The sequence below is a fragment of the Azospirillum soli genome, assembly GCF_017876165.1.
In the GTDB taxonomy this organism is placed as follows: Bacteria; Pseudomonadota; Alphaproteobacteria; order Azospirillales; family Azospirillaceae; genus Azospirillum; species Azospirillum soli.
In genome coordinates this window covers 112,249-223,977 of sequence record NZ_JAGINQ010000001.1, presented here as the reverse complement: position 1 = coordinate 223,977, position 111,729 = coordinate 112,249, and the positions used below count along the sequence as shown (strand labels likewise).

Below are 111,729 nucleotides of genomic sequence, written 5' to 3'. Positions count from 1 at the left end.
CCCACCAAGGTCGCCGCGGCGCTGGCCGCCAACAACCTGGATGGGCGGGAGCTGGAGATCGAGGTGACGGAAGGCACTCTGATCGACGACATCCCCGCCGCCGTCTCCACGCTGCGCGCGCTGAAGGAGCGGGGCATCCTGATCGCGCTGGACGATTTCGGGACGGGCTATTCGTCGCTCAGCTACCTGCACCGCTTCCCCATCGACAAGCTGAAGATTGACCGGTCCTTCATCCACGATCTGGAGCAGGACGGGACGGGCGATTCCGTCCCGCGCGCCATCGTCGGGCTGGGCCGCAGTCTGGGCCTGTCGGTCGTCGCCGAGGGCGTGGAGACGGAAGCCCAGCTCCAGCTGCTGCGCGACCTGCGGTGCGAGAGCTTCCAGGGATATCTGTTCAGCCGCCCGGTCCTGCCGGAGGAGTTGGAGCCGATGTTGGCCGTTCGCGCCGCGCGCGATCGGACGCGGCGCGAACTGGGATCGCCGGTGGGGTGACCCGGAGGAGATGATCTGGGGTAGATGATTTGGGGGATGGGCCGCGCTGATGCTTGGCCCATCCCAGGGCGTCACCTTGGGGGCGTCACCTCGGGAAGATGACTTCGCGGTCCTCGGTCGCCTGCCAGGCGGGTTTCGGGCGGTGCCCCAACTCGCGCCGGCCGCCGGTGTCGTGCCCGGTGTCGCGGATGATCTCGCCTCGACCGTCGCCGCTGTGCTCCCGGCCGCCCTTGTATTCGTAGCCGCGCCGGACCCAGCCGCGCGAGATCGCGGTGCCGGCCAGCACGCCGAAGCCGGCGACCAGGGCCGCCGTCATCCAGGGGTGCATCTGCGCCTCGGTGTAAAGGCTGGTTTCGCGCACGAAGCGATGGCGGCCGGCCCGCTCGTAGCCGTCGTCGCCGTGGCCATGCAGGGCGTCGTGCCGCTCTCGGCGCGGACCGCCGGCGCGGGTGGCGCGGGTCAGCGAGCGTTCCATGACATAGTCGGTGACGCGCGGCGCGAAGGTTTCGGCCAGCGAAAACAGCTTCGCCCCGCCGCCGACGAACATGTCGCGCATCGGATGCTGGGCGGCGTGCAGGATGGCCTTGGCGACCAGTTCCGGCGCGTAGACGGGCGGCGGGTTGATCGGCTCGGAGTCCAGCAGGTTCTTGGCGTGCTCCTCATACATGGTGTCGATGGCCGCCGGCTTGATGAGCGTCACGGAAATGGGGGCGCCGTCCGCCTCCAACTCCATCCGCAATGCGTCGGTGAAGCCCTTCACCGCATGCTTGGTGGCGGAGTAGGCCCCTTGCAGGGGGATGGAGCGGTCGGACACCACGCTGCCCAGATTGATGAGCGCGCCGCTGCCCCGCCGCAGATGCGGAATGGCGGCCAGCGAGCCGTTGACCACACCCCAGTAGTTCGTTTCGAACAGGCGGCGGTGGTCCTCCATAGGCGTGTCCTCGATCTTGCCGTAGATCGAGACGCCCGCGTTGTTCACCCACGTGTCGATCCGGCCGTAGCTGCGCACGGCGGTGTCGGCGAGTTGGCGCATCTCGTCCGGGTTCGCCACGTCGGCCACGCAATGCACCGCGTCGCCGCCATCGGCGCGGATTTCGTCGGCGACCTTGGCGAGCGCGTCGCGGTCGCGGGCGGAGAGCACGACCTTGGCCCCGCGCTCCGCCGCCATGCGGGCGGTGACCAGCCCGATGCCGCTGGTGGCGCCGGTGATGACGATCACTTGCTGTTCAATGGGCTTCAGTTGCAGACGCATGGGAATCTCCCGTTCGTGGACCTTTTCCGCGAGGTTTTGATCTGTGGGGCTTTGGGTCATGAACAGGCGAAGGCGTCCGGGCGTTGCCGAATAGGGGCGTTGCCGAATGGGGACGCCGCCGAAGGGGGGCTTCGCCGGGAGATTTACCGGGTGGGTGAGAGGACCTCGCCCTTTGGAAGGGTTGGCGGCCTTCGGTTCCGGTCCACCTTACCCCGAACAACAAACGGGGAAGGGGAAAAGCGCCCATGCAGCGGACAGCAGCGGCGCCACGGCCCATCATCAGTATGGATGGGTTGGGCGAGCGGTATCGGCGTGTGCGCGCCACCACGGCGGGGCTCGCCGCCGGCCTGTCGCATGAGGATCAGGTGGTGCAGTCCATGCCGGACGCGAGCCCGGTGAAATGGCACCTGGCGCACACGACCTGGTTCTTCGAAACCTTTCTTTTGACACCGAATCTTCCGTCCTATCGGCCCTTCGATCCGGCCTTCGGCTATCTGTTCAATTCCTATTACGAGGCGGTCGGCGCGCGGCATCCGCGCCCACGGCGCGGCCTGCTGACCCGCCCCGGCGTCCCGGAGGTCGCGGCCTACCGCGACCATGTGGATGAGGCGATGCTGGGACTGCTGGAAGGAGCCGAGGCCGAGCGGCTGGCGCCGCTGGTCACGCTGGGCCTTGCGCATGAGGAGCAGCATCAGGAACTGATCCTGATGGATTTGCTGCACCTGTTTTCCTGCAACCCGGTGGCGCCGGCCTACCGCCCCTTCCGCCCGGTGCCTCGCGCCGTGAGCGGTGAGGGGTGCTGGATCGCCGTGGACGGCGGCATCGTGGCGATTGGTCATGACGGGGGCGGGTTCGCCTTCGACAACGAGGGTCCACGGCACGAGGTGCTGCTGCGGCCGTTCCGACTGTTCTCGAAGCCGGTCACCAACGGCGAGTGGCGGGCCTTTATCGAGGATGGTGGCTACCGCACGCCGACCCTCTGGCTGTCCGATGGCTGGGCGACCGCGACCGCCGAGGGATGGGAGGCTCCGGCCTACTGGCGCCGCCGGGAGGACGGGTGGGCGGAGTTCACCCTGATGGGCGAGATCCCCTTGGACGAGGCCGCACCCGTCTGCCACGTCAGCTATTACGAGGCGGACGCCTTCGCCCGCTGGGCCGGCAAGCGCCTGCCGACCGAGGCCGAATGGGAAGCGGCGGCGGCCGGGCTGGAGGCGCGCGGCAACACGATGGGCAGCGGCCTGCTGCGACCGGTTCCGGCCGAGGGTAATGGTGGCGAGGGCGAATTGCTCCAAATGTTTGGCGATGTCTGGGAATGGACGGCCAGTTCCTATTCCGCCTATCCCGGCTTCCGGCCCGCCGTCGGGGCGGTCGGCGAATACAACGGCAAATTCATGGCGAACCAATATGTGCTGCGCGGCGGATGCTGCGGCACGCCGGACGGGCATGTCCGCGCCAGCTACCGGAATTTCTTCTACCCGCACCAGCGCTGGATGTTCAGCGGCGTGCGCCTTGCGGAGGACGCGTGATGCCTGGAGTTTCCGCCGCTCGCGCCGCTCAGGCGCTGGACAACGGCTTCCTTGCCGACGTGCTCGACGGGCTGTCGCGCCCGCGCAAGAGCCTGCCCTGTAAGTATTTCTACGACCGCGAAGGATCGGCGCTGTTCGACGCGATCTGCACGCTGGACGAATATTACCCGACGCGGACGGAGACAGCGCTGCTGCACGACCGCGCCGCCGAGATCGCCGGACTGGCCGGGCCGGGCGCCACGCTGGTCGAACTGGGCAGCGGGTCGAGCGTCAAGGTGCGCATCCTGCTCGACGCGCTCGACGACCCGGCCATGTATGTGCCGGTGGACATCAGCCGGGAGCATCTGGTCGCCGCCGCCGCGCGGCTGGCCGGCGACTATCCGGCGGTGACGGTGGTGCCGGTCGCCGCCGACTATGTGCGCGGGTTCGCCCTGCCGCGCGGCGTCCGGCCGGAACGGACGGTGGTCTTCTTTCCCGGCTCCACCATCGGGAATTTCCGACCGGCCGAGGCGCTTACGTTTCTGCGCGGCCTGGGGCAACGGCTCGGCGTCGGGGCGCGCCTGCTGATCGGGGTGGACCTGCGCAAGGATCGCCGCATTCTGGAGGCCGCCTACAACGACGCGGCGGGCGTGACGGCCGCCTTCAACATGAATCTGCTGGCCCGCATCAACCGGGAACTGAGCGGCACCTTCGACCTGACCCGCTTCGCGCACCGCGCCCATTATGACGCCGTGCGCGGGCGCATCGAGATGCATCTGGAAAGCCTTGTCCCCCAGACTGTCCGCGTTGCTGGGCGGCCGTTCCGCTTCGCGGCGGGTGAGACCATCCACACGGAGAATTCCTACAAATACTCGATTGGCGGCTTCCGCCGCATGGCGGCGCGGGCTGGTTGGGCCACGGAGCGCAGTTGGACCGACGCGGACGGTCTGTTCAGCCTGCATTGGATGGTCTGGCGCGGGTAACGGCGGAACCTGGGGGAGACCGCGGGGTTCTTTCCAGAGGACTGCAACAACAAGGCATGTGTGATGACCATCTTCGACCAGATCAAGCAGGATCACGACACCGTCCGCAGCCTGCTCGATAAGGCCGAGAAGGCCGACGGTGGCGCCCGCCCGGTCTACGAGGAACTGCAACGCGAACTGTGGGCCCACGGCAAGGTGGAGGAAGCGGTCTTCTACGAGGCGCTGGCCCGAGCCCGCTCCGCCAAGACGGAGACGGCGCAGGGGCTGAACGAGCATCACCTGATCAACGGCCTGCTCGACGAACTGAACGCCATGCCCGCCGACAGCACCGCTTGGAAGGCGAAGCTCCAAGTGCTGAGCGAACTTGTCCGCCACCACCTCGACGAAGAGGAAGAGGAGATGTTCGAGGAGGCGGAGGAGGCGCTGGGCGACGAACGCGCCGAGGAACTCGGTCGGATTTACGCCGAGCGCAAGGAGCAGGCGCTGGCTGCGCTGGCGCCCCTGCCGAAGGGGTGAGTGGTGGAGGTGCCGCCTTTCGCAACCTTGCGCAAGGCGGCGGTTGGCCTTATGTTGGGAGGGTCGGGAGCCGAGGGTTTGCCCTCGACCCCCACCTTTAGCTCAGGTACTCGACGGCGAAGCGGAGCTCCCATCCGCTCGCCGTCTTACTGAACTTCAGGCTAAAGCGCAGCTTTAACAGCATCGCTTTGCCCTCCGGTTCATCAGCCGGGGTAATTCCCGTCTGATGTGTACATTCGTAGGGCTTTTTCTCTGTTTTGAAAATCGGGCGCGGCGCGATGCCGCAAGACCCTTCCTGCGCGTGCGCGGGAGGCTGGGGCGCCTCTTTTGATCTTCTGATCTTTGTTGCTTTGTGGTTTTCATCGGCACTCCACCCGTCAGCCGATGTTGCTCCCATGCCGCCCGCACCCAAATCCGCCGCCGGTTCGCTCGCGTCCTTCTGCCCTTGGGCCGGAGAGGAGGGCGTTCGTGTCTATCTGCGCCCAGTCGGGCTGATGCCCATTGCCGCCTGGGCCAAGGGGGCGGCAGTGCCGCTGGCGGGAGGGCGGTTCGCCTTCGCCATGGCCGAACTGATCGTCCGGGAGGGGACGCGCATCGAACGCGCCTTCGCACCGCTGTCGGAAATCATGGCCTGGGGATGGGAGCGGGGGCGCGCTGTCGCCGAGACGCTCGACCGCCGGCTGGGCGCACTGACCCGCGCGCGGGCGCCGTTCGGCGGGCTGGACCTGTCGCGGCCGCGCATCATGGGCATCGTCAACGTCACGCCGGACAGCTTTTCCGATGGTGGCGATTTCTTCGATGCCAAAACCGCCATCGCCCATGGCGAGGCGATGTTGGAGGCCGGGGCCGACGTGCTGGACATCGGCGGCGAGTCCACCCGTCCCGGCTCCGCGCCGGTTCCGCCGGAAGAGGAGGAGGCGCGGGTGCTGCCCGTCATCCGGCATTTCGCGGCCAAGGGCGTCGTCACCTCGGTGGACACGCGGCACGCGCGGGTCATGCGCGCAGCGCTGGAGGCTGGGGCGACGATCATCAACGACATCAACGGGCTGCGCGACCCGGAGGCGCTGCCGGTCGTGGCGGAGAAGGCCGCCCCCGTGGTGCTGATGCACATGCAGGGCGAACCCGGCACCATGCAGCAGAACCCCAGCTACGAGGACGCGGCACTCGACGTGTTCGACTGGCTGGAGGAGCGGGTAGCGACCTGCCTCAAGGCCGGCGTGCCGCTGGAGCGCATCGCGGTCGATCCCGGCATCGGCTTCGGCAAGGCGGTGGAGCACAATCTGGACGTCTTGCGCCACACGGCGCTGTACCACGGGCTTGGCTGCGTGGTCCTGATCGGCCTATCGCGCAAGGCCTTCATCGGCAAGCTGTCGCGGGGCGAGCCGCCGAAGGAACGGCTCGCTGGCTCGCTGGCCGCCGGGCTGGAGACCTTCAACCAGGGCGCCCAGATCCTGCGGGTCCACGACCTCGTCCAAACGGCGCAGGCGCGGGCCGTGTGGGAGGGGCTGCATCCGCCCATGTAATGGGCGCTCGTAATCCTTTCGCGCCTGCGCGGAAGGGCGCTTGACCATTGCCCCCGGCACAGGCGAAGAAAGCGTGGCCGCGCCGATGGTTGCGGTACAGTGACAGGGCTATTCCCGAGGGTTTTCCATGACGCGACACCTGTTCGGCACCGACGGCATCCGCGGCACCGCCAACATCGAGCCGATGACCGCCGAAACCGCCCTGCGCGTGGCCATGGCGACGGCCCTGCAGTTCCGGCGCGGCGACCATCGCCACCGCGTGGTGATCGGCAAGGACACCCGCCTGTCCGGTTATCTGCTGGAACCGGCGCTGACCGCCGGCTTCATTTCCATGGGGATGGACGTGGTGCTGGTCGGCCCGCTGCCGACACCGGCGGTCGCCATGCTGACCCGCTCGCTGCGTGCCGACATGGGCGTGATGATCTCCGCCTCGCACAACCCGTATCAGGACAACGGCATCAAGCTGTTCGGGCCGGACGGCTACAAGCTGTCGGACGGGGTGGAGACCGCCATCGAAACGCGCATGGGCCAGCCCTTCGCGCCGGACCTTGCGGGCTCCCCCGACCTCGGCCGCGCCAGCCGCATGGAAGACGCGACCGGCCGCTACATCGAATACGTCAAGAACACCTTCCCGCGCGGCCTGCGGCTGGACGGGCTGAAGATTGTCGTCGATTGCGCCAATGGTGCCGCCTACAAGGTGGCGCCCAAGGTGCTTTACGAGCTGGGCGCCGACGTGGTGCCGGTGGGCGTCAGCCCGGACGGCCTGAACATCAACAAGGGCTGCGGCGCCACCGCCACCCAGACCTTGCAGGAGCAGGTGGTCACCCACGGCGCGCATCTGGGCCTCGCGCTGGACGGCGACGCCGACCGCCTGATCATGGTGGACGAGGCGGGCCGGGCCATCGACGGCGACCAGCTGATGGCACTGATCGCGTGTTCCTGGGCTAAGGCGCAGTCGCTGAAGGGCGGCGGCGTGGTCGCCACGGTCATGTCGAACCTTGGCATGGAGCGCTACCTGCAAGCCATGGGGCTGCATCTGGCCCGCACGCCGGTCGGCGACCGCTATGTGGTCGAGCACATGCGCGAGCGCGGCTACAACGTCGGCGGCGAGCAGTCGGGGCACATGGTGCTGTCCGATTACTCGACGACGGGCGACGGGCTGATCGCGGCGCTTCAGGTGCTTGCCGTGCTGATCCAGTCCGGCGGCAAGACGGCCAGCGAGGTCTGCCGAGTCTTCAGCCCGGTCCCGCAGAAGCTGACCAACGTGCGCTTCGCCGCCGGCTCCAAGCCGCTGGAGATCGCGTCCGTTAAGGAGGCCATCCAGGAGGGCGAGGCGCGCCTGAACGGATCCGGCCGCATCCTGATCCGCAAGTCGGGCACCGAGCCGGTCATCCGCGTCATGGCCGAGGGCGACGACGAGGGGCTGGTCCATCGGGTGGTCGGCGACATCGCCGCCGCCATCCAGTCCGCCGCGCGCCCGGTGGAGGCCGCGGAATGAAGGGACGTGTTCTGATCGTCGCCGGGTCGGATTCCGGTGGCGGTGCCGGCATCCAGGCGGACATCAAGGCGGTCAGCGCGCTGAACGGCTATGCGATGACCGCCATCGCCGCGCTGACGGCGCAGAACACCACGGGCGTCTATGGGGTGGTGCCGGTCGATCCGGCCTTCGTCGCCTTGCAGATGAAGGTGGTGCTGGAGGACATCGGCGCCGACGCCGTGAAGATCGGCATGCTCGCCAACGCAGCCGTCATCGAGGCGGTCGTCGGCGAGTATGAGGCGCGCGCAGTCAACGTGCCCCTGGTCGTCGATCCGGTGATGATCGCCAAGAGCGGCCATTTCCTGCTGGAGCCGGACGCGGTGCTGACGCTGCGCAAGCGCCTTCTGCCGCTGGCCGAGATCGTGACGCCGAACCTGCCGGAGGCCGAGGCGCTGACCGACATCCCGGTCAAGACGCTGAACGACATGCGCCGCGCGGCGGAGCTGATCCGCACCTTCGGCCCGAAGGCGGTGCTGCTGAAGGGCGGCCATCTGGAGGACGATCGGCTCAGCGACCTGCTGCTGACCGAGGATGGCGAGGTGGTGTTCGAAAGCGCCCGCGTCCACACCCCACACACCCATGGCACCGGCTGCACGCTGGCGTCGGCCATCGCGACGGGGATCGCGCAGGGGATGACGGTGCGCGACGCGGTCGCCTGCGCGCGGGCCTATGTGGAGCAGGCGATCCTGACCGCGCCCGGTCTGGGCCATGGCCACGGGCCGCTGAACCACCTGCACACGGTGAAGCCGTTTCCGTAAGGGAACGCGTCTTCACACGATCGACAGCATCCCGGTTTCGGGATTGGCGAGCAGGTCGGCCAAGGTATGCAGGCCGCGCGCCAGGACATCCACGCTCTGCGGCTGGCACAGGCCGAGGCGGACCGCCTGCGGCGTGCTGGTGCGGCCCACGGCGAAGACGTCGCCGCCGGTGACGGCCACGCCGCGCCGCCGGGCCTCGGTGATGAAATCCTCGCGACGCCAGGGTTCGGGCAGGAGCAGCCACATATGCTGCGCCTGCGGATGCCCGCAAACCAAATTGGCCGGCAGGATGGAGCGCGCCTGCTGCTGGCGCAGCACGGCCTCCACCCGCTGGGCCTCGGCGAAGCGGTCGGCGGTGCCGTCCTGGATCCAGCGGGTGGCGACCTCCGCCGGCAGTGGGGGCGAGGAGTAGTGCAGGGCGCGGATCACCGCCTCGGCGCGCGGCACCAGGGCGGGCGGCGCCACCACATAGCCGACACGCAGGCCGGAGGAGACGCTTTTGGAAATGCTGGACAGGTAGATGGTGATATCCGGGGCGATGGCCTGGATGGGCTGAACGTCGGGCGTCAGGAAGCCGAACACGTCGTCTTCCACCAGCATGACGCCGTGCCGGCGGGCGATCTCGACAACCTCGATCCGGCGCGCCTTGGGCATCACCGAGGCGGTCGGGTTGTGCATGGTCGGCACGAGATACAGTGCCTTGGGCGCCAGCCGGCGGCAGGCGCTGTCGAAGGCCTCCGGGACGACGCCGAATTCGTCAAGGGTGATGCCTTCCAGGTGGTAGCCTTCGACGGCGGCCAGCGTCTTCATGCCATAGTTCGTCAGCCGCTCCGTCAGCACCACGTCGCCCGGCCGCGCCACGGTGGCCAGCGCCACGGCCATGGCGTTCTGCGCGCCGATGGTCAGCAGCACCGAGTCGGCGGAGGCGACGGCCCGATGCTGCCGGGCGAGCCACTGGGCACCGGCCGCGCGGTGGGCGGGAATGCCGGCGTGGGGTGCGTATTCCAGCATTCCGGCGGCGCCGGACGCGGCGATGGCGGTGAGAGTCGGGCCGAGCGCCTGGGCGGCGAGGTGATGGTCCAGCGTGATGGCGGTCAAGTTGACCAGCGACGGTTCGCCCGGCGGACTCCAGGTGAATGGGTCGGACTGGGGCACCGGAACGGCTCCCGTCCGATGGCCCGGCCCCTGCACGAAGGTGCCGCGCCCGACCTCGCCGCCGATCAGGCCGCGCCGCTCCGCTTCCGTGTAGGCGCGGGTCACGGTGCCGACCGTGACGCCCAGCTTGTAGGCGAGGTCGCGGTGGGTCGGCAGGCGCATGCCGGCGGGCAGGCGACCGCTGGCGATGTCGTCGGCCAGCGCGTCGGCGATGGCGCGGTAACGGGGGCCGTTGCGGTCGGTGAGGTCCGGTGTCCAGCTTGTCATGGGTACAATGGTGACATTGTTCGGTCTGCTCGGCAAGCGGTACCAGATTGTCCCGATTTTTGGTGGTCCCAATTCTTCGCGGTTAATGTTCCCGCACGCCGCAAGAGGGAACCCGGATGGATGACGGAGCGTTGGGTAACAAAGGCTTCGTGGAGGCACCAGCGATGAGCGTCGAAAGCACCATTCGGCACACCTACGACCGCTTCTTCGGGGGCGAACAGAATCTCGGGTCAATGGAACGCGCCGTGTCCGCCGGGCTTGGCCTGATCATGGCTGCCGGAGGGTTGCGGCGTGGCGCCGACCTGTCCGGCACCATCATGGGGCTTGCCGGCGCCGCGATGGTGGCGCGCGGGATGAGCGGCCATTGCCCGATCAAGGCCATGATGGAAGGCGGCGAACGTCATCGCCTGACCGACATGGGCACCGGCGCAGACGCCAGCCGGCGGATTGAGCACGGGGAGTACGCGCGCTCTTCGTGATGAGCGTTTAGGGGCGGCCTTACGAGGAGGAAGCGGCGCGTCGGCGGCGCTTCCACTCCTTCAGGCGGCGTTCGCCCCACACCAGGGCGCGGCCGGTGGGCGCTTTCAGAAACGGCACGTCGTAGGCCAGCAGCACGATACCGAGGGGAAGCATCCAGATCCCCAGCACCGGAAGGAAACTGAACAAACCGCCGAGAACCAGCAGAATGCCTGCCGGGATGCGGACCCAGGTCGCCTGCGGTTCACGCAACCAGCGCAAGGCACGGGCCATGGCGTCGGGGAGTTTTCCCTCGATCCGATCCACACGCCGTTCCAGCCGTCTGTGGTGCAGGTCGATCAACAGCTTAAGCTCCCGTGGTGATTGCCTTACCGCGCCATATGGGTGCGGGACGGACCATTCCAAGTTTCCCGTCCTTAAGAACGCCACCAAAAAATTTTGCCAAAAAATGTGATTGGGGCTTCTTGAAAGTGCGGAGCCCCGACGCCACGTCCACGCCATTATGGATCCGGGCCCCTCTGGCAGCTGAGTCGTCGGCTGTGATGTCGGATCCCTTCACCTGCTTTTGCGCCGACGGGCGTAACCGCATTTGGAGGGTCCCCGATGGAGACCTCAATCTGGATCTGGGTAGCGTTCAACGCTTTCGTCGTCCTCCTCCTCGCCCTTGACCTGGGCGTCTTCCACCGCCGCCCCCATCAGATCACCGTCCGTGAAGCGCTGATCGCCAGCGCGGGCTACATCAGCTTGGCGCTTGTGTTCAACGCTGGCGTCTACTGGTTCATGGGTGCGCAGAAAGGCCTGGAGTTCACCACAGGCTATCTGATCGAGTGGAGCCTCAGTCTCGACAACATCTTCGTCATCGCAATGATCTTCGGTCATTTCGCGGTGCCGCCGCAGCATCAGCATCGGGTGTTGTTCTGGGGTATCCTTGGCGCGCTGGTCATGCGGGCGACGTTGATCTTTGCCGGCACGGCGTTGATCCACCAGTTCCATTGGACAATCTACCTGTTTGGTGCGTTCCTTCTGTTCACCGGCGTCAAGATGCTGATGGCGTCGGAAGCAGAACCCGATGTCGGCAACAACCGCCTGCTGCGGTTCGTCCGCAGCCATGTGCGGATGACCGACCAGTATGAGGGTTCGGCCTTCTTCGTCCGCAGGGCGGGCGTGCTGATGGCCACCCCGATGCTGCTGGTTCTGGTGATGGTCGAAGCGACCGACCTGATGTTCGCCCTGGACAGCGTCCCCGCCATCTTCGCGGTGACCAGCGATCCGTTCATCGTCTACACGTCGAACGTCTTCGCGATCCTGGGTCTGCGCTCGCTCTACTTCGCGCTCGCCGGCATCATCCACCGCTTCGCCTACCTGCGTTACGGCCTGTCGCTGGTGCTGGTGTTCATCGGCACGAAGATGATCCTGATCGACGTCTGGAAAGTGCCGACCGCGCTGGCGCTGGGCGTCACGGCCGGCCTGATCGGCGGTTCCGTCGTGCTGTCGCTGATCAAGACGCGGTCGAAGCCGGCCCCCGCCGAACTGGCGGTCGAGAAGGCCACCTCCGAGCAGGTTGGGCAGGAGGCCGCGGCGGACTGAACGGCCAGCCACCGACCAACCCTTTCCACCGACAATCATATTACGGAGCTTTTACCCCATGGGTCTGTTCGACATGTTCCGCAGCGACGTCGGCGATAAGATGACGCCGCACCTCGCCTTCGCCACCTCGCTCATCTACTGCATGGGTGCGGATGGCGAGATGGACAACGAGGAAGTGGGACATCTGCTGTCCGTGCTGGGCGGCGAGAGCCAGGGCGGCGGCATCGGCGTCGGCGCCAACAACCGCGCCCTGCTCGACAAGGCCGTCCAGTATGTCCGCCGCAACTCGCCCGACACGTTCCTGGCCGAGGTCACGCCGATCCTGAGCGATGCGCAGAAGATGTGCATCCTCTGCAACATGGTGGACAGCGCCCTGTCGGATGGCCAGCCGGAGATTCAGGAGCAGGAGCTGATCGCCAAGTTCCAGCATGCCTTCGGCATCTCGGACGAGCGTTTCCGCCCGTTCTTCGAGGTCGTCATGCTGAAGAACGACCGGTCGGTCTTCACCAACGCCAATCACCCGAGCAACCAGCCGGGCTTCCAGGTTTCTCTGACCGGACTGCGCTGACGTTAGCTTGGGGAAGCAAACGAGGGAACTTCCGATGTTCAACCAGTACCCCAATCAGAACCAGTGGGGCACCGCCGCGCCCACCGTGGACCGCGCGGTGTTCGACGAGGGCCTGCGCAAGCACATGCTGCGGGTCTACAACTTCATGATGCTGGGCCTCGGGCTGACCGGTCTGGTGGCGTTCTTCGTCGCCAGCACGCCGGCGCTGTACGTGCCGATCTTCACCACGCCGCTGAAGTGGGTGGTGATGCTGGCGCCGCTGGCCTTCGTCATGGTGCTGTCCTGGCGCTTCGAGCGCATGTCGGCGTCCGGCCTGCAGGGCCTGTTCTGGGCCTTCTGCGCGGTCATGGGCGTGTCGATGGCCTCGATCCTGCTGGTCTTCACCGGGGCCAGCGTGGCGCGCGTGTTCTTCATCACCGCCGCCATGTTCGCGGCGATGAGCCTGTACGGCTACACCACCAAGGCCGACCTGTCGAAGATGGGCTCGTTCCTGATGATGGGCCTGATCGGCATCGTCATCGCCGGGCTGGTCAACATCTTCGTCGGCTCCAGCGCCCTGCAGTTCGCCATCTCGGTGATCGGCGTCGTCATCTTCACCGGCCTGACCGCCTACGACACCCAGCGCATCAAGGAAGAGTACGCCGAGCATTACGGCCATGAGACCAACACCAAGCTGGCCGTCATGGGCGCCCTCTCGCTCTACCTGAACTTCATCAACCTGTTCCAGATGCTCATGCAGCTCATGGGACAGCGCGACGAGTAACGGCCCGTCCCTCCCAGGTTAGGCCGAAAGCCCCTCTCCCGTTCGCGGGGGAGGGGCTTTTTTCTTGCACTCCCGATGGGGCAATCCAACCGGGTGTTGCGCGGAAGATACATCCGACATCGGAAATGTAATGGTGACAATAATGACATTGACCGGCGAGATTGCACCTCCATAATCGGCATTGTCTCGATTGTTCGGGGCCGAATGTTTTGACGATGGAGGTTTCCCATGCGCACCACCGAAGCGACCCGCTCCACCGGATCGACCTCGTTCACGGCCTATGCCCGGGCCATCGCGCGCGTCCTCGCCGTCGGCATCCGCCCCGTGTGGAAAGCGCTGGACCACGCGTTCGGCACCTATGAGCGCTGGCGGCAGCGTCAGGCGCTGATGCGGTTGGACGATCATCTGCTGAAGGACATCGGCCTGAGCCGGGCGGATGTCGAGGCGGAGGTCCGCAAGCCCTTCTGGAAGGAGTGATTTGGTGAGCAGCGATTCTGTCGTCTATGCGGTCGAGCCGGACCTGTCGGCGGACGAGTTCATCGATGTGCTGCACCGTTCCGGGCTGGCCGAGCGCCGGCCCGTGGCGGATCGCCTGCGCGTCGAGGCGATGCTGCGGAACGCCGACCTGACCATTTCCGCCCGTGTGGACGGGGTGCTGGTCGGGGTCGCGCGCTCGGTCACCGACTTCGTCTACTGCTGCTACCTGTCCGACCTTGCGGTGGATCAGGCCTTTCAGGGGCGCGGCATCGGCAAGGAGTTGATGCGCCGCACCCGCGCTGCGGTGGGGGAGGGCACCATGTGCCTTCTCCTGTCCGCGCCCAAGGCCGTCACCTTCTACGAGCAGGCGGAGATGGAGCGGCACGAGCGCGCCTTCCTCTTCACCGAGAAGCCGTAACGGCAATCCGGCCGAGAAAGCAATCTAAGGATCACCGCGATGCGCCTGCCCATCTATCAGGTCGATGCCTTCACTGACGCCGTCTTCGCCGGCAACCCGGCGGCGGTGGTCCCGTTGGAATCCTGGCTGCCCGACGCGACGCTCCAGGCGATCGCGGCGGAGAACAACCTCGCGGAGACCGCCTTCTTCGTCCGCAAGGGCGATGGGCACGAATTGCGCTGGTTCACGCCGACGGAGGAGGTCGACCTGTGCGGCCACGCCACGCTGGCCACGGCCTTCGTTCTGGCGACGGTCGTCGAGCCCGGCCGGTCCCGGTGGGAGTTCACCACGCGCAAGGCCGGTTCCCTGACCGTGACCCGCGACGGCGACCTCTTCACGCTCGACTTCCCGAACCGCCCGCCGGAACCGCTGGCCGTACCGCCGGCGGGTCTGCTGGAGGCGCTCGGCGGGCCGGAACCGGTCGCGGTTCTGAAGTCCCGCGACCTGCTGGTCGTCTATGAGGACGAGGCGGCGGTGCGGACGCTGGCTCCGGACATGAGCGCGCTGACCCGCGTGGATGCCTTTGCCGTGTGTGTCACGGCGCCGGGCACGGGTGGCGTGGACTTCGTGTCGCGCTTCTTCGCGCCGGCCGGCGGCATACCGGAGGATCCGGTGACCGGTTCGGCCCATTGCACGCTGATTCCCTATTGGGCCGGGCGGCTGGGCAAGAACCGCATGGAGGCCCGGCAGGTCTCGGCGCGCGGCGGGGTGCTGACTTGTGAGCTGGCCGGTGACCGGGTGAAGATCGCGGGCAAGGCCGTGCTCTACCTGGAAGGCGCTATTCATGTCTGAACCCACGATCCGCTCTGCCCGGACAGCCGCCGATCTCGACGAGGTGCGGGCGCTGTTCCGGGAGTATGAGCGGTCGCAGGACAACTCGCCCTGCTTCGCCGGATTCCAGGCGGAGCTGGACGGGTTGCCGGGAATCTACGCCGGGCCGGAGGGCGCGCTGCTGCTGGCCTTCGTGGACGGTCGGCCGACGGGCGTCGTCGGCGTCCGGCCGCTCGGCGACGGGACGGCCGAAATGCGCCGGCTGTTCGTGCGTCCGGCCTTCCGGCGCGGCCGGGTGGGGCGTGCCCTGGCGGAGGCGGCGCTGGACGCGGCAAAGGCGGCGGGCCACCGGGCCTTGCGGCTGGAGACGCTGACCTCCATGCAGGCGGCGCGGACCCTTTACCAAGCGCTGGGTTTTCGCGAGGTTGCCCCTTACGTTACAAAGCCCCTGTGCGGCGCCCGTTATCACGAGCGCGCCGTCTGAGAACCAGAAAGGGGAGGGGCATGGCCGGGCGGTATTTCGAGGATTTCCACGTCGGCGACGTGATCGAGACCGAAGGGGCGACGGTCACAGACAGCCAGATCATGGATTTCGCCCAGCGTTTCGATCCGCAGCCCTTCCACATCAACGCGGTGGCCGCCGCCGAGGGGCCGTTCGGCGGGCTGATCGCCAGTGGCTTTCACACGCTGTCTCTCACCTTCCGCCTGTTCCGCGACACCGGCGCCATCACGGGCACGAGCCTGGGCGGCTCCGGCGGCGATGAGCTGCGCTGGCTGCGCCCGGTGCGCCCCGGCGACACGCTGCGCGTCCGAGTCGAGGTGAAGGAGACCATGCCGTCCCGCCGTGGGGACCGGGGCACGGTGCGTCTTGCCTACACCACGCTGAACCAGCACGGGGAAGAGGTGATGACCATCACGCTCAACCACCTTGTGGCGGCGCGCGGGGCGGCATAATAAATTTCTCTCCCCCGCCTCGGGAGAGGGATTCAGGCGCGATACTTCGCGATCAGTTCCGCCGCGAAGAGGTCGAGGTTGTTGTCGGCGGGCAGGGTCTGCACGTAGCTGCAATCGCGGCAGGCGGGAAGTTCGTCGCGGCGGCCTTCCAGATGGGTCAGGCGGAAGGCGCGCAGCCGCTCGCCGTTCCAAATGTCGATCAGCGGTTCCTCGGCGACGTTGCCGACGATGGTCGCCATGCGCCAGTCGGCGCAGCAGACCGACACCTCGCCGTTGAAGTTGATGGCGAGTTTCAGGAACGGCTCCGAACAGACCTTGCGCGCGGTGTCGGGGGCGGCAGCAAAGCCGCTCTCCTCGGCCAGCGCCTGCCCGTGCAGCGGGTGGACGAAGATGCTGTCGCTGATCGGGCTGAAGGTGTCGATGAAGGTCTGCCGCTCCTCGGCGGTCAACTCTACGTTGATGATCTTGCAGTGTAGGTGGAAGTCGCGGCCAAGCTCCGTTTTGCGGCGGTGCAGGTAGGCGACGTTGTCCACGACCGTCTGGAATGAGTCGAACTTGCGCGTGACGCGCTTGTACATGGCGTCGCTGGCTCCGTAGACCGACACCCGCATGGCGTCGAGCCCGGCGTCCAGCAGCGCGTCAGCCCGTTCCCGTGTCAGCAGGGAGCCGTTGCTGGTCATCTCCACATGGCGGGCCAGACCGCGCGCCTTCAGCAGGTGGACCATGTGGTCCACGCGCGGGTTCACCAGCGGTTCGCCGTCCTTGTAGAGATGAACCGACTTCAGCGGCGCGTCGAAGGCGGCGAGGTCGTCCACGATCTTGCGGAACAGGTCGAACTTCATCGCCCCGCGCGGCCGGCCGATCTTTTTCAGCAGATCCGGTTCCCCCGTGGCGCAGAACACGCAACGGAAGTTGCAGCCGTTCGACGGGTCGATCAGCAAGGAAAAGGGCGTGGACAGCGGCAGGACCTGGGACAGGTCGTTGCGTTCCCGGTGGCGGCCGTAGGGAATGTTCGCCGTCGTCGATTCGCTCATGACCGTGGTCGCCGGAAGTTGCTGCCCGATGGGATAACCAAGTGTGACTATCAGGGGATCACGACGACCGTAAAGGAATCATTCATGCAATTGGCGGGACAACGGAAACCGGAACGCACCCGATGGTACGGGCGCGCGAACGGGGTTGTCTCGTCCCATGCTCGAAATCCTCTCGCACCGCGTCGTCTACAGCGAGCGCCGCTTCTACTCCGCCTTCCCCTCGGCCGCGACGCTGGCCGACGGCACGGTGCTGGTGGCCTTTCGGCGCGCCCGCGACTACCGCTGGCTGCACGGCGCGCCGGAGGAGGGCGGCAACGACTTCGACAGCGTGGACCACGTCGATTCGCGCTCGCACCTCGTGATCCAGCGCTTCTCGCCGGACTTCGAGACGGTCGGCGAGCCGCAGGCGCTGCCCGTGGACCCGGAGGCGGGCGACCAGGACGCCAACCTGCTGGTGCTGCGCTCCGGCCGCATCGTGATGGGTAGCTTCTGCTGGTACCCGATGTCGGCGCGGCATGCGGCGCGGTTGAAGGAGAAAGGCGTTTACTTCTTCGGCAGCCCGGAGGCGACGGGCGCCATGTTTCTGTTCTGGGGCGGCTGCACCCGCTACAGCGACGATGGCGGCCGGACATGGTCGCCGCACAAGTATCTGCCTGAGTTGCCGGACCAAGGCCCCATCGTGCCGGGCGTGCGCCCGATGCTGGGCGGGGCCGTGCGCGGGCGCGCGGTGGAGGCGCCGGACGGCACGCTGCTGATGGCGACCTACACGGGCGGCCCCTACACCAGCTACCTGTTCGCCTCCCGGGACCGGGGCGAGAGCTGGGAGTTGCGCAGCATCATCGCGCGCGATGCCGAGGGTAAGGCCGGTTTCTGCGAGACGGCGCTGCACCTGACCGAGGACGGGCGCCTGATCGCCTTCCACCGCACCACCGGGCACGGCGACCATCTGGTTACGTCGCTGTCACGCGACCTGGGGAAGACGTGGGAGCCGTGGCAGACCCATTCGGTCATCGGCCACCCTTACGACGCCTGCCCGCTGCCGGACGGGCGGCTGCTGGTCGTCTACGGCTACCGTCACCAGCCTTTCGGCGTCCGCGCGCGGGTGTGGGATCCGTATAAGGAATTGCTGGACGACGCGCCGGAGTTCGTCATCCGCGACGACGCGCCGTCGCCGGACGTGGGCTATCCCTGGGCGACGGTGCTGGCCGACGGGCGCGTGGCGGTCTGCTACTACATCTGCGACGCCGAGGGGATCCGGCACATCGAGGCGACCCTGCTGCGCGTGTTGGGATGATTGACGGTTGCGGGTGTGCGACCTATCGTCCGCCGCCGTAACCTGATTCCACTTTCGGGGAGGAGTGCCCCCATGAAGCCCGCCCGCCGGCCGTCGAACCCGCTGTTTTCCTCCGGCCCCTGCGCCAAGCGGCCCGGCTGGTCGCTGGAGGCGCTGGAGGGCGCGCTGCTCGGCCGCTCGCACCGCTCCAAGCCCGGCAAGGCGAAGCTGCGCGAGGTCATCGACCTGACCCGCGCCGTGCTGGCCATCCCCGGCGACTACCGCATCGGCATCGTGCCCGCGTCGGACACCGGCGCCGTCGAGATGGCTCTGTGGTCGATGCTGGGCGCCCGCGGCGTCGACATGCTGGCCTGGGAGAGCTTCGGCAAGGAGTGGGTGACCGACGTCACCAAGCAGCTGAAGCTGGCGAACGCCCGCATCCTCACCGCCTCCTACGGCGAGCTGCCGGACCTGACCCAGGTCGATTTCAGCCACGACGTGGTCTTCACCTGGAACGGCACGACCTCGGGCGTGCGGGTGCCGAACGCCGACTGGATCCCGGACGACCGGCAGGGCCTGTCGATCTGCGACGCGACCTCGGCCGCCTTCGCCATGGACATCCCGTGGCACAAGATCGACGTGGCGACCTGGTCCTGGCAGAAGGTGCTGGGCGGCGAGGCCGCGCACGGCATGCTGGTGCTGAGCCCGCGCGCCGTGGAGCGGCTGGAGAGCTTCCAGCCCGACCGGCCGCTGCCGAAGATCTTCCGCCTGACCAAGGGCGGCAAGCTGATCGACGGCATCTTCGAGGGCGACACCATCAACACCCCCTCCATGCTGTGCGTGGAGGACGCCATCGACAGCCTGCGCTGGGCCCTGTCGGCCGGCGGCCTGCCGAACCTGATCCGCCGGTCGGAGCAGAACCTGCGCATCGTCGCGGAGTGGGTGGAGACAAGCGACTGGGCCGGCTTCCTGGCCACCGATCCGGCGATCCGCTCCTGCACGGCGATCTGCCTGCGCTTCACCGATCCGGAGGTGACCGGGCTTTCGCCCGCCGCGCAGGCTGACTTCGCCAAGAATCTGGCGGCGCTGCTGGAGAAGGAGGAGGCCGCGTTCGACGTCGGTTCCTACCGCGACGCGCCTCCGGGCCTGCGCCTGTGGGCGGGCGCCACGGTGGAGAACGACGACATGGAGGCGCTGCTTCCCTGGCTCGACTGGGCCTTCGGGCAGGTGAAGGCCGAGGTCTTCAAACGCTGAGACGTCAAAGACGCTGAAGCTCCAAAGAAAAAGGCCGCGCCCCAGGGCGTGGCCTTTTCTCAATCCCGCCAGAAGGTCGGCAGGAACAGCACCATCACGGTGAAGACCTCCAGCCGGCCGAGCAGCATGGCGAAGCTCAGCACCCACTTCGCCGCGTCGGGAAGCGGCTGGTAGGTGCCCGCCGGTCCGACGATGGGGCCGAGGCCCGGCCCAACGGCGCCCAGCGCGGCCGCCGACGAACTGGCCGCCGTCAGGAAGTCGATGCCCATGGCTGCCAGCACCAAGGCGATGATGCCGAAGGCCGCCATGTAGGCGAAGGTGAAGTTGATCACCGACCCGATGACCTCCTCCGGCAGCGGCTTGCCTTGGTAGAGCGGGACCAGCACGCGATGCGGTTTCAGCATGCGCTGCATCTGGTTCAGCATCGACTGGGCCAGCACCTGCCAGCGGAAAATCTTGATCGATCCGGTGGTCGATCCGGTGCAGCCGCCGATGAAGAAAAAGAAGAAAAACGCAACAATCGGAAAACCGCCCCAGGTCGAATAATCGACCGACACGAAGCCGGTCGTGGTGATCATCGAGGTCACGTTCATCGTGCTGTGCGACAGGGCGTCCCACAGGGGCATGCCGACCACCAGATGGGCCCAGGCCGCGATGGAGCCGCAGCACAACGCCAGCGCGATCAGCAGGGCGTTCACCTGGCTGTCCCCGAACAACGTGGTGCGGGGGGTGCGCAGCGACCGGATGTACCAGGTCAGCGGAAGGGCGCCGCTCAACATGCTGAAGGTCGCCACCCACAGGATGGCGTGCGAATCGAACCACCCGATCGAGGCGTCCTTGGTGGAGAAGCCGGCCGTCGCGATGGCCGCCATGGCGTGGCAGATCGCGTCGAACCAGTTCATCCCGGCGAGGTGGAAGGCGATGGCCGCCAGAACCGTCAGAGCCAGATAGATCTGCGCGATGGCGCCAACGGTGTCCTGGATGGTGGCGAAGGGCTTGTCGCTCTTATCCGAGGACTCCGTGCGGAACAGCTGCATGCCGCCGACCCGCAGAACCGGCAGAATGGCGATGGCCATGACGATGATTCCGACGCCGCCGAACCACGCGAGCAGCGCGCGCCACAGCAGAACGCCCGGCGGAGCGTTGTCCAGCCCCACGATCACCGTGGCCCCGGTCGTCGAAAGACCGGACATCGCCTCGAAAAAAGCGTCCGTGAAGGACAGCTTCACGGCCGACATCATGAAGGGCAGGGCGCCGAACCCCGTGAGGATCACCCAGGCCAGCACCGTCAGCAGGAAATGCTGTTTGACGGTGAAGCGCTCCGGTTCACGGCTGGAGGTCGCCAGCACCATGCCGCCGCTGACCGCCAGCGTGGCGGCGCTTGCCCCGACGAAGGCTGTCCAGTCGGGGTTGCCCACGGCGGCGTCGGCCACCGCCGGCAGAAGCATGCCGAGACCGACGACGGTCAGCAAAATGCCGATGATGTGGAAAACCGGCCTGAGCGTGTTCCGACCGATCAAGGTTCCTCCCATGCGCCTCCGGGTCGCGTCCGCCGTTCGGCGGCGGACGGCAGATACCCCCTATTCGTCGGTTTATCGGAGGGGCGGGGTGGTGTCCATCGGGTTCGGTCAGGCTCCCGACGTCCGTGGGATCGAAAGCCGGCTGCTTCTCATGTGAACTGCGACGCGCTGGCGGACCACGGCGGTCGCCCGCGGACATCGCGGGGTGCCGAACGCGGAAAAGCTACTTTTGTATCAATGAATAAGACCGGAATGAGACGCAACACGGGATAGAGAAACGGAGGTCGTTATTTGGTCTGTGGTTGTGAGGCGGCAGAGTGTTTGTTCACAAATATTCGGCAATCTCATGCCTGCTTGTCTATCTGTTCGACGGAGAAGGAAAATAAAACAGGCTGCTATTTCGGTTGTTTTTAACCGAAGGAGGTGCTTTGGCCATTACATTAGCTATAATTAGAAGTGTCTGTATAAAAACTAGGGTCATTAATATTACAATGCCGACGCGTTTGCGGCTGTATGTGTGCATACGATGCGAATGGAGGCTGCAAACCAATAAGCCGGGGAGAAAGGCCATGACGACCTACAGCACGACGTTTGGTGAGCAGCTTGGTTCTACAGATGAGAAAATCAACGCTACATTTCAATATTGCCAAGATTTCAATGGGGACGGGTACAAGGACATAAAGGTGTCGTTATCGATAGATCCAGGTTCCAATTCCGGGACCGAGGACATGATCGGTGTCGCCTTTGACATACAAAACGATGCCGTTTCTGGTTTGCAAATTGTCAACATTCAGAGATCGACCGCCAACGGAACGCTGAGTACATACACCCCCGCCTATGTCATCGGAGCCAATCAGGTCAGCGACGGTGGGCCGCTTGATCCTGGCTTCATCACTACCGGCGGCGGGTCGGACGAGCCATACGACGTCGGCATCAAGTTCAGTGCCCAGGGATCCGGCGAGGGCATCGTCCAGGCGGCCAGCTTTCTCATCACAAAGGCCGACACCGATCTCGATGCCGAATTGCTGCTGGAGAACACCGACTGGTGGGTGCGGCTGCAATCGACGGACGGTGGGGAGGAAAGCGCCAAGACCGCCGGTTATCTGCTGGACCTTCCTCCCTGCGAGGATGAGCCGCCGCCGAACGGCGACGGGCTGGCGCAGACGCCGGGATTCTGGAAGAACCATCCGGACATCTTCCTTCAGGAAACCGGGAAGAGCTTGAGCGGCGATTACTACGAGCAGGTGTTCGGGGTCGACGTGAAAGGGTCGACGAGGCCGCTGCTGTCCGGCAACCCGACGCTCGGCGAAGCCCTTGCCGCGCAAGGCGGTGGCGAGGCGGCCCTGTTGCGCTCCACCACGGCGGGGTGGGCCAACGCGATGAGCGACGACACGAATTACGTCATCGACACGGACGCCTTGGAAGACGCCGTGGTCGGGGTTTACGGCCTGGATCCGAACAGCGCGACCTTCGTCACCGACCGTGACGCCGCCGTGGATCGGGTGGTCGGGATCATGGAGAAGGTGGACCTGAACGATGACGGCCGCATCGCGGCCAACGAGGTCATCAATGCCGTGCAGGATGTCTATGGCGTTTCCAGCGCGATGACCGACTTCTGGGCCTGGACGGACGTGGGGGCGGTGGCCAGCGCCTTCGACGCCATGAACAACATGCCGCATGTGGATGTCAGCGGCTTCTCATAACGGACGCTCTTCGGGCGCATGCCAACCCCGTCGGTCGGAAACGACCGATGGGGTTTTCGTGCCTGAATGTCTGCCCGCCGAGGTGCCGAGCCATGTCGAAGCCGGTTGGCTGGGTTCCCGCGCGGCTTTTCCGTTTGCATGGGGGGCGGGGGTCGGGTATTGACCCGCTCCGTGCGTCCGCTTTGCCGCTCGCACGTTGATCCCTCACGAGACGACATCAGGCCATGCCCGCCGATCCCATGAGCTCCGCCCTGCTGCCCGCCGGCCTGCACGACGTGCTGCCGCCCGAGGCGGCGCATGAAGCGGCTGCGGTGGAGCGCCTGTTGGCGGAGTTCACCGCCCACGGCTATCAGCGCGTCAAGCCGCCGCTGGTGGAGTTCGAGGATAATCTGCTGTCCGGCTCCGGCGCCGCCATGGCCAAGCAGACCTTCCGGCTGATGGACCCGCTGTCGCAGCGGATGATGGCCGTGCGCGCCGACATCACGCCGCAGATCGCCCGCATCGCCACCACCCGCCTGAAGAACGAAGCCCGGCCGGTGCGCCTGTGCTACGCCGGGCAGGTGCTGCGCGTGAAGGGGTCGCAGCTGCGCCAGGAGCGGCAGTTTACCCAGGTCGGCGTGGAACTGATCGGCCCGCTGGAGGCCGACGCGGACGCCGAGGTGATCCTGCTGGCCGCGCACGCGCTGGAAGGTGTGGGGGTCAAGCACCTGTCGGTGGACCTCTGCGTGCCGACCATGGTGCCGCTGGTCTGCAAGGGGCTGGGTCTTGGCGAGGATGAGACGCGCGCGCTGCGCGTGGCGCTCGACAAGAAGGACGCCGCCGCTGTCGCGGCCGTGGGCGGGCCGGCCGCCGATCTGCTGCACAGGCTGATGACCGCGTCGGGTCCGGCGGACCGCGCCATGGAGACGCTGGCCTCGCTGCCGCTGCCGGAAGCCGCCGAGAAGGACCGCCGCCGCCTGACCGAGGCGCTGCGTCTGCTGCGCGCCGCGCGGCCGGACCTGACCATCACCATCGATCTCGTCGAGCATCGCGGGTTCGAGTACCAGACCGGCCTCAGCTTCACCCTGTTCGCGCGCGACGTGCGCGGCGAGCTGGGAGCGGGCGGGCGCTACCGCGCCGGTGCTCGTCCTGAAGCCGAGGAAGAGGGCGAGCCCGCCACCGGCTTCACCCTTTACATGGACACGCTGCTGCGCGCCGTTCCGGCACCCGCGGCGATCCAGCGCGTTTACGTGCCGCATGGCACGTCGTGGGCGGCGGCGGAGAAGCTGCGCGCCGAGGGCTGGGTGACCGTGGCGGGGCTTGCCCCGGCGGCCGACCCGGCGGCGGAGGCCAAGCGTCTCGGTTGCGGCCATGTTCTGGCCGGCGGGGCGGTAAAGCCTCTGGAGTAGGCTATTCCCTGGTCCTTCATCGGGAAGGGCCGCGATGCACTGATTTCTTTTTCTGCGGAGACACACATGGCCAACGTGGCGGTGGTCGGCGCCCAGTGGGGCGACGAGGGCAAGGGCAAGATCGTCGACTGGCTGTCCAGCCGGGCCGACGTCGTGGTGCGCTTCCAGGGCGGTCACAACGCCGGCCACACGCTGGTGATCAACGGCGTCACGTACAAGCTGAGCCTGCTGCCTTCGGGCGTGGTTCGGCAGAACAAGCTGTCGATCGTCGGCAATGGCGTCGTCTTCGACCCGTGGGCTTTCATCCGCGAGGTCAATTCGATCAAGGAACAGGGCGTGGACGTCTCCCCGGCCAACCTGCTGGTCGCCGAGAACGTGCCGCTGATCCTGCCCGTGCACGGCGCCGTGGACCGCGCCCGTGAAGAGGCGCGCGGCGCCGGCAAGATCGGCACGACCGGCCGCGGCATCGGCCCGGCGTACGAGGACAAGGTGGCCCGCCGCGCCATCCGCCTGTGCGACCTCACCGACGAGGCCGTGCTGAAGGAGAAGGTCGAGGCTCTGCTCGCCCACCACAACCTGATCCTGCGCGGTCTGGGCGCCGCCGAGATGACCCCGGCCGACCTGCTCGACCCGCTGCGCGAGATCACGCCGCAGGTTCTGCCTTACGCTTCGGTGGTGTGGAAGAAGCTCGACGAGCTGCGCCGCGCCGGCAAGCGCATCCTGTTCGAAGGCGCCCAGGGCTCGATGCTCGACATCGACCACGGCACCTACCCGTACGTCACCTCCTCCAACACGGTGGCGGGCAACGCGGCGGCCGGCAGCGGCATGGGCCCGCGCGCGGTCGGCTATGTGCTGGGCATCTGCAAGGCCTACACCACCCGAGTCGGCTCCGGCCCGTTCCCGACCGAGCTGTTCGACGAGGTCGGCGACATGATCGGCCAGCGCGGCCGTGAATTCGGCACGGTCACCGGCCGCAAGCGCCGTTGCGGCTGGTTCGACGCCGTCATGGTCCGTCAGGCGATCAAGACCGGCGGCATCGACGGCATCGCGCTAACCAAGCTGGACGTGCTCGACGGCTTCGACGAGATCAAGGTGTGCGTCGGCTACCGTCTGGACGGGCAGGAGCTGGACTATCTGCCGGCCAACGCCGCCGCCCAGGCCCGCGTCGAGCCGATCTACGAGACCTTCGAGGGTTGGAAGGACAGCACCCAGGGCGCCCGTTCCTGGGCGGAGCTGCCGGCCCAGGCGGTGAAGTACGTCCGCCATGTGGAGGAGCTGATCCAGGCCCCGGTCGCGCTGCTCTCCACCAGCCCTGAGCGCGACGACACCATCCTGATGAACGATCCGTTCCAGGATTGATAAGCACCAGCGGCGAGCCCCCATCCCAACCTTCCCCCACTTCGCGGGGGAAGGGGCCTGTTTCTCTCCCCCGTGCGCAGCATGGGGGAGGGTTAGGGTGGGGGCCCGCAGCAACACCTTAACGCGCACGTTAAGGGTTTATTTGCCCTTTTGAGGCCACCTAGGACGTGCACACGCACGCAGGCCCCGGGGACACGCAGCACATGCCATCCGATGCCCAGACCGCCGCAGCCGCGGAACGGATGATGGCGGGCGCCGACCCGGTGAAGCTCGCCGAGCGGTACGAAATCCTTCCCGGCGCGCCATTGCCGGCGCTGAACGCGGTCGGCGGCAACGCCTACTCCGCGCGCTCGCTCCGCGACAAGCGGGCCGAACCCTTCGCCATCATCTGCCACGGCGCCACGCTGCCGCGCACCGACGTCGCCTCGACCGTGTCGAGCCTCGACAACCAGGTGCACATGCGCCTGCTCGACTGGGGCGTGGTCGATTGGCCGATGGACCGTGGCCGGCGCTATTGCCTGATCTTCGAGAAGCCGGCGGGCCGGCGGTTGATGAACACCATCAACGAAGCGTCCGAGCCGATGCCGGAAGACCAGCTGACCCGGCAGATCGTCCACCCCATGGTCTCGGCGCTGAAGGAGATGTCGAGCCGGGGCGTGGTGCACGGGGCGATTCGCCCGACCAACATGTTCTTCCGCGACCTCGCGTCCGGCGGCTTCATGCTGGGCGAATGCGTGTCCTCGCCGGCCGGATTCGGCCAGCCGGTGCTGCTGGAGACGGTGGAGCGGGGTATGGCCTCGCCGGCCGGGCGCGGCAACGGCACCATGGCCGACGACCTCTATTCGCTGGGCGTCACGCTGCTCCTCCTGCTGCTCGGCCGCAACCCGGTGGCCGGGCTGGAGGACGAGGCCATTTTGCAGGCCAAGATCGAGCGCGGGTCCTACCCGGCGCTGGTCGGGCAGATGCGCCTGCCGCTCGGCATCAACGAGGTGATTCGCGGCCTGCTGGTGGACGATCCCAAGCAGCGCTGGACCTTGCAGGACCTCGACCTGTGGGTCGCCGGTCGGCGCCTCAGCCCGAAGCAGCCGCAGGTGCCGCGCCGCGCCGCCCGCCCGCTGGAGTTCCAGGGGCAGGAATACTGGCACTGCCGCACGCTGGCCCGCGCCTTTGCCAAGCACGTCGCGGCGGCCAGCTCGGTCATCGAGGGCGGCGAGCTGGACAAGTGGCTGCGCCGCTCCATGGGCGACGACCAGCGCGCCGAGGCGGTCGCCGGCGCCATCCAGACAGCCTCCACCGGTAAGGGCGGCAGCATGTCCGACCGGCTGGTGTCGCGCGTGTGCATGGCGCTCGACCCGACGGCGCCCATCCGCTATCGCGCCAAGGCGATGATGCCCGACGGCATCGGCACCATGCTGGCCGACAGCTTCATGCGCGGCGAGTCGCCCCAGCCCGTCGCCGAGGTTCTGGCCAACCAGCTGCCGATGTTCTGGGTGAACTGCCAGTCGGACTTCAAGCCGGAGTTCGTACCGATGGTGCAGGGCTTCGACCAGATCCGCGCCTTCCTCGACCGCACGGCGCACGGGCTGGGGGTGGAGCGGGTTCTGTACGAAATGAACCTGACCATGCCCTGCATCAGCCCGCTGGTCGTCAAGCAGCTGCCGACCACGCCGGCGGAACTGCTGCGCGCGCTCGACTGGATCGCGGCGGGGGGCGAGCGGCACAAGGACCCCATTGATCGCCACATCGCCGCGTTCCTGGCCTCCCGCCACAAGCGCACGGAAGAGCTGCTGTACAGCCAGCTGGGCGCCAGCGTCGAGCCGATGCGCCGGGTCATCGCCATGCTGACCATCCTGTCCGACGTGCAGGCGCGCACCGGCACCGACAGCCTGTCGCACCTCGCGGCCTGGGTGGTGGCTCTACTGGACCCGGCCTTCCGCCGCTTCCACAGCCGCCCGCAGCAGGAGGCGGTGCGCAAGCAGGCCGACACCGCCGCCCACAACGGCCGGCTGGGCGAATTGCTGAAGATCGTGGACGACCCCGAATCGCTGCGCCGCGACAAGCTGGAGTTTGAGGCGGCCCAGATCGCCTATCGTGAGGCGGACGCCGAAATCAACAAGCTGCGCCAAATGATGGGCGACCGCGAGAGCATCATCGAATCGAGCGGCCGGCAGGTGGCGGCCATCGCGTCGAGCCTGCTGTCGACTCTGCTGGTCGCCGGCATCATCCTCTTCTTCGCCTTCTGACGGATCGGTAAGCCTATGGCCAAGGGCGGCAAAAAGAAGAAAAAAAAGGGCAGCATGCTGACGCTGATCCTGCTGATCATCCCAGCGGGACTGGTGGTGCTGCCGACCTCGATCCTGTTCGGCGTCGGGATGATCCCGACCATGGTCGCCTACGTCGTCGACCGCGACCCGGAGAAGTCGGCCCCGATCACCGTCGGCGGCCTGAATTTCTGTGGCTGCATGCCCTTCGCCATCGATTTGTGGAAGCACCACCACACCATCGCGGCGGTGGGGAAGATCTTCACCGATCCGGTGGCGTGGCTGGTCATGTACGGGGCGGCAGCGATCGGCTGGGCGCTCTATTACGGCATTCCGCCGGTGATCGCGAACCTGGAGGTGTCGCGCGCGGAAAAGCGCGTGGACGGCCTGAAGCAGAAGAAGGTCGCGCTGGTCCAGGAATGGGGACCGGACGTCGCCGGAGAAACCTTCGACGAGTCGGGCGGCTTCCAGCCCGAAGAGGAGCCTGTGGGGGCATGAAAAAACCCTTCTCCCCTGTGTGGGAGAAGGGTTTGGGATGAGGGGGTGGCCTTCGGCCCCCATCCGCCTTGCGGACGGCTACGCGCCCACAAGGGGAGAGGGGCTCCGTCGGTTAGCCCACCAAACGCTGCTCGATGGCGGCGTTCTTGATTGCCTTCTGGAGCTTTTCGAAGGCGCGCACCTCGATCTGGCGGACGCGCTCGCGGCTGATGCCGTACTTCTGCGAGAGGTCTTCCAGCGTGGTCGGGTTGTCGCGCAGGCGCCGCTCGATCAGGATGTGGCGCTCGCGCTCGTTCAGATGCTCCATGGCCTGGGCCAGCAGCTTGCGGCGTTTGCCCAGCTCCTCGCTTTCGGCCAGCGAGATTTCCTGGTTCGCCGTCTCGTCCACCAGCCAGTCCTGCCACTCGCCCTCGCTGTCGGCGCGCAGCGGCGCGTTCAGCGAATGGTCGGGCGCGCCGAGGCGGCGGTTCATGTTGACGACGTCCTGCTCCGGCACTTCCAGCGTCGTGGCGATCTGGCGCACCTGCTCCGGCGACATGTCGCCGTCCTCGATGGCCTGCATCTGGCCCTTCAGCCGGCGCAGGTTGAAGAAAAGCTTCTTCTGCGCGGCGGTGGTGCCCATCTTCACGAGCGACCAGCTGTGCAGGATGTATTCCTGGATAGCGGCGCGAATCCACCACATGGCGTAGGTCGCCAGCCGGAAGCCGCGGTCCGGGTCGAACCGCTTGACCGCCTGCATCATGCCGACGTTGCCTTCGGAGATCAGCTCCGACAGGGGGAGGCCGTAGCCGCGATAGCCCATGGCGATCTTCGCCACGAGCCGCAGATGGCTGGTGACCAGCTTGTGCGCGGCTATCGAGTCCTCATGCTCCTGCCAGCGCTTGGCCAGCATGTACTCCTCCTCGGCCGCAAGCATGGGGAACTTGCGAATCTCCTGGAGGTAGCGCGAGAGGTTGCTTTCGGAACTGATGACCGGAACGCTGGATAGTGTCGCCATGTTAGACCCTCTCCGACGGCCGCTGTTCGTGCCTTCTGATGGGCACCCGACCGTTCACCTTAATGTGCCGCCCCACTCTTGGCCATACCCGACCTTGAGCTTGAGGGCACCCGCCGAAACGAAGAATAACCGACTTATGCGCGTGGGTATAGTCACTTTATAGTGATTCTAAGGTACTGATCAGCCCCTGCATGTCCAGCGGCAGACCGGCCTCGAACCGCACCGGCTCGCCGTGCGCGGGGTGCAGGAACTTCAAGGCCGTGGCGTGCAATGCCTGTCGAGGAAAGCCAACAAACGCGCCGCGTTGCGGTTCCGGCAAGGCAGAGGCGTGTTTGCCGCCGGGGCGCGCGGCCCGGCCCTTGCCGTACAGCGGATCGCCGACGACGGGATGGCCGATGTGCGCCATGTGGACGCGGATCTGGTGGGTGCGACCGGTCTCCAGCACGCATTCGACGAGCGAAACGGCGGTGCCCCAGTTCTTGATCACGCGGTAGCGCGTGGCGGCGTGCTTTCCGCCGTTCGCCACGACGGCCATCTTCTTGCGGTCGGCAGTGCTGCGCCCGATGTTGCCCTCGATCCGGCCTTCGCGGGGGGAGGGTAGGCCCCAGACCAGCGCTTGGTAGGTGCGGCTGAGCGAGCGGCCGGAGAATTGTTCGGTCAGCGCGTGGTGGGCGCGGTCGTTCTTGGCAACCACCATCAGGCCACTGGTGTCCTTGTCGAGTCGGTGCACGATGCCCGGCCGCTTGACCCCGCCGATGCCCGACAGGCTGTCGCCGCAATGGGCGAGCAGCGCGTTCACCAGCGTGTTGTCCGGGTTGCCGGCGGCGGGATGAACCACCAGACCGGCGGGCTTGTCGATGACCAGCACGTCCTCGTCCTCGTAAACCACGTCCAGGGGGATGTCCTGGGCTTCCGGCTGTGCAGGCTCAGCTTCGGGGATGAAAACGTCGAAAGTTTGGCCGGATTTGACCCGCAGGGACGGGTCCGTTATCGTCCGCCCGCCCTCGCGCACGCAGCCCTGCTCCAGCAGCGCCTGGACGCGCGAGCGCGACAGGCCGGGCAGGCCCGCCGCCAAAGCCTTGTCCAGCCGTTCGCCGGCCGCGTCGTCCGGGACTTGGTAGGTGACCTGCTCATTGTAGCTGATGTCGGTGCGCTCGGGCATCGTTCGGCGAAACTCCTCATATCCGCGCGAGAGTGGACCCCAAACCGTGAAGTTCCTCAAGGCACTCATCGTCATCATGGGCGTGATGATCATCGTCGGCTTCGCGGTGATCGGCGTCGAGCTTTATAAGCGCATGTCCGATCCCGACCGCCGTGCCGACAGCACCGCCGACCGCGTGGTCGTTCCCGCCGGCAAGATCGACGAGGTTGGGCTGGACCTTCCCGCCGGTTCGCGCATTGGCGATCCGGTGGCGGCCGGCAACCGCGTGCTGTTCCGCGTGACGCTGCCGGACAACTCCGACCGTCTCTATGTGATGGATCCGCGCTCCGGCGCGATCACCACCACGATCACCACCGGTAAGGCGGGAGCCCCGCGATGATCCATGATTTCCGCAGCGACAACGTCGCCGGCGCCGCGCCGGAGATCGTCAACGCGCTGGCCGCCGCCTCCATCGGGCAGGCCAATCCCTACGGCGACGACGCCCTGACCGCCAGCGTCACCAAGCGCCTGTCGGAGATCTTCGAGACCGAGGTGGCGGTGTTCCCGGTCGCCACCGGCACCGCGGCGAACGCGCTGTCCCTGTCGGCGCTGGTCCCGTCCTGGGGCGCGGTCTACTGCCACGAAGACAGCCACATCAACGTCGACGAGTGCGGCGCGCCGGAGCAGTTCACCAACGGCGCCAAGCTCGTGGCGCTGCCGGGTGATGCCGGCAAGCTGACGGCGGAGGGGCTGAAGTCCGCGCTGGAGAAGGCGGCCATCGGCGTGGTGCACCGGGTGCAGCCGGCAGCACTCAGCCTAACGCAGGCGACCGAGGCCGGAACCGTCTACAAGCCGGAGGAGGTGGGCGCCTTGGTCGAGGTGGCGCGCGCCCACGGCATGGCGACGCATATGGACGGCGCCCGCTTCGCCAACGCCATCGCGCGGCTCGGCCGCTCGCCCGCCGAGGTGACCTGGAAGGCCGGCGTGGACGTGCTGTCGCTGGGCGCCACCAAGGGCGGCTGTCTGGCGGCGGAAGCGGTGGTCTTCTTCAACCCCGCACTGGCCGAGGATTTCGGCTATCGCCGCAAGCGCGGCGCGCACCTCGTCTCCAAGATGCGGTTCCTGTCGGCGCAGTTGGACGCGTGGCTGGCGGATGGGCTGTGGCTGCGGCTCGCCCGGCACGCCAACGCCATGACCGACCGGCTTGCCCAGGGCCTTTCGGCGCTGCCGGGGGCGGAGCTGGCCTATCCGGTGGAAGCCAACGAAATCTTTGCGCGCCTGCCGGCGAACGTGGCCGACGGGCTGGAGGCGGCGGGCTTCCGCTTCTACCGCTGGGACGGCGGACTGCTGCGTCTGGTCACCGCTTTCGACACGCCGCAGGCCGCCGTGGACGATTTTCTGGAAATCGCAAAAAACCTGTCAGAAAAGGCTTGATCGGTCGGGTGGGGTTCGCTAAAACCCCGCCCACGCCAACGACGTCCCCATCGTCTAGAGGCCTAGGACACCGCCCTCTCACGGCGGCAACCGGGGTTCGAATCCCCGTGGGGACGCCATCTCAAGCGTAACGATCAACGGCCCGCCATTCGGCGGGCCGTCGTCGTTTTGGGCCGGTGCTGTCTGGAACGGCGCTATCGTTTCGCCGAAGTCCGGCTTTTGCCCGCGGAGGTGGCCAGTTCCGCGACTTCCTCCTGCTTCGCGGCGGCGAGGCCGGCGGAGCGGACGACGCTGTTGTCGTGGGGGTGGCGCTTGCGCGGGTAGACGCTGTGCACCTTCACCACATAGTCCTGCGTCTCGCGGTAGGGCGGGACGCCCTTGTACTGCAGCACGGCACCTTCGCCCGCGTTGTAGCCGGCAAGGGCCAGCGTCACGTTGCCGTCGAAGTAGGCCAGCAGCCAGCGCAGGTACTTCATGCCGCCGCGCAGGTTCTGCTCCGGGTCGAAGGGCTTGGTCACGCCGAAGCGTTCCGCCGTTTCGGGGATCAGCTGCATCAGCCCCATGGCGTTCTTGTTCGACACCACGTCCACGCGGTAGCCGGATTCGACCGCGATGACCGCCAGCACCAGCTCGGGGTCCAACCCGTAGGTGGGGGCCATCTTCTGGACCATCGCGCGAATCTCGGCCGGCGGCTTGCGGATGACGCCCCAGCGGATGCTCGGCGGCTCGCAGCGGTCGGGCATCTTGAGCTTTCCGCTCGCCGGCTTGACGTAGCGCTGGGCGTCCTCGTTGCCCCAGGTCGCGGCCATGCGCAGCCAGGAGCGGCCGAGTTCCTCGTCCTTGGCGACGCCGCCCTTGCCGGCGAGGTGCATGCGCCCGGCCCGGTAGGCCGCCTCGGCGTAGTCCTGACGGGCCGCCCGGCAGTAGAGCGACAGCGCCAGACGCTCGTCGCGGTTCACGCCGTTGCCCGCCTCGTAGCGCAGGGCCAGCTCGTATTGGGCGCGGGCGCTGCCTTTGCTGGCCAGGGTTTCCAGCGCGCGCAACGTGCGGTGATCGAAGCCGGCCTGGGCCGCCAAAGGAGCGGTCACAATCAGCGCCGCAGCCGCCGCGCCAAGGCGCCAACCGCGTCCCTTACCCTTTGGGAGATGGACCTTTCCATTGGTCCTATGCGTTAAGATCCGGCCATTAGCGCCATCGTCGGAATGTTCTCCGAAGGCCGAAATCGGTATCTTCCACTTCAGGCGGGACAGCAACGCCGAAAGAATAGAACAATCAAAAACGGGACGGAAACGCCTTCGAAAGGATAAGTGAGAACCGCGAACCGCGGCCACAGGGAGGGGTGAATACCACGCTTCATCGCAGGCCATCCGCCTAGCTCTCCCGCAAAAGTGATTTGAGACCGGCCGATGTACTTCGGTCGGTCTTTTCCTTTTGAGCAAAGTCATCGTGCCTCCCGAATTGGCGGGATGGATACGTGCGGCGTCAATAAAATGTTCCGCACCTTCCCGTCAATGCGCCGCATGTGTGAGGTAATCTCGCCAAATTGCGCTAGAGCCTAGCCTTTTTCCCAACTGGCAGCCCGTTCGCTAGGCCATTACGTACTGAAGGGCCAGCAATTGTCTTTGGGAAATCCGGCGATTCCCCGGGCGCATTCGGCGCAAAGCGGGGCTTGGCTGGCGCTTCCAGCGTTTTGATGCGCTCGGAGCTTTCGGCACTTAGGGAGGCAGCGTTCCACCGATGGCGAATCACGTCGCGAGTTCCTTGCGCCGTGCGGCGATTGACCCCGCGCCGCTCGATCCGGTTTCGATAGGCCCGGTTCCCGTGAGCCGGGAACTGGACGAGGACGGGCTGGAAGCCGAGGCCGAAGCCGAAGACGGCGCCGAGGTCAACGCGGAAGACGGTCACGCGGATGGGGCGTGCGCTCCCGGAGCGCCACCCGATCCGGCGGTCATCGCCCAGATCGAGGCGGAAATTCCGCGCCTGCGCCGCTTTGCCCGCGCCATGGTGCGCGACGCCACGCTGGCCGACGACCTCGTCCAGGAATGCCTGGAGCGGGCCTTGTCGCGCCTGCATTTGTGGCGGCCGGGCAGCAACCTGCGGGCTTGGCTTTTCACGATCCTGCGAAACCTGCACATCAACGGCATCCGCCGCCGCCAGACGGTGGTGGACATCGACGGGGAAGGGCAGGCCAACATCGGCGCCGCGCATGGCGCCCAGTTTGTCCGGCTGGAACTGCGGGACCTGCGCCGCGCGCTCGGCATGCTGCCGACGGAGCAGCGCGAGGTCGTGCTGCTGATCGGGCTGGAGGGGATCTCCTACGGCGAGGCCGCGGACATACTGGGCATCTCCATCGGCACGGTGAAGTCCCGCCTGTCGCGGGGCCGGCGGGCGCTGCGCCTGCTGATGGAGGGCAAAAGCCCCGGCGACGACGAGGACGATTAACTGGCGCCGATTGAGCGGCGACGATTGAGACAAGCGCACAAAGAGAAACCGGCAACGCTCGGGAAGGAGCGTTGCCGGCAGGTGCGAGGCTAACATCGAGAGGCTTTGGGGTACTCACGCTCCCGGACGGCAAACCGGCCGGCTGGGAGCGGGCGCCACGCGGGGGAATTCGCCCTTCCTTTCGGGGAGGAAGGGCGCCGGGTCTAGCGGCGCCTGACAAGACCCAGAATCAAGCTCGCCGCAAACAAGACAAGGAAAAGGAAGAACAGGATCTGCGCGATGCCGGAAGAGGCCGACGCAATCCCACCGAAACCGAGCGCGCCGGCAACCAGCGCGATAACGAAGAAAACCAGTGCCCAATAGAGCATCCTACCCTCCCTCGCTCGGCCCGAAATGCGCGACAGCTTCCTTCGGCGCGCAGTCTATGAACGGGCTACTGTCAGAAGATCGGCCGTAAGTGCGATCTGTACTGTGCAGAACACGGGTCGCGGGCAAAGGTTCCCGCCCACAACCGTTGCCAAGAACTTTTCCTAGGTAGGGCTGCTTCCAAAGGGATAGGGGCTGATCCCCAGCCGTGGCCTTGGCCGCAACAGGAAAGCCCTTGCGCTGTTGTGCAGGCGTCGAGTCCGCGCCGTCCGTAGTGCGGGCAGGAAGCGCCGCGCCGATCATCCCGGACGCGGCGCCGTCTCTGTGAGGAGAGGAACAGCAATGAACGCCAAGTTTGCCTTCGCCGTCGCCGCCGTCACTCTGGCGGCCTCGCCCATGGCGCTTGCCCAGACCGGCCAGCCCTACAACAACGACGCCTCGCGCGCCGGTTACGAGCGGTCGAGCCCGTCGGGACTGCCGAACACCAGCCCGCAGGTCCGCAGCCTGCCGGAAGAACAGCCCGACCCGTGGACCGACCGTCCGGTCGATAACCGTTCATGGAATGACCGCGCGACGTCCGGCAGCAGCAGCGCCTATCCGAGCGGCTCCTACCCGACCGGCCGCGCCGCCGGAACGGCGGGCAGCACCATGGGCACCACCATGGACCGCAGCGGCACCATGGGCACCACCGACACCATGCAGGGCAACCGGCAGGTGCTGATGAACGTGGACCCGAACGTCAACCAGCGGGCTGACCGTGGCCAGAACCGGAAGGAGCTGATGCAGACCTCGTTGCTGAACTACTTCAGCGCGGCGGGCTTCGTGTCGGTGCGCGACTTCCGCAAGCAGGGCGACAATTACATCGCCGAGGCGCAGGACCAGAACGGCCGCTGGTCCACCGTGGAACTGGACCCGCGCACGGGCACCATCTCCGCCGTCCGCTGATTTTTTCACTCCATGAGCCGTGACCATGTGCCGGCGAGGCGGCCGAAGCCGGCCGGCGCGATGGTCTCGTACAGGGGCAGTGGCTGGCGGAGCCGCTGCCCCGCGTCGCGCCCGAGGGTCCGCACCGCCGTCTCCACCGCCCCGCCCATGGGCAGCAGGCCGGATGGGCCGATCGGCACCACCAGCGATATCCCCTGTTCCAGCCGTCCGCCGAAGAGGCTCTGGCCGTCCTTCGGCCCTTCCGTCCAGGTCATGTGGGCGGACAGGCGGATACCGCCGTCGAAGACGCGGGCCAGTTCGACCGTGCCGCCCCAGTCGCCGCCGAGATAGCGGCCAAGGCGCAGCACGCCAGTTGCGTCGGCGCCGGAGGATTCCAGATACAGGCTGGCGTGGCCGGTGGTCCGGGCGCTGTCGGGCAGGACGCGCAGGGCATCGCCCGGCGTGCGCTTCCACACGCGGTTGAGGTCCAGCCCGGCTGCCCATCGGGCCTCCATCGGGCGGTAGAGAGCCTCGCCGCCGATGCCGCTGAACATCTCCTCGAAATGCCCTATGGACAGGCGCGTCGCCAACCCTGGCGTGGGGCTGGTCAGCCAGGATCCGTGCAGGTGCTCCACCTCCAGGGGAGACAGGGTGTAAAGCGGCAGGTCGCTGCGGACCGGCCGCTCGGCGGGCAGGACGCTGGTGTCGAGCAGAGCGAGGTTGTCCGTCAGGTTGATGCGCAAGCCCGCGCCGAGGACAAGGCCCCGCAGCGGTTCGGCGGCCAGCGCCACGTCGGTGAAAACGCGGTAGACCAGAGGGATGCTCTGCTCGAACAGGCTGGCCTCCGTGGTCGGGCGCAGGTCCAGCGTCCAGCGCATCGGCCAATCGGGCGGCGGGCCGGCGGTGGGGGCGATGTGCGTTGTGCGCCAGATCTCCTCAGGGCTGCCCTGCCCAGCGGCGGCGCGTTCCACGTCGCGGCGCAGGAGGGTGACGGCGGTGCCCTCCAGGCCGGCGTTGCCGGTCACGATGGTGATGCGTTCGACCTCCGCCGGGGCGGCGTCGGCGAGGATGCGGGCGGCGCGGCCGACCTGCCGGGCGAGCGGGGCGGAGCCGGCCCCCGCCGAGTCCAGCCACAGGCCGGCGTGGTCGCCAGCGATGAGAGCAGTTCGGGCGGGCAGGCCGTGAGACCGCGTGACAGCGACGAGGTCCGGGGCGGGCAGGGCGGCCTCTCGGGCCGGGCGGGTGGGGCCGACCGGGGGCGGGGCGGTGGCCGGCGGTTCCGCCTCTCCGCGCGGGTCGTACCGGGCGGACAGCCGCAGCATGGCGCGCTGGCCCTGCTCGATTCCGGCGCCCAGTTCCAGCCAGGACAGGGGTCGATAGGCGAGGCCGGCGCTGATCGGCATGCCGGGCAGGAACAGCGGGTCGTCCTGCTGCTGGGCGCGGAAGCTGTCGCCGCTGTACTCCAGCTTGACGCTGAGGCCGTCGAGCGGGGTGTGCCATTCCACGCCGCCGAACAGGGACACGCGGTCGCCGGTGAACCAGGCGCGGGGGCCGCGCGTGGTGGGCCAGGCGGACGGGTCGCGGTCGCGGTTGAAGCGCCCGCCGAGGAAGCGGAGCGGGTTCGGCAGGTGCCCGGCGTCGCCCAGCCCGCCCCAGCCGAGTCCGAGGCTAAGGTCGAAGTCCCACCAGCGGCGGGAGGCGACCAGATACTCGCCGGCAAAGCGGCCCTTGCCGGGCAGGTCGAGTCCGGCGCCGGTGACGTCGCGCCCGCCGATGGCGAGGGCGGGCCAATGCTCCCCCTCGCGCAGCAGGCGCAGCTTCACGTCCACGCCGGGTTCGCTGAGGCCGTACCAACTGGGGTACAGCGTCTCGCGCGCCGTCACCTCAAGGCCGGGGAGCAGTTGGGCGCCCACGGTCAGGTGACGGTGCAGGTCGCCGAGCGTCGTGAACCCTGTGGTCACCGCCCCGTCCGGCAGCGTGCGCGCGGTCGGGGTCTGGAGCAGGCCGACCGTACCCCAATCCGACAGTGTCGGCGCGAGCCCATCCGCGCGGACAACGCCGGAGAACAACGAAAGCGTCAGGGCAAGCGCAAACTTTTTCACGCCATGGTCGTGATGATCGGGTGATATGCCCGATCCATGACATTATCATGCGTATGAATGCAACCGGAAAACCCGCCGAGGCCTTGCTCAGGCCTTTTCCGTCTTGCAGGTCAGGCCCATGGTTTCCGCCGTGTTGGCGACGGCGGACAGGCAGGTGTCGGCGCGCTCCGGCGGGATCGACACGGCGAAGCGGATGGCGTAGCGCCCGCCCTCGCGGTCCGGCAGGGTCTGGGCATCGAGCCGGACGATGTTCGCCTGGAACTGCGTGAAGATCTCCGACAGCCGCGCGATCAGGCCGGGCTGGTCGCCGCCCGAGACCTCGACGCGGTGGGTGATCAGCGCCTGCGGGCCGGGGTTCGGGTCGAAGTCGTAGCGCGTGACCTTGATCTGTGCGCCGGCCAGTTCAGGCAGGCTGGACAGGCTGGCCTGGACCTCGTCGGTGGACAGGCCGGCGGGCAGTTCGCACACGGCGGAGAACTCTGCCCCCTGGCCCATGGCGGCGAAGGTGGCGTCGCGCAGGTTGATGCCCAGTTCGAACAGGTTGCCGGTGATGCCGGAGATCAGGCCGACGCGGTCAGGGCAAAAGGTCGATACCAGCGCGAGAGTGGACACCGTTGGCCTCCATTCGATTCCAAATTTTTCCGTCATCCCCGCGAAGGCGGGGATCCAGGGCAACTCGGAAACGTATCGGAATGCCCTGGATTCCCGCCTTCGCAGGAATGACGGAGAAGGGGCGGCTCTGTAGGACTTACGCCGCCGTGCCGCCCACGGTCAGGCCGTCCAAGCGCAGAGTCGGCTGGCCGACGCCCACGGGCACGCCCTGGCCGTCCTTGCCGCAGGTGCCGACGCCGGGGTCGAGCTTCGTGTCGTTGCCGATCATCGACACGCGGGTCAGGCTGTCCGGGCCGTTGCCGATCAGGGTCGCGCCCTTCACCGCCGGGCCGAGCTTGCCGTCCTCAATCAGGTAGGCTTCCGAGGCCGAGAAGACGAACTTGCCGTTGGTGATGTCCACCTGACCGCCGCCGAAGTTCTTGGCGTAGAGGCCCTTCTTCACCGAGCGGATGATTTCCTCCGGGTCATGGTCGCCGGGGCGCATCACGGTGTTGGTCATGCGCGGCATCGGGTGGTAGGCGAAGCTCTGGCGGCGGCCGTTGCCGGTCGGGCGCATGCCCATCAGGCGCGCGTTCATGCGGTCCTGCATGTAGCCGACCAGGATGCCGTCCTCGATCAGCGTGGTGCACTGGCCGGGTGTGCCTTCGTCGTCCACGCTGATGGAGCCGCGGCTGTTCTCGATGGTGCCGTCGTCCACGATGGTCACGCCGGGGGCGGCGATGCGCTGACCCATCAGGCCGGCGAAGGCCGAGGTCTTCTTGCGGTTGAAATCGCCCTCCAGCCCATGGCCGATGGCCTCGTGCAGCAGGATGCCGGGCCAGCCGTTGCCGAGCACGACGGTCATCTCGCCGGCCGGGGCCGGGACGGAGGAGAGGTTGACGAGCGCTTGGCGAAGCGCCTCGTCGACGAAGCCGCGCCACGTCTCCGGCTGGATGTAGTGTTCGTAGGTGACGCGACCGCCGCCGCCATAGCCGCCGGTCTCCATACGGTCGCCCTCGGCCACCACGACGGAGACGTTCAGGCGCACCAGCGGGCGCAGGTCGGCGACTCGCACGCCGTCGGCGCGGACGATCTGCACCGCCTGCCATTCGCCGCTGATCGAGCAGCTGACCTGCCGCACGCGCTCGTCCTTCGACCGGGCGTAGGCGTCGATGTCGGCCAGCAGCTTCACCTTTTCCTCGAAGGGCACGAGGTGCAGCGGGTTGTCGGGGATGTAGAGCGCGCGGTTGGTGCCCGGCGGCGGTTCCGCCACCGTGCCGGTGTGGCCGGACTGGACGGCGCGGACCGTGGCCGCCGCGCGGCGGATGGCCTCCTCCGACAGGTTGGAGGCGTGGGCGAAACCGGTCGCCTCGCCCGCGATGGCGCGCAGGCCGAAGCCCTGGGTGGTGTCGAAGCTGGCCGACTTCAGCTTGCCGTCGTCCCAGCCTAGCGATTCGCTCTGCGCGTATTCGAGGTAGAGTTCCCCGTCGTCGGCGCCGCCGAGGGCGTCGTGCACGATCCCTTCGACACGGGAACGGTCCAGGCCGGCGCGGTTGAAGAACAGATCGTCGGTGACGGCGAGCGCGCTCATGGAAACTCCGGGCTATCGGTCTTTTGTACGAGAGCGTATGGATGGCGGCGCTCTCGCGCCCACACCCGCGATGTGGTCTAAGATCGAACTTATAGTGTGGCGACGGCAACTCCGTCCGGCAAGGCTCGTCGTCCGCTGAATTGGGTGCCGTTGGAAGAGGTTGGAGGTTGCCGCCATGTCCGAAGACTCCGTCGCGCTGAGCCGCAGCGCCGAGGCCGCCTCCCGTCCGCTGAAGGATCACGCGCTGCGCGTCGTGCTGACCAACGAGGTGCACGCGCGCCCGTCGGAGACGCTGGCCACGCCGGTGCGCGCCACCATGCTCGCCATGCTGTCGGGGGAGGGGGCGTCCGAGGCGGACCGCCAGCAGCTGGAAAAGCTGTGCGACTGGGCCGGCGTGCCGCGCCCGCCCGATGGGGCCACCCACTACAGCGGATCCTTCGGCAGCTTCCGCCTGAAGTGGGAGCGGCACACGGAATTCTCGACCTGGACCGTGTTCCGGCCGAGCGCCGCGTCGGCGGGCGCGCTGGTCGATCCGTTCCTCGACCCGGCGCTGAACGCGGTGCCCCGTGAATGGCTGGCCGGGCTACCGGGCGAGCTGATGGTCGGCGTTCACGTCGCCGTGCTGGACGCCGACGCGCCGGAGCCCTCGGCCAACATGCTGGCGGCCATGTTCGGGTCGGAAAGCTACGTCGGCACGCGGGTCGCCGGGCGGGCGGCGACGGCCTGGACCGACTTCCGCATCCATGGCGACGGGTTTTCGCGGGTCCTCGTGGCCGACCACACCATGACCGGGCATCAGGCTGGCCGCATCGTGCAGCGGCTTCTGGAGATCGAAACCTACCGCGTGATGGCCCTGCTGGCGCTGCCGGTGGCGCGCGGGGTGCTGCCGCGCATCGGGCCGATCGAAACGGATCTGGCCGATCTTACGGCGCGCATCGCCAAGCTGCGCGGGCTGGAGGACGAGCGGGAACTGCTGGACCGGCTGACCCTGCTGGCCGCGCAGACGGAGCAGATCGCGGCGGAGACCGCCTACCGCTTCGGCGCGGCGCAGGCCTATTACGAACTGGTCGAGAAGCGGATCGAGGAGCTGCGCGAGGTCCGCATCGAGGGGCTGCCCACGGTGGGCGAGTTCATGGACCGGCGCCTTGCCCCAGCGATCCGGACTTGCGAGGCGGTGCAGTCGCGGCTCGACGCGCTGTCGCAACGGGTGGCGCGCGCCAGCAACCTGCTGCGGACAAGGGTCGAGATCGCCGTTGAGGGGCAGAACGCCGAACTGCTCCAGTCCATGGACAAGCGGGCGCAGTTGCAGCTGCGCCTGCAGGAGACGGTCGAGGGGCTGTCGGTCGTGGCGATCAGCTATTACCTCGTCGGCATCGTTGGCTACGCCGCCAAGGGGCTAAAGGGCTTCGGCATGAAGGTCGATCCGGACGTGATCGTCGGGCTGATGATCCCGGTCATCATCGCGTTCGTGTGGTCCGGTGTGCGGCGGATCCGGAAGGTCATCACCGGGGAGCATTGAGCGCCAACACCCCCTTTCCCGCCATCGGCGGGAAAGGGGCTACGTCCTTGCTTTGCTTCAAAAATTTGTTGGACCAACGGAGTGCGACAAGCTGTCGCAGTGCGCAACCCTTTTCCAAGCTCAACCTTTACCCCTGTGGGAGCTTCAACCCTGGCTCTGAGCCTATAGCCATAGTAGGCGGAAGGGCTGATTGTACCTGAGCAGAGCAGGGGGTTAAGCTCAAGCTGCGGGGAAATGTCGCGCTCAAGACGGCATGAACCCTGCAAGTTCCGGCCTTGGCCGTAACGCCCAGCCGTGGATCCCGCGCTGACGAATCGGGACCACAAAAAGATGGGCGAAGGCGGGGCCGGCGGGAAGGGACGACCGCGGCCTAGTACCCTAGGGCTTGCGGCCAACGAGAGGGTTGGGGATGAAGACGCAGACCCTGAACGCCGCCGTATTGGCGGCGATTGCATCTTTGTGCGGATTTTCCGGAAGCGGCATGGCCGCCGAGCCCCATCCCTGGCAGTTGGGGCTTCAGGAAGCGGTCACGCCCGTCCTGCACGCCATGGATTCGTTCCATGACCTGCTGACCGTCATCATCGTCGCCATCGTGCTGCTCGTGCTGGCGCTGCTGATGATCGTCGCGATGCGGTTCAACGCGAAGAAGAACCCGACGCCGTCCAAGACCTCGCATCACACGCTGCTGGAGGTCGCCTGGACCGTCGTTCCGGTCATCATCCTGATCGTCGTCGCCGTGCCGTCCTTCAAGGTGCTGTATCTGGCCGAGCGGACGCCGGAAGCGGAGATGACCATCAAGGTCACCGGGCGGCAGTGGTACTGGGACTACGAATATCCGGACCACGACAACATCGCCTTTTCCAGCCACATGATTCCGGATGAGGAGATCCAGCCGGGCCAGAAGCGTCTGCTGGAGGTGGACAACCGCGTGGTTCTGCCGGTGAACACCAACGTGCGCGTGCTGGTGACGGCCGGCGACGTGATCCATTCCTGGGCCATCCCGTCCTTCGGCGTGAAGAAGGACGCCGTGCCGGGACGCGCCAACGAGACCTGGGTGCGGGTCGAGAAGGAAGGCGTCTATTACGGCCAGTGCTCCGAGATTTGCGGCGTCAATCACGGCTTCATGCCGATCGCGGTCGAGGTCGTCTCCAAGGAGAAGTTCGCCGAATGGGTCGCCAAGGCGAAGGTCGCCTACGGCAATCCCGAAAAGCGCCCCGAAAAACAGGACGTGGCGCTGGCCAACCAGTAACCGACAAGAAGAAATCTTATCGCCGCCACGCGGGATAGAGACGAGGGCTAGAGACATGGCAAACGCCAATCCGGGGGAGGCGCACGGCCACGCCCATGAGCACGATCATCACGTGCCGGGTTTCGTGCACCGCTGGTTCTATTCGACCAACCACAAGGACATCGGGACGCTCTACCTGATCTTCTCGGTCATCGCCGGGCTGATCGGCGGCCTGTTCTCCGTCATCATGCGCATGGAGTTGCAGTCGCCGGGCATGCAGTTCGTCGGTGACGGGCAGGTCTGGAACGTGCTGATCACGGCGCACGGCCTGATCATGGTGTTCTTCGTGGTGATGCCGGCGCTGATCGGCGGCTTCGGCAACTGGTTCGTGCCGCTCATGATCGGGTCGCCCGACATGGCCTTCCCGCGCATGAACAACATCAGCTTCTGGCTGCTGGTGCCGGCCTTCCTGCTGCTGCTGGGCTCGGCGTTTGTCGGCAACGGGGCGGGCACGGGCTGGACGATCTATCCGCCGCTGTCCTCGCCGCTGGGGCACAGCGGGCCGTCGGTGGACATGGCGATCTTCGCGCTGCATCTGGCGGGCGCGTCGTCGATCCTGGGTGCGGTGAACTTCATCACGACCATCTTCAACATGCGCGCACCGGGCATGACGCTGCACAAGATGCCGCTGTTCGTGTGGGCGATGCTGGTCACCGCCTTCCTGCTGCTGCTGGCCGTGCCGGTGCTGGGCGGCGCGATCACCATGCTGCTGACCGACCGCAACTTCGGCACCACCTTCTTCAACCCGGAGGGCGGCGGCGATCCGATCCTGTTCCAGCACCTGTTCTGGTTCTTCGGCCACCCCGAAGTCTACATCATGATCCTGCCGGCCTTCGGCATCATCAGCCACATCGTCTCGACCTTCTCCAAGAAGCCGGTGTTCGGCTACCTGGGCATGGCCTACGCCATGGTCGCCATCGGCGTCGTCGGCTTCGTCGTGTGGGCGCACCACATGTACACGGTCGGCCTGGACGTGGACACCAAGGCCTATTTCACCGCCGCGACCATGATCATCGCGGTGCCGACCGGCGTGAAGATCTTCTCCTGGATCGCCACCATGTGGGGCGGCTCCATCGACTTCCGCGTGCCCATGCTGTGGGCCATCGGCTTCATCTTCCTGTTCACGGTCGGCGGCGTGACCGGCGTGGTGCTGGCCAACGGTGGCTTGGACAACGTGCTGCACGACACCTACTACGTCGTGGCGCACTTCCATTACGTGCTGTCGCTGGGCGCTGTCTTCTCGATCTTCGCCGGCTGGTACTACTGGATCGGCAAGATGTCGGGGCGGCAGTACCCGGAATTCTGGGGCAAGGTTCACTTCTACACGACCTTCATCGGCGTGAACCTGATCTTCTTCCCGCAGCACTTCCTGGGTCTGGCCGGTATGCCGCGCCGCATTCCGGACTATCCGGATGCTTATGCCGGATGGAACATGATTTCTTCCCTCGGTGCGTACATCTCCTTCGCATCCACGCTGTTGTTCGTCTGGATCGCGTACAAGACGCTGACCAGCGGCGAAAAGGTGAGCGCGAACTATTGGGACCAGCAGGGCGGCACCCTGGAATGGACCGTCTCCTCGCCGCCGCCGTTCCACGCGTTCGAAACGCTGCCGCGGATCAAGTGACGACGCACAGGGTCGTGGGGGCTTGACCGCCCCCATGGCCGGGGAGGGCATAAGAATGACGGACCTGAGCCTAGAACGGGTCTCTTCGGGCGGGGCAAGCGCCGGCGACTACATCGAGTTGCTGAAGCCGCGCGTGATGTCGCTGGTGGTGTTCACGGGGCTGGCGGGAATCGTCGTGGCGCCGGGGCATCTGCATCCGGTGCTAGCCTTCGTGGCGGTGTTGTGCATCGCGGTCGGGGCCGGGGCGTCCGGCGCCATCAACATGTGGTACGACCGCGACATCGACGCGGTGATGAGCCGCACCGCCAAGCGCCCGATCCCCTCGGGCCGGGTGGAGGCGGACAACGCGCTGGCCTTCGGCGTGATCCTCGCCGCCGCATCGGTCGTGGTGATGGGGCTGGCGGTCAACTGGACGGCCTCGGCGCTGCTGGCGCTGACCATCGGCTTTTACATCCTCGTCTATACGATGTGGCTGAAGCGCCGCACGCCGCAGAACATCGTGATCGGCGGGGCTGCCGGCGCCTTCCCGCCGATGATCGGCTGGGCGGCGGTGACCGGCGGGGTCGAACTGCCGTCGATCATCCTGTTCCTGCTGATCTTCCTGTGGACGCCGCCGCATTTCTGGGCGCTGGCCCTGTTCCGCAACGGCGACTACACACGCGCCGGCGTGCCGATGATGCCGGTGGTCGCCGGGCCGGAAGCGACCAAGCGGCAGATGCTGCTCTACACGCTGGTGCTGCTGCCGGTGGCGGCCGCGCCGTATTTCGTGGGCATCGGGGGGCTCGCCTACCTCGCCGGGTCGAGCGTGCTGGGCGCCCTGTTCGTGCTGTGCGCGGTGCGGGTGCTGCGTTCGACCGACGACAAGCCGGCCAAGCAGATGTTCGGCTTCTCGATCCTTTACCTGTTCCTGCTGTTCGCCCTGCTGGTGGGCGAGCATCTCGCATCGTGAGGTGAGGCATGACCGTCATGGACGATATCCAGGCCGAGATGGAACGGCGCAAGCGTCTGCGCGGGCGCAACTACGCGGTGCTGGCCGCACTTCTGGCGCTGGTGGCGCTGTTCTACGTCATCACCGTCGTGCGCATGGGGGGGATGTAGCGGCATGACCGAGAAGCTCCGGCGCCGGAACCGGCTGTTCCTGATCGGGCTGCTCGGCCTTGTGGCGGGGATGACCGGGCTCGCCTACGCGTCGGCGCCGCTCTACTCGCTGTTTTGCCAGGTGACCGGCTTCGGCGGGACCACCCAGCGGGCCAGCGCCGCGCCGGCACAGGTGGTGGAGCGCACCATCACCGTCCGCTTCAATTCGGACGTCAACAACGCGCTGCCCTGGTCCTTCCGGCCGGAACAGCGCGCGCTGACGGTGAAGCTGGGTGAGACGGGGCTGGCCGCCTACCGCGCGGAGAACCGGGGGAGCAAGCCCACGGTCGGCACGGCCTCCTACAACGTCACGCCGGACAAGGCCGGGCGCTACTTCAACAAGATCGAGTGCTTCTGCTTCACCGAACAGGTGCTGGAACCCGGACAGGCGGTGGACATGCCCGTGGCCTTCTTCGTCGATCCGGCGCTGGCCGCGGACCCGGCCATGGAGGACGTGACCACCATCACCCTGTCCTACACCTTCTTCCGCGCGAAGGACGAAGGCGCGGTGCTGGCGCAGCAACACGGCAAGAAAAGCGAAACGGCGTCGCCCAAGGCGACCGCGACCAACTGAACGAAACGGGGTTGGAAAAGACGATGGCCGACATCACGCACGGGCAAATGCCGCACGCACCCGCCTCCGCCCACGGCGCGGGGGAGGGCATTCCGCATCCCTACCATCTGGTGAAGCCAAGCCCCTGGCCCCTGCTGGGCGCCTTCGCCGGCGGCCTGCTGGCGCTGGGCATGGTGATCTACATGCATGGCGGCGGCTGGCTTCTGCTGGCGCTGGGTGTCCTGTCGGTGGCCGGCGTGATGTTCGGCTGGTGGCGCGACGTCATCAAGGAGGCGGTGCGCGAAAAGGCCCACACCCCCGTCGTGAAGATCGGCCTGCGCTACGGCATGTCGCTGTTCATCGCGTCGGAGGTGATGTTCTTCGCCGCCTTCTTCTGGGCCTTCTACGACGCGGCTCTGTTCCCGAAGGTGTTCGCGCAGAACCCGGCCGGTGTCTGGCCGCCGCCGCACATCCAGACCTTCGACCCGTTCCATCTGCCCTTCCTGATGACGCTGATCCTGCTGCTGTCGGGCGTCACCGTCACCTGGGCGCATCACGCGATCATCGAGGGCAACCGGCGGGACGCCTCGCGGGCACTGGGCCTGACGGTGCTGCTGGGCGTCATGTTCACCTTCTTCCAGGCCTGGGAGTACAGCCACGCCTCCTTCGGCTTCACGGATGGCATCTACCCGTCCACCTTCTTCATGGCGACGGGCTTCCACGGCTTCCACGTCATCGTCGGCACGATCTTCCTGTTCGTCTGCTGGATCCGCACGATGAAGGGCCACTTCACCCCGCAGAGCCACTTCGGCTTCGAGGCGGCGGCCTGGTACTGGCACTTCGTCGACGTGGTCTGGCTGTTCCTGTTCGTGTCGATCTACTGGTGGGGCTCCGCCGGAGGAGCGCACGGGCATTGAGCGAGTTCCACCCCAACGTTTCCCCCCTGACCGCGGGCATGCGTTGCGCGTGCCCGCGCTGCGGCCGGGGGAAGCTGTTCAAGGGCTTCCTCACGGTCAAGGACACCTGCGACGTCTGCGGGCTGGAACTGTCCCGGCATGACAGCGGCGACGGGCCGGCAGTGTTCCTGATCTTCATCCTGGGCTTTCTGGTCGTACCGGTGGCGCTGTGGGTGTCGATGACGGTGGAGTGGCCGCTGTGGCTGCACGCCATCGTCTGGAGCATCGTCATCCTGGGCTTGGCGCTGGGGATGCTGCGGCCGGCCAAGGCCTATGTCGTGGCGCTCCAATACCGTTACCGGCGGAACGAGCTGGAGGGAGGGCCACATCCGTGACCATGACCGTCGACGCGGCGCCGCGCCGCTTCCGCCCGTCGCTGACGGCGACGCTGATCACCGTGCCGGCGGTGCTGATCATGCTGGCGCTGGGCACCTGGCAGGTGCAGCGCATGGCCTGGAAGGCCGAGCTGATCCAGCGGGTCGAGCAGCGTGTGACGGCGCCCCCGGTGCCGCTGCCCGCCACCGTCTCCGATCCCGAGGGTTTCGAGTTCCGTCCGGTAACCGTCACCGGGCGTTATCTGCACGACAAGGAAATGCGCCTGATGGCCCGGCCCCGGCAGGGGCAGGTGGGCTATGAGGTGCTGACCCCGCTCCAGCGCGCCGACGGCGGGGGCGTGGTTCTGGTCAACCGGGGCTTCGTGCCCATGGACCGGCGCGATCCGGCGACCCGGCCGGAGAGCCGGACCGGGGGCGAGGTGACCGTCACCGGGCTGGTGCGGCTGCCCCATCCCGCCGGCTGGTTCCAGCCGGAGAACCGGCCGGGCGCCGATGCCTGGATGCGCGTGGACCCGCCGGCCATGGCCGCCGCGCAAGGATTGTCCGGTGTGGCGCCGCTGGTGGTGGAGGCTTTGCCGGACGCGGGCCGGTCGGGCGGCGTGCTGAACGGCATTGCACCGCAGGTCGAGCTGCCCAACAACCATCTGCAATACGCGATCACGTGGTATAGCCTCGCCGTGACGCTGATCGTGATCTTCGTCCTGTCGCAACGCCGCCGGATCGAGCCCGCACCATGACCGCCTCCATGACCGCTTACCAGGAACTGGAACGCCGCTACGCCCGCATCGCCGCCATCGGGGACGCGCTCGGGATCCTGGGCTGGGACACGCAGACCATGATGCCGGTCGGCTCCAACGACGGGCGGGCCGAGCAGACGGCGGCCCTGTCGGTGGTGGCGCACGAGCTGGCGACCGACCCGCGCATCGGCGCGTGGCTGGCGGAGGCCGAATCCGACGGCGGCCTGGACCCGTGGCGCAAGGCGAACCTGCGGGAGATGCGCAGCCGCTATCTGCACGCCACCGCCGTCCCGGCCGATCTGGTGGAGGCGACCAGCCGGGCGATTTCCGTCTGCGACATGACGTGGCGCACCGCGCGGGCGGAGAGCGACTTCAAGATGCTGCTGCCCTCCCTGACGGAGGTTCTGGCCCGCGTCCGCGAGTGCAGCGAGGCCAAGGCGGCGGCCATGGGCCTGAGCCCGTACGACACCATGCTGGACCAGCACGATCCCGGTGCGCGGGCCGAGCGCATCGACGCGCTGTTCGACGACCTCGCCGCCTTCCTGCCCGGCCTGATCGAGCGTGTTCTGGAAAAGCAGGCACGCGAGCCGGAGGTGCTGCGGCCGGAGGGGACCTTCCCGGTCGAGGCGCAGCGGGCGCTGGGCGAGAAGCTGATGCGGCAGGCCGGCTTCGACTTCGACCGTGGGCGGCTGGACGTGTCTCTGCACCCCTTCTGCGGCGGGGCGACCGACGACGTGCGCCTGACCACCCGCTACGACGAGGCGGACGTTACCAAGGCGCTGATGGCCGTGATGCACGAGACCGGCCATGCGCTCTACGAACAGGGCCGCCCGCGCGCCTGGATCCGCCAGCCGGTCGGGGAATCGCGCGGCATGGCCGTGCACGAGAGCCAGTCGCTGATGGTGGAGATGCAGGCCTGCCGCTCGCCGGAGTTCCTGTCCTACCTGGGCCCGGTCGTGCGGGAAGCCTTCGGCGGCTCCGGCCCGGCTTGGGAAGTGGACAACCTGCGCCGCCTCTACACCCACGTGGAGCGCGGCTTCATTCGCGTGGACGCCGACGAGGTCACCTACCCGGCGCATGTGATCCTGCGCTACCGCCTGGAGAAGGCGATGGTCGGCGGGGATTTGGCGCTGAAAGACCTGCCGGGCGCCTGGAACGAGGGGATGCGGGAACTGGTCGGCGTCGTGCCGCCGGACGACCGCCAGGGCTGCTTGCAGGACATCCACTGGCCGTCGGGCGGCTGGGGCTACTTCCCCAGCTACACGCTGGGCGCCATGACGGCGGCGCAGCTGTTCGACGCGGCCAACCGCGCCGATCCGGAGATCAAGCCGGCGCTGGCTCGTGGCGACATCGGCCCGCTGGTGCGCTGGCTGCGCGCAAACGTGCACGAGAAAGGCTGTCTTTATGCCTCCGGCGACGAGCTTCTGACCGCCGCGACCGGCCGGGCGCTGGACGCGTCGGTGTTCAAGCGGCACCTGGAAGCGCGGTATCTCGGGTCGTAAGAGGCAAAAATTTGCATTTTTCCGGCGCGCAAAAGGCTAGCCGCTAACCCTCCATTGCCGATCCGGCCGGTCGTAGCGATGCCGGATCGGCTTTGCCTGAAAAGCCGCTAAAAGCCGCGCGAACTCTTGTCTTTCCTCTCGGTAGGGGCGGGCGCCGCCGCGGGTCTTCCGTCCGGTTTTGATCACAACTTGCGATGAATGCGGCCGGTGTTCGGCTGCAATTGGCAATAAACTGTTAACCATAAATGCCCAGCCTCGGGGCCAACGCAAAACGGCAACGAGGTTCAAAAATGAGCATCGCCAAGGGCTTCCTGCACACGAACGGCAACCAGATCGTGGATTCGTCGGGTCAGAACGTTAAGCTGACCGGCGTGAACTGGTTCGGCGCCGAAGGCTTTGTCTTCAACCCCAACGGCATGGACATGCGCGGCTACTGGGGCATGATGGACCAGATGAAGAGCCTCGGCTTCAACGCCATTCGTCTGCCGTGGAGCGATGCGATGCTCGACGCCAATCGCGCGACGGGCATTGACACTTCGAAGAACCCCGACCTGCAGAACAAAACGCCGCTCGAAGTCTTCGACAAGGTCATCGACTACGCCGGCCGGATCGGCCTGAAGGTCATCCTCGACCACCATCGTTCCAGCGACGGCGCGTCGGCCAACGAGAACGGCCTGTGGTACGACGACAAGTACCCCGAGTCGAAGATGATCGAGAACTGGAAGATGCTGGCCGAGCGGTACAAGGGCAACGACACCGTCGTCGCCGCCGACCTGCACAACGAGCCGCACGGCCAGGCTACCTGGGGCGGCGGCGACAAGGCCACCGACTGGGCCTGGGCCGCGGAGCGCATCGGCAACGCCATCCAGTCCGTGAACAAGGACTGGCTGCTGATGGTCGAGGGCACCGAGATCCACGACGGCCAGTGGGAATGGTGGGGCGGCAACCTGCGTGGCGCCAAGGATCGCCCGATCGAGTTCGACACGCCGAACAAGCTGGTCTATTCGGTCCACTCCTATGGGCCGTCCATCCATGAGATGGAGTGGTTCAAGGCCGACAACTATCCGAACAACCTGCCGGCCCAGTACAGCGACAACTGGGGCTGGCTGCTGGAGGAGAACGAGGCGCCCGTTCTGGTCGGCGAATTCGGCGGCAAGCTGGAGACCGAGCAGGACAAGAAGTACATGGCCAAACTGATCGACTACATGAACGGCGATCTGGACGGCAACGGCACCAACGACCTGGGCGCCGGCAAGGAAGGCGCCAGCTGGACCTACTGGTCATGGAACCCGAACTCGGGCGACACCGGCGGTATCCTGAAGGACGATTGGAAGACGGTCGATCAGACCAAGTACAACGCCATCAAGGAAGGCCTGTTCGCCGGCGGCGGCAGCGAGGGCAAGGCCCCGTGGTCGCCGGCCAAGGCCCAGGCACTGTCCGCTGATGTGGACGTGTGGGCGCACAAGGTGACCGAGGCGCAGGGCGCCGACGCCACCGCGCCGGCGACGGCCGAGGCCATGGCCGCTCCGGCGCTCGATCCGGCGCACATGGACTTCTACCAGGACCTGCCGCAGGCGCATCACGACCTGACCGACCTGCATTCGGCGGGTTGATCCGGGAGCGGATGAACGACGGGGCCGGCAGCCACGCTGCCGGCCCCTTTCGTTGTCTCGGCCGGAAGCGTGCAGCCGCTTGCGCGGATGGGGGGCAGCGGCTAACTATGCCCCTTTCCGTCCGTTGGCCTTCTCTCGGTTTCGGCCTCGTCATTGTGTGGAGTGTGTGCGGTGAAGTACGTCAGCACGCGGGGGCAAGCCCCGGTCCTGGGTTTCGAAGACGTCCTGCTGGCCGGCCTCGCGCGTGACGGCGGCCTTTACGTGCCGCAGACTTGGCCGCAGTTCTCGGCGGACGAGATCCGGGCGATGCGCGGGCTGCCCTACAGCGAGATCGCCGTGCGCGTCATGCTGCCCTTCCTGGGCGGCGCCATCGCCGAGGACGAGTTCCGCACCATCGTCGAGGACGCCTACGCCACCTTCGACCACGCCGCCGTGACGCCGCTGGTGCAGCTGGACCAGCGCACCTGGGTGCTGGAGCTGTTCCACGGCCCGACGCTCGCCTTCAAGGACGTGGCGCTGCAACTGCTCGGCCGCTTGTTCGACCATGTGCTGGCCAAGCGGGGCGAGCGCGTCACCATCGTCGGTGCCACCTCCGGCGACACCGGCTCCGCCGCCATCGAGGCGTGCCGTGACCGCCAGAACGTCGACATCTTCATCATGCACCCGAAGGGCCGCACGTCGGAGGTGCAGCGCCGGCAGATGACCAGCGTGCTGTCCGACAACGTGCACAACATCGCCCTGCACGGCACCTTCGACGACTGCCAGGATCTGGTGAAGGCGATGTTCAACGACGTGGCCTTCCGCGACCGAATGGGCCTGTCGGCGGTGAACTCCATCAACTGGGCGCGCATCATGGCCCAGATCGTCTACTACTTCACGGCGGCGGTGGCGCTGGGCGCGCCGGACCGCAAGATCGCCTTCACCGTGCCGACCGGCAATTTCGGCAACGTCTACGCCGCCTACGGCGCGCGGGCGATGGGGCTGCCGGTGGAGAAGCTGATCGTGGGCTCCAACTCCAACGACATCCTGGCGCGCTTTTTTGCGAGCGGCACCATGTCGGCGGCTCCGGTCGTGCCTACATTGAGCCCCAGCATGGACATCCAGATCTCCTCCAACTTCGAGCGGCTGCTGTTCGACCTGCTGGGCCGCGACGGTGCGGCCGTGCAGGAGTCGATGGACCGCTTCCGGGCCGAGGGCAAGTTCGCCGTGACCGACGCCCAGCTGGCCGAGGCGCTGACCGTCTTCGCCGGCCACCGGGTGGACGAGGCCGGCACCATGGCCACCATCGAGCAGGTGTGGGGCGAGTGCGGCTATCTGCTGGACCCGCACACGGCGGTCGGCGTGGCCTCGGCCGAGACGGCGGCGCTCGATCCGGACGTCGCGGTGGTCGTGCTGGCGACCGCCCATCCCGCCAAGTTCCCCGACGCGGTGGAAAAGGCGACCGGCCGCCGGCCGGAACTGCCGCCCCGCCTGTCCGACCTGTATGTGCGCGAGGAGCGCCTGTCCGAGCTGCCCAACGAGCTGGGCGCCGTGCAGGCGTTCGTCGCCGCCCGCGCCCGCGCCGCCAAGGAGGCCGCATGACCATTCGAGTGACCACGCTGCCGAACGGGCTGCGCGTCGCGACCGACACCATGCCCGACGTGCAGTCGGTGTCGCTCGGCTGCTGGGTCGGCGTGGGCACGCGGAACGAGACGGCGGCGGTCAACGGCGTCGCCCATCTGGTCGAGCACATGCTGTTCAAGGGCACGGAGCGCCGTTCGGCCTATCGCATCTCCGAGGAGATCGAGAATGTCGGCGGCCAGCTGAACGCCTACACGACCCGCGAGCAGACGGCCTATTACGCCAAGGTGCTGCACGAGGACACCGCCCTGGCGCTCGACATCATCGCGGACATGCTCCAGCACTCCAAGCTGGACGAGGACGAGCTGGTGCGCGAGCGCACGGTGGTGTTGCAGGAGATCGGGCAGAGCGTCGACACGCCCGACGACATCATCTTCGACCATTTCCAGTCCACCGCCTATCCGGGGCAGTCCCTGGGGCGGCCGGTGCTGGGCTCCGCCGACATCGTCGGGGCGCTGCCGCGCTCGGCCCTGGTCGAGTACATCGACGGGCACTACAGCGCCCCCGGCATCGTGCTGGCCGCCGCCGGCCGGCTTGAGCACGACCGGCTGGTGGAGATGGCGCTGAAGTCTTTCGGGAACCTGTCCGGCAAGCTGGTGCCCGAGGGGGAGGGCGCCCGCTACGTCGGCGGCGACTACCGCGAGGCGCGCGACCTGGAGCAGATGCACCTCGTCCTGGGTTTCGACGGGGTGGGGGTGCACGACCCCGACTATTACGCCCATTCGGTGCTGTCCACCTTGCTCGGCGGCGGCATGTCGTCCCGCCTGTTCCAGGAGGTGCGGGAAAAGCGCGGGCTGGTCTATTCGATCTACACCTTCACCGGCGGCTACCGCGACGGCGGGCTGTTCGGCGTCTACGCCGGCACCGGCGAGGATGAGGTGACGGAACTGGTCCCCGTGGTCTGCGACGAGCTGGTCAAGGTCGCCGAGGACGTGACCGAGGACGAGGTCATGCGCGCCGCCGCGCAGTTGAAGGCGGGCACGCTGATGGCGCTGGAAAGCACGATGTCCCGCTGCGAGCAGCTGGGCCAGCAGCTTCTGGTCTACAACCGCCCGGTTCCGGTCGAGGAGATCGTCACCAAGATCAACGCGGTGGACCGCGACGCCGTCGTTCGCGTCGCCAAGCGCCTGCGCGCCAGCCGGCCCACGGTCGCGGCCCTCGGTCCCATCGACCGGCTGGAAAGCTACGACCGGATCGCGGCTCGTCTGGCGTAAGGGGAAGCCGGCATGATCCGCCTGCTCGGCAGCGGCCTCATCAGTCCTCCGGCGGTGCGGCTGGACGGTTCCGTCTGCTACATCCGGCCGCCCTTGCCGCGTGACTGGCGCGAGTGGGCCGACTTGCGGGCGGAGTCCCGGTCCTTTCTCACCCCGTGGGAGCCGACCTGGCCGGCGGACGCGCTGACCCGCGCCGCCTTCGGCCGCCGCCTGCGCCGGCAGGCCCAGGAATGGCGCGACGACGAGGGCTACAGTTTTCTGGTGTTCGACCGGAACACGGACGCGCTGGTGGGCGGCCTCGGCCTCACCAACATCCGGCGCGGCGTGGCGCAGATGGGTACGCTCGGCTACTGGGTCGGGCAGACGCACGCGCGGCGCGGCTACATTTCCGGGGCGACTCGGCTGGTGCTGGACTTCGCCTTCGGGCAACTGGGGCTGCACCGGGTCGAGGCCGCCTGCCTGCCGACCAACGCGGCCAGCCGTGGTCTGCTGGAAAAGGTCGGCTTCACGCACGAAGGCTACGCGCGCGGCTATCTGCGCATCGACGGGGCGTGGCGGGACCACGTGCTCTACGCCATCCTGCGCGAGGAATGGCGGGGTTAGGGCGACCGCGTCAAAAGGGGTGCTGTAACGCCTTTTTGTGTGGGCTGGGCACTGTACGCTTAACCGACGATTAACCGGCTTGGCGCACTCTTTCGCAATGACGCACGCAGCGAATGAGGCGGAGATGTCTCCGAAGCCCACCTTTACGCAAGAAAATTCCCACCGTTACGCGGTTGAGCACGCTGGCCGCCGCGTTGCCCTTCAGTACGAGCCGGCCGGCTTCCAGAGCGGCTGGGCGGTTTACGCCGACGACACGCTGGTCGAGCGTTGCCCCGAATTCATGCAGGCGCGCGGCCTCGCCCTGGCACTCGCCACTCAGGATGCGTGAGTCCGCCTTGGTTGGTGATTGGTGAAAAGGCCGTGCCGGTGAGGCGCGGCCTTTTTCGTTACGCGTGCCCGGCCTCGCCCGACAGCATGGACAGGCTGACACCGAGCTTGGCGATGGAGCGTTCCCACTTGGTGTCGAGATCGGGGTCGAACAGCAGACCCTCGTCGCAGGGGACGTTCAGCCAGCCGTTGGCCTGGATCTCCGCGTCGAGCTGGCCCGGCCCCCAGCCGGCGTAGCCGAGCAGCAGGATGTTGCGCCGGGGGCCGCGATCCTCGGAAATCGCGCGCAGAATGTCGATGGTGGCGGTCAGCGCCACGTCGTCGTCCACCACCAGCGTGCCTTCCCGCACATAATCGGTCGAATGCAGCACGAAGCCGCGCCCGGATTCCACCGGCCCGCCGTAGTGCACGGGCATGTTGGTTACCGGTTCCTCGACATCCAGCTCCAACTGCTCGAGCAAGTCCTCGAACGTGACCGACCCGAACAGCCGATTCACGACGAGCCCCATGGCGCCGTCCTCGTTATGAGCGCACATATAAATCACGGTGCGCTGAAAGCGCGGATCCATCATGCCCGGCATCGCGATGAGCAACTGGCCGGTCAGATATTCCGAGGACTTGGTCAGGTGCGGCATGGGCGTTATCCTTGTGTCCGGGGCGGAAGAGCCCACATGGGCATCGAACCATGGGGGCTTCAACCCGCAGCCGTCTTCACCCGAGTGTGACAGCACGGGCCAAGCTTTGTCATCCAGTATAGCTGCGGCCAGTATAGCTTCGGCTTGTGGCCGTTTCCCTACTCATATGAGAACAGTCCGCGCGATGAAAAGGTTTGCCTCCCTGGTGCTCGCCATCCTGGCCTTGACCGTACCCGCAACGGGTAGGGCCGACACGACATGGAGCAAGGCGGGGCCGGTCGAGGCGCGGCTGGTCGCGTCGGTGCAGGGGACCGGCGATCTGGCGGCCCTGCCGCTGGGGCTGGAACTGCGGCTGGAACCGGGGTGGAAGACCTACTGGCGCTCCCCCGGCGATGCGGGCTTCGCGCCCCGGCTGGACTGGGCGGGCTCGACCAATTTGAAGACGGCGGAGCTGTCCTATCCGGCGCCGCACCGCTTCACCGTGCTGGGCTTCGAGACGGCCGGCTACAACGCCGAGGTGATGTTCCCGCTGACCGCCACCCTGACGGAACCGGGCAAGCCGGTCGATCTGGCGCTGAACGCCGAACTGCTGATCTGCTCGACGATCTGCGTGCCGCAGACGGTGAAGCTGGGCCTGTCGATTCCCGCCGGACCGGCGACTCCGGGACCGCACGCTAACGACATCGCGCGCGCCCTGTCGCAGGTGCCGGGCGACGGGCGCGCCGCCGGCCTGACGGTCGAGGCCGTGCGCGGTGAAGGCTCCGTTCTGGAGGTCGAGGTCACGGGCCGCGAGACGTTGGTTGCGCCGGACGTGTTCGTGGAGACCGACCCGCCGCTGTCCTTCGCGGCGCCCAAGCGCGTCTTCTCCGACAACGACCGCCGGGTGCGACTGCGGCTTGAGGCCACCGACGCACCGGCCGGGCTGGAACTTGCCGGGCGCGCGATGACGCTGACGGTGGTGGACGGTGACCGGTCCATGGAGACGGCGGCGACCGCCACGGCTGGCCTTGGCGGGACCGGGGGCGTGGCGGGCGGACTGTTCGCCATGCTGGGCGTGGCGCTGCTGGGCGGGCTGATTCTGAACCTGATGCCCTGCGTTCTGCCGGTGCTGTCGCTGAAGCTGCTGTCCGTCGTGCAGCACGGCGGGCGCGCTCCGGGGGCGGTGCGTGCCGGGTTCCTGGCTTCGGCGGCCGGCATTCTGGCGTCCTTCCTGGCGCTGGCCGGCGCGCTGGTCGCTCTGAAGGCGGGGGGCGGCGCCGTGGGGTGGGGCATCCAGTTCCAGCAACCGTTCTTTCTGGTCTTCATCGTCGTTCTGGTGACTCTGTTCGCCGCCAACCTGTGGGGCCTGTTCGAGGTCCCGTTGCCGCGCGCCCTGGCCGACCGCATGGGTGGGCCGGAAGGCCATGGCCTCGGCGGGCAGTTCGCGACGGGCGCTTTTGCCACCCTGCTGGCCACCCCCTGTTCGGCGCCGTTCCTGGGGACGGCGGTGGGCTTCGCGCTGGCGAATGGTCCGGCGGAGGTCTTCGCCATCTTCGCCGCGCTGGGCGTGGGGCTGGCGCTGCCGTACCTGCTGGTGGCGGCCTTTCCGCGCGTGGCGCGGCTGTTGCCTCGGCCGGGGCGGTGGATGGTGGGGCTGCGTCGCGTGCTGGGCGGCGCGCTGGCCCTGACCGCCGTATGGCTGCTGTCGGTGCTGGCGGTCCAGGTGGGGGAGGTTGCGGCGCTGAGCGTCGCGGTGCTGATGGTCGGGCTGGTCGTTGCCCTGTGGGTCGGGCGGGGGCTGGCGGCCCGCTGGGCGGGGGCGGCGCTGGCGGGTTTGCTCGCCCTGGTGGCCTTCGCGGTGCCGGCGACGTTCGGTCCGTCCGTCGGAGCGGCACCGGCCGTCACGGATGCGGCGACGCGCTGGGTTCCCTTCGCCGAGGACGCCATCCGGGAGCATGTCGCGGCCGGGCGCACGGTCTTCGTGGATGTGACCGCCGACTGGTGCATCACCTGCCAGGCCAATAAGAAGTTGGTCCTGGATCGGGGTGAGGTTGCCAAGCGGCTGGAGGACGGTGCGGCGGTGATCGCCATGCGCGCCGACTGGACGCGGCCCGATGAGGGGATCGCCCGTTACCTCGCCAAGCATGGCCGCTACGGCATCCCGTTCAACATCGTCTACGGACCGGGCGCCCCGGACGGCATAGCGCTGCCCGAACTGCTGACGGAAGGCGCGGTGCTGGACGCGCTGAACCGGGCGCGAGGCAAGAGTGACGGGCTTGCCGCGCTGCCGGCCAAAAGCTAGAACGGTACTTTAGAACGGTTCAATCTTTGGGAGGGTAGAAAACAATGACGATCCAAGTCGGCGACACCATTCCGTCGGTCACGCTGAAGCACCTGACCGACAACGGCATGCAGGACATCACCACCGACGAGATCTTCAAGGGCAAGACGGTTGTGCTGTTCTCCGTGCCGGGCGCCTTCACGCCGACCTGCTCGGCCAAGCATCTGCCGGGCTTCGTCCAGCAGGCCGAGGCGCTGAAGGGCAAGGGCGTGGACAACATCGTCTGCCTCGCCGTCAACGACCCGTTCGTGATGCGCGCCTGGGGCGAGAAGAACAACGTCGAGAACAAGGTCGTCATGCTGCCAGACGGCAACGCGGCCTTCACTCAGGCGCTGGGCTTGACGATGGACGGTTCGGGCTACGGCCTCGGCACGCGCGGCCAGCGCTTTGCCCTGGTGGCGAAGGACGGGAAGGTTACCCACCTCGCCGTGGAGAAGCCCGGCCAGTTCGAGGTCTCCTCGGCCGAAGCGGTGCTGGGCGCGCTGTAATTTTCACCGGCGATGCGCGCCGACCTATAGCGATTAAAATGGGGTGCTGTGGCGGGGCCCCTTCCTCCCACGCTTCGCGTGGGCCCCTCCTTCCCCCACCTTGCGGCGGGGGCAGGTTATGTTCCCTCCCCCGCCGCAAGGTGGGGGAGGGCTAGGGTGGGGGGCTCGCCGAAGCGGCCTTTAAGTGAAGCCGAAACCCAACATCAGGCGAACAACGGCTCAGGAAGCCGTGCGCCTTCCGGCAGAGTGATCCCAAACATTTCCGACAGGACGGACGTTGTCTCGTCCGCTGACGCGATCGTGCGCTGCTCGCGGCCATCCGGGCGACTGATGGTCAAGTCGCGGTTGCGCAGGACGACGCGCTCGTGCCGTCGCACCCGTTGCGCCGTCAGCGTGTGGCGGAAGATCGAGTCCCGGTGCGTCGAGGTGAACCAGTTCGCCATCTCGAAGTCCGCTGGATGCTGCGCCTCCAGCGTGAAGGCGTACATGTCGATCCACCCGTCGTCCTGGTTGCCCTGGAGCACCCACACGCCGTCGCCTTCCCGCGCGAGGCGGAAGGACACGATGGGAAAGCGGAACTCCCGGTCGGCGATCAGGGGCAAGGGCTCTAGAAGGCCGAGGCCGCCCCAGCCCACGTCGGTCAGGTAGGGCTGCCCCTCCACCTCCGTGAGCAACAGCATGTGCGTGCGCGGGCGGACGCCGACGCGGCCCATGCGCACGCGCGCGGCGAGCGGGCGCACGGTGAAGCCGACGGCCTCCAGAACATGCTGGAACAGCGTGTTCCGCTCAAAGCAGTAGCCGCCGCGCCGCTCGGTCACCAGCTTGCGCGTGATGTCCTCGATGGCGAGGGAGACGGGGCGGCCGAGCAGTACATCCAGGCTCTCGAACGGGATCGCCGCCGGGTGGGCCTCGTGCAGGGCCTTCAGCGTCGCCAGCGTGGGGGCATGGGTACCGGTCCAGCCGATGCGGGCGAGATAGGCGTCCAGATCCATGGTCGTCATCCGGCCTTCGTGCGATCCCAGCTGTTCGGGCCGGGGCCGCGTTCGCGCAGCTTGGCCTTCTGCACCTTCGCGGTCGGGGTTTTGGGCAGCGCGTCGAGGACTTCGATGTAGCGCGGCTGGGCGTAGCGGGGCAACTCGCGCTCGGCAAAGCGCGCCACGTCGGCGGGATCGAGCGCCGCGCCAAGTTCCGGGACGATGGCGATCATGATGTCGTCCTCCGCGTCGCGCAGGCCGGAGGGCACGCCGTAGGCCGCGACCTCTGCCACGCCGTCGATGCGCGACAGTGCCGTTTCGACCTCGTAGGAGGAGACGTTCTCGCCGCGCCTCCGGATGCAGTCCTTGATGCGGTCGATGAAGGTAACGTAGCCGTCCTGGTCCATGGTCGCGGCGTCGCCGGTGTGGAACCACAGGTTCCGCCACGCCTCCACCGTCTTGTCGGGCATGCGGTGATAGCCGGACAGGAAGCCGAAGGCTGCCTTCGGCCGCACGACGATTTCCCCCACCTGACCGGGCGGCAGGGCGATACCGGTTTCCGGATCGTGGATCGCGACCTCGAAATAGCGGTCATAGACGCGGCCGCAGGTGCCGGGGCGGACCTTGCCCATCTCGGCGTAGAGGGGAATGTTCACCTCGGTCATGCCGTAGAGGCTGATGACGTCGCGGATGCCGAAGCGCTCGCGCAGCACCTGCTCGGTGTCGGCCGGGTTGGGCGCGGCGCCGACGAGGCGCAGGCTGTGGTCGCGGTCGTCCGGGCGCGGCGGCTGCGCGGCGACGAAGGCGGTCACGGCGCCCAGCGAGTTGGTGACCGTGCAGCGGTGGCGGCGGATGTCGTCCAGCCAGGCGGACGCGCTGAACCGCTCGCGCAGCACCGCCGACCCGCCGGACACCATGGCGGCGAACAGTTGCATGTAGAGCGCGTTTGCGTGGAACAGCGGCAGGCAGATGTAGAAGCGGTCTTCCGGAGTCAGGGCGTAGTTGTCGATGGAGCCGAGCGCGAACAGGAAGCCGTGTGCGTGCGGCATCAGCACGCCCTTCGACGGCCCCGTGGTGCCGGAGGTGTACATGATGCAGGCGTCATCGCAGGCGCGCGGCATCGGGCCGGTGTAGGGCGTGGCCGCCCGCCAGCCGTCGAAAGCGACGTGGGGCAAGGCTGCCTCCGCGCCGGGGACGACCAGCGTGCGCAGCGCGGTCAGGCGGGGAGCGATTTCGGTGACGCGTTCGACGAGGTGCGGCGCGACGATGGCCAGAGCCGCCCCGGCGTTCTCCAATTGGTGTTCGAGAAAGCCGCCCTTCAGGTCGGTGTTGAGCGCCACCAGGATGGCGCCGATCCGGCCGAGGCCCAGCCAGAGCCGCACGAAATCCAGCCCGTTCGGCAGCATGACGGCAACCGTATCGCCGGGCTTCACGCCGAGATCCGTGAGGAATCCCGCGACGAGGGCGGACTGCCGTTCGGCCTCGGCGTAGGTCAGCGCCTCGCCGTCCACCATGGTGACGAAGGGTTTGTCGCCGCGTGTGGCGGCCTGGAACGCCAGAACTTCCGGCAGGACCCAGCGGGCTTCATTCCGCAGATGCGGGTACATGGTCTCTTCCTCCCCAACGATCCTTATCGTGCTTTTTTGGGTCGTTCTTGCGGGGAGGTTAGCGGGGACCTGACCTTTGCGGCAAGGCACCCTTACGGAAGGGCGGTTATGCGCCGCGCGCCGCCTTTCGGACCTCCTCGACGCCCTGGCGGGCCAGCGCGTCGGCGCGTTCGTTCTCCGGATGGCCGGCGTGGCCGCGCACCCAATGGAACTCGATGTCGTGCTGCTGCTTGGCGGCGTCGAGGCGCTTCCACAGATCCTCGTTCTTCACCGGCTTGTTGTCGGCGGTCTTCCAGCCCTTGGCCTTCCAGCCGTAAATCCACTTGGTGATGCCGTTCTTCACATACTCGCTGTCGGTGTAGAGGCGCACCTTGACCGGCTTCTTCAGGGCCTCCAGCGCCTGGATGGCGGCCATCAGCTCCATGCGGTTGTTGGTGGTGGCTGGTTCGCCCCCATACAGCTCCTTTTCCACGGTGCCGTAGCGCAGGATAGCGCCCCAGCCGCCGGGGCCGGGGTTGCCGCTGCACGCCCCGTCCGTGAAGATGTCCACGGCCTTCAGAGCGGGCGTCTCAGTGGTCATGAGCCTTAAACTTCGTAGGTGCCGCCGTCGTCGAGCGCGTAATCGCCCAAGCCCTTGACGGTCTGGTGGAAGCGCAGCTTGCGCAGATACTCCAGCGGGTCCTTCGGCTTCACGAAGGCGCCCGGCGGATGGTTCAGCCAGTCGTAGAGGCGGGTCAGCAGGAACCGCAAGGCGCTGCCCCGGCACAGCCAGGGCAGGGCCTCCAACTCCTCGCGGGAGAGGGGGCGGACCTTCTGGTAGCCGGTCAGCAGCATCCGCGCCTTGGTGGCGTTGAACGACCCGTCGATCTCGAAGCACCACGCGTTCAGGCAGATGGCGACGTCGTAGACCAGGAAGTCGTTGCAGGCGAAGTAGAAGTCGATCAGGCCCGACAGCTCGTTCCCGCGGAAGAACACGTTGTCGGGGAACAGGTCGGCGTGGATGACCCCGGCGGGCAGAGCCTTCGGCCAGTGCGCCTCAAGGGCGGACAGCTCCGCCTCCAGCGTGGCGCGCAGGTCGCGGGCGACCTCGTCGGCGCGCGGCGCGCACTTCTCGAACAGCTCCTTCCAGCCGGCCAGCGATAGCGCGTTCGGCCGCTCCATGCGGAAGTCGGCGACGGCCAGATGCAAACGGGCCAGCGCGGCGCCCAGTTCGGCGCAGTGATGCGGCGTGATCCGGCGCGGCCACATGCCGGCCAGGAAGGTGACGATCACCGCCGGCCGCCCGCACAGCTCGCGCAGGGCCTGCCCATCCGTGCCCTGCACCGGCAGCGGGCAGGCGATGCCCTTGTCCGCCAGATGCTCCATCAGGCCCAGGAAAAAGGGCAGATCCTCGCGCCGGGTGCGCTTTTCGTAGAGCGTGAGGATGTACGGGCCGCTTTCCGTCACCAGCAGGAAGTTGGAATTCTCCACCCCCTCCGCGATGCCCTTGCAGGACAGCACGCCGCCCAGATCGTACTGGGCGATGAAGGCGTTCAGGTCTTCGTCGGAGACTTCGGTGTAGACGGCCATAAGACCAGCGCCTTACCGGGATTCGGGGCGCCGGTCAATGATGGGATGGTCAATAGGATGGTTAGGGGGATGGCGCGCGGTCACGCCTCTTCCTTGGCGCGGAGCGGCGCCTCGCCGTCCAGCAGGGCCTTTGGCAGCTTGAAGGTGATGTCCTCGAAGGCGGTGCGCAGCTCCTCCACCGTCACGTCGAAGCGGGCGCGGGCGGCCGCGATGACCTCCTCCACCAGCACCTCGGGCGCCGAGGCGCCGGCGGTGATGCCCAGCGTGCCGACACCCTCCAGCGCCGCCCAGTCGATGTCCGTCGCCCGCTGAACCAGTTGCGCCCGCGTGCAGCCGTGGGTCTTCGCCACCTCGACCAGCCGTTTGGAGTTGGAGGAGTTCGGGGCGCCCAGCACCAGCAGGGCTTCCACCTTGGGCGCGATAGCCTTCACCGCCTGCTGGCGGTTGGTGGTGGCGTAGCAGATGTCCTCCTTCTTCGGCCCGGCAATGGCCGGGAAGCGCGCCTGGAGCGCGGCGACGATGCCGGCCGTCTCGTCCACCGACAGGGTGGTCTGGGTGGCGTAGGCGAGGTTGTCCGGATCGGCGACCTGCACCGTCGCCACGTCGGCGACGGTCTCCACCAGCACGACGGCGCCCTCGGGCAGCTGGCCCATGGTGCCGATCACCTCCGGATGGCCGGCGTGGCCGATCAGGACGATCTGCCGCCCCTCGTTGAAGTGGCGCTCGGCCTCGCGGTGGACCTTGCTGACCAGCGGGCAGGTGGCGTCCAGATAGAACAGGCCCCGCCTTTCGGCCGCCGCCGGCACCGACTTCGGTACGCCGTGGGCGGAGAAGATAACCGGCGCGCCGTCCGGCACCTCGGTCAGCTCATCCACGAAGACCGCGCCCTTGGCCTCCAGGCTCTGCACGACGAAGCGGTTGTGCACGATCTCGTGGCGGACGTAGACGGGCGGGCCGAAGCGCTCCAACGCCACCTCGACGATCTGGATGGCGCGGTCCACGCCGGCGCAGAACCCACGGGGAGCCGCAAGGAGGATGGTGAGGGGCGTCTTCGTCATGCGGGCGTTTCCGATGCCTGGATAGGGTGTGCCGAAAGGGGTAACGATGCGACCGCGCGGCCTTGTGCCGGCCCGACCGCTTCTCTAAAGTCGCGGCGCAGAGAACCAATCCAACCAGTAGGCCAGACCGATGGACCGCCGCCGCGACCGTAATATAGGAACCCCCGTCCGGAAAAGCCCGCTGGCGCCCGCGCTGTTGACTCTGGGCGTGCTGGCCCTGACCGGTTGCTCCGGCATGGGCATCAACGGTGCGCCCGCACAGCCCACTGCGGCGCTGTCCTGTCCGAAGGTCGCCATCGTCCGCGATCTGGCCGAGGTGACGCAGTTCCGCACGGGCGGCGGGCGCGACCTGACCGACGTGCAGTCGCGCGCGGCGCTGGCCGACTTCAGCGGTAACTGCGAATACGCCAGCGACGGCGTCACCGTGAACGTGAACCTTTACTTGGTGGCGGAGCGCGGCCCGGCGCTTCAGGGCAATCAGGCGACGTACCGCTATTTCGTCGCCATCGCCAAGCCGGGTGAGCAGGCGCCGAGCGCCAAGACGGAGTTCGAGACCACCGTCACCTTCGAACCGGGCAAGCCACGCGCCGGCAGCCGGGAAGAGTTGTCGCCGAAGATCCCGCTGCCCAAGGAAACGAACGCCAAGGACTGGAACATCTTCGTCGGCTTTCAGCTGACTCCGGACCAGCTGGCGTTCAACCGCGCGCAGATGGGGCAGTGATCTCTCGATAGGTCGAGCGGCTCCGGAGGCGAGGGCGCCCGCGTCATGCGGGCGCCTTTTTTGTTGCGACTCGCCGGTTGCCCGGAAGGCCCGATTGACATTCTCGGGCGTGTCGTTAGGGTGGGTGGTACATGCCGATGATCCCTCGCGGGAGAGATCGCCGTCCGGTTTCCAATCCATTGGATGCCGGATGGTGGCGCCGAAGGAGCAACCGCCCCCGGAAACTCTCAGGCAAAAGGACCGCAAGGGGATAAGGCGACTCTGGAAAGCAGTTCCGGCCAGGCTTGGCCGGGTCTCACCGAAGGAGTAAGCCGGTTCTCGGGGTTGTACCCGGCCGGTGAATCTCTCAGGTCCAAGACAGAGGGGGCGACACTCGCGCCAATCATGGCGCGGGGTTGAGCCCTATGTCGGAGGACCCGCGTGACCGAGGCGCCCCAGAGCAACGCAGAAAACATCAAGACGACTCCCCTTCACGGCCTGCATCTGGAACTGAAGGCCCGCATGGTGCCTTTCGCCGGCTACGACATGCCGGTGCAGTACCCGCTGGGCATCCTGAAGGAGCACCAGCACACCCGCGAGAAGGCCGGCCTGTTCGACGTGTCGCACATGGGACAGGTGCGCCTGACCGGCGACGACCCGGCCGCCGCGCTGGAAACGCTCGTCCCCGGCGACATCAAGGGGCTGGCACGCGGGCGCATGCGCTACACCCTGTTCCTGAACGAGCAGGGCGGCATCCTGGACGACCTGATGGTCACCAACGCCGGCGATCACCTGTTCCTGGTCGTCAACGCCGCCCGCAAGGAGCGCGATGTCGCCCACATGCGCGAGCGGCTGAAGGGCAAGGCGGAGGTGGAGCTTCTCGACGACCTCGCGCTGCTGGCCCTGCAAGGCCCGGCGGCGGCCGGTGTGCTGGCGCGCTTCGCGCCCGAGGCGGCGAGCATGAAGTTCATGAGCTACCTGCCGGCCACCATCAACGGCATCCCGGTGGTGCTGACCCGCTCCGGCTACACGGGCGAGGACGGCTACGAGATCTCCTGCGACAAGTCCGACGCGGAGCCCATCGCCCGCGCCCTGCTGGCCGAACCGGAGGTCGAGGCCATCGGCCTGGGTGCCCGCGACTCGCTGCGGCTTGAGGCGGGGCTCTGCCTCTACGGCCACGACATCGACGAGACGACCACGCCGGTCGAAGCCGCGCTCGAATGGGCGCTGCCCAAGCGCCGCCGCGAGGAGGGAGGCTTCCCCGGCCACGGCATCATCAAGACTCAGCTGGCCGAAGGCGCATCGCGCCGCCGCGTCGGCATCCAGCCGGAAGGCCGCCAGCCGGCCCGCGAGCACACGGACATCTGCGACACCAGCGGCACCAAGATCGGCGAGGTGACGAGCGGCGGCTTCGGCCCCACCGCCAACGCGCCGGTCGCCATGGGCTATGTGGACCGCGCCCACGCCGAGGTCGGCACGCCGGTGCAGCTGATGGTCCGCGGCAAGCCGCTGGCCGCGAAGGTCGCCGCCATGCCCTTCGTGCCGCAACGCTATTACCGCGGTTGACCACACCAAACCAGTCGAACAGGGGAATCCGAACCATGACCGTCAAGTACACCAAGGATCACGAGTGGGTCCGCGTCGAGGGCGACGTGGCGACCATCGGCGTCACCGACCACGCGCAGCAGCAGCTGGGCGACGTGGTCTTCGTCGAGCTGCCGGACCTCGGCCGCAAGGTCGAGCAGGGCAAGGAGGCCGCCGTGGTCGAGTCCGTGAAGGCGGCGAGCGAGGTCTTCGCCCCCGTCTCCGGCGAGGTGGTCGAGGTCAACCACGATCTGGAGAACGAGCCGGCCCGCGTGAACAGCGGCGCGGAGACCGAGGGCTGGTTCTTCAAGCTGCGCCTGGCCAACCCGGCCGAGCTGGACGCCCTGATGGACGAGGCCGCCTACAAGGCCTATGTGGAAGGACTGGCGTAACATGCGTTACCTGCCCCTGACCGAGGCCGACCGGCGGTCCATGCTGGCGGCCATCCGCGTGTCGTCGGTGGACGATCTGTTCCGCGACGTGCCCAAGGCGGCCCGCCTTCCCGGCCCGATCCAGGGGCTGACCAACCACATGGGCGAGCTGGAGGTCGAGCGCGCCCTGTCGGCCATGGCGGGCCGGAACCTGCCGGCCGGCAGCGTGCCGAGCTTCCTCGGCGCCGGCTCCTACCGTCACCACGTCCCGGCGACGGTGGACCATCTGGTCCAGCGCGGCGAATTCCTGACCGCCTACACCCCCTACCAGCCGGAGGTGAGCCAGGGCACGCTTCAGGTCCTGTTCGAATTCCAGACCCAGGTCGCCCTGCTGACCGGCATGGACGTGGCGAACGCCTCCATGTACGACGGCGCCACGGCCTGCGCGGAAGCCGTGATGATGGCGAACCGCGTGACCCGCCGGAAGAAGGCCATCCTGTCCGGCGGCCTGCACCCGCATTACCGCGACACCACCACGACCGACGCCCGCTTCATCGGGTTCGAGGCGGTCGCGCTGCCGCCGGCCCCGAAGGGCGGCGAGGATCTGATGGCGCTGGTGGACGCCGACACCTCCTGCGTCGTCGTGCAGAACCCGGACGTGTTCGGGCATGTGCGCGACTACACCGCCCTGGCGCAGATGTGCCAGGCCAAGGGGGCGCTGCTGATCGTCGTGGTGACGGAGGCGATGTCGCTGGGCCTGCTGACCCCGCCGGGTGAGATGGGCGCCGACATCGTGGCGGCCGAGGGCCAGTCGCTCGGCAACGCGCTGAACTTCGGCGGGCCGTATGTCGGCCTGTTCGCGGTGAAGGACAAGTATGTCCGCCAGATGCCCGGCCGCCTGTGCGGCCAGACGGTGGACGCCGACGGCCGGCGCGGTTTCGTGCTGACGCTGTCCACGCGCGAGCAGCACATCCGCCGCGAGAAGGCGACCTCGAACATCTGCACCAACGCCGGCCTGTGCGCGCTGGCCTTCTCGATCCACCTGAGCCTGCTGGGCGAGGAGGGCTTCACGCAGCTCGCCCGCCTGAACCACGCCAAGGCGGGTCAGCTGGCCGACCGGCTGTCGGGGGTGAAGGGTGTCGAGATCCTCAACGACACCTTCTTCAACGAATTCACGGTGAAGCTGCCCAGGCCCGCCGCCGAAGTGGTCGAGGCCCTGGCCGAGCGCCGCATCCTTGGCGGTGTTCCGGCGTCGCGCCTCTATCCGGGCGAGCTGGACGACCTGCTGCTGGTGGCCGCCACCGAGACCAACACCGAAGCCGACATGGACGCCTTCGCCACGGCGCTTTCCGAGGTCCTGTCATGAGCATGAATTCCCAGGGTCGCCCGACCAATATTTCCGGGGCCGACATCCGCAGCAGCAACAGCGCCGTTCCGGACACCGTCACCGGCAACCGCGGCCTTCAGATCGAAGAGCCGCTGATCTTCGAACAGGACAGCCCCGGCCGCTGCGGCGTGGACCTGCCGGAGGTGCCGGCCATGGCGATGCGCCTCGGCACCGTGAAGCCGCGCGCCCGCGTCGGCCTGCCGGGCCTTGCCGAGCCGCAGGTGGTCCGCCACTACACGCGCCTGTCGCAGAAGAACTACGCCATCGACAGCGGGCTGTACCCGCTGGGCTCCTGCACGATGAAGCACAACCCGCGCCTGAACGAGAAGATGGCGCGGCTGCCGGGCTTCTCCGACGTGCACCCGCTGCAGCCCGAGAGCACCGTCCAGGGTGCCCTGGAGCTGATGGCGGAGCTGGGCCGCTGGCTCGCCACGCTGACCGGCATGGCGGCGGTGACGCTGGCCCCGGCGGCCGGCGCGCACGGCGAGATGTGCGGCATCATGGCGATCCGCGCCGCCCACGACGCCAAGGGCGAGACGGGCCGGACGAAGATCCTGGTCCCGGAAAGCGCCCACGGCACCAACCCGGCGACCGCCGCCGCCTGCGGCTACACGGTCGAGGCGATCCCGGGGACCGAGGACGGCCGCGTCGATCTGGAGGCGCTGAAGGCGAAGCTCGGCCCCGACGTGGCCGGCCTGATGCTGACCAACCCGAACACCTGCGGCTTGTTCGAGCGGGACATCATCACCATCGCCGAGGCCGTGCACGCGGCCGGCGCTTACTTCTACTGCGACGGGGCCAACTTCAACGCCATCGTCGGCCGGGTGCGCCCGGCGGACCTCGGCATCGACGTGATGCACATCAACCTGCACAAGACCTTCTCCACCCCACACGGCGGTGGCGGTCCGGGTTCCGGCCCGGTGGTCTTCGCGGAGTCGCTGGCGCCCTACGTGCCGGTGCCGTATGTGGTGCAGGAGGCCGATGGCCGCTTCCGTCTGGTCGAGCATGCCGGCGAAGGCCCGGCCTTCGGCCGCATGAAGGCGTTCCACGGTCAGATGGGCATGTTCGTCCGCGCGCTGTCCTACATGATGAGCCACGGCGCCGACGGTCTGTGGCAGGTGGCGAGCGACGCGGTGCTGAACGCCAACTACCTGCTGGCGAGCCTCCAGGACGTGATGACCCCGTCCTTCGATGGCCCGTGCATGCACGAGTGCTTGTTCGACGACCGTTTCCTGAAGGGCACTGGCGTGACCACGCTCGACATCGCCAAGGCGTTGATCGACGAGGGCTTCCACCCGATGACCATGTACTTCCCGCTGGTGGTGCACGGCGCCCTGCTGATCGAGCCGACCGAGACGGAGTCGAAGGCCGGCCTCGACCAGTTCATCACGGCGCTGCGCGCGCTCGCCGAGCGGGCCAAGAGTGGTGATGTGGAGTACTTCCAGGCCGCGCCACACCTGACCCCGCGCCGTCGCCTGGACGAGACGGCCGCCGCCCGCAAGCCGATCCTGCGCTGGACGCCGGAGCGGGAAGAGGCGGTCGCGGCAGAGTAGGGGGCGAATTGCCCCCACCCTTCCCATGCTGTCGCATGGGTCCCCTCCCTCCCCCGCTTTGCAGGGGAGGGCCTTGAAGGCTTCGCGGCGGAGTTCCCTCCCCTGCGAAGCGGGTGAGGGTTAGGGTGGGGGCAATACTCTACCGCTGATCCAGCTTCACCTCGATGCGCCGGTTCCGCGCCAGCGCCTCGTCGTTCGTCCCCGGATCGAGCGGCTGATACTCGCCGAAGCCGGCCGCTGCCAGACGTTCCGGCGGGATGCCCTGGTCGATCAGGAACTTGACGACCGAGATGGCGCGGGCCGACGACAGCTCCCAGTTGGACGCGAACTGCAAGCGCACCGGGCGGATGTCGGTGTGGCCGTCCACGCGCAGAACCCAATTCACGTCCGGCGGGATCTGCTTGCCGATCTCCATGAGCGTGTGGGCCAGCGCGGCCAGACGCATCTTGCCGCCCTCTTCCAGCGTCGCGGAGCCTGAGGGGAACAGCAGTTCCGATTGGAAGACAAAACGGTCGCCGACGATGCGCACGTCTGGCCGGTTGCCCAGCGCCTCGCGGACGCGGCCGAAGAACTCCGACCGGTAGCGGGCGAGATCCTGCACCTTGGCGGCCAACGCCTGGTTGAGGCGGGAGCCCAGCTCGGCGATCTGGACCTTCTGCTCCTCCGACTTCTTCTCCGACGCCTCCAGTATGGCGCCGATCTTGGCGAGCTGGTCGCGCAGCGCGGCGATCTGCTGGTTCAGCAGGTCCACCTGCCGGTTCGCTTGCGCCGATGCATCCTGTTCGCCGGAAAGGGACGCCACCAATTCGTTGATGCGGATGTCGCGCTGCTCAACCTCCTTCTGGGCGAGCATCGTCTTCTCGTCGGCGGTGGCGAGGCGCGCTTCCAGAGCCTTGGACCGGTCGCGCTCCCCGCCCAACTCGGTCAGCAGGGCTTGGCGCTGTTCTTCGGTCAGTTGCAGGGTTGCGGCGGCTTGCGCTAGCTCGCCCTCCAGCTTTTGCCGGGCCTCGCGCAGGGCCTTCAAGTCGGCTTGCAGGCTGGCGACCTCGCGGAGCTTCACCTCCAGCGTCTCGCGGTCAACACGGATGGTGCGCTGAAGCTCCTCCGCCGCGCGGGCGGCGCGGTCGAGGTCGCCTTGCAGCGCGGTCATGCGCGTGGTCATGTCGTCGCGCGCGGCGACGGAGCCCTGAAGCTCGGCGGAGAGTTGGGCGGCGTTGATGCGCAGGTCGGCGTTGGCGTCGTGCTCCAGCGCCAGCAGGTCGTTCAACTCCGCCACCTTGCGGTTCAGGCTGAGCAGCTGTTCGTCCCGGCCGGTCAGGGCGGTCGCCATATAGAATTGGGCGACGATGAAGACCATCAGCAGGAAGATGACGACCATCACGAGGGACGACAGCGCGTCCACCCAACCGGGCCATGCGCTGGCCTCCCGGTGGCCGTTGCGGCGGCTGATGCTGGGCATGGCCGGTTATCCTTTTTCGCGTCAGCGCTGTTGCGCGTCCTCAGCCTCCGCCAGGGCGGCGATGGTGCGGGCGAGCAGCTTGATCTCGCTGCGTATGTCCTGCACGGCCTGAACACGGCCGCTGGACGACTCCTCGACCATGCGGGCGAGGTAGATGTCCATATTCCTCAGATGCTGGCGCGAGGCGTCGTCGAAGCCGCTGATGGCCGCCTCCGACAGGCGGTCCAGCAGGTTCTTCATCTCCAGTTGGCTTTCGCCGAGGCGCAGAAGAAGCTGCTGTTCGGCGCGCATCTGGTCGGTCAGCGTGCTGATCCGTTCAGTCAGCGCCAGCAGGTTCGCGTTGGCGGCGCGCCGGCCCTCCTCGGCGGTGGCGACGGTGCGCTGGAGCGAGTCGAGGTTCTCCGCCGTCTGCTCCAGCAGGGCTTGCAGATAAGCGGGCACCGCTTGGTCGCCGGTCTCGAACCCGCCGCCGGCCCCGCTGGACAGGCGCGTGGCGCCGGACAGCCAGTCCTCCACGTCCTGGAAAAAGCGGTTGTGCGCCTGGCTCGCCTGAAGCTCCAGGAAACCCAGGACGAGGGAGCCGGCCAGGCCGAACAGGGAGGAGCTGAAGGCCGTGCCCATGCCGGTCAGCGGCGCTTCCAGCCCTTGCTGGAGGTTGTTGAACATGGACCCGACATCGCCGCCCTGCACCGACAGCCCGCCGATGACCGACCCGACCGACTGCACCGTGTGCAGCAGGCCCCAGAAGGTGCCGAGCAGGCCGAGGAAGATCAGCAGGCCGATCAGGTAGCGCGACAGCTCCCGCGATTCGTCCAGGCGGGAGGCGATGCCGTCGAGCAGGGAGCGCATGGACAGCGCCGACAGGGTCAGCCGCCCGCGCCGCTCGCCCAGCATGCGCGCCATGGGGGCGAGCAGAACCGGCTCCGGCCCGGTGGCGGGGGCGCCGCCGGTCTGGAAATGCTCCAGCCACGCCACTTCGGGGCGCAGCATCAGGACTTGGCGGAAGATGAAGAGGATGCCGGCCAGCAACGTGCCCAGGATCAGCCCGTTCAGCGCCGGGTTGTTCATGAAGGCGGCGCGCAACGCCGGGAACAGCAGAGCGGCCACGCCCCCCACGACCACCAGAAACAGGATCATCCGTGTCAGGAAGCGCTCCGGGCGCATCATCGGGGAAGGTTCCTCCAGCGTTCGGTACGGGGCGATGGCGGCCATAAGCTCACTCTTCCAGGGAAACGTCAGAGGGCGGGCAGGCTCAGTCGGCGGAGCTCAGTCGGTCAGACTCACTCGTTGAGATAGTCGATGTCGATCCGGTCGGCCGGACCGCCGCCGGATTCCAGCCCCAGCGCCCGCACGTCGATGCGGGTGCTGCGGATGCCGAAGGCGGTCAGCCGCTCGCGCATCGCCAGCGCGCGGGCCAGCGACAGCTGCCGCGCCTCGCGCGCGGTCTCCGGCGTGCCGCTGGCGTAGGAGCGCAGTTGCAGCCGCAGCAGTTCGTTGGCGCGCATCCGCTCGGCAACCTCGGCCAGCGTGGACTCCGCCGCATCCGGCAGGCTGGAGACCGAGGCGTCGAACACGACGCTGAGCGGCGCGGACTTCGGCGCCGCCGGCTGAGCGGCGGACGGCGCTGCCGGCGGGGGCAGGGCGGCGGTCTCGGTCGCTGCGGCCTCGGTTTTCGGCGCCGGAGCGGGCGTGGCAGCGGCCGGCGCGGGTTCGGACTTCGTCGCGGTCTGCGCGGGCGGCGCGCCGACGACCGGCGGGGGCGGAGCCGGCGTTGCGCCGACCACGATGTCGGGCGGCGGCGGGGCTTCCAGAACCTTCGGCGTCACGAAGCGCGGCGCGGCCTTCACCGGGGCCGGCGTGCGGATGTCCGGGCGCGGCGGGACGGGCAGGGGCTTCGCTGTCTCCAGCGTCAGCTTGCGGGTGTCCGCCGGAGCGCTGTCCGCCTTGGACACGGTGATGTTGACCTGTGCGCCGGCCGGCATCGTTCCGGCGGCGATGATCGCCGTCGCGGATGCGGCGGCTTGCAGGACGCGCAACACTGCCGTCCGCCCCTTGGGCGCATTCGGAGAACGGCTCATGCGTCCGACAATCCTCCTGGTGACCAGCGCAGAGATCCCAATTACACGGAAAAGCGTCGATACCATAGCCCTTCGATTGGCTTAGCGACAACGCCCATCGGGCCGCGCGGCGGGTCTCTCCACCAAAGCGCGGCCGTCATACCCCTTTGGACATTAAGGCTTTTCGGCTTAGGCCCCGGCGGTGCTGGGTGCCGGGCCGGCCTTCTTTTCGGCGACGCTGCGCAGGATCTTGGCGATCGGCAGGTGCAGGTGGGCGTTGGCCGCCAGGACCGAACCGCCGAACACCGGGTTGCGGCCGCCGCCGATCTCACCCACGAAGCCGCCGGCCTCGGTGACCAGCAGCTGGCCGGCCGCCACGTCCCACGGGCTGAGGCCACGCTCCCAGAAGCCGTCGAAGCGGCCCGCCGCCACGAAGGCGAGGTCGAGCGAGGCGGCGCCGAAGCGGCGGATGCCCGCGACCTCCTTCATGATGGCCTCGGCCTCGACCAGGAAGCCGGCGTGGTCGCCGCGCCCCTTGAACGGCATGCCGGTGGCGATCACCGCGTCGCCCAGCTGGCGCCGCTCCGACACGCGCAGGCGCTGGTGGTTCAGGAAGGCGCCCTGGCCCTTTTCCGCCCAGAACATCTGGTCGTGCACCGGCTCGTACACCACGCCGGCGACGATCTCGTCGTTCTTCTCCACCGCGATGGAGATGGCCCAGTGCGGCAGGCCGTGCAGGAAGTTGGTGGTGCCGTCCAGCGGATCGACGATCCAGCGGGTGCTGGGATCGCGGCCCTTGCTGGCGCCGGTTTCCTCCATCAGGAAGCCGAAGTCGGGGCGGGCCTTCTGCAGCTCCTCGCGCAGCAGCTTTTCCGCCTTCATGTCGGCGGCGGAGACGAAGTCCGCCGGGCCCTTGCGGGAGACCTGGAGGTGTTCGACCTCGCCGAAGTCGCGGACGAGACCACGGGCCGCCTTCTCGGCGGCGCGGACCATGACGTTGATGAGGGCGGAACGGGTGGCCATGGCGTGCTTCTCTAACTCGTGCTTCTTTGAGGGCGGAACCGGAAAAAGAATACACCGGCCCCCGCGGGATGCGAGAGCCGGTGTGCAAAAACCAGGGATGCTTAGTCCTTGGCGCGCTCGACGTACTCGCCGGTCTGGGTGTCGACCACGACGCGGGTGCCCGCCTCGATGTGCGGCGGCACCAGGATCGACACGCCGTTCTCCAGCTTGGCCGGCTTGTAGGACGAGGAGGCGGTCTGACCCTTCACGACCGGGTCGGCCTCTTCGATCCGCAGGGTCACCTTGCCCGGGATCTCGACGCCCAGCGGAGCGCCTTCGAAGCTCTGCACGGTGACTTCCATGCCGTCCTGGAGGAACACGGCCTGCTCGCCGACGATGTCGCGCGGGATGGTGACCTGCTCGAAGCTTTCCTTGTCCATGAAGGTGAACGCGTCACCCTCGGCGAAGAGGAAGGTCATCTCGTGCTCGTCCAGGCGGGCGCGCTCGACCGTCTCCTGGGTGCGGAAGCGCTCGATCGACTTCGTGCCGGTGCGCACATCCTTCATTTCCAACTGGATGAAGGCGCCACCCTTGCCGGGCTGGACAATGGCGGTCTTCGTGATGACCCAGAGCTTTCCGTTATGCTCCAGCACATGGCCGGCTCGCATCGTGTTGGCGTTGACCTTCATGGCGTACTCGTGATTTCCAGGAGACAGGCGGCGCGGAACCTAGCAGCTTGCCCGGCCTTAGGCAACGCTGGGCGGGTACTATTTCCACCCGATCCGCCATCTTTGCGCGGCATTACTCCCGATAAACCGGCGAAAGCCGGTGTCCGGCACCACGGATTGTCGGTTTTCCCGGCCTGCCGTCGTCTGGTAAGGAACCACCATGAGCACCGTCCCGCCCCCCTGGAAGCCCGAGATTTTCGCCCGCCGCCGCCCGCATCTGGCCGTGCGGGGCCGCGTGCTGGGGGCCATGCGCCGCTTCTTCGAGGAGCGCGCCTTCGTCGAGGTGGACACGCCGGCCCTTCAGGTGTCGCCGGGCATGGAACCGCACCTCCAGGCCTTCGCGACGGATTTGCAGGGGCCACACCCGGACGACCGCCGCCGGCTGTACCTGCACACCAGCCCCGAATTCGCCATGAAGAAGCTGCTGGTGGCCGGCGTACCGCGCCTCTATCAGCTGGCGCACGTCTTCCGGAACGGCGAGCGGTCGGGGACGCATTCCCCGGAATTCTCCATGCTCGAATGGTATCGGGCGGGGGAGGGTTACCGCGCGCTGATCGCGGATTGCGAGGAGTTGGTGCGCGCGTCGGCCGAGGCGGCGGGGCGGCAGCGGTTCGTGTTTCGCGGCATGGACTGCGACCCGTTCCAGCCCTGGCGCGTCCTGACCGTGCAGGACGCCTTTCTAGAGTATGCCGGCATCGACCTGCTGGCGACCTTCGACGGCACGCATGACCCGGACCCGGCGCCGCTGGCTGCGGTGGCGCAGCGGGCCGGAATCCACCCGCACGACGGCGACCGGTGGGAGGACATCGTCTTCCGCGTGATGTTCGACCGCATCGAACCGCATTTGGGGGCCGGCGTTCCCTGCGTGCTGACCGACTATCCGGTGTGCATGGCCGCGCTGTCCCGCCCGAAGCCCGAAGATCCGCGCGTCGCCGAACGGTTCGAGCTGTACGCCTGCGGGCTGGAACTGGCGAACGCCTTCGGCGAGCTGACTGATCCGGCGGCCCAGCGCGCCCGCTTCGAGGCCGACATGGACCTGAAGCAGCGCCTCTATGGCGAGCGCTTCCCGGTGGACGAGGATTTCCTCGCGGCGCTGGAACACGGCATGCCGGAAAGCAGCGGCATCGCCATGGGCTTTGACCGGCTGGTCATGCTGTGCAGCGGCGCGGAGAGCATCGAGGACGTGCTGTGGCTGCCGGTGGCGGGATGAACGACCAAAGCCCTTCTCCCCCCTGAGGAGAAGGGTTGGGATGAGGGGGCGGCCGCGAGGCCGGACATATGTTCGCGATCTTGGCGTTTCCCCCTCACCCTGACCCTCTCCCCAGAGGGGAGAGGGAATGTGAGCCTTACTTCGCCACGTCGATCACCACGCGCCCGCGCACCTGTCCGGCGAGGATCTTCGCGCCCAGTTCCGGCAGCTTGGACATCGGCTGCACCTCGTACATCGCCTTCAGATGCGCCTTGTCGAGATGACGGGCGAGCCGCTTCCAGGCGCGGTCGCGCCGGTCGGACGGCGCGGCGACCGAATCGACGCCGATCAGCGTCACGCTGCGCAGGATGTGCGGCAGCACGGTGCCCGGCAAGTCGGCACCGCCGGCCAGACCGCAGGCGGCCACGGCGCCGCCCCAGACGGTCTGCGACAGAACGTTGACCAGCGTGATGCCACCGACCGAATCCACCGCACCCGCCCAGCGCTCCTTCTGCAGGGGCGGACCCTTTTCCAGCAGGGCGGCGCGGTCGATGAAGCTGGTGGCGCCCAGGCCCGCCAGATACTCATGCGTTTCCGGGCGGCCGGTCGAGGCGGTGACCGGGTAGCCGGCCTTGGCGAGCAGCGCGACCGCCACCGAACCGACGCCGCCGGCCGCGCCGGTGACCAGCACCTCCTTGGCGCCGGGCTGGCTGGCGGGCTGGATCACGCCCCAGTCCTCCAGCGCGTCCACGCACAGCGCCGCCGTGTAGCCGGCGGTGCCGATGGCCATGGCCTCTTCCAGCGAGAAGACGTCGGGCAGGCGGGTCAGCCATTCCGGCTTGACGCGCTGGAAGCGGGTGTAGCCGCCCCACTGCGTTTCCGACAGGCCCCAGCCGTTGACGATCACCTTGTCGCCCGGCTTCCAGTCCGGCGAGCGCGATTCGGCGACCGTGCCAGCGAGGTCGATGCCGCCGACCATCGGCAGCTTGCGGGCGATCTTGCCCTTGCCGGTGACGGCGAGCCCGTCCTTGTAGTTCAGGGTGGAGTAGGCGACCTCGACCAGCACGTCGTGGTCGGGAAGGTCGGCAAGGGTCAGCGGCTTCAATCCGCCCTTGGGCTTGCCGTCCGCGTCTTCGATGACGAAGGCGGTGAAGGTGTCGGCCATGCTCGGCTCCTCTCTCCCTGATGCTGTTGATTGGGAGGAAGCCTAGCATGCGCGCACGGGCGGGCAAGCGCCCACCCGTGTCGCCGATGTGCTTAGAACGTGATCTTGGTCTGAACCGCGATGATGTCCACGTGCGCCTTGTAGTCGGCCTGGAGATTGCCGCGGAAGGCGTCCGCGCCGGTCAGGTTGTCGCGCAGGTCCACCTTGGCCTTGTCGGCGAAGATGTGGGTGTAGCCGACATCGGTCCGAATGCTGTCGGTGAGCTGGTAGCCGAAGCCCAGCGACACCCAGTAGCGGTCCTCGTCCGGGATGCGCGGGGTGCGGTGCTGGTCGGTGACCGGGGTCTGGTCGTAGGCGACGCCGGCGCGCAGCGTCAGCTTCTCATTCCACTTGTAGGCGGCGCCGAGCGCGAAGAACCAGGAATCGTCCCAGTGCTCCTCGGTCAGCGAATCGGCGCGCAGCGGGTTGCCGTAGCGGATGCGCAACTCCTTGAAGCGCGACCAGTTGGTCCATTGCGCGTCCGCCATCACCGCCCACTGGCTGTTCAGCTCGTGGTAGGCGCCGAAGGAGATGATGTCCGGGGTCGTCACCTTCGCCTTCGCGGTGGTGGCGGCGAAGCTGGCGCGCAGGGCCGGTACGGCCGGTACGCCCTCGAACTTTCCATCGCCGTCCAGCTCGTGCGAGACGGAGGAGCGGTAGGACACGCCGAAGCGGGTTCCCTTCACCGGCTCGTACAGCATGCCGGCGGTGAAGCCGAAGCCCCAGTCGTCGCCCTTCACCTCGCCGACGCCGTCGATCGACCCCGGACGGACCGCGGCACCCTGGGCGGCGAGGATGGAACCGAAATCGATGCCCTGGCTCAGCCGCGCCTTCGCGTACTGGAACTGAAGGCCGGCGCCCAGGGTCAGCTGCGGCATGATCTCATAGGAGACCGTCGGGTTGATGTTAATGGTCCGCAGGCTGGAATGGATGCCGTGATAGCGCCCGACCCAGTTCTCCGGATAATCGGTGGCCAACCCCCAGGGCGCGGTGATGGCAAGGCCGACCCGCACGTCCGGCGACACCGCGAAGACCGCATAGCCCGCCGGAATCGGCGCGTCCATGCCGATGTCGCCGGGGTTCGTGTTGCCGGTGATGGGGCCGCCGCCCAGCCGCGTGGCGCGGGTGGCGCGGGCGTTGCTGCCCTCCGAGGTCGGGAAGATGCCGCTCAGCACGCCGACGGCCTCGTTGCTCTTCAGCGCGCCCATGGCGGCGGGGTTGAAGAACATGGCGCTGGCGTCGCCGGCGGCGTTGGCGGTCACGCCCGCGAACGAGGTGCCTTGGCCCGACGCGCTCTGCTCCTTCAACAGATAGCCGGCGGCCATCGTCGGCAGCGGGGCCGACACGGCGACCACGGCGGCGGCGGCCAGAAGGTACGCTTTCAGGCTTGCAGCCTTCGGGGTCTTGGTGGGCATGCGTTTCTCCCTGACGTTGTTATTGACGCATTGATACACAGATTGACGTTTACGTAAAGCAATTGTGGGTGAGTCTGAGCGAGCCTGCCTCAGATGAGGTACACAAATATTGTATGCCATCCCCGATCGGTTGTTTCCAAGGGGAACTCCTCGCGCCGATGGCATGCGCAGCAAAGCTGCTGGCGACGTGAAAGGAACTTGCGCGCCGCCGCGATCTTGCCCGGCCGTCCCTGTTGCTGGCGTCATGCATGGAATGGCGGCTTTGGCGCTCTGGTTCGGACTGATCCTGGCGGGAATCGGGGCGATGCAGTGGGGATCGCAGCGGGTCTGCGCCTTGCTCGGCGACTTGCGCAAGCATTGGGGCGTGGCGGAGACCGGCGGAGGGGCGCTGATCGGGCTTGCCACCGCCAGCCCGGAGATTTCCGTCAACATCGCCAGCGTGGCCCTGGGCTGGCCCGACATCGGCCTTGGCACCGCGCTGGGCTCGAACGTGCCGGCGTTGCCGTTGGTCTTCGTCATCGCCTATCTGTCGACTCGGTGGCACCGGTCGAAGCTCCTGGAGGAACGGCGCGAGGACCCGGCCTCCGTTCCGCCGCCCAAGCCCATGCCGCAGGTGAAGGAGCAGGCGGTGTGGCTGCAGGTGCTGCCCTATCTGCTGGTCGTGCTGCTGCTCGCCGCCTTGACGCTGCCGCCGGGCTGGCAGGGCTTGCAGCCGGTGGACGGGCTGATCCTGGCGCTGGCCTGCGGCGCCTATCTGGTCCGCGCGCTGAAGGCGCCGGGGGAGCGGGTCGAGTGCGACGCGCCCGGCCGCAAGGTGCTGGCGGCCTTGCCAGGGTTCCTCGCCATTGCGGCGGGGGCGCTGGTGGCGGTGCTGGCCTCGCGCCGGGTGAACGAGGCGCTGGGGATCTCCGACCTCGTCGGCGGGCTGTTCATCACGGGGCTGCTCTGCGCCCTGCCGGAGAGCTTCAGCGCGTGGCGCCTGTCGCGGGCGGGGCGGGCGACCTCCGCAGTGTCGGCGGCGGTGGCGGACGGCATCTACTCGCTGACGCTGGCGATGCTGCCGCTGTGCATCGTCGGAGCGGCGGTGGGGGACGTGGCGCTCTACGCGCTGAACCTCGGCTTTCTCGGCATGGTGCTGGTCGGCTACATGGCGATGAACAGCAAGGTCGTGGCGGGGGAGGCGCGCATCAGCCTCCTCACGCCCACGCGGGTCGGGTTGTTCGCGGCGGGCTATTGCGCCTACGTCGCCGCCGCGCTGCACATGGTTGTTTAGGCGAACCAGCCCGTGACGGCGGCGATGGCGTTGCGGACGATGCCGTGCTCGTCGGTCCACACCAGCTTCGCGGTGATGGCGAGCGAGGCGACCACCAGCATCGGCCGCACGATGGCGGCGCCGTTGCGGATGACCATGTGCGCGCCAAGCTGCGCGCCGAGATACTGGCCGACCCCCATCACCAGCCCGACCGCCCAGACGATGTGCCCGCCCAGCAGGAAGAACAGCAGCGCGGCGATGTTGCTGGTGAAGTTCAGCACCTTGGTGTGGGCGGTCGCCTTGCGCAGGTTGTAGCCCAGCAGCGACACGAAGGAGATCGCGAAGAAGGTCCCCGTGCCCGGCCCGAAAAAGCCGTCGTAGAAGCCGATGCCGGTGCCGGCGAGCAGGGCGAAGGCGCGTTCCCCGATGCGCTGGCGCGCATCGAGATCGCCGGCCTTGGGCGACACCATCAGATAGACGGCGATGCCGACCAGCAGCACCGGGATGACGTTGCGCATGAAGCCGGGATCGAGCATCTGCACGATCACCGCGCCGAACGCCGAACCGACGAAGGTGCAGGCGATCATCGCGGCCATGTCGCGCGGCTTCACCTCGCCGCCGCGCGTGAACTTCAGCGCGGCGGAGAAGGACCCGAAGCTCGATTGCAGCTTGTTGGTGGCCAGCGCCTCCGCTGGGGAAAGCCCGGCCCACAGCAGGGCGGGGACGGTCAGCAACCCGCCGCCGCCGGCAATGGCATCGACGAACCCGGCCAGCATTCCCACCCCGAGCAGGGCGGCCAGCATCTCAACGGAAAAAAGGTCCATTTTACCCAGCAGAGGCCGCTTCGATGGCGGCGTTGAGCGCCTTCACGCCGGCGCCCGGACCGTCCGGGTGGCCCCACACGGCGTTCACGACGGCGAGAAAATCCGCGCCGGCCTTGACCAGCGGCGCGCAGTTGTCGGCGGTGATGCCGCCGATGGCGACGCAGGGAACCTCCATCAGCTCCGACCACCATTGGAGCAGTTCGGGTTCCGCCTTGTGGTCCGCCGTCTTGGTCGTGGTCGGGAAGAAGGCCCCGAAGGCCACGTAGTCGGCCCCGGCCTCGCCCGCTTCCATGGCGAGGTGGCGGCTGTCGTGGCAGGTCACGCCGACGATGGCGTCCTTGCCGACGATCTTGCGGGCCTGTTCGTAGGGGGTGTCGGTTTGCCCGACATGCACGCCGTCGCAGCCCGCCTCGCGGGCCAGCAGCGGGTGATCGTTCAGGATGAAGGCGACCTCGCGGTCCTGGGCGATGGGACGCAGAACGTCGCAGGCCCGGCGGATGTCGTCGTCCGAACAGTCCTTCAGGCGGAGCTGCACGCAGGCGACGTCGCCCGCATCCAGCGCTTCCGCCAGTTTCGGCGCGAACGCCGCCGGCTCAAGAGCCGGCGGCGTCACGAGGTAAAGCCGGCAATCGGCCAAACCCTTACTCCTTGCCCTGGTAGATCTTCATGATCCGGTCGAGGAGCTTCAGAGCCTCGTCGCGCGGACGCTGGAAGGCGTTGCGGCCGATGATCGAACCGTTGCCACCGCCGTCGCGGATGGCGCGGGCGTCCTCGAACACCGCATCCTCACCCTTGGTGGCGCCGCCCGAGAAGACCACGAGGCGGCGGCCGTTGAAGGCGCTCTGCATGATGTGCTTCACGCGCTCGGCCTGGGTGGCGATCGGGATTTCCTTGGCCTGGTAGACCTTCTTGGCCTCGGCGTTCTCCAGGTGGGCGCTCGGCAGCTTCACCTTGATGATGTGGGCGCCGAGCAGGGCCGCCATGTGGGCGGCGTAGGCGATCACGTCCACCGCCAGCTCGCCGTCCTTGGAGATGGCGCCGCCGCGCGGGTAGGACCACAGCACGGTGGCGAGGCCGACGGCCTTGGCTTCCGCCGCCAGCTCACGGAACTCCTCGTACTGGTCGTACATGGCGTCCGAGCCGGGGTAGATCGTGAAGCCGATGGCCGAAGCGCCGATGCGCAGCGCGTCGTCGATCGAGGCGGTCACGGCCTGGTCGGCGGCTTCCTTCTGCGTGGACAGGCTGTTGGCGCTGTTCATCTTCAGGATCAGCGGGATCGAGCCGGCGAAGGTCGAAGCGCCGGCTTCCAGCGAACCCAGCGGAGCGGCGTAGGCGTTGCAGCCCGCGTCGATGGCCAGCTGGTAGTGGTAGTGCGGGTCATAGCCCGGCTCGTTCGGCGCAAAGCTGCGCGCCGGGCCGTGCTCGAAGCCCTGGTCCACCGGCAGGATCACCAGCTTGCCGGTGCCGCCCAGCTTGCCTTCCATGAGAATGCGGGCGAGGTTCGCCTTAACGCCCGGATTGTCGCTCTCGTAGTTCGCAAGAATTTCTTTAACGCGACGAGTGAGCTTCATGTGGCTCTTCCCCTTGGGGCTTTTTTGGAAATCGCGCCCTCATAGCCCAGCGCGGCCCCCAATGCAACGCCGGGACGGGCGTAATGCGGCGTTTTGCTGCGCCAAAACGGCTTAGGCGTGGTGGTTAGCCGTTTCGGCGACAGCCGGCGATTTCATGAATCGCGAGCCGGCAAAGATTAACGGGGGCAGGCGAAAGGAGCGGACTCCGCTCTGTGATCTTTTCCGGCTTCGCGCCGTCGTCCAAGAGAGGATGGCGCTCAGGGAAGAACGGACTGCACCACGACGTAGAATCCGTAGCCGACTCCGGCGGTGATGCCCCAGGCTCCGGCGGCGAGGCCGACCCACAAGGCGATCAGCTTCGGCCCGCGCATCTTTTCCACGACGGGCTCCGGAAACTTCACGCCGCGTTCGAGGCCGTCGGGCCGCTCCAGAACGGAGGCATGCGCATCGGTGGCGGGGTCGTGCGGCAGGGTCGTGGTCGTGCGCATCGGAGGTGGTTACCGCTTGCTGGAGCTGAAAGGCAGTCTACACCACCTTCGCGCGGCGAATTCCGTCGAAAAAGCGGTAATGGCCTGTGATCAATCGGGGAGGTGCCCGCCGCTCAGCCATTCCCGGCACACCACGTCGGGATCGCGCGCGCCGCGAAGTTCGAGCGCGGGGGCTAAGCCCGTCAGCAGTGTGGCGCCACGCGCGCGGGCAATGTCGGCCAGCCGTTCCGCCACCTCCGCCCGGCCGGTGAACAGAACGGTCGTCACTCCGGCGGACAGGGCGCCTTGGGCGTCCCCGGCCCGGTCGGCGCAGTCGAGCACGGCGGTCACCGCGACGTTCGGGAACCCCGCCGCCGCGCGCGCCACCACGTCGCGGAACCACAGCGCGCCCGCGTGCGCTGACGCGGCCGGGGCGCTCACAAGCAGGACGGGCACGCCCAGTTCGGCGGCCGCCGCGCAGGCGGCGCGAGCTTCGGTCAGACCGTGGATGCGGATGGGGCGGGGGCTCATGTCGGGCGTCTCGCGCGGCTGAAGGTCGCGGCGGACCGGGGACTATGCCGCAAATCCATACGGCGATGATGAGAATTGAGGCAGGTCAAACCGTCGCACCCCCGGCGGCGCTATCTTCGCGGTCGAACGCATCCCCTGGGGTCGCCGCCGATGATGGACTATAAGGGCTATAAGGCCCAGATCGACTTTGACAACGACGCCGGCATTTTTGTCGGCGAAGTCATCAACACGCGCGACGGCATCACCTTCACCGGCCGCTCGGTCGAGGAGTTGCGCACCGCATTCCGGAAGGCCGTCGACGACTATCTGGAACTGTCCAGCGACATGGCCGCCAACACCGCCCACCCCTTTTCCGGCAAGATCGCCATCCGCGTCAATCCGACGCTTCACCGCGCCATCGCCGCCTGCGCCCGGCGCGAGGGCAAGAGCGTCGCCGCCTGGGTCGCCGACCGCCTGAGCGAGGCGACGGGCGTCAACGCGGTCAAGGCCGGCTAGGTCCCGCCTTCACCGCGTCCCCGCCTTCACCGCCTCATAGAACGCTTCGATCTCGGCCAGCCGGCCGTCCCGGTCGAAGCGGCTGAGGTCGGCGTCGTAGCGCGGCCGGCGTTGCGCGTGCGCCCGCCGCAAAGCTTCGGCCAGCGCGTCGGCATCGTCGATGTCCACCAGTTCCGCCGGATAGCCGGGCAGCAGCGCCAGCGCCCCCTGCGAGCGCGTCGCGACGATGGGCGCCCCGGCATCCAGCGCTTCCAGGAACACCAGCCCGAACGGCTCGTCGCGCGACGGCGACACGAACAGGTCGAACACCTGGAACAGGGTGCGCGCGTCGGCGCGGAAGCCGGTGAAGACCACGTTCAGCGGGGCGGACCGCTCCAGTGCATCCCGCTCCGGCCCATCCCCGATGATGACGAGGCGCGCGTCGGGCAGGTTCGCGCGCCGGAAGGCCTCGATCAGCAGGTCGCAGCCCTTGGCCCGGATCAGGTGGCCGACGAAGCCGATCAGATAAGCCTCTTCGTCGCCGACCAGCGCCCGGCGTTCCCGGTCGATGTCGGTCAGGTCCAGCTTGGGGTGCGGCGTGTACCACAGGTCGATGCGCGCGGTACGGCCCTTGTAGTCCGCCGAGACGCCCGACCGCTGCCAGTCGGTCGTGCAGATCAGCCCGTCCACGCGCCGGTAGGAACTGTGGCGGTAGTCGAGGTGGATCGTCGCGACCACCGGCGCGCCGCCGACGACGCGGGGCATCAGGCGGCTGGCGCGCCCGCCGTGGGTGTGGACGATGTCCGGCCGGAAGCGGCGGACCGCGCGCCAGGCCTGCCACGTCCAGAAGGGCCGCCGCAGCGTCTCCACCCGGACCGCCGGGTCGAGCCAGTCGCGGATCGACACGCCCTTGCCGTCCACGCAATCATCGCGAAGCAGAAGCAGCACCTCGTGCCGCCGGGACTGCGCGTTGACCAGTTCCGCCACATGGCGCTCGGCGCCGCGAAAGCCCTTCGACAGGATGGTTTGCAGGATCTTCATGCCGCTCCGGTGGCTTCTGCGTGGCCGTAATCCAGTTTTAGCCGGTCACGGTTAAGAGAAAACGAAAAGGGCGCCCTGTTGGACAGGACGCCCTTCGCGATTACCACCAAACCGGCGAATGTTACTTCGCGTTGGCCATGGCGACGGCGGTGTCGCTCATGCGGTTGGAGAAGCCCCACTCGTTGTCGTACCAGGTCATGATGCGGACGAAGTTGCCGTCGATGACCTTGGTCTCGTTCAGCGCGAAGATCGAGCTGTGCGGGTCGTGGTTGAAGTCGGTGGAGACCAGCTCCTCGGTGTAGGCGCCGAGGATGCCCTTCAGCGGGCCGTTGGCCGCGTCGGAGATCGCCTTGGTGATTTCCTCGACCGAGGTGGCGCGCTTGGCGGTGAACTTGAAGTCCACGACCGAGACGTTCGGGGTCGGGACGCGCATGGCCGTGCCGTCCAGCTTGCCCTTCAGCTCCGGCAGAACCTTGCCGACCGCCTTGGCCGCACCCGTGGAGGTCGGGATCATGTTCAGCGCCGCGGCGCGGGCGCGGTGCAGGTCCTTGTGGTTGGTGTCCACGATCCGCTGGTCACCCGTGTAGGAGTGGATCGTGGTCATGAAGCCCTTCTCGATGCCGATCAGGTTGTGCAGCACGAAGGCCACCGGGGCCAGGCAGTTCGTGGTGCACGACGCGTTCGACACGATGCGGTGCTCGGCCTTCAGCTGGTCGTGGTTCACGCCGTAGACGACGGTGATGTCCTCGTCCGTCGCCGGGGCGGAGATCAGCACCTTCTCGGCGCCGGCTTCCAGATGCTTGGCGGCGTCGGCGCGCTTGGTGAAGATGCCCGAGCACTCCATGGCGATCTGGACGCCCAGATCCTTCCACGGCAGCTTGGCCGGGTCACGCTCCTGCACGACCTTGATGGAGTGGCCGTTGACGATCAGCTCGCCCTCGCGGGTCTCGATCGTGCCGGGGAAGCGGCCGTGCACGCTGTCGTACTTCAGCAGGTGGGCGTTGGCCTTGAGGTCGGCGAGGTCGTTGATCGCCACCACCTCGACGTCCTTGCGACCGCTCTCGTAAATGGCCCGCAGGACCAGACGGCCGATACGGCCAAACCCGTTGATCGCAACCCGAACAGCCATTGTTTTCCTCCAGTCTGGCATTTCCCACGGCCCGGCCGCCGAAGGCCGGGCCGCGAAACATCACTTACAGACGCGCCTTGGCGGCGGCGACAACAGCCTCGGCGGTGATGCCGAAGTGCTTGTAAAGTTCCTGATAGGGCGCGGACTCGCCGAAGCCGGTCATGCCGACGAAACCGCCGTTGGAACCCAGCCAGCGGTCCCAGCCCTGCCGGATCGCGGCCTCGACGGCGACGCGGACGCCGGTGCCCAGGACGGAGGCCTTGTAGCCGTCGTCCTGTGCCTCGAACAGTTCCCAACTCGGCATAGACACGACGGCCGTGCCTACGCCTTCAGCCTGAAGCGCCTTGCGGGCCTCCATGGCGAGGGAGACTTCCGAACCGGTGGCGAGCAGCGTCACGCGGCGCTCGCCCTCGGCCTCGGCCAGGACGTAGGCGCCACGGGCGGAGCGGTTCTCGTCGGTGTGCTCGGTGCGCAGCGTCGGCACGTTCTGGCGGGTCAGCGCCAGGACGGACGGGCCGTTCACGCGCTCCAGTGCGATCTGCCAGCACTCGGCGGTCTCCACGGCGTCGGCCGGGCGCAGGGTCAGCAGGTTCGGGATGGCGCGCAGCGCCGCCAGATGCTCCACCGGCTGGTGGGTCGGGCCGTCCTCGCCGAGGCCGATCGAGTCGTGCGTCATCACGAAGATGGAGCGCTGCTTCATCAGCGCGGCCAGACGGATCGACGGACGGCAGTAGTCGGCGAACTGCATGAAGGTGCCGCCGTAGGGGATCACGCCGCCGTGCAGCGCCATGCCGTTCATCAGCGTGGCCATGCCGTGCTCGCGCACGCCGTAGCGGACGTAGCGGCCGTTGAACTCACCCCGGCCCTTCACGTCGGCGGTGTTCTTCGCCTTGGTGTTGTTCGACGGGGTCAGGTCGGCGGAGCCGCCGATCATCTCCGGCACCGCCGGGACCAGGATGTCGAGCGTGTTGCCCGACGCGACGCGGGTCGCCCAGCTCGGCTTCTCCTCGGACACCTTCTTCTTGAAGGCGCCGATCAGCTCACCCAGGCCGGCCGGGACGCCACGGCCGAAGGCGGCCTCGAAGGACTTGCGGGCGGAGTCGTCGAGCGCGCCGAGGCGCTTTTCCCAGGCGGCGAACTCGGCGTCGCTGCGCGTGCCGGCGGCGCGCCAGGCGTTCAGAACGTCCTGCGGGACGACGAACGGCTCGTGCGGCCAGCCGATGGCCTCGCGGGTGGCGGCCACCTCGTCGGCGCCCAGCGGCGAGCCGTGGCAGCCGTGGGTGTTGGCCTTGTTCGGGGCGCCCTTGCCGATGATGGTGCGGCAGGCGATCAGCGTCGGCTTGTCGGTGCTGTTCTGCGCGGCCTCGATGGCCTTGGCTACGGCCTCCGGATCATGGCCGTCCACGGAGATCGTGTTCCAGCCGTAGGAGCGGAAGCGGGCCGGCGTGTCGTCGGTGAAGCTGAGGTCGGTCGAGCCGTCGATGGAGATGTGGTTGTCGTCCCACATCACGATCAGCTTGTTCAGGCCCAGGTGGCCGGCCAGCGAGCAGGCCTCGTGGCTGACGCCCTCCATCAGGTCGCCGTCCGAGGCGATGACGTAGGTGTAGTGGTTGACCAGATCGTCGCCGAAGCGGGCGTTGGTGATCCGCTCGGCCAGCGCCATGCCGACGGCGGTGGAGACGCCCTGGCCCAGCGGGCCGGTGGTCATCTCGATGCCCAGCTCCGGATCGACCTCCGGATGGCCCGGCGTCAGGCTGCCCAGCTGGCGGAAGCGCTTCAGCTGGTCGATGGTCATCTTCTCATAGCCGGTCAGGTAGCCCAGCGAGTAGATGAGCATCGAGCCGTGGCCCGCCGACAGGACGAAACGGTCGCGGTCGGCCCAGGTCGGGTGCTTCGGGTTGAACTTCAGGAAGCGGGTGAACAGCACCGTGGCGACGTCGGCCATGCCCATCGGCATGCCGGGGTGGCCGGACTTCGCGGCCTCGACCGCGTCCATGGAAAGCGCGCGGATGGCGTTGGCCATGGTCTGGATGGGGGCGGGCGGGTTGGCGGCGGAGGCAGCGGACATCGGGCAGGGTTCCTGAAGTCGAAGCGCGCGAGGCAGCGGCGTGGAGACGGCGATGCGGTAACGGCGATATGGAGACGGCGATGCGGAGACAACACCGGTCGTGCGGGAAGCCAAAGGCCCCGCAATTCGCGCGCACCATGCAGAACCCGTGTGCCGAGGTCAACATGGGAATGGGGGCAAAAGGGGAATGGCAGGCGGGCGTTCGCGCCGGGCCGCCGCGGCTTTGCGATTATGTCAAGCGCAAACATACCGGGGTGGGAAATCGCCTTCGAGATCCGCCGGATCGCCGCGCCGGAGTCGCCCGCCCAGCAGTCGATCCGGTGACCGTTGCGGGGCGCCGGGACCTGCGACGGTTTTCCGGTTGACGGGGCAAAGGAAGCAACCCAACTGTAGTGCTCTGGTTTTGTGCAGGCGCGAAACGCCGTCCTTCGCACCTCCTTCTGCCAAGGTTCCCGCCATGGATTCCCTGAAAGCCGCGCTCGACCGCCTGACCAGGGCCGTTGACCGCCTGGAACACGCCGCAGCGGCCCGCGAGGAGCGGGTCGTCAAGCGCGAGCAGGAGTTGACCGAGTCCCTGCGCGAAGCGCGCGTCGAGCAGGCCCGCGCCCAGGAGACCGCCGAGACCGTGTCGAAGCGCCTGGAGCTGGCCATCGGCCGTCTCGAAGCCGTGCTGGAGAACTGACCCCATGCCGCAGGTCGATATCGAGGTGAATGGGCGCGCCTACCGCCTGCTGTGCGAGGACGGGCAGGAGGGGCGGCTGCATGAATTGGCCGCCTTCGTGGACACGCGGCTGAAGCAGGTGACCGGCGGCGGCAAGTCCGGTTCCGACGTTCACATGATGCTGATGACCTGCCTCGTGCTGGCCGACGAGCTTCAGGAGGTCATGGCGGGGCGCGGCATCGCGTCGCTGTCCACGGTGAACGAGGCCGAAGCGGCGGCCACGGTGGATCTGGTCGCCCAGCGCATCGAAGAGGTTGCCGCGCGGCTCGAGCGCGCCTAAGTTAGTGCACGGAAGGTCGCTGCCTGGTTCGTCAGGTCGCAATAATCCCCAGGGCCGATAATCTAGACTCTCGGGAGCTGTCCCTGTCCGGACCGTGGTCCGGGTACACGGCGCCCACCTGCTCTTGCAGGTCATGGAGGATAGGCACATGCCAACGGCCGAGGCGGCACCTTCCACCTTTCCCTTATCGAATTTCCCGACACGACGATGACCGACCCGCGCTTGGCCAAGGACGCCGCCCGAGCCAACGCGCGCGCGGTGCGCGATGCCATCGGCGACGACGGTGCGCGCGAAGCCGCCGCGCTGGCGGTGCGCGACCGGGTCATGGAATCGGTGGAATTGCCGGACGGCGCGGTCGCCGGCTACTGGCCGCTCGGTTCGGAACTCGACGTTCGGCCGTTGCTCCTCCATCTTAGAAGCCTTGGACGGACGGTGGCCCTGCCGCTGTCGGGGCCGCGCGGGCGGGCGCTGACCTTCCGCGACTGGGACCCGGCACAGCCGCTGGCCGCCGGGCGCTACGGCATAGCGGAACCGGGTGCTGACCGGCCGGAGGTCGCGCCCACGGTCCTGCTGGTGCCGATGCTGGCCTTCGACCGCACGGGGCATCGGCTGGGCTACGGCGCCGGTTACTACGACCGCACGCTGGACGCTTTGCGCCGGAACGGCCCGGTGCTGGCGGTCGGCGTCGCCTTCGCCGCGCAGGAGGTCGAGGCGGTGCCCTGCGCCGACCACGACGAGCGGCTGGACTGGATTATTACTGAGCGCGAGGCGCTCTGTATCTTGAAGTGAAGGTTGGGAACGATGCGGCTTCTGTTTCTGGGTGATGTGGTGGGGCGGACGGGGCGTGACGCGGTGATCGCCCACATGCCGGCCCTGAAGGAGCGGCTCGACCCCGACCTGACCGTGGTGAACGGCGAGAACGCCGCCGGTGGCTTCGGCATCACCGTGAAGATCGCGACCGAGTTCTTCGAGGCCGGCGTCGACGTGGTGACGCTCGGCAACCACTCCTGGGACCAGAAGGAGCTGGTCGCCGCCATCGACCAGCAGCCGCGCATCATCCGCCCGCTGAACTACCCGGAAGGCACGCCGGGGCGCGGCTCCGTGCTGTTGCAGGCGCGCGGCGGGCGCAAGGTGCTGGTCATGAACGTGATGCTGCGCCTGTTCATGGACCCGCTGGACGACCCCTTCGCGGCGGTGGATCGGGTGCTGCGCGCCCATCGCCTGGGGCCGAACGGCGCCGACGCCATCCTGGTGGACGTGCACGGCGAGGCGACCAGCGAGAAGATGATCATGGGCCATTTCTGCGACGGCCGCGCCTCGCTGGTGGTCGGCACGCACAGCCATGTGCCGACGGCCGACCACATGATCCTGACCGGCGGTACGGCTTACCTGACCGACGCCGGCATGTGCGGCGACTACGACAGCGCCATCGGCATGAAGAAGGAAGTCGCCATGGCGAAGCTGATCCGCAAGCTTCCCACCGAGCGTTTGAGCCCCGCCGAGGGCGAGGCGACGGTCTGCGGCTGCTATGTTGAGACGGACGACCGCACGGGGCTTGCCAGCCGCATCGAGCCGTTGCGCCTCGGCGGACGCCTCAGCCAGACCATTCCGACGCGGAACTGATCGCCCTCCCGATCCCCGTTTCCGCAACGGTGGGGCGAGTGCCACGGGAAGGCCGGGGCGGTGCCCCAATCTCGCCATATTGACTTTCTAAGTGGGTGGGTGTCGTCTCCCGCGCCTGGGGCGTGCGGTGGCGCACTCGATGCGGTACATGTGTCCCACTGCTTGCTGATCTGTTTCACTAGACCTTTCATCTTTGAATCCATCTGGGGCTCGTTCGACGCATGGCCGGTCATAGCCAATTCAAGAACATCATGCACCGCAAGGGCGCGCAGGACGCCAAGCGGTCCAAGATCTTCAACAAGCTCGCCCGCGAAATCACCGTGGCGGCCAAGTCGGGCCTGCCCGACCCGGCGGCCAACCCGCGCCTGCGCGCGGCCATCACCGCCGCGCGCGGGCAGAACATGCCGCGCGACCGCATCGACCGCGCAATCAAGCAGGGCACGCCGGGCGGCGGTGACGACACCAACTACGAAGAGGTGCGGTACGAGGGCTACGGCCCCGGCGGCGTCGCGCTGATCGTCGACGCGCTGACCGACAACCGCAACCGCACCGCCGCCGAAGTGCGCTCCGCCTTCACCAAGTACGGCGGCTCGCTGGGCGAGACGAACTCGGTCAGCTTCATGTTCAGCCGCGTCGGTGCGATCTACTACCCGGCCGCCGTGGCGGACGCCGACGCCGTGTTCGAGGCTGCGCTGGAGGCCGGCGCCGACAACGTCGAATCCGACGAGAACGGCCACGAGGTCACCACCACGGTGGAGAGCTTCGCCGCCGTGCGCGACGCGCTGGAGGCCAAGTTCGGCGGCGCGGAGAGCGCCCGCCTGACCTGGAAGCCGCTGAACACCGTCGCGCCGAGCGAGGACGCCGCCGCCAGCCTGCTGAAGCTGCTGGACGTGCTGGAGGACAACGACGACGTCCAGACCGTCGAAGGCAACTTCGACATCTCCGACGAGCTGATGCAGAAGCTGACGGCCTGATTCGGCCTAGCGGAGGACACCGGGGTGCTTGGGCAGGCCGGACGGATCGGGGCGGGGCAGCAACCGCCCGTGCGCCTCTTGGGGCTCGACCCCGGCCTGCGGCACACCGGCTGGGGCGTCATCGACGTGGCCGGCAACCGCCTGACCCACGTTGCGGACGGCGCCGTGCATTCGGACGACGGCTGCCCGCTGGCCGAGCGCCTGTGCCAACTGCACGACGCTCTGACCGAAGTGCTGGAGCGCTACCGCCCCGACGAGGCGGCGGTGGAGGAGACCTTCGTGAACAACAACGCGGTTTCCACGCTGAAGCTCGGCCAGGCGCGGGCGGTGGCTCTGCTGGTCCCGGCGCAGGCCGGGCTGGCGGTCGCCGAATACGCCAACAACATGGTGAAGAAGGCGGTCGTCGGGCAGGGCCGCGCCGACAAGACGCAGGTGCAGGCGATGGTGCGCCTGCTGCTGCCCGGCTGCGCGATCACCACGCCCGACGCGGCCGATGCGCTGGCGGTCGCGATCTGCCACGCGCATCATCGCGCCAGCTGGCAGATGTGGCGGAAGGGCGGCGATCCATCCCTCTCCCGCCCTGGGAGAGGGGGGCGCGAAGCGCCGGGTGAGGGGCTTGCGTTGCCTGATCCTCCCAAGCAGGTGAAGCGCTACCCCACGCCTCAGGAGACGGAACGGGCGCGCGTACTCCGCCGCGATTCCACGGACGTGGAAAAGCTGCTGTGGCAGAAACTCCGCAACGCCCAGCTTGGCGCCAAGTTCCGCCGGCAGGAACCGATCTTCGGCTACACCGTCGATTTCGTGTCGCATGACCACCGGCTGATCGTCGAACTCGACGGCGGCCAGCACGCTGACCGTGCCGAACAGGACCAGCGACGCGCCCGCATGCTGGAACAGGCTGGGTTTCGGGTGCTCCGCTTCTGGAACAACGACGTGAACGACAACTTGGACGGTGTGCTGAGCACCATCAAGACGCGCCTTGAGGAAACCACGGTGGTGCGCCGGCCGGTCGCGGCGGCGGCACCTTCACCCGGCGCTTCGCGCCACCCTCTCCCGGGGCGGGAGAGGGAAGACGGGAAGGATACGCCATGATCGCTAAGCTCACGGGCATCGTGGATTCGGTCGGCACCGATTACGTCGTCGTGGACGTGAACGGGGTCGGCTATCAGGTCGCCTGCTCCAACCGCACGCTGTCGCGCATGGCGACGGGGGAGCGCGCCTCGCTGGTGGTCGAGACCTTCATCCGCGAGGACCGCATCACCCTCTACGGTTTCGCCGACCACGGCGAGCGCGACTGGTTCCGCCTGCTGACCACCATCCAGGGCGTCGGCTCGCGGCTCGCGCTGTCGATCCTCGGCGTGCTCGACCCGGATCAGCTGACGCGGGCCATCGCCGCGCAGGACAAGACCGCGCTGACCCGCGCCGATGGCGTCGGGCCGAAGGTCGCGGCGCGCATCGTCAACGAACTGAAGGACAAGGTGGGCAACCTCGCGCTGGGCGCTTCGGCCTCCGCCGCTCCGGCGGGGGGCAAGGCGGCTCCGGCGGGCGGCGGGCCGACCCCCGACAACACGGCCATGGCGGACGCCGTTTCGGCCCTCGTCAACCTCGGCTACGGCCGGTCGGAAGCCTTCGGCGCCGTGGTGGCGGCCGGACGCCGGATCGGCGACGGGGCGGGGGTGTCGGAGCTGATCCGCCAGGGCCTGAAGGAACTTAGCCAATGACCGCCGACCAGAACGGCCCCGATCGTCTCGTGCAGCCGGGGCAGGGCAGCGGCGATTCCGCCGAGTCCTCCATCCGCCCGTTGTCGCTCGCCGAGTTCATCGGCCAGCGGCAGGCGCGCGAGAACCTGTCGATCTTCATCCAGGCGGCGCGTTCGCGCGGCGAGGCGCTGGACCACGTCCTGCTGTTCGGCCCGCCGGGCCTGGGCAAGACGACGCTCGCCCAGATCGTGTCGCGCGAGCTTGGCGTCGGCTTCCGCGCCACCTCCGGTCCGGTCATTGCGCGGGCGGGCGACCTCGCCGCGCTGCTGACGAATCTTCAGCCGCACGACGTGCTGTTCATCGACGAGATCCATCGCCTTAATCCCGCCGTGGAAGAGGTGCTCTATCCGGCGATGGAGGATTTCCAGCTCGACCTCATCATCGGCGAGGGGCCGTCGGCGCGGTCGATCCGCATCGACCTGCCGCCCTTCACGCTGGTTGGCGCCACGACCCGCTCCGGCCTCATCACGCGGCCGCTGCGCGAGCGCTTCGGCATTCCCGTGCGGCTGCAATTCTACGAGCCGGACGAGCTGGAGCTGATCGTGCGCCGCGCCGCCGGGGTGCTGGGCATGGCGATTACGCCGGAGGGCGCGCGGGAAATCGCCAACCGCTCGCGCGGCACGCCGCGCGTGGCCGGGCGCCTGCTGCGCCGGGTGCGCGACTTCGCCTCCGTGGCCGGCATGCCGGAGGTGGACGCCCGCATCGCCGACGCCGCGCTGACCCGGCTGGAGGTGGACCGTCTGGGCCTCGACAGCATGGACCGCCGCTACCTCGGCATCATCGCCAACAACTACAACGGCGGCCCGGTGGGTGTGGAGACGCTGGGCGCCGCGCTCGGCGAGCAGCGCGACGTGCTGGAGGAGGTGGTCGAGCCCTACCTGATCCAGCAGGGCTTCCTGCAGCGCACGCCGCGCGGGCGCATGCTGACCGACCAGGGCTTCCGCTATCTGGGCCTGAACCCGCCGTCCGCTCCGACGCGCCAGTTTGATCTGCTGGACCGCATTCCCGATCCGGGCGCCGATATGGGGGGCGACATGGGGGAGGGCGACAATGCCTGAGGCGAATTTGTCTGGCTGGTTCGACGAGAACGCAGGGCATCGCTACCCGGTCCGGGTCTATTACGAGGACACGGACGCGGGCGGTCTGGTCTACCACGCCAACTACCTCCGCTTCTTCGAGCGGGCGCGCACCGAGATGCTGCGCCTGCTCGGCTTCGAACACATGATCCTGCTGGAAGAAACGGGTGTGTCATTTGCGGTACGTCGGGCCGAGATCGATTTTGTCGCTCCCGCCAAGCTCGACGATACGCTTGAAGTGGAGACACGGATAACCCATACCGGCGGAGCCTCCTTCGCAGTTGCACAAACCGCCCGCCGTGATGCCAGGGAGTTGGCGCGCGCGGATTTGCAGCTGGTGACGATCAACCGGGCCGGACGGCCGGCGCGCCTTCCGGCGCCGGTCCGAGAGGCGATCAACGATCTGTACAAAAGGCAAAAGCGAGACTGACAGCGATGGACGCTCTAAACTCCGCCCAGGCGGTCGGGGCCGCGGCAAAGGTCCACGATCTCACGATGTGGGGCCTGTTCTGGCAGGCCGACCTGATCGTCAAGGTCGTGATGCTGATGCTGTTCGTTGCCTCGGTGTGGTGCTGGGCCATCATCATCGAGAAGCTGATGCGGTTGCGCCGCCTCAACGCCCAGGCCGACGCCTTCGAGGAGAGCTTCTGGTCGGGCGGCTCGCTGGACGCGCTGTACGACCGCATTGGCCAGCGCCCCGAGGATCCGATGTCGGCGACCTTCGCCGCCGGCATGCGCGAATGGCGCCACGCCGCCGACCGCGGCATAGGCTCCATGAAGGGCTCGCTCCAGCAACGGGTCGAGCGCGTCATGTCGGTCACCATCGGCCGCGAGATGATGCGGGCCGAGCGCTACATGACCTTCCTCGCCTCGGTCGGTTCGACGGCGCCGTTCATCGGCCTGTTCGGCACGGTGTGGGGCATCATGAACTCTTTCACCTCCATCGCCGCGTCGGGCAACACCAGCCTCGCCGTCGTGGCGCCGGGCATCGCGGAGGCGCTGTTCGCGACCGCGCTGGGCCTCGTGGCCGCCATCCCGGCGGTGATCTCGTACAACAAGATCTCCACCGACCTCGGCCGCTACGCCGACCGCCTGGACACCTTCGCGGGTGAGTTCTCGGCGATCCTGTCGCGCCACCTCGAGGAGCGGGGAGCCGCCTGATATGGGAGCCCAGCTCGCAGGCAAGGGCGGCCACGGACGCGGCAAGCGCCGCAGCTACCGGGCGATGTCCGAGATCAACATGACGCCGTTCATCGACGTCATGCTGGTGCTGCTCATCGTCTTCATGGTGGCTGCACCCATGCTGACCGTCGGCGTCCCGGTCGATCTGCCGAAGACCAACGCGGCGCCGCTGGAGGCGCAGAAGGATCCGCTGTTCGTCACCGTGCAGTCGGACGGACGCGTCTTCGTGCAGGAGACGGCGGTGGAGATGACCAACATGGTCCCGCTGCTGATCGCCGTCACCAACAACAACCCCGAGGCCCGCATTCTGGTGCGTGGCGACGCGAAGATCGCCTACGGCAAGATGCTGGAGGTGATGGGCACCATGAGCGCCGCCGGCTTCAAGAAGGTCGGGCTGGTCGCCGAGATGCCCAACGCTCCGGCCGCCGCCGGGCCGCGCGTCGGGGTCGGCGGCCCCACGCCCACGCCCAAGCGCTGAGCCAAGGCCCGAGCAATCATGCGCAAACCCCTGATCGCATCGGCAACGCTGCACGTGGCGCTCATCGCGCTGTTCGTGCTCGGCATGCCGCCCAGCGATCGCAAGCTGGAAATCCCCCCGTCCATCCCGATCGAGATCGTGGACATGGGCGAGGTGAGCCAAGCCGCGCGCGTCGACAAGGGCGAGCCGAAGCCGCAGGCGCCCAAGCCGCCGGTGCCCGAGGCGAAGCCGACTCCGCCGGCCCCTCCGCCGCCGGAACCGGTGTCCGAACCGCCGCCCCCGCCGCCAAAGCCCGAGCCGAAGGTCCCGGAGCCGCCGAAGGTCGCCCAGGTGCCGCCGCCCCCGCGCGAGCCGACGCCGCCGCCCAAGCCGACTCCGCCCCCTCCGCCGCCCGATCCGACGCCGGAGCCCACTCCGAAACCGCCGGAGCCGAAGCCCGAACCCAAACCGGAGCCGCCCAAGCCGCCGGAGCCGCCGAAACCACAGCCTCCCAAGCCTGAGCCTCCAAAGCCGGAACCGCCGAAGCCTGAGCCCCCGAAACCGGAGCCGCCCAAGCAGCAGGCCAAGCCGACGCCGGAACCGCCCAAGCCGGAGCCGAAGAAGCCGCCCGAGAAGGAAGTGGCCAAGGCCGACCCGATGGCCGACCTTCTGAAGAACGTTCAGAAGCTGAAGCCCTCGGACGCGCCCAAGTCGGATTCGAAGGCTTCGGACGCCAAGCCGACCCAGCAGGCGGCCGCTCCGTCGGCGCCGGCCGGGGCCGCGAAGGCCGTCAACGGTCCGGACAAGCCCTTCAAGCCGTCGGGCAAGGCGATCGACGGCATCCGGGGCGCGGTCAGCCGCAACTGGAACTTCGATCCGGGCCGCAAGGACTCCGCCAACATGCAGGTGGAGATCATCGTGGAACTGGGCCGCGACGGCACCGTGCTGACCGCGGCGATCCACGAGAAGTACCGGTCGCGCTACATGTCGGACGCCGCGTTCCGCGCGTCGGCCGACGCGGCCGTGCGCGCGATCAAGCGGACCAGTCCGCTGCCGATCACGGAGTTCTCCGGCGACTTCACGCCGGCGAGGTACGAGGAATGGCGCTACTTCGTGTTCAATTTCGACCCGAGGGATATGTTCTGACCATGAAGAAGAAGACGAGGCTTCTGCTGAAGGTCGCCGGGTGCGCCGGCGCTCTGCTGCTCACCCTCGGTGTCGCGGCGCCCCATACGGCGCAGGCCGAGGTGCGCATCGACATCACCAAGGGTGTGGTCGAACCGCTGCCCATCGCCGTCACCAGCTTCGCCGGTGCCGGTGGGCGCGAGGCGCAGATGGGCTCCGACATCTCCAAGGTGATCGCCGCCGATCTGGAGCGTTCGGGCCTGTTCCGTCCGCTCGACCCCAAGGGCTTCCTGCAGACGCCCGACCAGTTGCGCGCGGGCGAGCCGCGCTATCAGGACTGGCGCGCCGTCGGCGCCCAGGCGTTGGTCGCCGGCAACACCACGGCGACCGGCGACGGCCGCATGAAGGTGGACTTCCGCCTGTGGGACGTGGCCGCCGGCCAGTACATGCAGGGGCTGAGCTACACCGCCACCCAGGACAGCTGGCGCCGCATTGCTCACATCATCGCCGACGCCATCTACAAGCGGCTGACCGGCGAGGAAGGCTACTTCGACACGCGCATCGTCTATGTGGCCGAATCGGGCCCCGCGAACGTGCGCAAGAAGCAGCTGGCCATCATGGACCAGGATGGTGAGAACCATCAGTTCCTGACCGATGGCCAGTCCCTGGTGCTGACCCCGCGCTTCTCGCCGACGGCGCAGGAAATCACGTACATGTCGTACTTCAACAAGAAGCCGCGCGTGTACCTGTTCAACATCGACTCCGGGCGTCAGGAAGTGCTGGGCGATTTCCCCGGCATGACCTTCGCGCCGCGCTTCTCGCCGGACGGCAACAAGGTCGTCATGTCGATGGCGCAGAACGGCAATACTGATATCTACACCCTCGACCTGCGCACCCGCCGCCAGACTCAGCTGACCGATTCGCCGGGCATCGACACCGCGCCCAGCTATTCGCCGGACGGTCAGCGGATCGTGTTCGAGTCGGACCGTGGCGGCAGCCAGCAGCTCTACATCATGGGCGCCGACGGCTCGGGCGTGAAGCGTCTGACCTTCGGCGAGGGCCGCTACGGCACGCCGGTCTGGTCGCCTCGCGGAGATTTGATCGCCTTCACGCGGCAGCGCGGCAGCAGCTTCGCGGTCGGCGTGATCCGTCCGGACGGCACCGGCGAGCGGATCCTGACCGAGTCGTTCCACGTGGAAGGCCCGACCTGGGCGCCGAACGGCCGCGTTCTGATGTTCTTCCGCGACGTGCCGAGCGGCGACGGCCGTGGCCGCAGCGCGAAGATGTATTCCATCGACGTGACTGGTGCCAACGAGCGCCGTGTCATCACGCCGGTTGACGCGTCCGATCCCGCATGGTCGCCCTTGATTCCCTAATGGACTAGCCCTATTTTGCGCGCGCAAGAGCGACGCTTAAGACGAAGGTCGGAAGTTCGCATTTCCGTCGGGGTCTGGCGGAAGTCGGCGTCGCTTCAGCTTCATAATCCGGCCATAACATCGAGTGTCGCTTAGGGGGTCATTAGACATGCGCATTAAGTATCTGAGCCTGATCGCCGCCGTTGCCCTGGTTGCCGCTTGCGAAACCGCTCCGAAGGACGCGGGCAACGCCGCTGGCACCGGCACGCAGACCAGCTCCATCCGTCCGGGCTCGCAGGAAGACCTGGTCGTCAACGTCGGCGACCGCGTCTTCTTCGGTCTGGACCGTTACGACCTGACTCCGGAGGCTCGCGCCACCCTGGACCGTCAGACCTCGTGGCTGAAGCAGTACTCGAACGTCACCGTGACGGTCGAGGGCCACGCCGACGAGCGCGGCACCCGCGAGTACAACCTCGCCCTGGGTGAGCGTCGTGCGAACTCCGTGAAGAACTACCTGGCCGCCGCCGGTGTGAACCCGCAGCGCGTCAAGGTCGTCTCCTACGGCAAGGAGAAGCCGGCCGTCCTCGGTTCGAACGAGGCCGCCTGGGCCCAGAACCGCCGTGGCGTGACCGTCGTCGACTAACGACGGCACCCATACGGGTCGCGGAAAAGCCGCTCCGGAGTGATCCGGAGCGGCTTTTTCTTTGTTCGGGTTTTGCGGTAGAGCCTCAAATCACCACCGTGCAAGGCGCGCGTTCTTCTGGTAAACAGCCGCCATAGTTTCGCCCGCTTGGCCGGTTACGCCTTTCGCGACGGCCCGTTTCCCGCGATGGTATGGCCCGCCTGTACAGGACACCACCCATGACCAAGACGTCTTCCTTTGCTGCTCTGCTGCTTGGCGGCCTTCTGTGCAGCGGTTCCGTGTACGCCCAGACCGTTTCGATGCAGGACCGGCTGGAACGGCTGGAGTCGGGGGTTGCCGCGTTGGGTGGCCGGATCGAGGTGGCGCAGGCCACTCCGCGTTCGAACAACTGGAACCAGACCGCCGAGATGGCGCCGTCGCTGGCCGCCGACTTCGAAATCCGGTTGCAGCGCCTGGAGCGCGCCATTTCGGAACTGACCGGCCGCTACGAGGAATCGACCTATCAGGTCACCCAGTTGAAGGACCGGCTGGAGCGGGTGAACAGCGACATCGACTTCCGCCTGAAGGAACTGGAGTCGAAGGGCGGTGGCGCCACCGACGCGTTCGGCGCGCCGAAGGGCGCGGCTCCGTCCGCCGCAGCGCCGGCCCCGTCGGCCAAAGCGACGGAAAAGGCCGCAGAGAAGCCGGAAACCCCGGCGGAAAAGCCGACCAAGACCGCGTCGGTCACCGCGCTGCCGGCCAACGCCAGCCCGGACAAGCAGTACGAGCACGCCTTCGAACTGCTGCGCCAGACGGAATACGAAAAGGCGGAAAAGGCATTCCAGGAGTTCCTGGCCAAGAACAAGGGCCACCAGCTGGCCGGCAACGCGCAGTATTGGCTGGGCGAGTCCTACTACGTCCGCAACAAATTCGCCGAGGCTGCTATGGCCTTCGCCGAGGGCGTGCAGAAGTACCCGAAGAACTCCAAAGCGGCGGACAATCTGCTGAAGCTCGGCATGTCCCTGCAGCAGCTGAACCAGAAGAAGGACGCCTGCACGGCCTTCAACCAGCTCATCACCAAGTTCCCCGAAGCGTCGGCCAGCGTGAAGCGCCGCGCCGATACGGAGCGCAAGCGCCTGAATTGCCCGGCCTGAGTTCGTCTTCACCCATTCCCGCCCCGATCTCCGGTGCCGAGTTCGCCGACCGCATGACGCGGCTGGGCGGCTTCGAGTCGGGGCCGCGCCTTGCTGCCGTGGCGGTGTCGGGGGGCGCCGACAGTCTGGGGCTCGCCCTGCTGGCGCACGGCTGGGCGGCCGAGCAGGGCGGATCCATCCTGGCTCTGACCGTGGATCATGGCCTGCGCCCGGAGTCGGCGGACGAGGCCGAACGGGTGGGGCACTGGCTCGCCGCGCGCGGCATTGAACACCGCATCCTGCGCTGGGAAGGGGAAAAGCCCTCCACCGGCATCCAGGCGGCGGCACGCGCCGCGCGGCACCGCCTGTTGGCAGCCTGCTGCCAAGCGGAAGGCATCCTGCATCTGGCGCTCGCCCACCACCGCGACGATCAGGCGGAAACGGTGCTGCTGCGCTTCGCGCGCGGCTCGGGCATCGACGGTCTGGCCGGCATGGCGCCGGTGCGGGCCGATGGCGGCGTTCGGCTGATCCGTCCCTTGCTCGATCTGCCGCACGCACGGCTCGTCGCGACTTGCCAAGCCTTCGGGCAGGACTGGATCGAGGATCCGTCCAATCGCAACCCGGCCTTTGCCCGCGCCCGCCTGCGCGCGGCCCAAGACGCGCTGGGCGCCGAAGGGTTGGACTCGGAACGGCTCGCCGACACCGCCCGTCGCGCCGCCCGCGCCCGCGCCGCGCTGGAAACCGCCACTGCCGGTTTGCTGGCCGAGGCGGCGGAGATCCATCCCGAGGGCTGGATTCGCCTGGATCCCACACCGCTGCTCGCCGCGCCCGAGGAACTGGGGCTGCGCGCGCTCGTCCGCTGCCTGCTCGTGGTCGGCGGCGCGCCCTATCCGCCAAAAGCGGAAGCGTCGGAGCGCCTGTTCGCCGAGGTGGCGGGCGGATTGCCCACCGGGCGCACCCTCGGCGGCTGCCGTGTGCTGTCGCGGCGCGGCGCGCTGCTGATCGCCCGCGAACCGGCCGGTGCCGACGAACGCAGGGCCATCGGTCCCGGCGAGTCGGTCTGGTGGGATCGCCGCTTCACGGTGCGGCTGGCGGCGGGGCAGGGTAACCGTCTCACCGTCGCCCGGTTGGGGGCCGAGGGGTGGCGCGCGGTGCGGGATGCGAAGCCGGCATCGGCGGCGCTCCGCCTGCCCGAACCGGCGCGCGAATCGCTGCCGGCGCTGTGGGGCGAAAGGGGGCTGGCGGCGGTGCCGAGCCTCGGCTTTCTTGCAACGGAAAGTACCCTTACGGCTGAGGCGGCGTTTACTCCGGCGGTGCCGCTGGCAGGGCCAGCTTTTCCGGTTGTTTCGGCCGGGGGCGGCATTATTTAATCTGGGAACGTGCCCGAAAGACCGGGGGGTGGGCCACGTTTCGGCGTACCAATCGGCGCTGGGTTCGCAGAAAGGCTTTTGACGTGAACAATTTCGGCAAGAATCTCGCGCTCTGGATCATCATAGGGCTCCTGCTGGTGGCCCTGTTCAATCTCTTCCAGAGCTCATCGACCCGCAGCCCGCAGACGACGGTTCCGTTCAGCGAGCTTCTCGCCGAAGTGGACCGCGGCCAGGTGGCCGACGTCACCATCAAAGGAAATCAGGTGTCCGGCCACTTCACCGATGGCCGGTCCTTCAGCACCTACGTCCCGCCCGAAGCCGGGCTGGTCGAGCGCCTGACGCACAAGAACGTGCGCATCAGCGCGGTTCCGGACGACAGCAACGTGCCGTCGCTGTTCTCGGTGCTGCTCAGCTGGTTCCCGATGCTGCTGCTGATCGGCGTGTGGATCTTCTTCATGCGTCAGATGCAGTCCGGCGGCGGTAAGGCCATGGGCTTCGGCAAGTCGCGGGCGCGCCTGCTGACCGAGAAGGTCGGCCGCGTCACCTTCGACGACGTCGCCGGCATCGACGAGGCCAAGCAGGAGCTGGCGGAAATCGTCGAGTTCCTGAAGGACCCGCAGAAGTTTCAGCGCCTGGGCGGCAAGATCCCGAAGGGCGTGCTGCTGGTCGGCCCGCCGGGTACCGGTAAGACGCTGACCGCGCGCGCCGTGGCGGGTGAGGCCAACGTACCCTTCTTCACCATCTCAGGCTCCGACTTCGTCGAGATGTTCGTCGGTGTGGGTGCGTCCCGCGTCCGCGACATGTTCGAGCAGGGCAAGAAGAACGCTCCCTGCATCATCTTCATCGACGAAATCGACGCGGTCGGCCGCCATCGCGGCGCCGGCCTGGGCGGCGGCAACGACGAGCGCGAGCAGACCCTGAACCAGCTGCTGGTCGAGATGGACGGCTTCGAGGCGAACGAGGGCGTCATCCTCATCGCCGCGACCAACCGTCCGGACGTGCTCGACCCCGCGCTGCTGCGTCCGGGCCGCTTCGACCGTCAGGTCGTGGTGCCGAACCCCGACGTGCTGGGTCGCGAGAAGATCCTGAAGGTCCACATGCGCAAGGTGCCGCTGGCGCCGGACGTGGACGCCAAGATCATCGCGCGCGGCACTCCAGGCTTCTCCGGCGCCGACCTCGCCAACCTCGTGAACGAGGCCGCCCTGCTCGCCGCCCGCATCGGCAAGCGCGTCGTCGGCATGGGCGAGTTCGAGGCCGCCAAGGACAAGGTCATGATGGGTGCGGAGCGCCGCTCCATGGTCATGACCGAGGATGAGAAGAAGCTGACCGCCTACCACGAGGCCGGCCACGCCATCGTCGCCATCCACCAGCCGGACAGCGATCCCGTCCACAAGGCCACCATCATCCCGCGCGGCCGCGCGCTGGGCATGGTGATGCGCCTGCCGGAGGGCGACCGCATCTCCCTGTCGCAAGCCAAGCTGCTGGCCGACCTGCGCGTCGCCATGGGTGGCCGCATCGCGGAAGAGCTGATCTTCGGCCGCGACCGCGTCACCACCGGTGCGTCGGGCGACATCAAGATGGCCACCGACATGTCGCGCCGCATGGTCACCGAATGGGGCATGAGCGACAAGCTGGGTCCGCTGCTGTACGGCGAGCCGACGCAGGAGGTCTTCCTTGGCCACTCCGTCACCCAGCACAAGAACATGTCCGACGCCACCGCCCGCACGGTGGACGAGGAAATCCGCCGGATCGTGGACGAAGCCTACTCCGAGGCCCGCCGCATCCTGACGGAGAACATCGACCAGCTGCACACCGTCGCCAAGGGTCTGCTGGAGTACGAGACCCTCAGCGGCGAGGACATTCAGCGCCTGCTGCGTGGCGAGCCGCTGATCCGCGACGACGACCGGGAGAGTTTCTCGGCCGCCCCGCCGAAGCAGCCGACCCCCAGCTCCGGCCGCCGCGCGTCGGTGCCGACCTCCGGCACCAAGGAGAGCGGTGGCATGGACCCCGAACCGCAGGGCACCTGACGGCCTCTGCGACGCGGACCAAGAGCGAACCAAGACGACCGGCGCCCCTCGGGGCGCCGGTTTTCTTTTGAGGGCGTGGTGCCCGTGAATCCGCCCCCTGCGCATGTCGATCGGCGGAAGGCTGCGTCCGTCCACGCGCGCTCGCACCGGGGATGAGGGACAGGGTGGGGCCGTGCGCAGCCGGGGTTGGGCTGAGGCGCGTGTGGGGGAATGGTGGCTCGCGGCGGTGCGCAGGCCGTTCAGGCGGCGTCCAAAGAGGCTCGGCGCGGGTCACACGCCTGCGCCGCGCTGGACGCTCTGGTGGTGCTGGAGAGCGCCCTGTGTAGCGCCCTGCTGCGTTGGCGCACCGGTGCCGTCATCGCACGGCATTCGCTGCGCGGGCGCCGGCGTTCGCCTTTCTGAAGCTCCCGGCTGCAAGAGCAGCCAAGCCCTCGCAAAGGCAAACACCGCTCCGCGCGCAGTCAACGGGCGCCGCAGAGACGGTCAGTTTGAAAGAGACGGGGGAGAAGGGGGATGGTGCTGCCAGAGAGGATTGAACTCTCGACCTCTCCCTTACCAAGGGAGTGCTCTACCACTGAGCTACGGCAGCGCCGGGACCGGGCGATCAACTGTGTCGCTTCGGCCGTTCAACGTTGGCCGCCGTGGCGGCCCGTCGAAGTGGCGCGGGTTATACGACAGGCTTTCGGCCGATGCAAGCGGGGAAGCACGCCTTTCGACGATAAAAATGCATTCCGCCGCACAGCGTCCGCTCAACCCTGCGTGCCGACCTGCGGCAGCACCTCTTCGGCCCGGAAATCGGGGACGATGTTGGACAGGATCGTCATCACGCGGTCCGCATCGCCGGCCCGCGCCGCCGCTTCCATCTCGCCCAGCGCCCGGTTGATGAGCGCGTAGTCAATGACGCGCGGTGAGGCCAGGAAGACGCCGTCCGCCTCGGTGCGCGACGGCGCCTCGGCGCTGGTCAGGATTTCCTCGAACAGCTTCTCGCCGGGGCGCAGGCCGGAAAACTCGATCTTGATGTCCTCGCCGGGGCGGTAGCCGGCCAGCCGGATCATCTGGCGGGCGAGATCCAGGATCTTCACCGGCTCGCCCATGTCCAGCACCAGCACCTTGCCGCGCTCCTCCGCCCGCGCCACGCCGTGGGCCGAGGCTTGCAGCACCAGCTCCACCGCCTCGCGCACGGTCATGAAATAGCGGCGCATGTCCGGGTGCGTGACGGTCAGCGGCCCACCCTTGGCGAGCTGGCGCGTGAACAGAGGCACCACGGAGCCCGAGGAGCCCAGCACGTTGCCGAAGCGCACGGTCATGTAGCGCGTTGCCGTCTCCGTCCCATCGCGCGGCGGCAGCACGTCCAGCGCCTGGCAATAGCACTCGGCGAAACGCTTGGTGGCGCCCATGACGCTGGTCGGGCGGATCGCCTTGTCGGTGGAGATCAGCACCATCGCCTGACAACCGCCGGCCCGCGCCGCGTCGGCCACGTTGCGCGTGCCGATGATGTTGGTCAGGGCGCCCTCGGTCGGGTTGGCCTCCACCAGCGGCACGTGCTTCAGCGCGGCGGCGTGGAACACCATGGCCGGGCGCTTGTCTTGGAACAGGCGGAAGATGCGGTCGCGGTCGCGCACGTCGGCGATCACGGCGTGGAGGTCGAGCGCGGGGAAACGCTCCCGGATCTCCATCTCGATGCTGTAGAGGTTGAACTCGCCCGCATCGACCAGAACCAGCGTTTCCGGGCCGAGCGCGGCGATCTGGCGCACCAGCTCGCTGCCGATGGTGCCGCCGGCTCCGGTCACCACCACGCGGCGGCCGGTGACGAGGCTGGCGATGGCGCCCCGGTCCAGCACCGCCTGGGGACGGCCCAGCAGATCCTCCAGCGCGATCGGGCGCACCTCGATCTTGCCTTCGCCCAGCGCCGACTTGAACTCCGTCAGGCTCGGCAGGCGCGACAGGACGAGGCCCAGGGACTCGGCCTGGTCCAGAAGCTCGCGCAGAAGGGCGCCGGGGATTTCGTTCTGGCCCTTGGTGACGATCAGGCGCTGCGGGCGGTCGCCCTTGCGCTCCAGCTCCTCCACGAGGCGCGGCAGGTCGTCGGGACCGCCCAGCACGGGAACGCCCCGGACAGCGTGGCCGACGCGCCGGTCCTTCTCGTCGAGGATGCCGACGACCCGGTAGGCGGCACCGGCATTCTGGTCGAGCGAGCGGATGAACAGTTCCGCCGAATCCCCGACACCCAGCAGCAGCACCGGAATGCGCGGCGTGTCGTCGGCCATGACGTGGTGGCCCAGCCGGCGGTCCTTGAAGAGGCGGTAGGCGAAGCGCGGCCCGCCCAGCACCACCACCATCACGAACCACAGGATCACCGGCAGGGAGCGGGGCAGGGACTCCAGCCGCGTGGCCATGAACAGGACCAGCAAGAAGCAGAGCACCACCACCGACACCGCCCGCAGCAGCGTGGACAGGTCGGGGACCGACGCGTACCGCCAGATGCCCCGGTACAGGCCGGACAGGCGGAACACCACGGCGGCGATCGCCACAAGGATCGGCAGGCCGATGATCAGCGGATCGCGGAACTGGTCGAACGCCTGGGCGCCGACGCGCAAGTAAAGCGCCACCACCAGTGCGATGCCGGTCATCGCCAGATCGTGCAGGTAGACAAGGAACGCCCGCGGGGACGGGATGCGCATGCGCTTCAACCTTAAACCGAAGACTTTGGGCGGCTTAGCCGCGCGAAGCTTTGAACCATTCGGCGGTCTGGCGCAAGCCGTACGCCGGATAATAGGGCGGGCGCCAGTTCAGCGCCCGGCGAATGGCGCCGTCGTCGACCACCAGCGACCCGGCAACGCGGTCGAACATCGCTCCGCGCCGCAGCAGCCGGGCGCCCAGCGCCAGCATGGACGGCGGCACCGGCAGCAGGCGCGCCGGCTTGCCCAGCGCGTCGGCGATGGCGCGCACCAGCTCCGCCGTGGACATCGGGCGGCCGTCATGGACCAGGAAACGCCCGCCGGCCGCCTGCGGGTGGGTCAGGCATTCGCGGATGGCGTCCGCCAGATTGCCGACGTAGATCAGGCTGCGCCGGTTCTCCAGCGCCCCCAGCGGCAGCGGAATGCCCCGGTCCACCGCCTTCAGCAGAGTGCGGAAATTGCCACCGACGCCGGGGCCGTAGACCAACGGCGGGCGGATCACCACCACCTCCAGCCCCGTGCGGGTGGAGATTTCGGCCAGCGCCCGCTCGGCCTCCAGCTTCGAAATGCCGTAGGGGGAATGCGGGTCGGGTTCGGTGACCTCGCTCAGTTCCTCGTCCCGGCTCTCGTCGGCCAGGGCCTTGACGCTGCTGAGATAGATCAGGCGCTTCACCCCGGCGACCGCCGCCGCCTCGGCCAGCACGCAGGTGCCGGCGGTGTTCACCCGGCGGAAGGCGGCCAGCGGGTCCGTCACCGTATCGCGCATGACGTGGACGCGGGCGGCCAGATGCACCACCGCCTCCATGCCGTCCAGCGCGTGGCCCCAGTTCGTCGTCGGGCCGATGTCGCCGATGGCCACCACGTCTTCCACGCCCGGAACCGCCGTGTCGGGCTTGCGCACCACGGCGCGGATCGTGTGGCCGCGCTCGATCAGCAGCGGCACCACCGTCCGTCCGACAAACCCGTTGGGGCCCGTGACCAGAATTCGCATCTACGCCGTCGCCTTGACCGGCCGTGCCAGCAGGGCAAGCAGCAGCACGACCGCCGCCACACCCGCCGGCAGCACCGTCCAACCGGTCTGCACCGACACCACCGCCAGCGCCACCAGCGCGGCGTTCAGCACCAAGACCAGCCGCACGACCTGGGCGTGGTTGCGGCCCCGCTGGGTGGCCTTCTGGTAGAAATGCTCGCGGTGCGCCTGCCAGACCTTCTTGCCCTCGACCAGACGGCGCAGCAGCGTGAAGGTCGCGTCCGCCAGGAAGTAGGCGGGAACCAGCAGCGCCGCCGGCCACAGACCGGCCGCCGCCACCGCCAGCAGCAGCCAGCCGAGCGTGAAGCCCAGCGGCACGCTGCCCACGTCGCCCATGAAGAGCTTGGCCGGGTGCCAGTTCCACACCAGGAAGCCCAGCGCCGCCCCTGCCGCCGCCAACCCGTACAGGCCCAGCGCCGGGTCGAGCCCGCCGACCGCGACCACCAGCGCCAAGCCGGTGCCGACCGTCGTGGCCTCGCTGCCGGCCAGCCCGTCGATGCCGTCCATGAAGTTGAAGAGGTTGACGAACCACAGCCAACCGACGGCTGCCAGCACGCGGTCCGCCCACAGCGGCAGCAGGCCCTGGAACACCAGCCCGTCGCCCGGCAGGGCGCTCAAGCCCGCCGCCACCGCCGCGATCTGCGTCAGGAAACGCGGCGTCGGCCCCAGCCCGCGCCGGTCGTCGATCCAGGAAATCGCCATCAGCGCCGCCGCACCCGCCAGGATCGGCAAAGCCTGCGCCACGCCACCCGTCGCCACGGCGATCAGGGTCCAGGCGGGCAGCAGGGTCAGCATGACGCCCCATCCACCGCCGCGCGGCGTCGGGATCGAATGGCTGGACCGGTCGTTCGGGTGGTCCAGAATCGCCTTGTACCGCAGATAGGCCAGCACCCGCCCGGTCAGCAGGCAGGACAGCGCGAAGGTCCCCAACAGCGCGAGAAGGCTGCTCATGACGCCTCCACGACCGGGCTTGCCGCCGGCCCAACCGATCCGATCAGCGTGCGGTAAAGCTCGACGGTCTTCGCGCCGACCCGGTCGGACGCCATGTCGGATTCGACCAGACGCCGGCTTGCCGCGCCGAAGCGCCGACGCAACGCCGTGTCCCGCACCAGGGTTTCCAACGCGTCGGCCAGCGCTGCCGGATCGTCGGGCGGCACCAGCAGGGCGTTCTCGCCCGCGTGCGCCACCTCGCGGCAGCCCGGCACGTCCGTCGCCACGATAGCGCGCCCGCAGGCCGCGGCTTCCAGCAGGCTCTTGGGCAGCCCCTCGCGGCGCGAGGCGAGCACGGCGATGTGGCAGCGCTTCCACACCTCGCGCACGTCGGCGATGTGCCCCGGCAGTTCCACGCCGGGCAGGGCCGCCCAGCGGTCCAACTCCTCCTGCGTCACCGAGGTCGGGTTTTCGGGATCGGGCGTCCCGGCCAGCAGCAGCCGCACGTCCAGCCCCTTGGCGACCAGCCTTTGCTGCGCCTCGACCAGCGGCCCGACGCCCTTGTCGGCCAGCAGGCGGGCGACGCAGCCGATGGTCACCGGCGGCTCGGCCGGTTCGGGTAGCGCCTGATAATGGGTCGTGTCGATGCCGGACCCGCGAATGATCCAGGAGCGGTCGGCCGGCAGCAACCCGGCCTCCACCAGCATGCGCTGGTCGTCGGCGTTTTGCAGGATGGCGAGGCTGTTTGACCGCCGCAGCACCATGCGCAACAGCGGGCGCGCCACCGCCCCGGCGACGCGGGACTTCAGCCCACCGGTGCCGATGAAGGCGGAGCCAAGGCCGGTCAGCGCGTTGACCACCGCCGGCACCCCGGCCAGCCCGGCGGCCAGCCCGCCCAGCAGCACCGGCTTCATGGCGACGTGATGGACGATGTCCGGCGCCTCCCGCCGGTAGAGCGCGGCGATCTCGGCCACGGCGGACAGGGCGCCGGCCGGGTTGACGCTGCGCCGCTGCCAGGACAGCGGCAGCACGCGGAAGCCCTCGCCCGCGATGCGATCGCCGTGCTTGTCCACGCGCGTGGCGACAACGACGTCGAACCCGGCGTCGCGGGCCGCGCGCGCCATGGGCAGCCGATGGGACCAGAAATACCAGTCCTCGGTGACGAGATAGATCAGCTTCGGGCGGATGGGCGCAGGCACGGAACGGGCCTCAGGCAATGCCGTGATAGTCCTTATACCACGCGATGAAGCGGGGCAGGCCCACGTCGATGGGAGTCGTCGGCTCGTAACCCAGGTCGCGGCGGCTCGCCTCGATGTCGGCGGAGGTCTCCGGCACGTCGCCGGCCTGGATCGGCTCCATCTGCTTGACGGCTTCGCGGCCGAGCGCCTGCTCAATGATGCCGATGAAGCGCATCAGATCCTCGGTCCGGTTGTTGCCGAGGTTGTAGACCGCGTGCGGCGCGCCGTTCTCGTCCGCCTTGGCCGGGCGGTCCAGTGCCGCCAGCACGCCGGCCGCGATGTCCTCCACGAAGGTGAAGTCGCGCTTCATCCGGCCCTCGTTGAAGACGCGGATCGGCCGGCCCGCCATGATGGCGTCGGCGAACAGATAGGCGGCCATGTCCGGCCGGCCCCACGGGCCGTAGACGGTGAAGAAGCGCAGGCCCGTCGCCGGGAACTTGTACAGATGGCAGTAGGCGTATGTCATCATCTCCGCCGCCTTCTTGGTGGCGGCGTAGATGGACATCGGCGAATCGACCCGGTCCTCGACCGAGAAGGGCATCTTCTTGTTGGCGCCGTAGACGGAGGAGGTGGAGGCGTAGACGAAATGCTTCAGCTTCGGCATCCGCCGCGCCGCCTCCAGCATCGCCACCTGTCCGGTGACGTTGGCGTCCACGTAGGCGTACGGGTTTTCCAGGGAGTAGCGCACGCCGGCCTGCGCCGCCAGATGGACCACGCCTGTCGCCTCGGCGAAGTCGGGCGCCAGCGCCTCGATGGCCGCGCGGTCGGACACGTCCGCCTTGATGAAGCGGAAACCGGGTTTGGCGAGCAGGCGCGCCAGCCGCGCCTCCTTCAGCGCCACCGAGTAATAGTCGTTGAGGTTGTCGAGCCCCAGCACGGTCTCCCCGCGCTCCAGCAGGGCCGCCGCCACGTGCGAGCCGATGAAACCGGCGGCGCCGGTGACCACGATCGTCATGCTTGCCATCCTCAAACGACGCGTCCGCGTCCACAGCCGCCGACTTATGCCCCAGAGCGGGGCCTGACGCCAGTCCGCAAAGACTCGGCCGCTTGACAGGCGCTCCGCCCAAACGATCTACTGCCGCGTCCTTATTCCGATGCGAAGCGTGAACCCCCCATGGCGCCCAAGAAGAACCCCGCGAATCTCAACCCGCTGCAGCTGAAGACGCTGACCCTTCTTCAGGAAATCGCCCGGCTGGAAGACACGCCGGCCGAGGAGGAGGGCGCCTTCACCGTGACCTCCCTGCCGCACGCGCACGGCAACCATTTCCACCTCGGCCACGCGGTGGTCAGCGGCAAGGACGCCACCGGCCTGTCCAACGACGCCGTTTGGACCATTCTGGAGCGCAAGGGCATGCTGCGCCGCGAACCCGGCAAGGCGATCATCACCGCCCAGGGCATGGCCTACGAGACGGGCCTGCGTGACGCCATCCTGCACCATTCCGACCACTGAAGGCATCGCCCACTCCACCATCGTCATTCCCGCGAAAGCGGGAATCCAGGGCAACTCGGGAACGTCGCTGAATGGCCCTGGATCCCCGCCTTCGCGGGGATGACGGTGAAGGGGCGTTTCGGGCCTTGGAGAGAACACGCGCATGTGCGGCTTTTGCGGATTTCTGGCCGAGTCTGAATCCCGGACGCCGGTCGGGCTGGAAGCCGTCGCGCGGCGTATGGCCGACACCATCGCCCATCGCGGCCCCGACGGTGACGGCGTGTGGGCGGACGAGGCGGCGGGCATCGCGCTCGGCCACCGGCGGCTCGCCATCGTTGATCTGTCGCCGCTCGGGCGCCAGCCGATGCTCTCGGCGGACGGGCGCTGGGTGATCGCCTACAACGGCGAGATCTACAATTTCCAGGACCTCCGCGCCGAGCTGGAGGCCGCCGGCCACGGCTTCCGCGGGCACTCCGACACCGAGGTGCTGGTCGAGGCCTGCGCCGCCTGGGGTGTCGAGCGCACGGTGAAGCGCCTCGTCGGCATCTTCGCCTTCGCGCTCTGGGACCGACGCGACCGGACCCTCTACCTCGTCCGCGACCATCTCGGCGTGAAGCCGCTCTATTGGGCGCGCATGAACGGCACGCTGCTGTTCGGCTCGCAGCCCAAGGCGCTGCGCGCGCATCCGGCCTTCCGCGCGGACATTGACCGCGACGCGCTGGCCGCCTACATGCGCTTCAGCTACGTGCCGGCCCCGCACACCATCCACAAGGGCGTGTTCAAGCTGGAGCCGGGCAGCATCCTGACTGTCCGTCCCGGCCGGGACCCCGAACGCACCGTCTATTGGGACATGGGCGAGGCCGCCCGCGGAGGCATTGCCGACCGCCTGTCCCTGTCCGATGAGGACGCTACCGACGCGCTGGAAACCCTTCTGAAGGACGCCATCGGCCGGCAGATGATGGCCGACGTTCCGCTCGGCGCCTTCTTGTCCGGCGGCATCGACAGTTCCACGGTCGTCGCGCTGATGCAGGCGCAGAGCGACCGCCCGGTGCGCACCTTCACCATCGGCTTCGGCGAGGGCGACTACGACGAGGCCGCGCACGCCCGAGCCGTC

At 67.9% G+C, this 111,729-nt stretch carries 110 protein-coding genes, 2 tRNA genes, 1 other RNA gene, 1 pseudogene and 1 riboswitch (2 of these 115 cut by a window edge); of the genes and pseudogenes, 74 read left to right on the top strand and 40 right to left on the bottom strand.

All coding sequences use genetic code 11. From position 1 onward, the window contains the following. Nucleotides 1-492, top strand: the end of a protein-coding gene (locus tag J2852_RS01115; RefSeq protein ID WP_343206649.1) for a bifunctional diguanylate cyclase/phosphodiesterase. Its footprint begins 2,283 nt before the window's first position; 492 of the gene's 2,775 nt are visible here — the last part of the coding sequence; the start codon falls outside the window, past its left edge; it ends in the stop codon at nt 490-492. Between the two features lie 85 nt (nt 493-577). Here J2852_RS01115 and J2852_RS01110 read toward each other — a convergent pair whose 3' ends face one another. Continuing rightward, nucleotides 578-1,744, bottom strand: a complete 1,167-nt coding sequence (locus tag J2852_RS01110; protein WP_209869625.1) for an SDR family oxidoreductase — start codon at nt 1,742-1,744, stop codon at nt 578-580. A gap of 245 nt (nt 1,745-1,989) precedes the next feature. On the opposite strand from J2852_RS01110, the gene egtB reads away from it, so the two are divergent. The 3 genes from egtB to J2852_RS01095 all read left to right on the top strand — a co-directional run bounded on the left by egtB (nt 1,990) and on the right by J2852_RS01095 (nt 4,748). Beyond that, on the top strand, nt 1,990-3,270 hold the full coding sequence (gene egtB, locus J2852_RS01105; RefSeq protein ID WP_246499233.1) for an ergothioneine biosynthesis protein EgtB: 1,281 nt from the start codon (nt 1,990-1,992) through the stop codon (nt 3,268-3,270). Next, nucleotides 3,270-4,232 carry an L-histidine N(alpha)-methyltransferase gene (egtD, locus tag J2852_RS01100; RefSeq protein ID WP_209869622.1) on the top strand — a complete coding sequence of 321 codons (963 nt, stop codon included), beginning with the start codon at nt 3,270-3,272 and terminating at the stop codon, nt 4,230-4,232. Before egtB ends, egtD begins: the two co-directional genes overlap by 1 nt. 63 nt (nt 4,233-4,295) lie before the next feature. Next, the gene (locus tag J2852_RS01095; protein WP_209869620.1) at nt 4,296-4,748 is read left to right on the top strand and encodes a hemerythrin domain-containing protein; all 453 of its coding nucleotides are present in this window, start codon (nt 4,296-4,298) and stop codon (nt 4,746-4,748) included. Nucleotides 4,749-4,845: 97 nt separating this feature from the next. On the opposite strand, the gene J2852_RS01090 is transcribed toward J2852_RS01095, so the two are convergent. Beyond that, the gene (locus tag J2852_RS01090) at nt 4,846-5,145 is read right to left on the bottom strand and encodes a hypothetical protein (protein WP_209869616.1); all 300 of its coding nucleotides are present in this window, start codon (nt 5,143-5,145) and stop codon (nt 4,846-4,848) included. Here J2852_RS01090 and folP point away from each other — a divergent pair. The 3 genes from folP (at nt 5,144) to thiD (ending at nt 8,566) form a co-directional block, all read left to right on the top strand. Further along, nucleotides 5,144-6,271 (top strand): dihydropteroate synthase, encoded by a 1,128-nt coding sequence (folP, locus tag J2852_RS01085; RefSeq protein ID WP_209869613.1) that lies wholly within the window; start codon nt 5,144-5,146, stop codon nt 6,269-6,271. The two genes, J2852_RS01090 and folP, sit on opposite strands and share 2 nt — an antisense overlap. Nucleotides 6,272-6,398: 127 nt before the next feature. Then, nucleotides 6,399-7,769: a phosphoglucosamine mutase gene (gene glmM / locus J2852_RS01080; protein ID WP_209869611.1), complete on the top strand. Its 1,371-nt coding sequence runs from the start codon at nt 6,399-6,401 to the stop codon at nt 7,767-7,769. Next, nucleotides 7,766-8,566: a bifunctional hydroxymethylpyrimidine kinase/phosphomethylpyrimidine kinase gene (thiD, locus tag J2852_RS01075; protein WP_209869608.1), complete on the top strand. Its 801-nt coding sequence runs from the start codon at nt 7,766-7,768 to the stop codon at nt 8,564-8,566. The genes glmM and thiD overlap by 4 nt, the downstream gene beginning before the upstream one ends. 12 nt (nt 8,567-8,578) lie before the next feature. On the opposite strand, the gene J2852_RS01070 is transcribed toward thiD, so the two are convergent. Next, nucleotides 8,579-9,988 (bottom strand): aminotransferase-like domain-containing protein, encoded by a 1,410-nt coding sequence (locus J2852_RS01070; protein WP_209869605.1) that lies wholly within the window; start codon nt 9,986-9,988, stop codon nt 8,579-8,581. Nucleotides 9,989-10,152: 164 nt separating this feature from the next. Here J2852_RS01070 and J2852_RS01065 point away from each other — a divergent pair, with 164 nt between their 5' ends. Continuing rightward, a complete protein-coding gene (locus J2852_RS01065; protein WP_209869602.1) occupies nt 10,153-10,467 on the top strand; it encodes a YgaP family membrane protein in 315 nt (104 codons plus the stop codon). A gap of 19 nt (nt 10,468-10,486) precedes the next feature. Here J2852_RS01065 and J2852_RS01060 read toward each other — a convergent pair whose 3' ends face one another. Then, complete coding sequence (locus J2852_RS01060) at nt 10,487-10,807, bottom strand: hypothetical protein (RefSeq protein WP_209869599.1); 321 nt, start codon at nt 10,805-10,807, stop codon at nt 10,487-10,489. 261 nt (nt 10,808-11,068) lie between these two features. Between J2852_RS01060 and J2852_RS01055 the strand changes: the two genes are divergently transcribed. The 8 genes from J2852_RS01055 (at nt 11,069) to J2852_RS01020 (ending at nt 16,042) form a co-directional block, all read left to right on the top strand. Beyond that, on the top strand, nt 11,069-12,052 hold the full coding sequence (locus J2852_RS01055) for a TerC family protein (protein WP_209869597.1): 984 nt from the start codon (nt 11,069-11,071) through the stop codon (nt 12,050-12,052). Nucleotides 12,053-12,110: 58 nt separating this feature from the next. Next, complete coding sequence (locus J2852_RS01050) at nt 12,111-12,620, top strand: tellurite resistance TerB family protein (protein WP_209869594.1); 510 nt, start codon at nt 12,111-12,113, stop codon at nt 12,618-12,620. A gap of 34 nt (nt 12,621-12,654) precedes the next feature. Next, the gene (locus J2852_RS01045; protein ID WP_209869591.1) at nt 12,655-13,383 is read left to right on the top strand and encodes a Bax inhibitor-1/YccA family protein; all 729 of its coding nucleotides are present in this window, start codon (nt 12,655-12,657) and stop codon (nt 13,381-13,383) included. A gap of 228 nt (nt 13,384-13,611) precedes the next feature. Further along, complete coding sequence (locus J2852_RS01040; protein ID WP_209869588.1) at nt 13,612-13,860, top strand: DUF1127 domain-containing protein; 249 nt, start codon at nt 13,612-13,614, stop codon at nt 13,858-13,860. A gap of 4 nt (nt 13,861-13,864) precedes the next feature. Then, nucleotides 13,865-14,278, top strand: coding sequence for a GNAT family N-acetyltransferase (locus J2852_RS01035; RefSeq protein ID WP_343206646.1), 414 nt, complete (start codon nt 13,865-13,867; stop codon nt 14,276-14,278). A gap of 39 nt (nt 14,279-14,317) precedes the next feature. Then, nucleotides 14,318-15,109, top strand: coding sequence for a PhzF family phenazine biosynthesis protein (locus tag J2852_RS01030; RefSeq protein WP_209869581.1), 792 nt, complete (start codon nt 14,318-14,320; stop codon nt 15,107-15,109). Continuing rightward, the gene (locus J2852_RS01025; protein WP_209869578.1) at nt 15,102-15,572 is read left to right on the top strand and encodes a GNAT family N-acetyltransferase; all 471 of its coding nucleotides are present in this window, start codon (nt 15,102-15,104) and stop codon (nt 15,570-15,572) included. The genes J2852_RS01030 and J2852_RS01025 overlap by 8 nt, the downstream gene beginning before the upstream one ends. 20 nt (nt 15,573-15,592) lie before the next feature. After that, nucleotides 15,593-16,042 (top strand): MaoC family dehydratase, encoded by a 450-nt coding sequence (locus J2852_RS01020; RefSeq protein ID WP_209869576.1) that lies wholly within the window; start codon nt 15,593-15,595, stop codon nt 16,040-16,042. A gap of 32 nt (nt 16,043-16,074) precedes the next feature. Here J2852_RS01020 and J2852_RS01015 read toward each other — a convergent pair whose 3' ends face one another. Then, nucleotides 16,075-17,076 carry a radical SAM/SPASM domain-containing protein gene (locus J2852_RS01015; protein WP_209869573.1) on the bottom strand — a complete coding sequence of 334 codons (1,002 nt, stop codon included), beginning with the start codon at nt 17,074-17,076 and terminating at the stop codon, nt 16,075-16,077. Nucleotides 17,077-17,233: 157 nt separating this feature from the next. On the opposite strand from J2852_RS01015, the gene J2852_RS01010 reads away from it, so the two are divergent. Together J2852_RS01010 and J2852_RS01005 are read left to right on the top strand one after the other, a co-directional pair. After that, nucleotides 17,234-18,370, top strand: a complete 1,137-nt coding sequence (locus J2852_RS01010; RefSeq protein ID WP_209869571.1) for a sialidase family protein — start codon at nt 17,234-17,236, stop codon at nt 18,368-18,370. Between the two features lie 72 nt (nt 18,371-18,442). Continuing rightward, complete coding sequence (locus J2852_RS01005; RefSeq protein WP_209869568.1) at nt 18,443-19,603, top strand: phosphoserine transaminase; 1,161 nt, start codon at nt 18,443-18,445, stop codon at nt 19,601-19,603. Between the two features lie 59 nt (nt 19,604-19,662). On the opposite strand, the gene J2852_RS01000 is transcribed toward J2852_RS01005, so the two are convergent. Next, nucleotides 19,663-21,123, bottom strand: a complete 1,461-nt coding sequence (locus J2852_RS01000) for a TrkH family potassium uptake protein (protein WP_246499232.1) — start codon at nt 21,121-21,123, stop codon at nt 19,663-19,665. A gap of 569 nt (nt 21,124-21,692) precedes the next feature. Between J2852_RS01000 and J2852_RS00995 the strand changes: the two genes are divergently transcribed. The 5 genes from J2852_RS00995 to J2852_RS00975 all read left to right on the top strand — a co-directional run bounded on the left by J2852_RS00995 (nt 21,693) and on the right by J2852_RS00975 (nt 28,332). After that, nucleotides 21,693-22,826, top strand: a complete 1,134-nt coding sequence (locus J2852_RS00995) for a hypothetical protein (protein WP_209869565.1) — start codon at nt 21,693-21,695, stop codon at nt 22,824-22,826. 224 nt (nt 22,827-23,050) lie between these two features. Further along, a complete protein-coding gene (locus J2852_RS00990) occupies nt 23,051-24,214 on the top strand; it encodes an ATP phosphoribosyltransferase regulatory subunit (protein WP_209869562.1) in 1,164 nt (387 codons plus the stop codon). Nucleotides 24,215-24,280: 66 nt separating this feature from the next. Then, entirely contained in the window at nt 24,281-25,573 is a 1,293-nt protein-coding gene (locus J2852_RS00985; protein WP_209869560.1) for an adenylosuccinate synthase, read from the top strand. A gap of 203 nt (nt 25,574-25,776) precedes the next feature. Continuing rightward, nucleotides 25,777-27,816, top strand: coding sequence for a protein kinase family protein (locus J2852_RS00980; RefSeq protein ID WP_209869557.1), 2,040 nt, complete (start codon nt 25,777-25,779; stop codon nt 27,814-27,816). Nucleotides 27,817-27,870: 54 nt separating this feature from the next. After that, the gene (locus J2852_RS00975; protein ID WP_246499231.1) at nt 27,871-28,332 is read left to right on the top strand and encodes a hypothetical protein; all 462 of its coding nucleotides are present in this window, start codon (nt 27,871-27,873) and stop codon (nt 28,330-28,332) included. A gap of 112 nt (nt 28,333-28,444) precedes the next feature. Here the strand turns inward: J2852_RS00975 and rpoH are convergent, their stop codons facing one another. Both rpoH and J2852_RS00965 read right to left on the bottom strand, forming a co-directional pair. Next, complete coding sequence (gene rpoH / locus J2852_RS00970; RefSeq protein WP_209869552.1) at nt 28,445-29,329, bottom strand: RNA polymerase sigma factor RpoH; 885 nt, start codon at nt 29,327-29,329, stop codon at nt 28,445-28,447. Nucleotides 29,330-29,486: 157 nt separating this feature from the next. Further along, the gene (locus tag J2852_RS00965) at nt 29,487-30,491 is read right to left on the bottom strand and encodes an RluA family pseudouridine synthase (RefSeq protein WP_209869549.1); all 1,005 of its coding nucleotides are present in this window, start codon (nt 30,489-30,491) and stop codon (nt 29,487-29,489) included. 46 nt (nt 30,492-30,537) lie between these two features. Here J2852_RS00965 and J2852_RS00960 point away from each other — a divergent pair, with 46 nt between their 5' ends. From J2852_RS00960 to J2852_RS00950, 3 genes are all read left to right on the top strand, one after another. Then, nucleotides 30,538-30,870, top strand: a complete 333-nt coding sequence (locus tag J2852_RS00960; RefSeq protein ID WP_209869547.1) for a hypothetical protein — start codon at nt 30,538-30,540, stop codon at nt 30,868-30,870. Further along, nucleotides 30,867-31,904 (top strand): threonine aldolase family protein, encoded by a 1,038-nt coding sequence (locus J2852_RS00955; protein WP_211112058.1) that lies wholly within the window; start codon nt 30,867-30,869, stop codon nt 31,902-31,904. The genes J2852_RS00960 and J2852_RS00955 overlap by 4 nt, the downstream gene beginning before the upstream one ends. 43 nt (nt 31,905-31,947) lie before the next feature. Beyond that, a tRNA-Glu gene (locus J2852_RS00950) sits at nt 31,948-32,023 on the top strand. A gap of 75 nt (nt 32,024-32,098) precedes the next feature. On the opposite strand, the gene J2852_RS00945 is transcribed toward J2852_RS00950, so the two are convergent. Continuing rightward, nucleotides 32,099-32,992 (bottom strand): transglycosylase SLT domain-containing protein, encoded by an 894-nt coding sequence (locus J2852_RS00945; protein ID WP_343206645.1) that lies wholly within the window; start codon nt 32,990-32,992, stop codon nt 32,099-32,101. A gap of 733 nt (nt 32,993-33,725) precedes the next feature. Here J2852_RS00945 and J2852_RS31370 point away from each other — a divergent pair. Beyond that, the gene (locus J2852_RS31370; RefSeq protein WP_343206644.1) at nt 33,726-34,346 is read left to right on the top strand and encodes a sigma-70 family RNA polymerase sigma factor; all 621 of its coding nucleotides are present in this window, start codon (nt 33,726-33,728) and stop codon (nt 34,344-34,346) included. A 203-nt stretch (nt 34,347-34,549) separates the two neighbouring features. On the opposite strand, the gene J2852_RS00935 is transcribed toward J2852_RS31370, so the two are convergent. After that, complete coding sequence (locus J2852_RS00935) at nt 34,550-34,714, bottom strand: DUF1328 domain-containing protein (protein WP_209765735.1); 165 nt, start codon at nt 34,712-34,714, stop codon at nt 34,550-34,552. A gap of 340 nt (nt 34,715-35,054) precedes the next feature. On the opposite strand from J2852_RS00935, the gene J2852_RS00930 reads away from it, so the two are divergent. Then, entirely contained in the window at nt 35,055-35,657 is a 603-nt protein-coding gene (locus J2852_RS00930) for a hypothetical protein (protein ID WP_209869542.1), read from the top strand. 5 nt (nt 35,658-35,662) lie between these two features. Here J2852_RS00930 and J2852_RS00925 read toward each other — a convergent pair whose 3' ends face one another. From J2852_RS00925 to tldD, 3 genes are all read right to left on the bottom strand, one after another. Further along, nucleotides 35,663-37,738, bottom strand: coding sequence for a YjbH domain-containing protein (locus tag J2852_RS00925; protein WP_209869539.1), 2,076 nt, complete (start codon nt 37,736-37,738; stop codon nt 35,663-35,665). A gap of 87 nt (nt 37,739-37,825) precedes the next feature. Further along, nucleotides 37,826-38,350, bottom strand: a complete 525-nt coding sequence (locus J2852_RS00920) for a glycine cleavage system transcriptional repressor (RefSeq protein WP_209869536.1) — start codon at nt 38,348-38,350, stop codon at nt 37,826-37,828. Nucleotides 38,351-38,486: 136 nt separating this feature from the next. Further along, nucleotides 38,487-39,920 (bottom strand): metalloprotease TldD, encoded by a 1,434-nt coding sequence (gene tldD / locus J2852_RS00915; RefSeq protein WP_209869533.1) that lies wholly within the window; start codon nt 39,918-39,920, stop codon nt 38,487-38,489. Between the two features lie 175 nt (nt 39,921-40,095). Between tldD and J2852_RS00910 the strand changes: the two genes are divergently transcribed. The 15 genes from J2852_RS00910 to J2852_RS00840 all read left to right on the top strand — a co-directional run bounded on the left by J2852_RS00910 (nt 40,096) and on the right by J2852_RS00840 (nt 54,949). Next, entirely contained in the window at nt 40,096-41,439 is a 1,344-nt protein-coding gene (locus J2852_RS00910; protein ID WP_209869530.1) for a DUF3422 family protein, read from the top strand. A 409-nt stretch (nt 41,440-41,848) separates the two neighbouring features. Continuing rightward, nucleotides 41,849-42,688 (top strand): cytochrome c oxidase subunit II, encoded by an 840-nt coding sequence (coxB, locus tag J2852_RS00905; protein WP_209869526.1) that lies wholly within the window; start codon nt 41,849-41,851, stop codon nt 42,686-42,688. A gap of 55 nt (nt 42,689-42,743) precedes the next feature. Next, nucleotides 42,744-44,351, top strand: a complete 1,608-nt coding sequence (ctaD, locus tag J2852_RS00900) for a cytochrome c oxidase subunit I (RefSeq protein WP_209869522.1) — start codon at nt 42,744-42,746, stop codon at nt 44,349-44,351. Nucleotides 44,352-44,406: 55 nt separating this feature from the next. Beyond that, nucleotides 44,407-45,300, top strand: coding sequence for a heme o synthase (gene cyoE / locus J2852_RS00895; RefSeq protein WP_209869519.1), 894 nt, complete (start codon nt 44,407-44,409; stop codon nt 45,298-45,300). Between the two features lie 8 nt (nt 45,301-45,308). Next, the gene (locus tag J2852_RS00890; RefSeq protein ID WP_209870740.1) at nt 45,309-45,449 is read left to right on the top strand and encodes a hypothetical protein; all 141 of its coding nucleotides are present in this window, start codon (nt 45,309-45,311) and stop codon (nt 45,447-45,449) included. Nucleotides 45,450-45,453: 4 nt separating this feature from the next. Continuing rightward, nucleotides 45,454-46,062 (top strand): cytochrome c oxidase assembly protein, encoded by a 609-nt coding sequence (locus J2852_RS00885; RefSeq protein WP_209869516.1) that lies wholly within the window; start codon nt 45,454-45,456, stop codon nt 46,060-46,062. Nucleotides 46,063-46,085: 23 nt separating this feature from the next. Further along, on the top strand, nt 46,086-46,958 hold the full coding sequence (locus J2852_RS00880) for a cytochrome c oxidase subunit 3 (protein WP_209869513.1): 873 nt from the start codon (nt 46,086-46,088) through the stop codon (nt 46,956-46,958). A gap of 38 nt (nt 46,959-46,996) precedes the next feature. Then, on the top strand, nt 46,997-47,332 hold the full coding sequence (locus J2852_RS00875; RefSeq protein WP_209870651.1) for a DUF983 domain-containing protein: 336 nt from the start codon (nt 46,997-46,999) through the stop codon (nt 47,330-47,332). Nucleotides 47,333-47,334: 2 nt separating this feature from the next. Further along, the gene (locus J2852_RS00870) at nt 47,335-48,069 is read left to right on the top strand and encodes an SURF1 family protein (protein ID WP_209870648.1); all 735 of its coding nucleotides are present in this window, start codon (nt 47,335-47,337) and stop codon (nt 48,067-48,069) included. Continuing rightward, entirely contained in the window at nt 48,066-49,571 is a 1,506-nt protein-coding gene (locus tag J2852_RS00865) for a carboxypeptidase M32 (protein WP_246499229.1), read from the top strand. The genes J2852_RS00870 and J2852_RS00865 overlap by 4 nt, the downstream gene beginning before the upstream one ends. A gap of 290 nt (nt 49,572-49,861) precedes the next feature. Then, nucleotides 49,862-51,184, top strand: coding sequence for a glycoside hydrolase family 5 protein (locus tag J2852_RS00860; RefSeq protein ID WP_209869511.1), 1,323 nt, complete (start codon nt 49,862-49,864; stop codon nt 51,182-51,184). A 171-nt stretch (nt 51,185-51,355) separates the two neighbouring features. Then, nucleotides 51,356-52,765 carry a threonine synthase gene (gene thrC, locus J2852_RS00855; protein WP_209869509.1) on the top strand — a complete coding sequence of 470 codons (1,410 nt, stop codon included), beginning with the start codon at nt 51,356-51,358 and terminating at the stop codon, nt 52,763-52,765. Beyond that, the gene (locus J2852_RS00850; RefSeq protein ID WP_209869506.1) at nt 52,762-54,018 is read left to right on the top strand and encodes a M16 family metallopeptidase; all 1,257 of its coding nucleotides are present in this window, start codon (nt 52,762-52,764) and stop codon (nt 54,016-54,018) included. Before thrC ends, J2852_RS00850 begins: the two co-directional genes overlap by 4 nt. 12 nt (nt 54,019-54,030) lie before the next feature. After that, nucleotides 54,031-54,621, top strand: a complete 591-nt coding sequence (locus tag J2852_RS00845; RefSeq protein WP_209869505.1) for a GNAT family N-acetyltransferase — start codon at nt 54,031-54,033, stop codon at nt 54,619-54,621. Between the two features lie 124 nt (nt 54,622-54,745). Continuing rightward, nucleotides 54,746-54,949, top strand: a complete 204-nt coding sequence (locus J2852_RS00840) for a hypothetical protein (RefSeq protein ID WP_209869504.1) — start codon at nt 54,746-54,748, stop codon at nt 54,947-54,949. Nucleotides 54,950-55,007: 58 nt separating this feature from the next. Here the strand turns inward: J2852_RS00840 and J2852_RS00835 are convergent, their stop codons facing one another. Next, entirely contained in the window at nt 55,008-55,583 is a 576-nt protein-coding gene (locus J2852_RS00835) for a YqgE/AlgH family protein (protein WP_209869501.1), read from the bottom strand. A 184-nt stretch (nt 55,584-55,767) separates the two neighbouring features. Between J2852_RS00835 and J2852_RS31940 the strand changes: the two genes are divergently transcribed. Together J2852_RS31940 and J2852_RS00825 are read left to right on the top strand one after the other, a co-directional pair. After that, nucleotides 55,768-57,864 carry a protein-disulfide reductase DsbD family protein gene (locus tag J2852_RS31940; RefSeq protein WP_209869499.1) on the top strand — a complete coding sequence of 699 codons (2,097 nt, stop codon included), beginning with the start codon at nt 55,768-55,770 and terminating at the stop codon, nt 57,862-57,864. Between the two features lie 44 nt (nt 57,865-57,908). Continuing rightward, the gene (locus J2852_RS00825) at nt 57,909-58,391 is read left to right on the top strand and encodes a peroxiredoxin (protein ID WP_209869497.1); all 483 of its coding nucleotides are present in this window, start codon (nt 57,909-57,911) and stop codon (nt 58,389-58,391) included. Nucleotides 58,392-58,594: 203 nt separating this feature from the next. On the opposite strand, the gene J2852_RS00820 is transcribed toward J2852_RS00825, so the two are convergent. From J2852_RS00820 to ispH, 5 genes are all read right to left on the bottom strand, one after another. Beyond that, nucleotides 58,595-59,392, bottom strand: a complete 798-nt coding sequence (locus tag J2852_RS00820) for an arylamine N-acetyltransferase family protein (RefSeq protein WP_209869495.1) — start codon at nt 59,390-59,392, stop codon at nt 58,595-58,597. Then, a complete protein-coding gene (locus J2852_RS00815) occupies nt 59,389-60,972 on the bottom strand; it encodes an AMP-binding protein (protein ID WP_209869492.1) in 1,584 nt (527 codons plus the stop codon). Before J2852_RS00815 ends, J2852_RS00820 begins: the two co-directional genes overlap by 4 nt. A 106-nt stretch (nt 60,973-61,078) precedes the next feature. Beyond that, on the bottom strand, nt 61,079-61,552 hold the full coding sequence (rnhA, locus tag J2852_RS00810) for a ribonuclease HI (RefSeq protein WP_209869490.1): 474 nt from the start codon (nt 61,550-61,552) through the stop codon (nt 61,079-61,081). Between the two features lie 5 nt (nt 61,553-61,557). Further along, on the bottom strand, nt 61,558-62,541 hold the full coding sequence (locus tag J2852_RS00805; RefSeq protein WP_209869489.1) for a homoserine kinase: 984 nt from the start codon (nt 62,539-62,541) through the stop codon (nt 61,558-61,560). An 80-nt stretch (nt 62,542-62,621) separates the two neighbouring features. Further along, nucleotides 62,622-63,599, bottom strand: coding sequence for a 4-hydroxy-3-methylbut-2-enyl diphosphate reductase (gene ispH / locus J2852_RS00800; RefSeq protein ID WP_209869487.1), 978 nt, complete (start codon nt 63,597-63,599; stop codon nt 62,622-62,624). A gap of 130 nt (nt 63,600-63,729) precedes the next feature. Here ispH and J2852_RS00795 point away from each other — a divergent pair, with 130 nt between their 5' ends. The 5 genes from J2852_RS00795 (at nt 63,730) to gcvPB (ending at nt 69,194) form a co-directional block, all read left to right on the top strand. Next, a complete protein-coding gene (locus J2852_RS00795; protein ID WP_209869482.1) occupies nt 63,730-64,320 on the top strand; it encodes a hypothetical protein in 591 nt (196 codons plus the stop codon). 138 nt (nt 64,321-64,458) lie between these two features. Continuing rightward, nucleotides 64,459-64,573: riboswitch (glycine riboswitch) on the top strand. Between the two features lie 167 nt (nt 64,574-64,740). After that, the gene (gene gcvT / locus J2852_RS00790) at nt 64,741-65,865 is read left to right on the top strand and encodes a glycine cleavage system aminomethyltransferase GcvT (RefSeq protein WP_209869479.1); all 1,125 of its coding nucleotides are present in this window, start codon (nt 64,741-64,743) and stop codon (nt 65,863-65,865) included. A gap of 35 nt (nt 65,866-65,900) precedes the next feature. Beyond that, a complete protein-coding gene (gcvH, locus tag J2852_RS00785; protein WP_209869476.1) occupies nt 65,901-66,275 on the top strand; it encodes a glycine cleavage system protein GcvH in 375 nt (124 codons plus the stop codon). A gap of 1 nt (nt 66,276) precedes the next feature. Beyond that, nucleotides 66,277-67,620 (top strand): aminomethyl-transferring glycine dehydrogenase subunit GcvPA, encoded by a 1,344-nt coding sequence (gcvPA, locus tag J2852_RS00780; RefSeq protein ID WP_209869474.1) that lies wholly within the window; start codon nt 66,277-66,279, stop codon nt 67,618-67,620. Continuing rightward, complete coding sequence (gene gcvPB, locus J2852_RS00775) at nt 67,617-69,194, top strand: aminomethyl-transferring glycine dehydrogenase subunit GcvPB (RefSeq protein ID WP_209869470.1); 1,578 nt, start codon at nt 67,617-67,619, stop codon at nt 69,192-69,194. Before gcvPA ends, gcvPB begins: the two co-directional genes overlap by 4 nt. A gap of 139 nt (nt 69,195-69,333) precedes the next feature. On the opposite strand, the gene J2852_RS00770 is transcribed toward gcvPB, so the two are convergent. The 5 genes from J2852_RS00770 to efp all read right to left on the bottom strand — a co-directional run bounded on the left by J2852_RS00770 (nt 69,334) and on the right by efp (nt 74,401). Beyond that, nucleotides 69,334-70,653, bottom strand: a complete 1,320-nt coding sequence (locus tag J2852_RS00770) for a peptidoglycan -binding protein (RefSeq protein ID WP_209869467.1) — start codon at nt 70,651-70,653, stop codon at nt 69,334-69,336. Between the two features lie 21 nt (nt 70,654-70,674). Continuing rightward, nucleotides 70,675-71,865: a flagellar motor protein MotA gene (locus tag J2852_RS00765; protein ID WP_209869465.1), complete on the bottom strand. Its 1,191-nt coding sequence runs from the start codon at nt 71,863-71,865 to the stop codon at nt 70,675-70,677. 68 nt (nt 71,866-71,933) lie between these two features. Beyond that, complete coding sequence (locus J2852_RS00760) at nt 71,934-72,731, bottom strand: OmpA family protein (RefSeq protein ID WP_246499228.1); 798 nt, start codon at nt 72,729-72,731, stop codon at nt 71,934-71,936. Nucleotides 72,732-72,899: 168 nt separating this feature from the next. Beyond that, complete coding sequence (locus J2852_RS00755; RefSeq protein WP_209869462.1) at nt 72,900-73,733, bottom strand: inositol monophosphatase family protein; 834 nt, start codon at nt 73,731-73,733, stop codon at nt 72,900-72,902. A gap of 101 nt (nt 73,734-73,834) precedes the next feature. After that, complete coding sequence (gene efp, locus J2852_RS00750) at nt 73,835-74,401, bottom strand: elongation factor P (protein ID WP_209869459.1); 567 nt, start codon at nt 74,399-74,401, stop codon at nt 73,835-73,837. A 199-nt stretch (nt 74,402-74,600) separates the two neighbouring features. On the opposite strand from efp, the gene epmA reads away from it, so the two are divergent. Continuing rightward, nucleotides 74,601-75,650 (top strand): EF-P lysine aminoacylase EpmA, encoded by a 1,050-nt coding sequence (epmA, locus tag J2852_RS00745; protein ID WP_209869457.1) that lies wholly within the window; start codon nt 74,601-74,603, stop codon nt 75,648-75,650. 136 nt (nt 75,651-75,786) lie between these two features. On the opposite strand, the gene J2852_RS00740 is transcribed toward epmA, so the two are convergent. Then, nucleotides 75,787-76,794 carry an MDR family oxidoreductase gene (locus J2852_RS00740; protein WP_209869455.1) on the bottom strand — a complete coding sequence of 336 codons (1,008 nt, stop codon included), beginning with the start codon at nt 76,792-76,794 and terminating at the stop codon, nt 75,787-75,789. A gap of 92 nt (nt 76,795-76,886) precedes the next feature. Continuing rightward, on the bottom strand, nt 76,887-78,248 hold the full coding sequence (locus J2852_RS00735; protein WP_209869453.1) for an OmpP1/FadL family transporter: 1,362 nt from the start codon (nt 78,246-78,248) through the stop codon (nt 76,887-76,889). A 262-nt stretch (nt 78,249-78,510) separates the two neighbouring features. Here J2852_RS00735 and J2852_RS00730 point away from each other — a divergent pair, with 262 nt between their 5' ends. After that, nucleotides 78,511-79,521 carry a hypothetical protein gene (locus J2852_RS00730; protein WP_209869451.1) on the top strand — a complete coding sequence of 337 codons (1,011 nt, stop codon included), beginning with the start codon at nt 78,511-78,513 and terminating at the stop codon, nt 79,519-79,521. On the opposite strand, the gene J2852_RS00725 is transcribed toward J2852_RS00730, so the two are convergent. From J2852_RS00725 to J2852_RS00705, 5 genes are all read right to left on the bottom strand, one after another. Next, nucleotides 79,518-80,324 carry a TSUP family transporter gene (locus tag J2852_RS00725; protein WP_209869449.1) on the bottom strand — a complete coding sequence of 269 codons (807 nt, stop codon included), beginning with the start codon at nt 80,322-80,324 and terminating at the stop codon, nt 79,518-79,520. The genes J2852_RS00730 and J2852_RS00725 overlap by 4 nt on opposite strands. A gap of 1 nt (nt 80,325) precedes the next feature. Continuing rightward, nucleotides 80,326-80,961 carry a thiamine phosphate synthase gene (thiE, locus tag J2852_RS00720; protein WP_209869447.1) on the bottom strand — a complete coding sequence of 212 codons (636 nt, stop codon included), beginning with the start codon at nt 80,959-80,961 and terminating at the stop codon, nt 80,326-80,328. Between the two features lie 4 nt (nt 80,962-80,965). Next, nucleotides 80,966-81,895, bottom strand: a complete 930-nt coding sequence (locus J2852_RS00715; protein ID WP_209869445.1) for a class I fructose-bisphosphate aldolase — start codon at nt 81,893-81,895, stop codon at nt 80,966-80,968. 257 nt (nt 81,896-82,152) lie between these two features. After that, on the bottom strand, nt 82,153-82,383 hold the full coding sequence (locus tag J2852_RS00710; RefSeq protein ID WP_209869443.1) for a hypothetical protein: 231 nt from the start codon (nt 82,381-82,383) through the stop codon (nt 82,153-82,155). 90 nt (nt 82,384-82,473) lie between these two features. Then, entirely contained in the window at nt 82,474-82,893 is a 420-nt protein-coding gene (locus J2852_RS00705) for a hypothetical protein (RefSeq protein ID WP_209869441.1), read from the bottom strand. A gap of 150 nt (nt 82,894-83,043) precedes the next feature. On the opposite strand from J2852_RS00705, the gene J2852_RS00700 reads away from it, so the two are divergent. Next, a complete protein-coding gene (locus J2852_RS00700; RefSeq protein WP_209869440.1) occupies nt 83,044-83,388 on the top strand; it encodes a type II toxin-antitoxin system HicB family antitoxin in 345 nt (114 codons plus the stop codon). A gap of 9 nt (nt 83,389-83,397) precedes the next feature. On the opposite strand, the gene J2852_RS00695 is transcribed toward J2852_RS00700, so the two are convergent. From J2852_RS00695 to tkt, 3 genes are all read right to left on the bottom strand, one after another. Next, nucleotides 83,398-84,408, bottom strand: coding sequence for a glycosyltransferase (locus J2852_RS00695; protein ID WP_209869438.1), 1,011 nt, complete (start codon nt 84,406-84,408; stop codon nt 83,398-83,400). Between the two features lie 121 nt (nt 84,409-84,529). Next, nucleotides 84,530-85,537 (bottom strand): type I glyceraldehyde-3-phosphate dehydrogenase, encoded by a 1,008-nt coding sequence (gene gap / locus J2852_RS00690; RefSeq protein WP_209869436.1) that lies wholly within the window; start codon nt 85,535-85,537, stop codon nt 84,530-84,532. Nucleotides 85,538-85,601: 64 nt separating this feature from the next. Then, nucleotides 85,602-87,605, bottom strand: a complete 2,004-nt coding sequence (tkt, locus tag J2852_RS00685; RefSeq protein WP_209869434.1) for a transketolase — start codon at nt 87,603-87,605, stop codon at nt 85,602-85,604. Nucleotides 87,606-88,062: 457 nt separating this feature from the next. Here tkt and J2852_RS00680 point away from each other — a divergent pair, with 457 nt between their 5' ends. From J2852_RS00680 to ftsH, 19 genes and pseudogenes are all read left to right on the top strand, one after another. Then, nucleotides 88,063-88,287: a hypothetical protein gene (locus J2852_RS00680; RefSeq protein WP_209869432.1), complete on the top strand. Its 225-nt coding sequence runs from the start codon at nt 88,063-88,065 to the stop codon at nt 88,285-88,287. A gap of 4 nt (nt 88,288-88,291) precedes the next feature. Next, nucleotides 88,292-88,606 carry a cell division protein ZapA gene (locus tag J2852_RS00675; protein ID WP_209869429.1) on the top strand — a complete coding sequence of 105 codons (315 nt, stop codon included), beginning with the start codon at nt 88,292-88,294 and terminating at the stop codon, nt 88,604-88,606. Nucleotides 88,607-88,619: 13 nt separating this feature from the next. Continuing rightward, a non-coding RNA gene (gene ssrS, locus J2852_RS00670) (6S RNA) lies at nt 88,620-88,780 on the top strand. Nucleotides 88,781-88,813: 33 nt separating this feature from the next. After that, nucleotides 88,814-89,395: a 5-formyltetrahydrofolate cyclo-ligase gene (locus J2852_RS00665; RefSeq protein WP_209869426.1), complete on the top strand. Its 582-nt coding sequence runs from the start codon at nt 88,814-88,816 to the stop codon at nt 89,393-89,395. Between the two features lie 12 nt (nt 89,396-89,407). After that, entirely contained in the window at nt 89,408-90,229 is an 822-nt protein-coding gene (locus J2852_RS00660; RefSeq protein ID WP_209869423.1) for a TIGR00282 family metallophosphoesterase, read from the top strand. A gap of 221 nt (nt 90,230-90,450) precedes the next feature. Then, on the top strand, nt 90,451-91,203 hold the full coding sequence (locus J2852_RS00655; protein ID WP_209869421.1) for a YebC/PmpR family DNA-binding transcriptional regulator: 753 nt from the start codon (nt 90,451-90,453) through the stop codon (nt 91,201-91,203). Between the two features lie 69 nt (nt 91,204-91,272). Further along, nucleotides 91,273-91,764, top strand: a pseudogene (ruvC, locus tag J2852_RS31355) (crossover junction endodeoxyribonuclease RuvC); the annotation flags it as partial. After that, nucleotides 91,747-92,295 (top strand): endonuclease domain-containing protein, encoded by a 549-nt coding sequence (locus J2852_RS31350; protein WP_246499259.1) that lies wholly within the window; start codon nt 91,747-91,749, stop codon nt 92,293-92,295. The pseudogene ruvC and the gene J2852_RS31350, both read left to right, overlap by 18 nt. Beyond that, nucleotides 92,292-92,924: a Holliday junction branch migration protein RuvA gene (gene ruvA / locus J2852_RS00645; protein ID WP_209869418.1), complete on the top strand. Its 633-nt coding sequence runs from the start codon at nt 92,292-92,294 to the stop codon at nt 92,922-92,924. The genes J2852_RS31350 and ruvA overlap by 4 nt, the downstream gene beginning before the upstream one ends. After that, complete coding sequence (ruvB, locus tag J2852_RS00640; protein ID WP_209869415.1) at nt 92,921-94,021, top strand: Holliday junction branch migration DNA helicase RuvB; 1,101 nt, start codon at nt 92,921-92,923, stop codon at nt 94,019-94,021. Before ruvA ends, ruvB begins: the two co-directional genes overlap by 4 nt. Next, the gene (ybgC, locus tag J2852_RS00635) at nt 94,014-94,469 is read left to right on the top strand and encodes a tol-pal system-associated acyl-CoA thioesterase (RefSeq protein ID WP_209869413.1); all 456 of its coding nucleotides are present in this window, start codon (nt 94,014-94,016) and stop codon (nt 94,467-94,469) included. Before ruvB ends, ybgC begins: the two co-directional genes overlap by 8 nt. Nucleotides 94,470-94,474: 5 nt before the next feature. Beyond that, nucleotides 94,475-95,200, top strand: a complete 726-nt coding sequence (tolQ, locus tag J2852_RS00630; RefSeq protein ID WP_209869410.1) for a protein TolQ — start codon at nt 94,475-94,477, stop codon at nt 95,198-95,200. Between the two features lies 1 nt (nt 95,201). Then, entirely contained in the window at nt 95,202-95,699 is a 498-nt protein-coding gene (gene tolR, locus J2852_RS00625; protein WP_209869407.1) for a protein TolR, read from the top strand. An 18-nt stretch (nt 95,700-95,717) separates the two neighbouring features. Continuing rightward, entirely contained in the window at nt 95,718-96,824 is a 1,107-nt protein-coding gene (locus J2852_RS00620) for a TonB C-terminal domain-containing protein (RefSeq protein ID WP_209869405.1), read from the top strand. A 2-nt stretch (nt 96,825-96,826) separates the two neighbouring features. Then, a complete protein-coding gene (gene tolB / locus J2852_RS00615) occupies nt 96,827-98,179 on the top strand; it encodes a Tol-Pal system beta propeller repeat protein TolB (protein ID WP_209869403.1) in 1,353 nt (450 codons plus the stop codon). Nucleotides 98,180-98,327: 148 nt separating this feature from the next. Then, the gene (gene pal / locus J2852_RS00610) at nt 98,328-98,801 is read left to right on the top strand and encodes a peptidoglycan-associated lipoprotein Pal (RefSeq protein ID WP_209869400.1); all 474 of its coding nucleotides are present in this window, start codon (nt 98,328-98,330) and stop codon (nt 98,799-98,801) included. A 218-nt stretch (nt 98,802-99,019) separates the two neighbouring features. Next, the gene (gene ybgF, locus J2852_RS00605; protein ID WP_209869397.1) at nt 99,020-99,934 is read left to right on the top strand and encodes a tol-pal system protein YbgF; all 915 of its coding nucleotides are present in this window, start codon (nt 99,020-99,022) and stop codon (nt 99,932-99,934) included. After that, the gene (tilS, locus tag J2852_RS00600) at nt 99,922-101,283 is read left to right on the top strand and encodes a tRNA lysidine(34) synthetase TilS (RefSeq protein ID WP_246499227.1); all 1,362 of its coding nucleotides are present in this window, start codon (nt 99,922-99,924) and stop codon (nt 101,281-101,283) included. Before ybgF ends, tilS begins: the two co-directional genes overlap by 13 nt. An 83-nt stretch (nt 101,284-101,366) precedes the next feature. After that, nucleotides 101,367-103,310 carry an ATP-dependent zinc metalloprotease FtsH gene (gene ftsH / locus J2852_RS00595; RefSeq protein WP_209869394.1) on the top strand — a complete coding sequence of 648 codons (1,944 nt, stop codon included), beginning with the start codon at nt 101,367-101,369 and terminating at the stop codon, nt 103,308-103,310. Nucleotides 103,311-103,824: 514 nt separating this feature from the next. On the opposite strand, the gene J2852_RS00590 is transcribed toward ftsH, so the two are convergent. The 6 genes from J2852_RS00590 to J2852_RS00565 form a co-directional block, all read right to left on the bottom strand. Beyond that, a tRNA-Thr gene (locus J2852_RS00590) sits at nt 103,825-103,899 on the bottom strand. Between the two features lie 160 nt (nt 103,900-104,059). Continuing rightward, entirely contained in the window at nt 104,060-105,991 is a 1,932-nt protein-coding gene (locus tag J2852_RS00585) for a polysaccharide biosynthesis protein (protein ID WP_209869392.1), read from the bottom strand. A 34-nt stretch (nt 105,992-106,025) separates the two neighbouring features. After that, a complete protein-coding gene (locus J2852_RS00580; RefSeq protein ID WP_209869389.1) occupies nt 106,026-106,979 on the bottom strand; it encodes a UDP-glucose 4-epimerase family protein in 954 nt (317 codons plus the stop codon). Continuing rightward, on the bottom strand, nt 106,980-107,969 hold the full coding sequence (locus J2852_RS00575; RefSeq protein WP_209869386.1) for an MraY family glycosyltransferase: 990 nt from the start codon (nt 107,967-107,969) through the stop codon (nt 106,980-106,982). Then, nucleotides 107,966-109,147: a glycosyltransferase family 4 protein gene (locus J2852_RS00570; RefSeq protein ID WP_343206643.1), complete on the bottom strand. Its 1,182-nt coding sequence runs from the start codon at nt 109,145-109,147 to the stop codon at nt 107,966-107,968. The genes J2852_RS00575 and J2852_RS00570 overlap by 4 nt, the downstream gene beginning before the upstream one ends. A 10-nt stretch (nt 109,148-109,157) precedes the next feature. Further along, nucleotides 109,158-110,141, bottom strand: coding sequence for an SDR family NAD(P)-dependent oxidoreductase (locus J2852_RS00565; protein ID WP_209869383.1), 984 nt, complete (start codon nt 110,139-110,141; stop codon nt 109,158-109,160). A gap of 159 nt (nt 110,142-110,300) precedes the next feature. Here J2852_RS00565 and J2852_RS00560 point away from each other — a divergent pair, with 159 nt between their 5' ends. Together J2852_RS00560 and asnB are read left to right on the top strand one after the other, a co-directional pair. Continuing rightward, nucleotides 110,301-110,636: a hypothetical protein gene (locus tag J2852_RS00560; protein ID WP_209869380.1), complete on the top strand. Its 336-nt coding sequence runs from the start codon at nt 110,301-110,303 to the stop codon at nt 110,634-110,636. 142 nt (nt 110,637-110,778) lie between these two features. After that, nucleotides 110,779-111,729: the start of an asparagine synthase (glutamine-hydrolyzing) gene (asnB, locus tag J2852_RS00555; protein ID WP_209869377.1), read on the top strand. Its footprint extends 1,023 nt past the window's final position; the window shows 951 of its 1,974 coding nt (coding positions 1-951); the start codon lies at nt 110,779-110,781; its stop codon lies beyond the right edge, outside the window.

Bases quoted from the DNA above. Each gene is read 5' to 3' on its own strand.
- tldD (WP_209869533.1), bottom strand. From the start codon at position 39,920: ATGAGCGCGCTCGCCGTCACCGACGATCTGTTCTTCAACCGCGCCGGC.
- J2852_RS00825 (WP_209869497.1), top strand. From the start codon at position 57,909: ATGACGATCCAAGTCGGCGACACCATTCCGTCGGTCACGCTGAAGCAC.
- J2852_RS00955 (WP_211112058.1), top strand. From the start codon at position 30,867: ATGATCCATGATTTCCGCAGCGACAACGTCGCCGGCGCCGCGCCGGAG.
- J2852_RS00935 (WP_209765735.1), bottom strand. From the start codon at position 34,714: ATGCTCTATTGGGCACTGGTTTTCTTCGTTATCGCGCTGGTTGCCGGC.
- J2852_RS00715 (WP_209869445.1), bottom strand. From the start codon at position 81,895: ATGAAGCTCACTCGTCGCGTTAAAGAAATTCTTGCGAACTACGAGAGC.
- ctaD (WP_209869522.1), top strand. From the start codon at position 42,744: ATGGCAAACGCCAATCCGGGGGAGGCGCACGGCCACGCCCATGAGCAC.
- J2852_RS01045 (WP_209869591.1), top strand. From the start codon at position 12,655: ATGTTCAACCAGTACCCCAATCAGAACCAGTGGGGCACCGCCGCGCCC.
- tkt (WP_209869434.1), bottom strand. From the start codon at position 87,605: ATGTCCGCTGCCTCCGCCGCCAACCCGCCCGCCCCCATCCAGACCATG.
- J2852_RS01110 (WP_209869625.1), bottom strand. From the start codon at position 1,744: ATGCGTCTGCAACTGAAGCCCATTGAACAGCAAGTGATCGTCATCACC.
- J2852_RS00910 (WP_209869530.1), top strand. From the start codon at position 40,096: ATGTCCGAAGACTCCGTCGCGCTGAGCCGCAGCGCCGAGGCCGCCTCC.
- J2852_RS00585 (WP_209869392.1), bottom strand. From the start codon at position 105,991: ATGCGCATCCCGTCCCCGCGGGCGTTCCTTGTCTACCTGCACGATCTG.
- epmA (WP_209869457.1), top strand. From the start codon at position 74,601: ATGAGCACCGTCCCGCCCCCCTGGAAGCCCGAGATTTTCGCCCGCCGC.
- J2852_RS00660 (WP_209869423.1), top strand. From the start codon at position 89,408: ATGCGGCTTCTGTTTCTGGGTGATGTGGTGGGGCGGACGGGGCGTGAC.
- coxB (WP_209869526.1), top strand. From the start codon at position 41,849: ATGAAGACGCAGACCCTGAACGCCGCCGTATTGGCGGCGATTGCATCT.
- tolR (WP_209869407.1), top strand. From the start codon at position 95,202: ATGGGAGCCCAGCTCGCAGGCAAGGGCGGCCACGGACGCGGCAAGCGC.
- J2852_RS00725 (WP_209869449.1), bottom strand. From the start codon at position 80,324: ATGGACCTTTTTTCCGTTGAGATGCTGGCCGCCCTGCTCGGGGTGGGA.
- J2852_RS01055 (WP_209869597.1), top strand. From the start codon at position 11,069: ATGGAGACCTCAATCTGGATCTGGGTAGCGTTCAACGCTTTCGTCGTC.
- J2852_RS00575 (WP_209869386.1), bottom strand. From the start codon at position 107,969: ATGAGCAGCCTTCTCGCGCTGTTGGGGACCTTCGCGCTGTCCTGCCTG.
- cyoE (WP_209869519.1), top strand. From the start codon at position 44,407: ATGACGGACCTGAGCCTAGAACGGGTCTCTTCGGGCGGGGCAAGCGCC.
- J2852_RS00680 (WP_209869432.1), top strand. From the start codon at position 88,063: ATGGATTCCCTGAAAGCCGCGCTCGACCGCCTGACCAGGGCCGTTGAC.
- J2852_RS00705 (WP_209869441.1), bottom strand. From the start codon at position 82,893: ATGAGCCCCCGCCCCATCCGCATCCACGGTCTGACCGAAGCTCGCGCC.
- gap (WP_209869436.1), bottom strand. From the start codon at position 85,537: ATGGCTGTTCGGGTTGCGATCAACGGGTTTGGCCGTATCGGCCGTCTG.
- J2852_RS00740 (WP_209869455.1), bottom strand. From the start codon at position 76,794: ATGGCCGACACCTTCACCGCCTTCGTCATCGAAGACGCGGACGGCAAG.
- J2852_RS00755 (WP_209869462.1), bottom strand. From the start codon at position 73,733: ATGGCCACCCGTTCCGCCCTCATCAACGTCATGGTCCGCGCCGCCGAG.
- J2852_RS01030 (WP_209869581.1), top strand. From the start codon at position 14,318: ATGCGCCTGCCCATCTATCAGGTCGATGCCTTCACTGACGCCGTCTTC.
- gcvPA (WP_209869474.1), top strand. From the start codon at position 66,277: ATGCGTTACCTGCCCCTGACCGAGGCCGACCGGCGGTCCATGCTGGCG.
- J2852_RS00770 (WP_209869467.1), bottom strand. From the start codon at position 70,653: ATGCCCAGCATCAGCCGCCGCAACGGCCACCGGGAGGCCAGCGCATGG.
- J2852_RS00560 (WP_209869380.1), top strand. From the start codon at position 110,301: ATGGCGCCCAAGAAGAACCCCGCGAATCTCAACCCGCTGCAGCTGAAG.
- J2852_RS00665 (WP_209869426.1), top strand. From the start codon at position 88,814: ATGACCGACCCGCGCTTGGCCAAGGACGCCGCCCGAGCCAACGCGCGC.
- J2852_RS00655 (WP_209869421.1), top strand. From the start codon at position 90,451: ATGGCCGGTCATAGCCAATTCAAGAACATCATGCACCGCAAGGGCGCG.
- J2852_RS01090 (WP_209869616.1), bottom strand. From the start codon at position 5,145: ATGGGAGCAACATCGGCTGACGGGTGGAGTGCCGATGAAAACCACAAA.
- J2852_RS01050 (WP_209869594.1), top strand. From the start codon at position 12,111: ATGGGTCTGTTCGACATGTTCCGCAGCGACGTCGGCGATAAGATGACG.
- J2852_RS01095 (WP_209869620.1), top strand. From the start codon at position 4,296: ATGACCATCTTCGACCAGATCAAGCAGGATCACGACACCGTCCGCAGC.
- J2852_RS00815 (WP_209869492.1), bottom strand. From the start codon at position 60,972: ATGTACCCGCATCTGCGGAATGAAGCCCGCTGGGTCCTGCCGGAAGTT.
- J2852_RS00975 (WP_246499231.1), top strand. From the start codon at position 27,871: ATGCTGACGCTGATCCTGCTGATCATCCCAGCGGGACTGGTGGTGCTG.
- J2852_RS00710 (WP_209869443.1), bottom strand. From the start codon at position 82,383: ATGCGCACGACCACGACCCTGCCGCACGACCCCGCCACCGATGCGCAT.
- pal (WP_209869400.1), top strand. From the start codon at position 98,328: ATGCGCATTAAGTATCTGAGCCTGATCGCCGCCGTTGCCCTGGTTGCC.
- J2852_RS00620 (WP_209869405.1), top strand. From the start codon at position 95,718: ATGCGCAAACCCCTGATCGCATCGGCAACGCTGCACGTGGCGCTCATC.
- J2852_RS00795 (WP_209869482.1), top strand. From the start codon at position 63,730: ATGGACCGCCGCCGCGACCGTAATATAGGAACCCCCGTCCGGAAAAGC.
- J2852_RS01005 (WP_209869568.1), top strand. From the start codon at position 18,443: ATGAAGCCCGCCCGCCGGCCGTCGAACCCGCTGTTTTCCTCCGGCCCC.
- J2852_RS00890 (WP_209870740.1), top strand. From the start codon at position 45,309: ATGACCGTCATGGACGATATCCAGGCCGAGATGGAACGGCGCAAGCGT.
- tolB (WP_209869403.1), top strand. From the start codon at position 96,827: ATGAAGAAGAAGACGAGGCTTCTGCTGAAGGTCGCCGGGTGCGCCGGC.
- J2852_RS00695 (WP_209869438.1), bottom strand. From the start codon at position 84,408: ATGAAGATCCTGCAAACCATCCTGTCGAAGGGCTTTCGCGGCGCCGAG.
- ybgF (WP_209869397.1), top strand. From the start codon at position 99,020: ATGACCAAGACGTCTTCCTTTGCTGCTCTGCTGCTTGGCGGCCTTCTG.
- J2852_RS00735 (WP_209869453.1), bottom strand. From the start codon at position 78,248: ATGCCCACCAAGACCCCGAAGGCTGCAAGCCTGAAAGCGTACCTTCTG.
- rnhA (WP_209869490.1), bottom strand. From the start codon at position 61,552: ATGACCACTGAGACGCCCGCTCTGAAGGCCGTGGACATCTTCACGGAC.
- J2852_RS00875 (WP_209870651.1), top strand. From the start codon at position 46,997: ATGCGTTGCGCGTGCCCGCGCTGCGGCCGGGGGAAGCTGTTCAAGGGC.
- J2852_RS00865 (WP_246499229.1), top strand. From the start codon at position 48,066: ATGACCGCCTCCATGACCGCTTACCAGGAACTGGAACGCCGCTACGCC.
- J2852_RS01070 (WP_209869605.1), bottom strand. From the start codon at position 9,988: ATGACAAGCTGGACACCGGACCTCACCGACCGCAACGGCCCCCGTTAC.
- folP (WP_209869613.1), top strand. From the start codon at position 5,144: ATGCCGCCCGCACCCAAATCCGCCGCCGGTTCGCTCGCGTCCTTCTGC.
- glmM (WP_209869611.1), top strand. From the start codon at position 6,399: ATGACGCGACACCTGTTCGGCACCGACGGCATCCGCGGCACCGCCAAC.
- J2852_RS00820 (WP_209869495.1), bottom strand. From the start codon at position 59,392: ATGACGACCATGGATCTGGACGCCTATCTCGCCCGCATCGGCTGGACC.
- J2852_RS00870 (WP_209870648.1), top strand. From the start codon at position 47,335: ATGACCGTCGACGCGGCGCCGCGCCGCTTCCGCCCGTCGCTGACGGCG.
- J2852_RS00850 (WP_209869506.1), top strand. From the start codon at position 52,762: ATGACCATTCGAGTGACCACGCTGCCGAACGGGCTGCGCGTCGCGACC.
- J2852_RS01020 (WP_209869576.1), top strand. From the start codon at position 15,593: ATGGCCGGGCGGTATTTCGAGGATTTCCACGTCGGCGACGTGATCGAG.
- J2852_RS00965 (WP_209869549.1), bottom strand. From the start codon at position 30,491: ATGCCCGAGCGCACCGACATCAGCTACAATGAGCAGGTCACCTACCAA.
- ruvA (WP_209869418.1), top strand. From the start codon at position 92,292: ATGATCGCTAAGCTCACGGGCATCGTGGATTCGGTCGGCACCGATTAC.
- J2852_RS00765 (WP_209869465.1), bottom strand. From the start codon at position 71,865: ATGGCCGCCATCGCCCCGTACCGAACGCTGGAGGAACCTTCCCCGATG.
- efp (WP_209869459.1), bottom strand. From the start codon at position 74,401: ATGAAGGTCAACGCCAACACGATGCGAGCCGGCCATGTGCTGGAGCAT.
- rpoH (WP_209869552.1), bottom strand. From the start codon at position 29,329: ATGGCGACACTATCCAGCGTTCCGGTCATCAGTTCCGAAAGCAACCTC.
- J2852_RS00805 (WP_209869489.1), bottom strand. From the start codon at position 62,541: ATGGCCGTCTACACCGAAGTCTCCGACGAAGACCTGAACGCCTTCATC.
- J2852_RS00760 (WP_246499228.1), bottom strand. From the start codon at position 72,731: ATGAGCCGTTCTCCGAATGCGCCCAAGGGGCGGACGGCAGTGTTGCGC.
- tolQ (WP_209869410.1), top strand. From the start codon at position 94,475: ATGGACGCTCTAAACTCCGCCCAGGCGGTCGGGGCCGCGGCAAAGGTC.
- gcvH (WP_209869476.1), top strand. From the start codon at position 65,901: ATGACCGTCAAGTACACCAAGGATCACGAGTGGGTCCGCGTCGAGGGC.
- J2852_RS00990 (WP_209869562.1), top strand. From the start codon at position 23,051: ATGCCCGCCGATCCCATGAGCTCCGCCCTGCTGCCCGCCGGCCTGCAC.
- J2852_RS00980 (WP_209869557.1), top strand. From the start codon at position 25,777: ATGCCATCCGATGCCCAGACCGCCGCAGCCGCGGAACGGATGATGGCG.
- J2852_RS01040 (WP_209869588.1), top strand. From the start codon at position 13,612: ATGCGCACCACCGAAGCGACCCGCTCCACCGGATCGACCTCGTTCACG.
- J2852_RS01065 (WP_209869602.1), top strand. From the start codon at position 10,153: ATGAGCGTCGAAAGCACCATTCGGCACACCTACGACCGCTTCTTCGGG.
- J2852_RS01010 (WP_209869571.1), top strand. From the start codon at position 17,234: ATGCTCGAAATCCTCTCGCACCGCGTCGTCTACAGCGAGCGCCGCTTC.
- J2852_RS31940 (WP_209869499.1), top strand. From the start codon at position 55,768: ATGAAAAGGTTTGCCTCCCTGGTGCTCGCCATCCTGGCCTTGACCGTA.
- J2852_RS00995 (WP_209869565.1), top strand. From the start codon at position 21,693: ATGACGACCTACAGCACGACGTTTGGTGAGCAGCTTGGTTCTACAGAT.
- egtD (WP_209869622.1), top strand. From the start codon at position 3,270: ATGCCTGGAGTTTCCGCCGCTCGCGCCGCTCAGGCGCTGGACAACGGC.
- J2852_RS00840 (WP_209869504.1), top strand. From the start codon at position 54,746: ATGTCTCCGAAGCCCACCTTTACGCAAGAAAATTCCCACCGTTACGCG.
- J2852_RS00675 (WP_209869429.1), top strand. From the start codon at position 88,292: ATGCCGCAGGTCGATATCGAGGTGAATGGGCGCGCCTACCGCCTGCTG.
- J2852_RS01025 (WP_209869578.1), top strand. From the start codon at position 15,102: ATGTCTGAACCCACGATCCGCTCTGCCCGGACAGCCGCCGATCTCGAC.
- ruvB (WP_209869415.1), top strand. From the start codon at position 92,921: ATGACCGCCGACCAGAACGGCCCCGATCGTCTCGTGCAGCCGGGGCAG.
- J2852_RS00885 (WP_209869516.1), top strand. From the start codon at position 45,454: ATGACCGAGAAGCTCCGGCGCCGGAACCGGCTGTTCCTGATCGGGCTG.
- J2852_RS00930 (WP_209869542.1), top strand. From the start codon at position 35,055: ATGAACGCCAAGTTTGCCTTCGCCGTCGCCGCCGTCACTCTGGCGGCC.
- J2852_RS00580 (WP_209869389.1), bottom strand. From the start codon at position 106,979: ATGCGAATTCTGGTCACGGGCCCCAACGGGTTTGTCGGACGGACGGTG.
- gcvPB (WP_209869470.1), top strand. From the start codon at position 67,617: ATGAGCATGAATTCCCAGGGTCGCCCGACCAATATTTCCGGGGCCGAC.
- J2852_RS00845 (WP_209869505.1), top strand. From the start codon at position 54,031: ATGATCCGCCTGCTCGGCAGCGGCCTCATCAGTCCTCCGGCGGTGCGG.
- ispH (WP_209869487.1), bottom strand. From the start codon at position 63,599: ATGACGAAGACGCCCCTCACCATCCTCCTTGCGGCTCCCCGTGGGTTC.
- J2852_RS00985 (WP_209869560.1), top strand. From the start codon at position 24,281: ATGGCCAACGTGGCGGTGGTCGGCGCCCAGTGGGGCGACGAGGGCAAG.
- thiD (WP_209869608.1), top strand. From the start codon at position 7,766: ATGAAGGGACGTGTTCTGATCGTCGCCGGGTCGGATTCCGGTGGCGGT.
- J2852_RS01015 (WP_209869573.1), bottom strand. From the start codon at position 17,076: ATGAGCGAATCGACGACGGCGAACATTCCCTACGGCCGCCACCGGGAA.
- egtB (WP_246499233.1), top strand. From the start codon at position 1,990: ATGCAGCGGACAGCAGCGGCGCCACGGCCCATCATCAGTATGGATGGG.
- J2852_RS00835 (WP_209869501.1), bottom strand. From the start codon at position 55,583: ATGCCGCACCTGACCAAGTCCTCGGAATATCTGACCGGCCAGTTGCTC.
- ybgC (WP_209869413.1), top strand. From the start codon at position 94,014: ATGCCTGAGGCGAATTTGTCTGGCTGGTTCGACGAGAACGCAGGGCAT.
- J2852_RS00860 (WP_209869511.1), top strand. From the start codon at position 49,862: ATGAGCATCGCCAAGGGCTTCCTGCACACGAACGGCAACCAGATCGTG.
- J2852_RS31350 (WP_246499259.1), top strand. From the start codon at position 91,747: ATGTGGCGGAAGGGCGGCGATCCATCCCTCTCCCGCCCTGGGAGAGGG.
- J2852_RS00700 (WP_209869440.1), top strand. From the start codon at position 83,044: ATGATGGACTATAAGGGCTATAAGGCCCAGATCGACTTTGACAACGAC.
- J2852_RS00880 (WP_209869513.1), top strand. From the start codon at position 46,086: ATGGCCGACATCACGCACGGGCAAATGCCGCACGCACCCGCCTCCGCC.
- J2852_RS00565 (WP_209869383.1), bottom strand. From the start codon at position 110,141: ATGACGATCGTGGTCACCGGCGCCGCCGGTTTCATCGGCTCGCACGTG.